Consider the following 110,986-nt stretch of genomic DNA (forward strand, 5'->3'; position numbering starts at 1 on the left):
CCAGCCGATCATCTGCATCGCCGGCATCTGGCGCGCCACGAAGGATGTCGGCGAGGCCTTCACCATGCTCACGATGGAGCCCGGACCCGACATCGCGCCCTACCATGATCGGCAGATCGTCATCCTCGAACGCGACGCCTGGGCCGATTGGCTTGACCCCTCGGTTCCGGCTCAATCACTGATCCGTCCGTTGGCGGCCGGCACGCTGCAAGTGGAGCAGGTTGGATGACGCGTTCTACCGGAAATCCCGTGTCTTCACTTTGATCGAGTCGATGTGGAGGTCGGGAATGTAGATGTCGCGCGTGCGCAGGCCCTTTGGCGCCAGTCCACGCGGATCGGGCGTCGGCGAGCCGTGATGGAATTCATCGCCGCGTCCGTGCGGCAGCGGAAAGGCCGCATCCCGATCACCGACGCTGGCCAGGTCGGCCGAGAGATCGGTGAGGCGCTGTGCGACCAGATGCACGACTTCGCCCTCGCGCTGGATGCGTCCGCGCACGGCGAACATTCCGGCCGACAGGATGATACGGCGGTTCTTCTCGAAGACCTGCGGCCAGACGACGAGGTTGGCGATGCCGGTTTCGTCTTCGAGGGTTATGAACATCACGCCCTTCGCGCTGCCGGGCCGCTGCCGGACCAGCACGATGCCGGCGGCCTCCAGCCAACGGCCGTCGCGGGCATCCATCGCCTGCTGACAGGTGAAGATTCGCCGTCGGCGCAGATCGTCGCGCAGGAAGGCGACCGGGTGGCTGCGCAGCGACAGCCCGATATGGCCGTAGTCCTCCACCACCTCCGAGCCTGCCGTCATGGGCCGAAGGCTGACGGCGGCCTCACTGATCTCGGGCACGAACTGCTGTTCATGGGCGGTGGCGGCCGCGAAGAGGGGCAAGGGTTCATCGCGTAGCGCTTTTATTGCCCAGAGCGCCTCACGCCGCGCCATGCTGAGTGACGGGCGGAAGCCGTCGCCCTCGGCGATCTGCACCAGGGCGGCGACCGGCACGCCGGCGCGGCGCCATAGATCGTCGATCGAGGCAAAGGGCGTATCAGCCCGCGCGCTGACGATGGCGGCGGCGTTGGCGTTCGCCAGCCCCTTGACCATGCGCAGGCCGAGACGGACCGCGAAGCGGCCATCGTCGCCGGTCGGCTCCAAGGTGCAGTCCCAGCGCGAGGCGTTGATGCAGACCGGCCGGACCTCGACGTGATGGTCCTGGGCGTCGCGCACGATTTGAGCGGGGGCATAGAAGCCCATCGGCTGGGAATTGAGCAGCGCCGCGCAGAAGATGTCGGGGTGCCAGCATTTGAGCCACGCCGAGGCGTAGGCGATTAGCGCAAAAGAGGCTGCGTGGCTTTCCGGAAACCCGTAACTGCCGAAGCCTTCGAGCTGCTTGAAGGTGTGTTCGGCGAACTCCGGTTCATAGCCGTTGTCGACCATGCCGTTGATGAGCTTGTCCCGGAAGTGGGAGACGCCGCCGGTGAACTTGAAGGTCGCCATCGACTTGCGCAGCATGTCGGCCTCGCCGGGCGTGAAGCCGGCGCATTCGATCGCGACGCGCATCGCCTGTTCCTGAAACAGCGGGACGCCGAGCGTCTTGCCGAGCACCCTCTCCAGTTCGGGCTTGGGATAGTGGACCGGCTCCAGCCCCTCGCGGCGGCGCAGATAGGGATGCACCATGTCGCCCTGGATTGGGCCGGGCCGGACGATGGCGACCTGTACGACGAGATCGTAAAAGGTCCGCGGCCTGAGGCGCGGCAACATCGACATCTGCGCGCGGGACTCGATCTGGAAGGTGCCGAGGGTGTCCGCCTTCCTGATCATCGCATAGGTGCGCGGGTCCTCAGCCGGGATGGTCGCAAGATCGAGTTGGACCCCCTTGTGGTCGGCCAGGAGGTCGAGGCCGCGCTTCATGCAGGTCAGCATGCCCAAGGCCAAGACGTCGACCTTCATGAATTTCAGCGCATCGATGTCGTCCTTGTCCCACTCGATAACCTGGCGATCGACCATGGCGGCGGGTTCGATCGGCACCAGCTCATCGAGCCGGTCATGGGTCAGCACGAAGCCGCCGGGATGCTGGGAGAGATGGCGTGGCGCGCCCATGAGCTGGCGGGCGAGATCGAGAGCGAGGCGAAGCCGGCGATCGCCGAGGTTGAGGTTCAGCTCTTCGACCTGCTTGGGCTCGACGCCTTCCTCCGACCAGCCCCAGACCTGCGAGGACAGGGTCTTGATCAGGTCCTCGGTGAGGCCGAGCGCCTTGCCGACGTCACGCAGCGCGCCCTTTGAGCGGTAGCGGATGACGGTCGAGCAGAGCGCGGCATGGTCGCGGCCATAGGTCTCGAAGACCCACTGCATAACGATCTCGCGCCGCTCATGTTCGAAGTCGACGTCGATGTCGGGCGGTTCGCGCCGCTCCTCGCTGACAAAGCGCTCGAACAGGAGGTCGTTACGGCCGGGATCGATCGAGGTGATGCCGAGCACATAGCAGACGGCCGAATTCGCGGCCGAGCCGCGGCCCTGGCACAGGATGTCCTTGGAGCGCGCGAACCGCACGATGCTGTTCACCGTCAGGAAATAAGGGGCGTATTGCAGCTTCTCGATAAGCCTCAGCTCGTGCTCGAGCGCGGCGCGGACGCTGTCCGGCAGGCCCTCGGGGTAGCGTTCTGCGGCACCTTCCCAGGTCAGCTTGGCCAGCGTCTCTTGTGGCGTCAGCGCCGGGTCGTCGCGTTCCTCGGGGTATTGGTAGGCCAGCTCGTCGAGCGAGAAGCGGCAACGCTCCGCGATCTGCAACGTGCGGGCCAGGGCCTCGGGATAGCGGCCGAACAGCCGGTGCATCTCCTCCGGCGGTTTGAGGTAGCGATCGGCGTGCCGCTCACGCCGTTCGCCCAGCGCATCGATGGTGACGTTGTGACGGATACAGGTGACGACGTCCTGAAGGATGCGGCGGTCGGGCGCGTGGAACAGCACGTCGTTGGTGACGATGGTCGGCACCCGCATCCGGGTCGCGAGGTTGGACAGTTCGTGCAGACGGAGCTGGTCGTTCGGCCGGCGGCGCAGCGACAGTGCCATATAGGCGCGGTCGCCAAAGGCCTCGCGCAACCGCCGCAGGCGCAGGCCGCATCCGTCGTCGGCGTGGTCCGGCAAGAGAACGGCAAGTAGGCCCTCGCGATAGGCGACGAGATCAGCCCATTCGAGATGACATTTCGCCTTGCCGCCGCGCTTCTTGCCGAGCGACAGCAGACGGCAGAGCCGCGAATAGGCTGGTCGGTCGGTCGGATAGACCAGCACCGACATGCCGTCGGCGAGGTCGAGACGGCAGCCGACGACGAGGCGTACGCCCGTCGTCTTTGCCGCCTCATGGGCGCGGACGATGCCGGCCAGCGAGTTGCGGTCGACGATGGCCAGCGCCTCGATGCCGAGCAGGGCTGCGGTGGCGAACAGCTCGTCGCAGCCGCTCGCGCCCCGCAGGAAGCTGAAATGGGAGGTGACCTGGAGTTCGGCATAGCGGGGGCCGATCATCCGAACACCCCATGCAGGAACCAGCGGTGCGATCCAGTGGCCGCATCCTCACCATCGCCGGCGCGGTAGATCCAGTAGCGTTCGCCGGCGTCATCCTCGATCCGGAAATAGTCCCGCACGGCGACCAGTTCGGCGTCGCGCTTCCACCATTCTCCGAACAAGCGCTCGGGGCCGTCGGCGCGCTTCACGCGTCGCCGGACACCGCGCCAGGTGAAGGACACCGGAGGATGATCGGGCAGCAGCGCGACGGTCTCGATCAATTCGGGACGATCGAGCAGACGCGGCGGTCGCGGCCAGTCGCCGGACCATGTCGCCCCGGTCTCGGGCGACATGGCGGGCACGCGACAGACGGAGCGCTCGGGGACGTCGCTGGCGACCGGCGCGGCGCGATAGATGCGACTGCCGCCAACCCGGTTGGCGAGCGTATCGACGAGATCGGAGACGTCCGGCACGGTGTCGTCGATAAGGGAGGTGATGGTCTGCTTGCCGTCGATCGGTTCGGCGATTGTCGCTGTGAGCGTCAGGATTTCGATACCGAAGCCGGGTTCGATGGTCTCGATCTTGTCGCACAGAAGCCGGGTCAGGCGCTTGACGTCGCGCACCGGCAAGGCCGTGCCGACGCGGACCGCCTGCATGATGTTGTCGACGCGATGGCAGAGCAGGTCGAGGCGCCGCGCGCCGAGGCCGCGTTCTTCGAGCGCCGCGCAGAGCTGGACCACCAGCTTGCCGATATAGCGGGCGATGGTCTCGGCCGCGCCGATCGGTTCAGGAAAGCTACGGCGGACCTCGATCAGGTCGTCCGGCCGGATCGGGTCGATGAGTTCGGGCGCGAGGCCGAGCGCCTGGTCGATCCGGCGGCCTAGCTCGGGTCCGAAGCGAAGCGTGAGCGGGGCGCGCGGCTGCGCGACTAGATCGCCAATGCGGTCGAAGCCCAGCGTCCGCAGATTGTGGACCAGGGCCGGCGGCAGCCGGAGCGCCTTGATCGGCAGCGGCGCGATCGCGGCTTCGACGGCTCTCGGCGGGGAGATCAGGGGCGACCGGCCGGCGTATCGCGCGAGGGCGTGCGCCGCGCCCCAGGTGTCGGCGACGGCGGCGCGGGCGACGATCCCCGAGCCCGCCAGGCGGTCGACCATGCCCGACAGCATGGCGTGTTCGCCGCCGTGCAGATGATCGGCGCCGGTCGTGTCGATGACGATGCCGTCAGGCAGGCAGGCGGCGACGATCGGGGCGTAGCGTTGCAGGACCCAGAGCGCGAGGCGGTCGAGTGCCTCGGCGTCGGCCGTGGGAGCGGCGTCCTGAACGAGGAGGCCCGGGACGAGGACCTGGGCCCTGGTCGCCGGCATCCCCACGCGCAGGCCGGCGGACTGGGCCGCGGCATCCGCCGCGACCACCACCCGCCTTCTCCCGTCATGGCCGATCAGGACGAGCGGCGCCTCAGCCGGAGGCGCCGCGTCGCCGGCCGTCCTGCGCACGCGATCTGTTGACCATGTGGGCAGGAAGAGCGAGACGACCCGTGTCATCGCACGCCTCCAATTCGAAATCAGCACTCTCGCCCGCGCGAGCGCGGATCAGCTCGACAAGCCAGCGGTGTCGGCCGACTCCCGGAACGGGCAAAGTGGGTGAAGGCAGGGCCGAGACCCGCCAGCGGGTCATGGCGGCGGTTGGCTGGCCGAAGTCCGTGGCCTCCGTTTGTCGCCGCCAGCGGCGTAGCGCCAGGCCGATTGCACCGGTGCCCTCGGCGGCGAGTTGAAGGCGACGCGAGGCGGTCATCGACAGGCGGCCGATTTCTGCGACGACGGCGCCGAGTCCGCCATGACGCAGGCCTTCCTCGACACAGGCCAGGACGGTCTTGTCGTCCCCGGCCTCAACATAGATCACGCGATCTGGCGGGAGACCGGCTTGGGCCAACGCCGGTGCGAAGAGGTCGGGACGGGTGATGCACCACAGCACCTTGCCCTTGGTGCGCGCAGCAATCCCGGCGGCAAAGAGCGCGGCGGCGGCACCGTCGATCGCGCCGTTACCGCCGCCCGCGATCTCGTGCAGCGCGCCGAGCGCCAGGCCTTCGCCGGGGAGTCGTGAATCCACCTCGGCAATTCCAAAGGGAAGCACCGATTTGACGCGCCGGCTTTTGCCTTCGATCTTCTCGATCTGCGCGCGCAAGGATTCTATGGCGGGCTCGGGCCGCAAGTTCGTTCCTGACCTCCAAGGGCGGGTTGACAAGCATGTTCGCTATTTGTTCTACTTTTCGATTGGAAGAGTCAAGGTGGTCGCGGATTCGATCACGTTTCCGATCACGGGTGAGGGAGCTATCCCAGACCGACCTTATATCGGGCAAACAGTTCGCCGAGACGGTCGCGGTTTGATAGTATGGGCGTGGAAGCGATCACAGCCAGACGGTCGTGCGCCCGCTCGAACAGCGCGACGCAGAGTTCCCCGTTGTCGTGGTTGGAGCGGTAAACGACGCCATCGGCGCCAGCCGAATGATCATGGATGGCGCGCGACCACTCCTGCGCAACCGAGTGCGGACCGCTGGTTACAATGCCTGTAGCACCGATGCGAGCCAAGCCAGGGCCGTGAACCGAGACGAGCCGCAAAGGCGATGTGACCTCGATCTCGCAGAATGATCGGGCCTCAAGAAAGCTTAGTGCAACGAAACGGGCGCCGATAGAGCGAAGGCACGTTTCGGCGAACGCGCCTTCAATCGTTTGTGAGAGGTAGGAGACGCCATACTGGCGTGTCGGATCATCAAAGCGGTTGCCGCCAGAGGACCCGAAAAAGATCGGGCTAAGTTCCGTGCGATGGATGCGGACCAGCCGAGCGCCTTTATCGATGATCTCTATGGGCAGATCGCGGGCGGCGAAATCGGCGGGCGGCAGCGGTCTCGGATCAGGCGGCGCCATGTTCGCCGTAAGCCGCTGCCGCCCTGACAACCTCATCTGTCTGACCTTTGCGGAGCAGATCGATCGGTCGCTGGCCTTCGAGCCTGGCGTCGCCAGTCAGCATGAAGTTGACTCGCATCCAGGCATCTTCGACGGTGAAGGCGTCCAGCACGTCGCGGATGCCCCGCAATAGCCCATTCTTGCCGATCTGAAACGCGGGGTAGACATAGCCGTCGCCTACATCGAGCCAGAACACTTGGCTGCGCTCGCGTTTACGGCCGAGACCCTGCGGCGTGATGCCAAGGTGCTCAGCGAGCTGCTGCGCGGAAAGAACACCGCCTTCGGCTTTGAGCATTTCCCGCTTCATTTCGGAGCCGCGCAATAGCGCTTCGGTCAATGGGTCGGGCCGATCGGGCAGAATCTCGGCGCCGATGGCTGCCGCCTCGTGAAGTGAGCTGAAGAGAACGTCAGTGTCCGTTGACGCGCCGACCGCCGCCAGGAGCCGATCACGCGGCATGCGCTCGGCGATGCGCGCGAGGGCCCTGCCGCTACGCAGCACGAAAGCCGCTACGAGATCCTCGCTTGATCCGGGTTCGGGGCGCCGGACACGCGTCGACGCGGCAGAGGTTGGTTCGCCGGTGAAGTTCGTTGCGCGGCTGCGACGACGCTGAGTACCGGCTGAAGCGGGAGGCGTCATGAGATGAGATCCCTTGAGAATGTTCAATTGTCCTGCTATATATAGCTCATGAAAATGGAAACTTCAATCACCCGCGCAGACCGAAGCCAAACGTCGCCGATTCTTGGAATTTGCACTATTCCAGAGCCCGAAAACGACGGCAGGCGTAACCGCATGGCGTCCGGAGTATCCAAATTCCCGATGCAAAGAATGCCAGTAAATCATTGATATCAGTGAAGTTTAGATAGGAGTATGCGATTATGCGCTTATGTCAAACGAAAGAGAACATCTGGCATCGGCCATCATCGTCAGTCTCCACGACTACTATCCTGTTGGTTCTGACGACGTCGAGCCCAGGAAGCGGCGCCGTTCGTCGGCCGCCGCTGTTCGCCGCCCGCGCGCTCTGGAGCGGAATACGAAAGTCACCCACGACTGGACCGCAGGGATGCAGGTCACGGAGGCCGAACTGGATGTGTTCGAAGCGCATTTCGGCCCGTTCCTTGATGAGCTGCTGGGGCCGCAAGACTGAAATCTTGAACGGAGGATTGTCATGAACGCCAACGCGACACCTGCCTTGGCGTCGACAGGACGCGCCGCCTTGTATCTGAGGGTTTCGACGGGGCGGCAGGCCGAGAATGACCTTTCGATCCCGGACCAGCGCCGGCAGCTTCAGTCGTATTGTCAGGCGAAGGGTCTGGCTGTCGCGGCGGAGTTCGTGGAGCCGGGGGCCTCCGCCACCGACGACCGCCGTCCCGAGTTCCAAAAGATGATGGACGCAGCCACGCAAAAGCCGGCGCTGTTCGATACGATCATCGTCCACTCCTTCTCCCGCTTTTTTCGCGATCAGTTCCAACTGGAATTCTATTTCCGCCGTTTGGCGAAGAACGGTGTCCGCCTCGTTTCGATCACGCAGGATCTCGGCGACGATCCGATGAGCGTGATGATGCGCCAGATCATGGCGCTCTTTGACGAATATCAGTCGAAAGAGAACGCGAAGCATACGCTGCGGGCGATGCGTGAGAATGCGCGGCAAGGCTTTTGGAACGGCTCACGTCCTCCGTTCGGATATCGTATTGTCTCCGCGGAACAGAGAGGCATCAGGGTCAAGAAGCGCATCGAGCCCGATCCCATGCAGTTGGAGACGGTGCGGCTCATGTTCCGGCTGGCGCGCCTCGGGGGAGAAGACGGACCCATGGGGTCCCGGCAGATTGCGGACTATCTCAACATTCGAGGGATACGCACCCAGACGGGAGGCCGCTGGGGTGTTGGCGCAGTTCACCAGATCCTGACGCGCGAGACCTACATCGGTCGGCACCGCTTCAATGTATCCGGAAAGCGTCGGGGAGAGCGCAAGTCGGAGGACGAGATCGTCGATGTCGAGGTCGATCCGATCATCGATGCCGACGAATTTGCCGAAGTTCAGGCGATCATGCGGTCTCGCAGCCCCCAACTGAAGGCTCCGCGCTTTGTAGCGGCCGGCACGCTCCTGGGCGGCGTTTGCTATTGCGCCGACTGCGGTGGAGCGATGACACTGCGGACGTCAGGCAAGGGGAATCAATACCGCTACTACACGTGCTGCACGACCGCCCGACAGGGGAAGACGGGCTGCAAGGGCCGAACCATCCCGATGGACGTCCTAGATGACAAAGTTGTGGGCTGCCTGGAGGAGTTGCTTCTTGAAAAGGGGCACCTCGAAGAGCTGCTCGCTGGCGTGCTGGAGCGTCGGGAGGCGCACGCCGACAATCTCAAGGATCGAATCGTCGCCCTTCGTAAGCAGGCTGCGGACGCTGAGGCCAAGCTGACCCGTCTATACGAGGCCATCGAGAACGGACTCGCGGAACTGGATGATTCCAACCTCAAGGGACGAATCGCGGAATTGAAGCGGATGCGAGACTCGGCGCGCGCCGACGCCGACCGGGCTGAGGATCGCGGCGAAGGAAAGACGAACCAGATCACACCTGAGCTATTGGAAGCCTTCGCAAGCGAGGCCCGGCGTCAGATCAGGACGAAAGATGGGAGCTTCCGACGGCACCACGTTCAGACGCTTGTCCAGCGTGTCGAGGTCGGAGCTGACGAAATAAGGATCAAAGGCTCGAAACCCACGCTCCTCCAGACGCTCGTAGCGTCTGGAGGAAACCGTAGAGTGGAAACTGCGGGAATCGGCTTTCGCAGTTTCAATCCGAAATGGCTCCCCGGGCCGGATTCGAACCGGCGACCTGTCGATTAACAGTCGAATGCTCTACCGCTGAGCTACCAGGGATCATCCGCTCGCTGCGGAGTGAGCGCGTAATACAAATGCCTGATCGATTTGCCAAGCGCTTTTTGACAAAAAAATGCATCGGGCTTGATTGATTGTGGAGAAGTCTCCAACTGGGAAGAGGAAGAGCCCTGGAAAACCGGGCTTTGCAGCGAAACGGGCAGGGAATGGCGGCAAAGAAAACCAAGACGCATTTCGGGATAGACCCGCGCACCCGGGAGATCGTGGTCGGCGCCTTCCGCATGAAACTGCCGGAATCGCGCTGGCTGCGCACCACGATCGGCGTCCTTCTCGTCTGTGGCGGCCTGCTCGGCTTCCTGCCGGTGCTCGGTTTCTGGATGGTTCCGCTCGGCCTGCTGGTGCTTTCGCACGATTCCCATTTCGTGCGCCGCCAGCGCCGCCGTCTTGCCGTGTGGTGGGCAAGCCGCAAGGCGCGGCGCAATACGCGCTGAACGCCGTTGCCTCCGGCCGGCGGACCTGCTCTAACCCGTTGAATATCTGCGGGTGAGGGGAATTGCATGGAATTGCTTTTGAAGGGTGTCGCGATCGGGATCGGCGCGACCGTGCTGATGGACGTCTGGGCTGTCGTCCTGTGGAAGGTTTTCCGCCAGGGGCGGCCGAACTGGGCGCCGGTCGGCCGATGGTTCTGGCATCTGAAGGACGGAACCGTCTTTCATGACGATATCGGCAGGGCCGAGCCTTATGCCGCCGAACTGGCGCTCGGCTGGATCGGCCACTATGCCGTCGGCATTCTCTATGGGGTCATTCTGGCTTTGGTCATGGGGGCAGGCTGGTTCGCGGCGCCCACTTTCCTGCCGGCATGGATTCTCGGCATCGTCACCGTCGGTGCCGGCTGGTTCCTGCTGCAGCCCGGCCTCGGCATTGGCGTCGCCGCCTCGAAACTGCCGAACGCCAATACGGTGCGGGCGCTCAATCTCGTCGCGCACACGGTCTTCGCCCTTGGGCTTTACGGCACGGCGTTGCTTCTTCGCTGATCGCTGGGCAAGGAAAAACGCCACCGCGGCGAAGGCTGCGGTGGCGTTTTGTTTCTTAACGGGCGGCTGCGACGCCGAGGATGAGGCCGGTGGCGACGCTCATCAGGAGGTAGCTGTTGTCCACCTTCACCCACTGCTGGCCGCGGGCGGGCTTGCGCAGGCCGTAGCGGTGGTAGTCACGAACCGGCGGACGGCGCTTCCAGTCGGAATAACGTTCGCCCTTACGCCAGTTGTGGCGCTTCTTGTACTGCTGCTTCTTGTCCCAGGAGGAGGAGTAGCCGGGCTTGCGGTCGTGCCCGCCATACTGCTGGGCCTGCGCCATCGGCGCGGCGGCAAAGGAAAGGGCGACGGCGGCGAGAAGGGTGCGGGTGAAGATTTTCATCGTTGGGCTCCTTGTTGTCGGTGAGAGGACCCTATTGCCGGACCGATGAACGAAAACTGAATGAAAGATTACAATGCTGTAATGAAAACAGCCCCTTAACGCCTGTGGCAATTTGAAGGCAGGCCCGCTGCCTCACGCGGATGCGCGCGGCAGCGGAGCGGTTTCGATGGGGAAGGCCCGGTCGTAGGCGATGTTGAAGACGAAGGCATAGACCAGGTAGAAGGCAACGACCGATATATCGAGCAGCAGCGCCGTGAGGAGACTGATGCCGAGATACCACGCGATGAACGGGATGAGGATGACGATCAGCCCCGCCTCGAAGAGCCCCGTGTGAAGCACGCGGATCGCCATCGTCTTCTGCACGCTGCCGCGAAGGCGCAGCATGGTCCTGTCGAACGCCAGGTTGAAGACGAAGTTCCAGATGGTCGCCGCCGTGGCGGAGACGATCCCGATCACGCCCATATGGCTCATCGGCTGGTCGAACAGCAGAGCGGCGCCCGGCGTGAAGATCGCAAGGCCGATGAGTTCGAACAAGACCGCGTGACGGACCCGGTCGCTGAAGCTGCGCATTTCATGTCCTCGTTCGTTGTTGCGCTTACTTCTATCTGATATTCGTGGATGGAAAAGTTAGATACCATCTGGAATACGGATAGATGACCGTCTCACTCGACCAGCTCGACGCCTTCGTCGCCGCCGCCGAACAGGGTTCGTTCTCCGCCGCCGCCCGGCATTTGCGCAAGGCGCAGTCGGCGGTGAGCCTGCTGGTCTCCTCGCTGGAGGACGATATCGGCGTAAAACTCTTCAGCCGCGCCACGCGCAATCCGACGCTCACGGAGGCGGGCAGGCGCCTGCTCCCCGAGGCAAGGCTCATCCTCGACCGCCGCGAGCACCTGATCGGCGTGGCGCGCAGCTTCGAGGAGCATGTCGAAACGCGCCTGGCCGTGGCGGTCGACGAATTCTATCCCGAGCCGGCCATCGGCGCGCTTTTTGCCGCCTTCGCGCGGCGCTTTCCCCATGTCGAACTCGAATTGCTCTTTCCCTCCACCCGGGATGTCGCCGGGCTCGTTCTGGAGGGCAAGGTCGATCTCGGCGTGATGTGGCGGGAAGACGACCTGCCGCCGACGCTCGGCTTCCACACCATCGGCTGGGTACCGCTTCTTCTCGTCTGCGGCCGCAACCACCCGCTGGCGGATGGCGCCGTGACCTGGGAGGAGCTTCGCCGCCACCGCCAGATCATGGTGGCCAAACGCAGCGACGGCGCGGAAACCCATCGGCTGCGCGTTGCCGCGGAAGTCTGGTGGGTCGAGAGCCATTGGGTGATCCTGCAGATCCTGCACAGGGGGATCGGCTGGGCGCTGATCCCCGCGCATATTCTCGGCAATTCGCCGCTCGCCACGGAACTCGCGACGCCGCCGCTCCAGTTCGACGAAGGGGCGCATCCGGTTGCGCTCGAACTCATCTGGAACAAGCAGCGCCCCGCGGGGCCCGCGGCCAAATGGCTGCGCGAGCAGTTCGCGGCGCTCGAAATCCGAATCGACGATGGCGAGGGGGTCTCGAAAGGCCCCGATATCTTCACCGTCCTGTGACCGTTCTGGCGCGGTCGGTCACGAAACGTTAGCCATAAGGTCAGTGTTTTAGGAACCGTTGAAATTCTCGCGAATTCCATCCCTGCAAGAGCGGAGGCGTGAGGAAGATGAGTCAGCGTTTCGACGAACTCTATATCCGGCGATGCGAGCACCAGCAGATCATCGCCTTCTACAAGAAGCTTGTCGTGCAGATGTACCGCAAGCTGAAGGAGATGCAGGCGGGAAACGAAGCCGCGAGCGGGGTCGACATCCCGGCCGTCGGTTCGGCACCGCCGAGCACTTTTGCCGCCGGGCAGGCGCCCAATGTGGTCCGCGTGGATTTTCACCGGCGCGCAAAGGCGGCGCCGGGCCTGAAGGGCTGAACGGCAGGACATGAGGAGGAGGGCGGGCGTATCCCCGGCCGCCGCAGGAAGCCGGCTTGCGTCCTGCCTGACCGACCGGATACTCTGAAGCTGCGCCGCCGCCGCCCGTCAGTGGGCAGGGCCAGCGCGCTTGAATGAATTGTCGAAAGGGCATCGAATATCCATGAATACCAGCGAACCCGACACGTTGAGCGGAACGTATTTCACCGCTGACAATCCGGATGGCAGTTATGGCAGCGGTCAGGTGGTTCGGCTGGCCGCACCGGGCGTCTATCTTGTCCGCTACGAGGGGACGGAAGTGACGCTGCCCCTCGAACTCGTTTCCCTCGACGAGATGCTGGAAGCCACGAGCGAGGGCTTCAAGGTGTGGCGCTTCTTCGACACGATCGAGGACAGGGAAAAATGGATGGAATGGCTCGACGCCCCCTCCAAGCCGCGCGTCATCTCTCTCGTCCGGCCGACGAACGAGCCGGAATAGGCGGTCGAAGCCGCGCCGGCATTTTGCCGCCAGCTTTCCCGGACTGTCTTCCGCTTCAAGCCTGCCGAATATGAACGAAACCATTCCCCATTTCCCTTCTCCCCGGCAGGGAGAAGGGAAGGGTGATCACGTCGAACTGCGTATCTGCAAGCCCTGTCGAGACATGGGCCCTCGACACAACGCACGGTTCGAATATTAGTAATCTATCAAATGATAAGGATTCGGTGTAATATCCTGCGCACGCCGATGGGGCGCTGTTCGAGCCGGGGGATCGTCATGCCGCAGCTTTCTCGCTTATTCTTCAAGACAGCCATCGTCTTTCTGATCGTGGGCATCGCCATGGGCCTGCAGATGGCGATCTCCGGCAATCACAATGTCATTGCCGCCCACACCCACGCAAACCTTCTCGGCTGGGTGACGATGGCCCTGTTCGGCACCTATTATGCCTTCAATCCGGCCAAGGCCGAGACGCGTTTCGCGCATCTGCAGTATCTGATCTACACGGCCGGCATAGCTGTGCTCGCGCCTTCGCTCTACGTCCTCTATCTCGGCTACGACGCGGCCGAGCCGGTGGCGGCGGTCAGTTCGCTGGTGGTCTTCGTCGGCGTGCTGATGTTCGCGGCGGTGGTCTATGGCAAGGAGCCGAAGTCGACCGTTCTCCCCAAGCGAACGCTTGCCTGATTTTTTGAGGGATTGCCGGGCGTGGAGTGCCTGCTCACGAAAATCGAAAGTCGATTCAATCGCTTGAGCGTCGATTTGAAGAGAGAGTGGAGGCCTCGCCCGGAATCGAACCGGGGTGCAAGGATTTGCAGTCCTCTGCGTAACCACTCCGCCACGAGGCCGTCCGTTTGCTATAAAGCGAGTGGTGCCGGGCGTTTAGAACGAATTTAGACAGGGTGCAAGAGGCATTCATGCCGAATGCCAAGCTTTTTTTGGAAGCGGCGGAAGGCGCGCCGGAAAGCACGCCGTTCCGGGTCATTGCGCCGATGCGCCTTCGAGGCCGACAAGGGCGATCTTGGCATAGCCGGCGCCGCGCAAGAGGTTCATCACGTCCATGACGCTGCCGTAGTCGACGGCCTTGTCGGCGCGCAGCAGGATGCGCGCATCCTTGTTGCCTTCCGTCACGGCGTCGATCTCAGGGCCGAAATTGTCGCGCGCGATCTCGCCGTTGCCGATGGAGACCGTGAGGTCCTTCTTCAGCGTCATGAAGACCGGCTTGTCCTCGCGCGGCGTCGGCTGGGCGACGGAGGAAGGCAGGTCGACATTGATGTCGACGGTGGCGAGCGGGGCGGCCACCATGAAGATGATGAGCAGTACCAGCATGACGTCGATGAATGGCGTCACGTTGATTTCGCTGTTCTCCTCGAGGTCGTCGCCGCCGCCTTCCCTGATCTTGCTGGCCATGGCGTTACCCGACCTTCACGAAGGAGGTGGCGCTGCGCTGCGCGGGCTGGCGCTGGGCGCGGCGCATGTCGAGGTCGCGGCTCGCAAGGCGCTCGATGGCGGCCGAGGCGTCGGCAAGCTGCTGGCGGTAGCCGGTGATGGCGCGGGCGAGGAAGTTGTAGATCACGACGGCCGGGATGGCGGCGACGAGGCCGATGGCAGTCGCCAGCAGCGCCTCGGCGATGCCGGGCGCGACGATGGCGAGGTTCGTGGTCTGCGCCTTCGAGATGCCGATGAACGAGTTCATGATGCCCCAGACCGTGCCGAAGAGGCCGACGAAGGGCGCCGTGGAGCCGATGGTGGCCAGAAGCCCGGTGCCCTTGGCGATGCGGCGGCCGGCATGCACTTCCATGCGGGCGAGGCGGGAGGCGATGCGCTCCTTCACGCCGCCGTCGGAGACGTGGTCGAGCACGGGCTCGGAAGCCTCCATCTCCTCGCGGGCGGCGCGGGTCATGCGCGCGGCGACGCCGCGGTTGCGGCCGAGCGCCTGCTCGCCGTCCTCCAGCCCACGGGCGGCAATGAGCTGGCGCACGGCGCTGCGGGCCGAGCGCTGGGCGGCGCCGAGCTCGGCGAGCTTGACGAGCAGCACGGTCCAGGTGACGACCGAAGCGAAGGCAAGGCCGGTCATCACGCCCTTGACGACGATATCGGCCGCCATGAACATGCCCCAGGGTGAAAGGTCGTGCGGCAGGCCGGCCTGACGGGCGCCTTCCGCGTCGTCGACGACGTCGAGCTCGGTCGCGTCCTCGTCGTCCTGCGCGGCGTCGGCCCCGGTTCCGGCCGCCTGGTTCGGCGTGGTGTTCTCCACCGCTGCCGGCCGGGAAGTCGTGTCCGTCGTGGTGGTGGTCGTCGTCGTGGTGCCGGTGGATTGTCCGGCATCCGTCTGGGCCGACGGCGTCTCCTGGCTCTGTGCCGAAACGGCGTGCGGCATGGCGAGTGCCATCAGGATGATCGCGAAGTGCAGTCGAGACCGTTTGAGCACGGCGTATTCCTCTTGCATGTCTCAATTCAAGCGAAGCCCGCTCCGGGAATCGGGCGGACGCGGCCGGTGAAGGCCGCTAAAACCTGAGTGCTCAATACGACATTATGCGTATGACAGGCAATAATATGTTGAGTAATTTATTCATGATAAGGTCAGATTGGCGAAGGGTGCTGTTTTTGCGCCGAGCGGCCCGCTGCCTATGGACACCCGCCCCGAAACCGCACTATGAGAATTGCAACGCATCCGGCGCGGGCCGGGCCTTTGCGCCGGTCTTCGCCGTTCATTCTTAAGGGCCAGAGATGATTGACTACAATGCAGCGCGCACGAAGATGGTGGACAACCAGATCCGTACGACGGATGTGACGTCGCACGAGGTGCTCGACGCCTTCCTCACCGTGCCGCGGGAAGAGTTCGTGCCGGCGGCGGCAAGGCCGCTCGCCTATATCGACAACGACATCCAGCTTGCGCCCGGCCGTTATCTCATGGAGCCGTCGCCGCTCGCAAAGCTGATCCAGCTTGCCGATATCGCGGCGGCCGACGTCGTGCTGGAAGTCGGCTGCGGCACCGGCTACGCCTCGGCCGTCCTCTCCAGGCTCGGCAGCTCCGTCGTCGCGCTGGAAAGCGATGCGGCCCTTGCCGCGACGGCAACCGAAACGCTAGCCCGCCTCGGCTTCGACAATGTCGCGGTGGTGACTGGCGACCTGGAAGCCGGCTATGCGCCGGAAGCGCCCTATGACGTGATCTTCGTGCACGGCGCCGTCGAATATGTCACAGAGCCGCTTTTCGCGCAGCTACGTGACGGCGGACGCCTCGTCGTCGTCGAGGGTTACGGCAACGCCTCGCAGGCACGCCTCTATATCAAGGAAAGCGGCCGGGTTGCCGAGCGCAACGTCTTCAACACCGCCGTCAAGCCGCTTCCCGGCTTCCGCAAGGCGAAGGAATTCGTCTTCTGAGCTTTCCCGAAAGGGACGGACATCGAAAGGCCCGCCGCTCGTCCGGCGGGCCTTTGTTTTTTTGCGGGGCCGGCCCGGGCCTTGGCAGGCCAAACAAATCTGTGCATCACTTATAACACTTGATTCGCAGCGATTTAGTTCGCCGCCGAACTCGCCTAGGGTCTTCGGCATGTCCGGCACGCCTCCTGCGGCAGGTCGCGGACGCCGCAGAGAACGGGGATAGAAATGGCTCAGCCGAATGTAGCGCGTGAACCGTCCATGGATGAAATCCTGGCGTCCATCCGCAAGATCATCGAGAACAACGAAGCGCAGCCGGACCTGGCCCACGATGCCGGCGAGGACGACGGCTTCGACATCACCACCGAGAGCCATTCGAGCCTGCTGGACAGCCCCGTCGTGGTCGACCGCTTCCATGCCGAGGAGCAGCATTCCGCCATCGTCCAGCCGATCCATCGGCCGGAGCAGGGCGCGCAGCCGGCCATGTCGCTGGCCGATGTCGCCGCGCGCGTGCGCGCCGCCTCCGAGCGCCATGTCGCCGCTAACCGAGAGACGGCCGAAACCTTGCCGATCGAGCCGGCCCCGGCCATCGCCCGCGAGCAGAATCCGCTGATGACCGCGCGCATGGCCGCGACGGCAAGCCATGATGCGCCCGCGCCGCAGCCTGCCGAGAAGATCGAACCGGTCGAGGAACGCATCGAGGCCTTCGCCCCGGCGGTGGAGATCAACACCGAGGACGCAGCGCCCGGCCGGGATATCGCCGCGCTCGTCTCGCCGGCCGTCGGCGAGCGTGTCGCCCAGTCCTTCGGCGCGCTGGCGGAAGCCCTCGATGCCGGCCCGCGCCGTTCCTTCGATGAGATCGCCGAGGACATGCTGCGCCCGATGCTGCAGGAATGGCTCGACGACAACCTGCCGACCCTCGTGGAGCGGCTGGTGCGCGAGGAGATCGAGCGGGTGGCGCGCGGCCCCCGCCGCTGATCGCCGCCGCTTTTCTTCACCGAAAAGACGATTTGAGCCGCGCCGAACCCCCGGCGCGGCTTTTCTTCTGATATTGTTGACTTCATGCCGGCCATCCGGTTTACAAAACCCACCGACAAACAGCAGGCCACGCACGAAAATGCTTGAAAAGAACTATGATTCCGCAGCGGTCGAGCCGCGAATTGCCAAGATGTGGGAAGATGCGGATGCTTTCCGCGCCGGCGAGGGCGCAAAGCCCGGCGCCGAGACCTTCACCATCGTGATTCCGCCGCCGAACGTGACGGGCTCGCTGCATATGGGCCATGCCCTCAACAACACGCTGCAGGACATCATGGTCCGCTTCGAGCGCATGCGCGGCAAGGACGTGTTGTGGCAGCCGGGCATGGACCATGCCGGCATCGCGACCCAGATGGTCGTCGAGCGCAAGCTCGCCGCCGAGAAGCTTCCGGGCCGCCGCGAGATGGGCCGCGAGGCCTTCGTCGAGAAGGTCTGGGAGTGGAAGGCGGAATCGGGTGGCCTGATCTTCAACCAGCTGAAGCGCCTCGGCGCGTCCTGCGACTGGTCGCGCGAGCGCTTCACCATGGACGAGGGGCTTTCCGCCGCCGTCCTGGAAGTCTTCGTCTCGCTCTACAAGGAAGGCCTGATCTATCGCGGCAAGCGACTGGTCAACTGGGACCCGAAATTCGAGACGGCGATTTCCGACCTCGAGGTCGAGAACCGGGAAGTCGACGGCCATATGTGGCACTTCAAGTATCCGCTGGCCGGCGGCGCCACCTATACCTATGTCGAGAAGGACGCCGACGGCAACGTCGTCTTCCAGGAAGAGCGCGACTACATTTCCATCGCCACCACCCGTCCCGAGACGATGCTGGGCGACGGCGCGGTCGCCGTCCATCCGTCCGACGAGCGCTATGCGCCCATCGTCGGCAAGCTCTGCGAGATTCCGGTCGGTCCGAAGGAGCATCGCCGTCTCATCCCGATCATCACCGACGAATATCCGGAGAAGGATTTCGGCTCCGGTGCGGTGAAGATCACCGGCGCGCACGACTTCAACGACTACCAGGTCGCCCGCCGCAACAATATCCCGCTCTACCGGCTGATGGACACGCAGGCTTCCATGCGCGCCGACGGCGAGCCCTACGCCGTCTACGCCGCCCAGGCGCTGGAGATCGCCAAGTCCGGCGACGTTCCGAGCGAGGCGGAAGTCGACGACATCAATCTCGTACCGGACGAATATCGCGGCCTCGACCGCTACGAGGCGCGTAAGCGCATCGTCGAGGCGATCAATGCCGAAGGCCTTGCCGTTACCGTCAAGGACGCCGAGGGCAACGCCGTTCCCTATGTCGAGAACAAGAAGGTCATGCAGCCCTTCGGCGACCGCTCCGGCGTCGTCATCGAGCCGATGCTGACCGACCAGTGGTTCGCCGATGCCGCGACGCTGGCCAAGCCCGCCATCGCCTCCGTCCGCGAGGGCCGCACCAACTTCGTTCCGAAGAACTGGGAAAAGACCTATTTCGAGTGGATGGAGAACATCGAGCCCTGGTGCATCTCCCGCCAGCTCTGGTGGGGTCACCAGATTCCGGCCTGGTACGGCCCGGACGGCCAGGTCTTCGTCGAGAAGACCGAGGAAGAGGCGCTGCACGCCGCCATCCAGCACTACATCGCCCATGAAGGCCCGTGGAAGGCCTGGGTCGAGGAGAAGCTGGAGAATTTTGCGCCGGGCGAGATCCTGACGCGTGACGAGGACGTGCTCGACACCTGGTTCTCCTCCGCGCTCTGGCCGTTCTCGACGCTCGGCTGGCCGGAGCAGACGAAGGAACTGGAGAAATATTACCAGACCGACGTTCTCGTCACCGGCTTTGACATCATCTTCTTCTGGGTCGCCCGCATGATGATGATGGGCCTGCACTTCATGAAGGACGAGTTCGGCAACCCGGTCGAGCCGTTCCACACCGTCTATGTCCATGCGCTGGTGCGCGACAAGAACGGGCAGAAGATGTCGAAGTCCAAGGGCAACGTCATCGACCCGCTCGAGCTGATCGACGAATATGGCGCGGACGCGCTGCGCTTCACGCTGGCGATCATGGCCGCACAGGGCCGCGACGTGAAGCTCGACCCGGCGCGCATTGCCGGTTACCGCAACTTCGGCACCAAGCTGTGGAACGCCACGCGCTTTGCCGAGATGAACGGCGTGAAGACCGATCCGCATTTCGTGCCGGAAACGGCCTCGCTGACGATCAATCGCTGGATCCTGACGGAGCTCGCCCGCACGGCGCGCGACGTTACCGAGGCAATCGAGACCTACCGCTTCAACGACGCGGCCGGCACGCTCTACCGCTTCATCTGGAACCAGTTCTGCGATTGGTATCTGGAACTGCTGAAGCCGGTCTTCAGTGGCGAGGACGAAGCGGCCAAGGCGGAATCGCAGGCTTGCGCGGCCTATGTGCTGGAGGAGACCTACAAGCTCCTGCACCCGTTCATGCCCTTCATGACGGAAGAGCTCTGGGCGCACACGGCGGGCGAGGGCGTAACGCGCGAAAGCATGATCTGCCATGCCGAATGGCCGGCGCCCGCCTATGCGGACGAGGCTGCAGCCGACGAGATCAACTGGCTGGTCGACCTCGTCTCCGGCATCCGCTCGGTCCGCGCCGAGATGAACGTGCCGCCGAGCGCGACGGCGCCGCTGGTCGTCGTCGGCGCAGGCGCGCTGACCAGGGCGCGGCTCGCCACGCATGACTCGGCCATCCGCCGTCTCGCCCGCGTGGAGGACATCCGCCTCGAGGACGCAGCGCCCAAGGGTGCGGCCCAGATCGTCGTCGGCGAGGCGACCGTCTGCCTGCCGCTCGGCAAACTGATCGACCTGGCCGCCGAAAAGGCCCGCCTGGAAAAGGCGATCGACAAGGCGAAGGCCGAAGCCGGCCGCATTCAGGGCAAGCTCTCGAACGAGAAGTTTGTCGCCAATGCCAAGCCCGAAGTGGTCGAGGCCGAGCGCGAGCGTTTCACCGAGTTGGAGCAGCAGCTTGCCAGCCTTTCCGTGGCTTTGACGCGTGTCAGCGAAGCAGGCTGATTCTACAGCCCGTCGTTGCAAAAGCCTGAAAAACCGCGCCGTTCACACGGCGCGGTTTTTTCGTTCAGGGGTCGCGGATGCAAATTCCCCGATGTGTCCGAAAAGTGACATGCTGAAGTAGCGTTGAAACGTTCATCTATATTTTAGCGATTTTTAAATGATTCTTGGAACATTATTTCGAGGCCTCGAATTGCTGAGGGGCTTCAAAAAAATCTTACGTAATTTTGCGAGCGGCATATGAGAATCACAGGCAAAAACTGGGATTTGCCAAGCCCGCACTCCTCTTCGATAGTCAGCTGCGAAATGGCGGTGGAGAGGCCGTCAGGGACATTTGGGGGAGCATGGATGATCGGTAAGATCTTCAAGAATGGAATTCTCGCCGCCGTGGCGCTCGCCGCGCTGGCAAGCACGGCCGAAGCCGGCGGCTACAGCCGCGGCGAGGCCGACACCGACATCCTGTTCGAAAGCGGCGACTTCATCTTCCGCGCTGGCGCGACCTACGTTTCCCCGCGACGGACGTTCAAGACGACGGGCGGAACGACGAACCATGACGGGGTCTATACGAACGACTATTGGATCCCGAGCGTTGCCGCCAAAATCGGGGTATCCGAGAATTTCGCTTGCGCATTGACCTATACGCAGCCGTTTGGTGTCGACGCGACTTACGGTGCCGACGTTCGTGCTGCTCAGATCACCGCGGGCAATAACCCCTACAGCGACAAGGGATTCGAGACGAACGAATATGGTGCCACCTGCGACGTCAAATTTGACGCCGGCGCAGGCAAACTCCATCTTCTCGGCGGCGTATTCGTGCAGGATTTCAGCTATACTGCGATGGTCGAAGCCGGAGGGGCGTTGCCTGCAGGGCGGTTCCATCTCGAAGACGACGCTGCCCTTGGCTATCGCATTGGCGCCGCATACGAAATAACTGAATATGCTTTGCGTGTCTCCTTGATGTACCGCTCAAAGGTTGACCATGAGGCTGATGAAGGTGATTTCAGCTTTGTTCATCCATTGGCAGGCCCTGTAGTTCTACCGGCCACGGGGTACGGTACGCTTCCTCAGTCCTTGAAGCTCTCCGCCCAAACAGGCGTTGCGCCCGGCTGGCTCATTTACGGATCGGTCAAATGGACTGACTGGAGCGTACTTGATGCGCTCAACTATGACATCGGCGGGGCCTCGGACCAGGACGTCTATAACTGGAAGGACGGCTGGACACTTCAGGCCGGCGTCGCCCATGTTTTCAACGAGAAGCTGACCGGTACCGTCAATCTGACCTGGGACAGCGGCGTCAGCACTGGCGCTGACATCCATGGCGACACGGTCACGCTCGGTGCAGGCATCCTGGCCAAGGTCGGACCCGGTGACCTGCGCTTCGGCGGTGGTATCAGCCATATGTCGTCCGGCAGCCAGTCCATATTGAAGGGCGCTACCTTCGATGCCACCGGCGGCGGCGGCTGGGCCTATGGCGTGACGGGGTCTTACAAGATCTCGTTCTGAACCGACGGTTTTCGATCCGGAATCGGGCTCGGCGTCATAGCCGGGCCCTTTTTCTTGGTTAATGTTCCGTTGCTGCCGGTCACCTCTCATGGGGAAACCGTAGCGACCTCTGAAAATATGTGACGGAATCGCAACACATTTTTTTCCAGAGTTTGCTACACCCATGGGCAAGCGACGAAATGTCCATTTCCCGCCACAAACGGGGCGCAGCGATAGGGGCATGTAGACGCGTGGAACCGCGCCAAGGGAAACCATGAGCCAGCCGATGTCATTGTCGCCGGAACTGCCGGAAACCCGCACGAGACCCGTGCATTTCCGGTTCGGTACGGACAGGAAGGCAAGGCGCGGAATTGTTGAAGTGATGCCCAAGTCCGAGTTGTTGCCGATGAAAGTACTGGTAATGGGCCTTTGCCTCTCGCTGTCCTCCTGGATGGCGCCCCAGGCCCTCGCATTCGATCCCCAGGCCGGCGTCAGCAAGGAAAGCGGTCCCTTCGACCTCTTCAAGTTCGGTTTCTTCTCCTACAAGGAAGGGCGCAAGAGCGACGCCGTCGAGGCCTACCGCTACGCGGCGGAAAAGGGCCATACCGGTTCGCGCTGGGCGCTCGCCAACATGTATGCCGACGGCGACGGCGTGCCGGAGAACGACCTCGAAGCCTTCAAGATCTACAGCGAGATCGCCCAGGCCGGCGTCGAGCCGGGCTCGGAAGACACCGGCTACTTCGCCAATGCATTGATCGCGCTCGCCAGCTATTACCGCCGCGGCATTCCCGACAGTCCTGTCAAGATCGACCTCTCGCAGGCGCGCCAGCTCTATTTCCAGGCGGCTTCCGCCTTCGGCATTCCGGAAGCGCAGTTCCAGCTCGGCCGCATGATGCTGACGGGCGAGGGCGGTTCGGTCAGCGTCCATCAGGCCAAGAAATGGCTGAACCGCGCTCGCAACAACGGCCATGCCGGCGCCATGGGCCTCTTCGGCAACATCATCTTCCAGGAAGGCGATACCGCCCGCGGCCTTGCCATGATGACCGCGGCCCTCGACCATTGTCTGCCCAAGGACTGTGCCTGGCTGCAGGCCAATCAGGAAGAGGCCTTCTCCGTCGCAAGCGAGGAGGACCGCCGCAAAGGCGTCGCGCTCGCGCAGAGCATCCGCTTCAATCCCAACGAATAAGCGCGCCTCGCCGCGAAAAGCTACGCGGCAAAATCCAGCAGCGCCACGACCGGCACGTGGTCGGACGGCTTTTCCCAGTTGCGCACATGCTTTTCGACAGCCGTCGAGATGAGGCGGTCCGAGGCTTCCGCCGACAGCATGAGATGATCGATGCGGATGCCGAAATTCTTCGGCCAGCATCCCCCCTGGTAATCCCAGAACGTATAGAGCGGCACGCCGTCGGACGTGGCGCGCACCGCATCGGTGAGGCCGAGGTTTTCGAGGCGCCGGAAGGCTTGCCGGGTCGGGGGCAGGTAGAGGGCGTCCCGCTCCCAGACCTTGACGTCCCAGCAATCGTGCGGCTCGGGGATGACATTGTAGTCGCCGGCGAGCACCAGCGGCTCCTCCAGCGCCAGCCGGTTCTCGGCAAAGGCGACGAGCCGGTCCATCCAGGCGAGCTTGTAGGGATATTTCACCGGATCGTCCGCCGGATTGCCGTTCGGCAGGTAGATCGAGCAGACGCGGATCGCGCCGCCCTCGACGGAGAACACGCCCTCGATGAAGCGCGCCTGTTCGTCGCCCTCGCCGCCGGGAAGGCCGCGGTTCACCTCGTCGGGGCGGATCTTCGAGAGGAGCGCGACGCCGTTGAAACCCTTCTGGCCATGCGTCTCGACGTGATAGCCGAGCGCTTCAATCTCGCTACGCGGAAAGCTCTCGTCGACGGTCTTGATTTCCTGCAGCGCGACGATGTCCGGGGCCGATTCCCTGAGCCAGGCGAGGAGGTTGTCGATGCGTGCCCGCACGCCGTTGATGTTCCAGGTGGCAATCTTGATCGGCATGCGGGTTCCTGTCGGGTTTCTGTTTAGATCGAGAAACTGGTGCCGCAGCCGCAGCTTGCGACGGCGTTCGGGTTCTTGATCTGGAAGGACTGGCCGAGCAGGTTGTCGACAAAGTCGATCTCGGATCCGTCCATGTAGACGAGGGAGAGCTGGTCGATCAGCACTTTCGCATCGTCCTTTTCGAGCACCAGGTCGTCGTCCTGCTGGTCCTCGACAAGGTCGAACTTGTAGGAAAAGCCGGAGCAGCCGCCGCCCTCGACGGAAACGCGCAGCGCCTGCTTTTCCGGCGACGAGCCGAGGATCGAGGCGATGCGCCGTGCCGCGGCGTCGGATAGGGTTACGAGCTTGTCGGTCATGTCTGCCTCCTGCCGGGGTCAAGATCCGGAGAGAATCGCTTGTCTCACACGGCCGGCAAATGAGATGCCGAACGGTCCTGCTGTCACACGATGCCTGAAGCAAATCCCTGAAAAGACTTGTCTTTCAAGCACGGCTTGCAGCCGGACTTGCCGCTATGCACACTATAGGTATGAAGGCATTGAGGCCGCGTCAATGGGCGGCGTGAATGCAGGTGACGAATGACGTTTGACAGATATGCGCTCGGTTTCGGCGCGGGACAGCGCGCCATCTACGCTTCCGACCCCTGGGCGACCCGCGGGCGGCTCTTTCCCGAGCCGGAAAGCCCGACGCGCTCGGATTTCCAGCGCGACCGCGACCGCATCGTCCACACCACCGCCTTCCGCCGCCTCAAGCACAAGACGCAGGTCTTCATCGCCGCCGACGGCGACCACTATCGCACCCGGCTGACCCACACGATCGAGGTCGCGCAGATCGCCCGCGCGCTGGCCCGCGCCCTGAAGCTCGACGAGGACCTCGCCGAAGGCGTCGCGCTGGTGCACGATTTCGGCCACACGCCCTTCGGCCATACCGGCGAGGATGCGCTGCACGAGGTGCTGGAACCCTTCGGCGGCTTCGACCACAATGCCCAGTCGCTGCGCATCGTCACCAAGCTGGAGCGCCGCTATGCCGATTTCGACGGCCTCAACCTCACCTGGGAAAGCCTCGAAGGCCTCGTCAAGCACAACGGCCCGCTGATCGGCCCGACGGGGGAGTGCACGCACGGCGACGACGTGCCGCGCCCGATCCTCGAATATTGCGCCGTGCACGATCTGGAACTGTCCAGCTTCGCCAGTCTGGAGGCGCAGGTGGCGGCGATTGCCGACGACATCGCTTACAACACCCATGATATCGACGACGGCCTGCGCTCCGGCTATCTCGAATTCGAGATGCTGGAGGAGGTGCCGTTCCTCGCGCGGCTGATGAAGGAAGTGCACGACCGTTATCCGGGGCTGGAAGAGCCGCGCTTCACCCACGAGATCATGCGCCGCCAGATCACCGCCATGGTGGAGGACGTCATCGGCTACGCCCAGCAGGCGATCCACGACGAGCGCCCGGAAAGCGCCGACGACGTGCGCAAGGCCCATCGCTGCCTTGCGACCTTCTCCGAGGAAATGGCGGTGACGGACCGGCAGATCAAGAAACTGCTGTTCTCTCGCATCTACCGCCACCCGGAAGTGATGCGGGTGCGCGCCAACGCCGCCTCGATCCTGACGGACCTCTACCACGCCTATATGGACGACCCGCAACTCATGCAGGGGCATTATTGGGTGGACCGTATCGCGACCATGCCGGAATCGGCTCGTGCCCGTCATGTCGGCGATTATCTCGCCGGAATGACCGACAATTACGCGATAGACACGCATCGGCGGCTGTTTGACCATACCCCGGAATTGCGATAGTCACCCGCCCACCTGAACTTCTTCGCAGGCCTGGCCCCCGCAGGGCGCCGCTGCGCGTGGATGGACGAGATGAACCTTTTTACTGATTTCGACAGCAGAATCAAAACCGTGCTCGAAGGTCTCGAGATCGTGCGCGAAAAGCGATCCGAGCTCGATTTCGGTCGAATCAGCGTCGAGCCGCCGCGCGACCAGAGCCATGGCGATGTCGCGACCAATGCGGCGATGGTTCTTGCCAAGCCGCTCGGCCTCAATCCGCGGGCGCTGGCCGACCTCATCGTCGCCGAGCTGAAGAACGATCCCGAGGTCGCCGATGTCAGCGTGGCGGGCCCGGGCTTCATCAACGTCCGCCTTTCCGTTCCCTACTGGCAGAAGCTGCTTGCCGCTGTGATCGCGGCCGGCACGGATTACGGCCGCGGTTCGCTCGGCGCCGGCCGCAAGGTCAATGTCGAATATGTCTCGGCCAATCCCACGGGGCCGATGCATGTCGGCCATTGCCGTGGCGCGGTGGTGGGCGATGCGCTTGCCAACCTGCTCGGCTTTGCCGGCTATGACGTCACCAAGGAATATTACATCAACGACGCCGGTTCGCAGATCGACGTGCTGGCGCGCTCGGCCTTCCTGCGGTACCGCGAGGCGCTGGGCGAGGCGATCGGCGAAATTCCGTCGGGCCTCTATCCGGGCGATTATCTGGTTCCCGTCGGTGAGGCGCTAGCTGCCGAGCACGGTACGTCGCTGCGCGCCATGCCCGAGCATCAGTGGATGCCGATCGTCAAGGAAAAGACCATCGCGATGATGATGGCGATGATCCGTGAGGACCTCGCAGCCCTCAACGTGCATCACGATGTCTTCTTCTCGGAGCGTTCGCTGCATGCCGGAAACGGCGCGCCGATCCGCACCGCCATCAACGACCTGACCTTCAAGGGCCATGTCTACAAGGGCGTGCTGCCGCCGCCGAAGGGACAGCTTCCGGAAGACTGGGAAGACCGCGAGCAGACGCTCTTCCGCTCGACGGAAGTGGGTGACGATATCGACCGCCCGCTGATCAAGTCGGATGGTTCCTATACTTACTTCGCCGCCGACGTTGCCTACTTCAAGGACAAGTTCGACCGCGGCTTCGAAGAGATGATCTACGTGCTCGGCGCCGACCATGGCGGTTACGTCAAGCGTCTGGAGGCCGTCGCTCGCGCCGTCTCCGAAGGTAAGGCCAAGCTGACCGTGCTGCTGTGCCAGCTCGTCAAGCTCTACCGTAACGGCGAGCCCGTGAAGATGTCGAAGCGTTCGGGCGATTTCGTCACGCTGCGTGACGTGGTCGAGGAAGTCGGCCGCGATTCGGTGCGCTTCATGATGCTCTACCGCAAGAACAGCGAGCCGCTCGACTTCGACTTCGCCAAGGTGACGGAGCAGTCCAAGGACAATCCGGTCTTCTATGTGCAGTATGCCCATGCTCGTTGCATGTCGGTGTTCCGGCAGGCCGCCGAAGCCTTCCCGGGCCTCGATATAGCCTCGCTCGATCTGGCCGGCGCGATCGCCGGAAACATCTCGGATTCCAGTGAGTTGCAGCTTCTCGCCAAGCTGGCGGAATATCCCCGCGTGGTCGAAGGCGCAGCACTCGCGCAGGAGCCTCATCGCATCGCGTTTTATCTCTATGATCTTGCCAGCGCGTTCCATGCGCACTGGAACAAAGGTAAGGAACAGCCGGAATTACGGTTTGTTAACGATAAAAATAGAGAATTGAGTATCGCCAGACTTGGGCTGGTGCACGCTGTCGCGTCTGTTCTTAAGTCGGGCCTGTCCATTACAGGCACCGCAGCACCGGATGAAATGCGATAACGTCACCATTTGCCCACAATAAGCTGGCAAACGCGTCTTTGTAGCTTGTGAGTGGGAAGCAGTATGGCAGACAAGAACTTCGCGCGAAGCGGAACCGCTGACACGGATCTCTTGGCAGAAGATGATCCGTTGAGCGAGCTTGCCCGCCTCGTCAACTTCGAGCCGCATCCTGTGCAGGGTGTCAGCAAAACCTTCCCCGACGCCGCCCAGGCGGCGCCGCGGCATGAAAATCCCGTCCTCGCCCTTGAGGACGAGCTTCTGCGCGCCTTCGAGCAATATGACGCGCCGACGCCCGTCGCCGATCCCGTTCCCGCCGCCCAGCCGCTGGCGCGCCATGTCGAGCCCGTGTTCGAAGAGCCGGCCCCCGCCATGGAAGACCGCGCCTCGTTCATCGACGAGGTGCCGAGCCGGGACTTCGCCGTCAGCGAGCCCTATCATCGCGAACCGGCCTTCGACAGACCCGTCGAGCCGTCCTTCGCGGAAGAGCCCTATGCCGTCGAGCAGCCCGCCGAGCCGGAACCGCAGTTCGCCGAAGATCCGGCACTGTCTCTCGCCGATGAGCTGGAGACCTATGTCCACGAGGTTCCGACCGTCGAGGCCGAGGCGACGACCCATACCGCCCACGCCTTCGCCGACCGCTTCGAGCCGCGCTTCGAAGAGCCGGCCCGCCAGGAGCCTGCCTATCATGAGCCGGCCTACCACGAGCCGGCCGCCGAACCGCAGTTTTCCGAATTCTCTCCCGTCGAGGGTCGCCAGCCGGAATTCCTCGGCCTGCAGCCGCTGACGGCGGAGGAGGGCTCTGCCGGGCTCGATCTGGAGCGTGAGCTGGAACTGTCGATCGGCGACGGCTTTGCCGATGATCTCCCGAACGAGCCGGAGACCGCTTTCGTCGAGCCCCCGCCGGTCGCCGCGGAGGCGATCGCCGCCCATGTCGAGCCCGGCTTCGACAGCCGGATGCCGGTCGATCCCGTGGTCGAGCAGGCCGAGCCGTTCCATGCCGAGCCGGCGGCCTATGCCGGCGAGGAGCCGCATTTCGTCGCCGAAATGCCGTTCGAGACGCGTGAGGACCGCGCCCGCGCGGCGGCTGCGGCCGAGGCGCAATGGCAGGTCGATGACGTCGAGCCGGTTTTCCAGGCGCCCGCCTATCAGGTGGAATCCGTGGCGACATCCGGCAATTACGATGGTGACGCGCTGCTCGCCGAAATCGAGCGTTTCCCCATGCCGGAAGCCCGCTCGCCGCTGTCCGCGGAAACGGCCGCGGCCGGCGCCGCCGTTATCGCCGCTGCCGCCGCGCGCAGCAACTCGCCGGCGAATATTTCGGCCATTTTCGGCCGCGCCACGCCGACCGTGCATCGCGATCCCGTCGCCGAGACGGTGGCGACACCCTTCGTCGAGCCTGTGAAGGCCCCGGTCCAGGCTGTCGAGACGCCCGTCTTCGAGGCACGCCGTGAGCCGGCCGCCGTCCCGACGCCGGTTGCCTCCGAGCCCGAACTCGATTTCGAGAACATGGAATTCGACCTCTCGGATATCGATCTCGATATCTCCGATTTTTCGCTGGACGAGGAGCCGGTGAAGCCGGTGGCCAAGCCCGCCGAAGTGAAGGTAGAGGTTGCAAGGCCGGCACCGGTCGAGACGCCCGTCCGGCGCGAGCCCGTCGTCGCGGTGCCCGTCTCCACCTTCACCAAGCCGCAGCCGGTGACCGCCGAGCTGAGCGACGGCACGCTGCCCTTCGATCCGTCGATGATCGCCGAGACCGACGAGGGCGTTTCCCCCGTCACCGAGCTCGACGTGCCGCAGCTTCCCGTCGTGGAGAAGGAAAAGCCGCCGGTCTTCCAGCCGGACTACGATTTCGACATCGACGCGGAAATGGCGCAGCTCTTCAACGAGCCGGCCAAGACCCATGCTGAAGAGAACAAGGCGAGCGTCGCCGCCGCGACGGCCCAGCCGGCGACGCAGATCAACGACGTCGACGATTTCGAGCGCGCGCTGGAGGAAGACTTCCGCCGCTCGCTCAACCAGCCGGAGCGCATGGCGATCCCGGTCGATCCCGGCCAGGCGACGGCGCTCTATTCCGGCGACGGCTATGACGAGGAGACCGCCCGTCCGCGCCGCGGCATGCTGATCGCCGCCTCCATCGCCGGCCTTCTTCTGGTCGGCGGCGGCGCCGTCTACGCCTGGTCGGCCCTCACGGGCGGATCGGTCGGCGGCTCGGGCGAGCCGCGCGTCATCCTTGCCGACAAAGACCCGATCAAGGTCGTGCCCGAGGAAAGGGGCGGCAAGACCGTTCCCAACCAGGACAAGGCCGTCTACGACCGCGTTGCCGGCGATACGACGAGCCGGCCGCAGCAGGAACAGCTCGTCACCTCGACGGAAGAGCCGGTCGACGTCGTCCAGCGCACGCTGACGCCGGAAGCCCTGCCGATGGACGGCCCGGAGGACGGCACCGACACGGCGGCGGCCGATGATGAGAACCGCCTGCTGCCGGGCGTCGACGAGCCGGAAACGGCGAACGCCGAGACCGGCAACAAGCCGCTCGTCTCGCCGCGCAAGGTCAAGACCATGATCGTCAAGCCGGACGGCACGCTTGTCGCTCGCGAGGATACGGTCGCCGACACGGACCTCGACGCCAAGGCGACGGCCACCACCGGCAGCGCCTCGGGCGAGGCCGCCGCATCGGCCAATGCGACGCTCGACGGAAACGCCTCGCTGCGCGCCGAGCAGGCCGCATCCGACTCCAAGCCACGCTCGGCGCTTGCCGAAGTCGCCAATGCACAGGTCGACGACACGGCGCCGGTGCGCACGGTCAAGACGACCACGGTCGGCGCGACGGACACGAACGCGACGGCCGGCAACACGCCGCTCCCCGAAACGCGCCCGGTCGACCAGCCGGTCAATGTCGTCGGCACCGTCACCGAGAACGGCAACGTCTCCGGTACGCAGACCGCTTCGGCGACGCAGACCCAGCAGGCGGCCGTCGAACAGACCCAGGTCGCACCCGGCAGCTACGTCATCCAGATCGCTTCGCTTCCCTCCGAGGCCGAGGCACAGAAGACCTACAAGTCGCTGTCCTCGAAATTCGGCAGCGTTATCGGCGGCCGTGGCATGGACATCAAGAAGGCGGAGATCCCCAACAAGGGTACCTTCTACCGCCTCCGCATTCCGGCCGGCTCGCGCGAAGACGCGAACGCCCTCTGCAGCCGCTACAAGAGCGCGGGCGGCAGCTGCCTCGTCACCCGCTGAGGCGAGCTGATATCCTGAAGGGGCGCGGACATGGTTCGCGCCCCTTCGATTCCCGCGGGCGGTCGACGCCTGTCTCCTCCTCGAAAATTCCAAGATTGCGGACATGAGCGAATCGAAATCCTTCATTTCGGGCTGCAAGGGCCTGAGCCTCACCGCCGACGAAAAGGCCTTCTTCCGCAACGAGCGCCCCTGGGGCTTCATCCTCTTCGGCCGCAATATCGGCGAGCCGGCGCAGGTGGCGGACCTGACGGCCGAGATGCGCGAGAGCATCGGCGGCGGAGCCGACATCCCGGTGCTCATCGACCAGGAGGGCGGGCGCGTCCAGCGCATCAAGCCGCCGCACGTCCAGCAATATCCGAATGCCGCCGCACTCGGCGCCATCTACCGGGCCGACGAGGCGCGGGGCCTGCGCGCCGCCTGGCTGATGTCGCGTCTGCACGCCTTCGATCTCCTGCGCCTTGGCATCAATGTCGATTGCCTGCCGGTGCTCGACGTCACCGTGCCGGGCGTGCACGACGTCATCGGCAACCGCGCCTACGGGCAGGAGCCGGAGATCGTCTCGGCGATGGGCAAGGCGGCGGCGGAAGGCCTCAAGGCCGGCGGCCTGCTGCCGATCATGAAGCACATGCCGGGCCACGGCCGCACCATGGTCGATTCGCACCACGACCTGCCGGTCGTCCATGCGGGCTGCAAGGAACTGGAGGCCTGCGACTTCGTGCCCTTCCAGCGCATGAAGGACGAGCTGATGGCGATGTCGGCCCATATCGTCTTTACCGCCATCGATGGCGACAATCCGGCGACCACTTCGGCAAAGGTGGTGGAGGAGATCATCCGCGGCCATATCGGCTTCGACGGCCTCCTGATGTCCGACGACGTCTCGATGAACGCCCTTCGCGGCGATATTGCCGAAAGAAGCAGGGGAATCATCGCCGCCGGCCTCGACATGGTGTTGCATTGCCATGGCATCATGGACGAAATGGTTGCGGTGACCGAAAACGTTCCCGCCCTTGCCGGTGACAGCCTGCGGCGGGCGAATGCGGTACGCGCAGGCTTCCCGATGCCCGACGGGGCGGACGAACAGGCGCTGCGCGAGGAATTCAACGCCATGATCGCGGTCGCCTGACGGCCGCGGCAGGCCACGGGAAGCCCACGGGAGGCAGCGTGCAGGCAACGGGGTCGAAGCCGCCGAGAAAAGGTCGCGGTGCGGATGCGCCGATGGACGACCTTTGGCAGGACGACGCCGGGGGGCGGGGGCTTTCGGAGGAAAGCCTCGTCGTCGATCTCGCCGGCTTCGAAGGCCCGCTCGACCTCCTGCTCCATCTCGCCCGCACGCAGAAGGTGGACCTCACCCGCATTTCCGTGCTGGCGCTGGCCGAGCAATATCTCGTCTTCATCGACAAGGCGCGCAGGATCCGCATCGAGCTTGCCGCCGACTATCTCGTCATGGCTGCATGGCTGGCCTATCTGAAGTCCCGCCTGCTCATTCCCAGGCAGGCGAAGGACGAAGGGCCCTCGGGCGAGGAGATGGCGGCAAGCCTTGCCTTCCGCCTCAAGCGCCTCGAAGCCATGCGCGATACCGCGACCCGGCTCATCAACCGCAATCGCCTCGGCCGCAACGTCTTCGCCCGCGGCATGCCGGAGCATATCCCGACCGGCCGGCGCTCGGCCTATGAGGCGACGCTCTACGATCTGCTCAATGCCTATGCGTCGCTGCGCCAGCGCCACGCCATCACTCAGGTCACCATCGAAAAGCGCGCCGTCTGGTCGCTCTCCGATGCGCGCGAGATTCTGTCGGTGCTGATCGGCGGTTTCGATGACGACTGGACGGCGCTCGATCATTTCATGCTGCGCTACCTGACCGATCCGGCCGAGCGCACCACGGCCATCGCCAGCGCCTTTGCCGCGACGCTGGAGCTGGTGAGGGAAGGGCGCCTGGAGCTTCGCCAGGACGGCGTGTTCCAGCCGATCTATCTTCGCCGCGGCCCGAAAGCCGGCGAAGCCGAGGACGATGAAGGAGGCCCCGGGCGTGAGTGAAGAGGAGAACGGCGCATCGCCGGAGGCCGAGGGCGGCACGATCGTCGATCCGCGCCGGCTGCACGAGGCGGCGAGGATCGCCGAGGCGCTGGTCTTCGCGTCCTCGAGCCCCGTGCCGGAGGCCTATATCGCCGACCGGCTGCCGGGCGGCGTGGACGTGCTGCATGTCATGCGCGAATTGAAGACGCTCTATGCCGGGCGCGGCGTCAATCTCGTGGCGGTGGACGATGCCTGGGCCTTCCGCACCGCGCCGGATTTGTCTTTCGTCATCCGCACCGACGAGACGGAGGTGCGCAAATTGTCGCGTGCCGCGCTCGAGGTGCTGTCGATCATCGCCTATCACCAGCCGGTGACGCGCGCCGAGATCGAGGATATTCGCGGCGTGCAGACCTCCAAGGGCACGCTGGACGTGCTGATGGAAGCGGGCTGGGTGCGTTTTCGCGGCCGCCGCCGCTCTCCGGGCCGCCCGGTGACCTTCGGCACGACGCGGGATTTTCTCGATCATTTCGGCCTGGAAGAGCTGCGCGACCTGCCGGGATTGGAGGAATTGAAGGGCGCGGGCCTGCTTTCCGGCCGCATTCCGTCGAATTTCCAGGTGCCGCTGCCACTCGGCGAGGACGAGTTGGCGGAGGACGAGGATCCGATCACCCAGCTCGACCTCGAGGAGCTCGGTCTCCTCGCACCGGGCGGGAAGGAAGAGGAATAGGCGGGGCGAAGGCGAGGACCCGCGTGCAGGAAAGAAATGCCGCCGGATTGCGCCACGTCACGGTTTCGGCTAACCAGCGCGACATACTGGTATTTGAAAAAGACGGCTGAACGTCTTAAATCGGGGTTCAGGTTTCTAAGGGAGTTACGGGAATGGGTTCTTTCAGCATCTGGCATTGGCTGATCGTTCTGGTGGTTGTGCTGCTGCTGTTCGGCCGCGGCAAGATTCCGGAACTCATGGGCGACGTCGCCAAGGGTATCAAGAATTTCAAGCAGGGCATGTCCGACGACGAAAAGGACAGCGCCGACCAGTCGAAGACGGTCGAGCACAAGGCTGACGAAGCCAAGTGACCGGTATTCGGCTGCGGATGACGGTCTGCGGCTTCTAAGGACAATATCCTATGCTTGATGTCGGCTGGACCGAGATACTCGTCATCGCCATCGTTCTGATCATCGTGGTGGGTCCGAAGGACCTGCCGCAGATGCTGCGGACGTTCGGCCGCATGGTGTCCAAGATGCGCGGCATGGCGAGCGATTTCCGCCAGCAGTTCGACGAGGCCTTGCGCGAGGCCGATCTCGACGATGTCAGGAAGACGATCGGCGAGGCGCAGAAGCTGAACCCGCTGAACTCCATCCGCGACGCGGTCAACCCGCTGCGGCAGATGGGCAACGAGATCAAGTCCGATCTCCAGAAGACGGTGAGCTCCTCCTCGACGTCGACACCGGCGTCCAGCCCGGCCGAAAGCATCTCCGATACGCCGGCCGCCGTGCCGTCAGAGGCGGGCAAGCCCGCCTCCGCCGAGCCGGTCGCGGCAGCCCCGCTGAAGACCGGCCCGACCGCCAGGACGGCAAAGAAGAAGCCCGCCGAGGCGGCCGTTAAGACGGCCAAGCCGCGCAAGGCGCCGGCCAAGGCCGAAGGCGAGGCGAAGCCCGCCGCCAAGGCTGACAGCAAGGCCGCGACCGCCAAGGCTCTGGCCACGCGGAAAGCCGCTGCCAAGCCGAAGACGACGAAGACCAAGAAGGGCGACGCATGAGCGGCGACATCGACGACAAGCCCCAGCCGCTCATCGAGCATCTGATCGAGCTTCGCCGCCGCCTGCTCTGGGCGGTCGGCGCGTTCTTCATCGCCTTCCTCGTCTGCTTCTATTTCGCCAAGCAGCTCTTCAACCTGCTCGTCCTGCCCTTCAAATGGGCGGTGGAATGGGCGGGGCTGACTCATCGCAATGTCGAGCTGATCTACACGGCGCCGCAGGAATTCTTCTTCACGCAGATCAAGGTCGCCATGTTCGGCGCGCTGGTCATCGCCTTTCCGGTGATCGCCCAGCAGATCTACAAGTTCGTCGCGCCCGGCCTCTACAAGAACGAGCGGGCGGCCTTCCTGCCGTTCCTGATCGCTTCGCCCATCCTCTTCCTCATCGGCGCGGCGCTCGTCTATTTCTTCTTCACGCCCATGGTCATGTGGTTCTTCCTCGCCATGGAGCAGGGCGGTGGCGAGGGGCAGGTCTCGATCCAGCTCCTTCCGAAGGTTTCCGAATATCTCGGCCTGATCATGTCGCTGATCTTCGCCTTCGGCCTCGTCTTCCAGCTGCCGGTCATCTCGTCGCTTCTGGTGCGCGCGGGCTTCATCGATACGCAGGCGCTGGTCAGCAAGCGCAAATACGCGATCGTCATCGCCTTCATCGTGGCCGCGGTGCTGACGCCGCCCGATCCGGTTTCCCAGATCGGTCTTGCGCTGCCGGCCATCCTTCTCTACGAGATTTCCATCTACACGGCCCGACTCATCGAACGGCAGCGGGCGCGCGCCTCGGAAGCGCAGAATGCGGAAAACGAGGTCGCTGCAACACCGGGCGAGGCCGACTGAGGTCTCGCCTGCGGCGTTGCCGCAGGGTCGCTGCCGGGCGCCGTCGGGTTTCATCCACGGAAAAAGCCTGGAACGACGATGCTTGATATCAAATGGATCCGCGACAATGCCGACGCTCTCGATGCCGCCTTGGCGAAGCGCGGCGCGAGCCCCCTTGCCAGAACGCTGATCGACCTCGACGAGAAGCGCCGCAGCGTCATCCAGACGGCGCAGGACATGCAGTCGCGCCGCAACGCCGCCTCCAAGGAGATCGGCGCGGCGATGGCGAGCAAGAACGCCGAGCTTGCCGAAAAGCTGAAGGCGGAAGTCTCTGCCATCAAGGACCAGCTTCCCGCCGCCGAGGAGGAAGAGCGCCAGGTCACCGCCGAGCTCAACGACGCGCTTGCGCGCATTCCCAACATCCCGCTCGACGACGTGCCGGTCGGCAGCGACGAGAAGGACAATGCCGAGACGCGCCGCTGGGGCGACAAGCCCGGCTGGAGCCACAAGCCCCTCGAACATTACGAGATCGGCGAGGCGCTCGGCTGGATGGATTTCGAGGCGGCCGCCCGCATCGCCGGCTCGCGCTTCACCGTGCTCAAGGGCCAGCTCGCGCGCCTCGAGCGGGCGCTCGGCCAGTTCATGATCGACATGCACACGCAGGAGCACGGCTATACGGAAGTCCATGCGCCGCTCCTCGTGCGCGACGACGCCATGTTCGGCACCGGCCAGCTTCCGAAATTCTCCGAAGACCTCTTCCGCACCACGGACGGCCGCTGGCTGATCCCGACCGCGGAAGTCTCGCTCACCAATCTCGTGCGCGAGGAAATCCTCGATCAGGAGAAGCTGCCGCTGCGCTTCACTGCGCTGACGCCGTGCTTCCGCTCGGAAGCGGGTTCGGCCGGCCGCGACACGCGCGGCATGCTGCGCCAGCACCAGTTCATGAAGTGCGAGATGGTCTCGATCACCGATGCGGACAGCTCGATCGACGAGCTGGAGCGCATGACGGCCTGCGCCGAAGAGGTGCTGAAGCGCCTCGGCCTGCATTACCGCGTCATGACGCTGTGTACCGGCGACATGGGCTTCGGCGCCCGCAAGACCTATGACCTCGAAGTCTGGCTGCCGGGACAGGACACGTTCCGCGAAATCTCGTCCTGCTCGGTCTGCGGCGATTTCCAGGCGCGCCGCATGAATGCCCGCTACCGCGGCAAGGACGAGAAGGCGACGCGCTTCGTCCATACGCTGAACGGTTCGGGCACGGCGGTCGGCCGCGCGCTGATCGCGGTGGTGGAAAATTACCTCAATGCCGACGGCTCGGTGACTGTGCCGGAGGCCCTGCTGCCCTATATGGGCGGTCTCAGGAAGATCGAGAAGGCCGCCTGAGGCGGGAGACGGAATGCGCATCCTTCTGACCAATGACGATGGTATCCATGCCGAGGGCCTTGCGGTCCTCGAGCGCATCGCACGCGAGCTGACGGACGATGTCTGGGTCGTCGCGCCCGAGACCGACCAGAGCGGCCTTGCCCATTCGCTGACGCTCTCCGAGCCGCTGCGCCTGCGCAAGATCGACGACAAGCGCTACGCGTTGCGCGGCACGCCGACGGACTGCGTCATCATGGGCGTGCGCGAAGTGCTCGACGAGAAGCCCGACCTCGTGCTGTCCGGCGTCAATGCCGGCGCCAACATGGCCGACGACGTCACCTATTCCGGCACCATCGCCGGCGCCATCGAGGGCACGTTGCAGGGCATCAAGTCCATGGCGCTGAGCCAGGCCTACAACCATGCCGGCGGCCGCGTCGTGCCGTGGGAAGTGGCGGAAAGCTTCGCGCCCAACCTCATCCGCCAGCTGATGGATGTGGAGCTGCCGGACTGGACCTTCTTCAACCTCAACTTCCCCAACTGCGCCCCCAAGGAGCTGCAGGGCGTCGAGGTGACCAGCCAGGGCAAGCTCGATTTCGGCCTGACGATCGACGAGCGCGCCGACGGCCGGGGCTTTCCCTATTACTGGCTGCGCTTCGGCGAGCGGAAGGGCGATTTCCGTGCCGGCACGGACATTCATGCGCTGAAGAACCACAAGATCTCGGTGACGCCGCTGAAACTCGACCTCACGGACTATACCGTGCTGGATCGCGTGAAGCGCGCGCTCGGCGGAAAGGGCGACGATTGAACACGGGGCGGGTGATCGAGAAGGAGGGTTTTGCCGCGCTGGCCCTGCGTCTGCGCGGTGAGGGCATCAACAATCTCGACCTCCTGACGGCCGTCGAACAGACGCCGCGCACGCTTTTCGTTCCGCCGCAATTCGCGGGCGAGGCCTATTCGAGCCGCCTCCTGCCGCTCGATTGCGGCTCCTTCATCGAAGGCATCGACCTTGCGGTCCGCCTGCTCCATCTCCTGAACCTCAAGGCCGGCCAGCGTGTGCTGGAACTCGGCACCGGCAGCGGCTTCACCGCCGCCGTCATGGGGCGCCTGACGGAACGCGTGCTGACCATCGACCGCTACCGCACGCTCGTCACCAATGCGCAGCAGTCCATCGAAAAGGCCGGCGTGCGCAATGTCATCGTGCGCCAGGCCGACGGCAGCAACGGCATGCCGGGCGAGGGGACCTTCGATCGCATCCTCGTCACCGCCGCCTTTCCCGCCCTGCCGCGCTTCTTCGCCGAACAGCTCGTCTCCGGCGGCATGCTGATCGCGCCCGTCATGGTCAGCGATACCGAGTGCCGCATGCTCAAGCTGGTCAAGACTGGCAGCCGCTTCGACCGAGAAGACCTCTTCGCGGTGCCCTATCTGCCCATCGTCCCGCAGATGGCGCGGGCGCTCTAAGCCCCTTTTTCCAGCCCATTATCCAAGCCCGGCAGGCCTTTGCCCGCTGAGTCCCGCGCCGTTTTTGCCGAAATTCCGGCGGGAGAGCGCCATGGTGCGTCTGCGTTGTCGGGAATCCCGCCGAAAATTCAGTGCGTTAACCTTTCGTTAAGAAACGCAAGCTTCGCGCAAGCTTCGGGGCGTAGCCCGGAAACGAAGCAGAAGGTTCCACGCAGAACGCCGGTTTCCCAGTTGGTTCGGCCGTTCCAATGGAGAGGGAAATGTACGTCTCGAACAGGATCGCCAGCGGCTCGACCGGCGACAGCCTCGCATATCTTGCGACGAAGGCTGCCGGGAATGCCGTCGAGGAGAATGCCGAGGCCGCCTCCACCGCGCAGCTTGCGGGCGGCAGCTACGACCCGTCCGCCCAGTCGGCCTGTCGGTCGATGCGCTGCTGGTGCTGAGCGTCGCCAAGGAAGAGGCGACTTACAGTCAGCCCGCCCTTACCGAGGCCGAGCGCGACAACCTCGACACGACGGACCTCGAAAAGCGCGAATACGCCGCCTACGGCCATTTCCTCGACGAGGGCGACCGCAAGGCCTATTACCGCGCCTATATCGAATATTTCGACAGCATGCCGTCGCAGGACCAGCGAAGCCCCCGCTATGCCGGCACCCGCGAGCCCGCGGTCTCGGCCCTGCGCGCCATCGCCTATAACGAGAGCGCGCTCGACATGACCGCGCCGGACGCCGCGCTGAAGAATGTCGGGGAGGGCGCGGAGCCCGATATTCGCCGGGCGACGCCCATCGCGTCGATCTTCCATCCGAGCCAGGGCGACTTCGAGAATGCCGCGCGGATCGTCGGCCGCATCTCGCGCGCCGACAGCATGTACGCGACCGGTTTCTGAACGGAACGACCGCGCTTTTGCCATGGTGCGCCGGCACCATGGTTATCAATTCACCAAAAACCCGTTGCGACTGCTCCGGCTTTAACCGGGCAGTAACTCTAACGCGCTTTAATCGGTCTACATCAAAGTAGCGTACCGATTGGGTTAGTCTCATGCGTAAGAGTGTATCGCCGAGTTTTGGTAGGACCGCGACCCGCCTGATGGCGGCGGCCCTGCTGGCAAGCGTCGCGACCGGGTGCAGCTCGGACGCAAGCCGCTTCGGCGGCCTCTTCTCCAGCTCCGGTCAGGATAACATGACCACGAGCTCGGTTCCGCGCCGCACGCTGTTCGGCGGCGGTGGCGATAATCCCGTTCCGCGCGGCGATATCGGCAACGGCGGCCAGCAATATGCCTCCGGCGGCCAGATGGGCTCGCGGGGCGAGGCGCTGAACCAGCCGTTCCCCGACCAGGGCAACATCTCCTACGATCCGATCAATACGGCCACGACCAGCGGCTCCGGCACGCGTTACGCCACGACGCCGATGAGCGTGCAGCGCGGCGAGCTGACCGATCCGACCGCCGGCCGTTCGGCCGAACGTCAGGCCTCTCTCGGCCAGGACCTGCCGCGCGCCAAGGCAAAGCCCGTCGATACGCTCACCACGGCGACGACGAAGGGCAAGAGCAACTGGTCGACGAACAATGCGCCGGTCGTCATGCTGCGCCAGGGCGAGAGCGTGAAGACGCTCGCCAACCGCTACGGCGTGCCGGAAAAGGAAATCCTCGCCGCCAACGGCCTGAAGCGCGCCTCCGACGCCGAGCCCGGCCAGCGGATCGTCATCCCGACCTTCAACACGACGGCAAGCGTTGCCAAGGCTTCGACCGACAGCACGCTCAAGGTCGACAACAGGCTGCCGTCGCCCGAGCGCAAGAACGGCGAGAATGTCGCGATCCTGCCGGGCACCACCACCCGTGACAAGGTGAAGTCGGAAAGCGGCCAGACCAATTCCAACCGCGCCGATGCCACTGAGGGCAACGGCAAGGGCGGCTACGAGGTCCAGCCGGGCGATTCGCTCGCCAAGATCGCGCGCAGCAACGGCGTCTCCGTAGAGGCGCTGAAGAAGGCGAACGGCATGCAGACCGCCTCCATCCGCATCGGCCAGAAGCTGGTCATTCCGGCCGGTGGCACTGCCGCGGAAACCGTGACGGACAAGACCGTGACCGCATCGGTTCCGGTCGCCAAGAAGATCGAGGCGGCCGAGAAGAAGCCGGAAGCCTACAAGGCGCCGGTGAAGACGGTTTCGGTCACCGAGGCGACGGAGAAGTCCGACGTGACGGATGCCGCGCCCGAATCGACCGGCATCGGCAAGTATCGCTGGCCGGTGCGCGGCGCGGTCATCGCCGGCTACGGCGCCAATGTCGACGGCAACCGCAATGATGGCATCGACATCTCCGTTCCGGAAGGCACGCCCATCAAGGCCGCCGAAAACGGCGTGGTCATCTATGCCGGCAGCAGCCTGAAGGAACTCGGCAACGCGGTCCTCGTGCGCCACGACGACGGCACGGTCACGGTCTACGGCCATGCCGGCGACCTGAACGTTCAGCGCGGCCAGAAGATCCAGCGCGGCCAGACGGTCGCCACCTCCGGCATGAGCGGCAACGCCACCCGACCGAAGGTTCATTTCGAGGTGCGCAAGAACGCCACCCCGGTCAACCCGATGACCTTCCTGGAATAGTCCGTTCCGGATCACAAAAAAGGATGCAAAGGCCCGGCTTGCCGGGCCTTTCCTGTTTCCGGCCTACTTGGTGAGCGACTTGCCGAGGCGGCCGGCGACGTCCTGGACATATTGCCAGGCGACACGGCCGGAGCGCGAGCCGCGCGTGGTCGCCCATTCGAGCGCCTCGGCGTGGAGCTGCTCCTTCGGCAGGTCGAGCTCGAAATGGCCGGCATAGCCGTCGATCATCTCGATATATTCGGCCTGGCTGCACTTGTAGAAGCCGAGCCACAGGCCGAATCGGTCGGAGAGCGAGACTTTCTCCTCCACGGCCTCTGAGGGATTGATCGCGGTCGACTGCTCGTTCTCGATCATGTTGCGGGGCAGGAGGTGCCGCCGGTTCGAGGTCGCATAGAGCAGCACGTTGTCCGGCCGGCCTTCCACGCCGCCGTCGAGCGCCGCCTTCAGCGACTTGTAGGACGTGTCGTCATGGTCGAACGACAGGTCGTCGCAGAAGATGATGACGGGGAAGGGCGTTTCCTTCAGCACCTCGAGCAGTGTCGGCAGCGTGGCGATGTCCTCGCGGTGCACCTCGATCAGCTTCAGGCCGCTGCCCGTTTCCTGCGCGGCGAGCGCATGCACGGATTTCACCAGCGACGACTTGCCCATGCCGCGCGCGCCCCAGAGCAGCACGTTGTTGGCCGGCAGGCCGCGCGCGAAGCGCACCGTGTTGTCCACCAGGATGTCGCGCACATGGTCGACACCGCGGATGAGATCGATGTCGATGCGGTTCGGCCGTTTGACCGGCTGCGCGTGAAGGCGGGCGGGCGCCCAGACGAAGACGTCGGCGGCATTCCAGTCGTTGACGACCGGGGCGGGGCCGGCGAGGCGTTCCAGTGCGGCGTTGATGCGGCCCATTTCGGCCAGCAGCAGCTTGACGTGATCTTCCTGCAATGTCTCTCTCCTGATGGTTCATTGCCGGGTAGCATGCGCCGGCGGGGCGCGAAAAGGGGGAAAGTGCTTGAAAACCGAGAGCTTCCCGGTCTCGTGTGTTGCATTCAATGCCCGCTTGCCTATATTCCGGCAACCGAAATGGCCCCTCCGGCCGCGCAAAATCAAGATTTCAAGGAGTAGCTGATGTTCATTACCGAGGCCTTCGCCCAGACGGCGGCACCCGGCGCGGCAGGGGGCGGTGCAGACATCCTCATGTCGATCCTGCCGTTCCTGCTGATCTTCGTGGTGATGTATTTCCTCATCATCCGTCCGCAGCGCGCATCCATGAAGCGTCGCGAAGAGCTCCTGAAGAACATCCGCCGCGGCGACCAGGTCGTCACCGGCGGCGGCATCGTCGGCAAGGTCACCAAGGTCGTCGACGACAGCGAGCTTGAAGTCGAAGTCGCCGAAGGCGTGCGCCTGCGTGTCGTGCGCAGCGGCATCAGCGAAGTTCGCGTCAAGGGCGAACCCGTCAAGGAATGACTTGGCCTGCCGCGCGGCCGGGGATAACCTCGGCCTTGCGGCCCGACTGGTTTTCAGCCGGCACTGCCGCCGGACCTTAGTCGAGATCGCGATGCAGCAATCCGCCCGCTGGAAGACCTTACTGCTCTGGCTCGTCCTCGTGGCGAGCCTTCTTGTCATCCTCCCCAGTGTGTTGCCGGCACGCATGGCGGCCGGGCTTCCCGGCTGGCTCACGGCCCACCGCCTGACGCCGGGCCTCGATCTCACCGGCGGCTCCCGCCTGGTGCTCGACGTTTCCCGCGAGGATATCGCCGCCGAGCGCCTGCGCACCGCCATCGAGACGGTCGGCAACGGGCTTCGCGCAGCCGGCATCCCCTATGGCGATCTCAACGGTGCGGACGACGCGGTCGACGTGACCGTGACGGCGCCGGACCGCGTGGATGCTGCGCGCCAGACCCTGACAGGCCTCGATCTCGGCACGCTCAGCGAGCCGGAGGCCGGCCATTTCCGCATCACGCAGTCCGTCTCCGTCATCGACGACGCGGTCGCCGCTGCCTCGCTCGGCGCGGTCGATGCCGTGCGCCGGCGGGTCGAAAGCCTTCACATTCCGTCGCTTCTCGTCACGCGCGGCGAGCGCGGTCGCATCGTCGTCTCGATGCCGGGGCTGACCGATCCGCAGCGCGTGAAGGACATGCTGGCGACGGTTGGCCGGCTTTCCGCCCGCATCGTTGACGACAGCATGCCGGTCAACGACGCCATCGAGAACGGCCCGCCGGCCGGTTCCGAAGTGCTCTATTCCACCGGCGAGCCGCCGGTCGGCTATCTTCTGAAGCGGGATGATCTCTTCACGGCGGTAGACGTCGCATCCGCGCAGCCCGCCGCCAATGGCGAGCCCTTCGTCGAATTCGTCCTGAAGGCCGATGCGGCGGATCGCCTTGCCGCCTTCACCCGCGACAACAGCGGCCGCACCATCGCCATCCTGCTCGACGGCCAGGTGATCTCCACCTCGCAGATTCAAGGCGCCATCAACGATGGCGTCGGGCGGCTTTCCGGCGACTTCGATGCCGAAGGGGCGGCCAATATCGCGCGCATCGTGGCGAGCGGCCCGCTGCCCGCCCAGTTGACCATCCTGGAGGAACGCTCGATCGAGCCCGCGCTCGGCACGACGTCCCTTGGCACCGTGGCGCTCGCGCTTGCCGTCGCCGTCGCCGCCGTCGTCGCCTTCATGACGTTCTTCTACGGCGTGCTCGGCGTCATCGCCTCGCTGTCGCTGTTCTTCAACGTCCTCGTGACTTTCGCGGTCCTCGCGCTGGTCGGGGCTCCCGTCTCGCTCTCCATGATCGCCGGCATCGTGCTGACCGTCGGCCTTGCGGTCGATGCGAGCGTGCTGATCTTCGAACGTATCCGCGAGGAAAGCACGCGCGGCCGGTCGCTGCGCGATGCGGTCACCGTCGGCTTCGGCCGCGCCCGCACGACGGTCCTCGACGCGTCGGCGACCATGCTGATCGCCGTCGCGGTGCTCTTCGTGCTGTCGGCGGCTCCCGTCCGGGCCTTCGCGCTTGCCGTCGGCGTCGGGCTGCTGGCGACGCTCTTCACGACCTTCACGCTGACCTATGGGCTGGTGCGGGCCTGGCTCGGCCGCAGCCATCCGACGCATCTGCCCAAGGGCGTGCGCAGCGGTCTCTTCGACCGGCTCAACCTGCGCTTCATGGCCGTGCGCAACGTGATCTTCCTGGGAACGGGAGCGGTCTCGCTGATCATTGCCGGCCTGCTGATCATGGACGAACTGCGCCTTGGCATCGATTTCACCGGCGGTGCGGCCGTCGAAATCCAGGCGAAGTCCGGCCCGGTCGATACGTTCGACATCTCCGCCCGGCTCACCGACGCGGGCGTCGCGGTGCAGAGCGTCGACACGCCCCTCGATCCCCGCCGCGCGCTCGTGCGCCTGACGTCGCAGGGCGAGGGCGAGAATGCCGAGCAGACCTCGGTCCTGGTCGCCCGCGGCGAGCTGGAGGACGATTACGACTTCCGCCGCGTCGAGGTGGTGGGGCCGGCGATTTCCGGCGAGCTGATCGACACTGCGACGCTCGGCTTCGTGGCGGGGCTCGTGGCGCTCGTCGCCTATATCTGGATCCGCTTCGAATGGCATTTTGCCATCGGCGCGGTGATCGCGCTGGCGCATGACGTGTTCTTCACGCTCGGCTTCCTGGCGGTCGCCGATATCGAGTTCAACATCAGCGCCGTCGCCGCGCTCCTGACGGTCGCCGGCTATTCGCTGAACGACACGATGGTCGTCTACGACCGGATTCGCGAGAACCTCCGGCACTTCAAGCGCATGCCGCTGCCGCTCATCATCGACGATGCGATCAACCGCACGCTGTCGCGGACGGTGCTGACCTCCGCGACGACGCTGATCGCGCTTGCCGCACTCGCCTTCTTCGGCGGCGAGGCGATACGCACTTTCGCGCTGACGCTGCTCTTCGGGGTGGCAATCGGCACCATTTCCTCTATCTACATTGCCGGACCGATCCTCATTCTGTTCCGCCTTCGGCCGGAGCGCTATCGCCCCGGCAAGGGTGGCGCCGGACCGGTCACGGAAGCGACGGGAGCCAATGGCTAAGGGCATCGAAATCCGGGAGGCGCATTTCCCCGGACGTGCGCCGATCGACGCATATGGCAATGGCGGTTTCCGCTTTGCCGACATGTCGCATCGTGGCTCCATCCTCTGCCTGCCCTCGGGCATCCACGGTTGGGACAAGACCGAAGAGACGCCGCTGACGCTGGCCGATCTCGAGCGCGTGCTGGACGAGGCGGGCGAGATCGAGGTGCTGCTCGTCGGCACCGGCAAGGAAATCCGCCCGCTTTCCGCGGAAATCAAGGCGGCGTTGCGCGAGCGCCGGATCAGCTCCGACCCGATGAGCACCGGCGCGGCCGTGCGCACGTTCAACGTCATGCTGGCCGAGAGCCGGGCGGTCGCCGCCGCGCTCATCGCCGTGTGAGCCGAAGGCGGTTTGCGGACGTGACCGACAAGAAACAAGACGATTATGCCCATTGCCTGGCGGCGCTTCGCGACACCGATCGCGACCGCTACCTCGCCTGCCTGCTGGCTCCGCCGGAAAAGCGCGGAAGCCTTGCCGCGCTCTATGCTTTCAATGCCGAGATCGCGCGCGTGCGCGACGTGGTGCGCGAGGCACTGCCCGGCGAAATCCGCCTGCAATGGTGGCGCGATCTCCTGGAGGGCGGGGCCGATGGCGACGCCATGGCCAATCCGCTTGCCGCGGCGCTGGTGGCCTGCGTCAAGGAACACAGCCTGCCCGTCGCCGTGCTGACGGACATGATCGAAGCGCGCATCTTCGACCTCTACAACGACCCGATGGAAAGCCGCGCCTCGCTGGAAGGCTATGCCGGCGAGACCGCGTCGGCGCTGATACAGCTCGCAAGCCTCATCCTCGATCCGCAGAACGCGCCGAAATCGGCGGAAGCAGCCGGCCATGCCGGCGTGGCGCAGACGATTGCCGGCACCCTGCTCATGCTGCCGATCCATCGCAGGCGCGGGCAGGTGTACCTGCCGGCCGATCTCCTGGCGGCGACCGGCCTGACGCCGGAGGCCCTCCTGGCCGGCAGCGACAAGGCCGCCGCCGCCCGCGCGGTGGAAGCCTTCGTCGGCCTTGGCCGCGATCATCTCGCCAAGGCCCGTGCGGCAAACGGCGTGTCGCCCGCCAATCGGCCGGCCTTTTTGCCGGTCGCGCTCGTTTCGCCTATACTGGCAGCGGCGGAAAAGGCAGGCGCCGCGGCGCTCGACCGTTCCCTCCAGCCGCCCCAGTGGCGCCGGCAATGGTGGATGTGGCGGGCTTTGCGCCGCGGCCCGTTCTGAACGGCGCCTACGGACGCAAAACTGGCGCAAGCCTTGTAGGCTACAGCGGCGAAACGTTTTCCGTGGAGGAGTGGAGTCGATGCTCTGGACCGTCACCATCGTCTGCCTGCTGCTGGCGGGCCTGATCTTCCGTCAGCGTTTCCGCAAGCGCAACGAAGAGCCGGAAATGGCCGGGGAGAATGCTGGCCTCGCGATCCTGGAATTCGGCCGCGCCTTTCCGGGCGAGGCGATCCGCGAAGTGATCACCACCGCCAACGGCCGCACGGTCTTCCTGAGGCTGCATGACGGCAAGGCGGGCTGCATGCACGCGCATGGCCACCACTATTCCTGCCACCTCATCGAGCCGGGCACCGTGCGCGTTGCCGGCGCCGGGCCGAAGCGCCTGACGATCGAGTTCGCCAACGCCGCCTTCGAGGGCGGCCTGTTCGAATTCCACGACGAGAAGCAGGCCGCCGAGGTCTCGCTCTGGATGCTCGGCAGCTTCATGCCGGGCATCGCCGCGCAGGACAACCGGACGGCCGGACAGCCGACCTAGTCTCTTCCAGTCAGCGCCCGAGCCAGCGGGCGCAGTCTTCCAGCGCCCGGGCCGCCGTCGCCTGCTTCTTGGCGAGCGCCTTGTCCTTGCCGCGGAAACGTTTCATGCCTTCCGGTCTCGTCACCGCTCCTGGTTCCAGCGGCGGGAACAGGCCGAAATTGACGTTCATCGGCTGGAAGGAGCGCTTGCCCGGCTCGTCGTCGGAGACGATGTGGCCGCCGGTGATATGGTTCAGCAGCGCGCCGAAGGCCGTCGTTTCCGGCGGCAGCGACGGCGTTTCGCCGCGGCGCTCGGCGGAGGCGAAGCGGCCGGCCAGAAGGCCGATGCTGGCGCTTTCCACATAGCCCTCGCAGCCGGTGATCTGGCCGGCAAAGCGCAGGCCCGGCCGGCCCTTCAGCGCCAGCGAAGGATCGAGCAGCGTCGGCGAGTTGATGTAGGTGTTGCGGTGCAGGCCGCCGAGGCGGGCGAATTCCGCATTTTCCAGGCCCGGAATGAGGCGGAAGATCTCCGCCTGCGCGCCGTATTTCAGCTTCGTCTGGAAGCCGACCATGTTGTAGAGCGTGCCGAGCGCATTGTCCTGGCGCAATTGCACGACGGCATAGGCCTTGACGGTCGGGTTATGCGCATTGGTGAGACCCATGGGCTTCATCGGGCCGTGGCGCAGCGTCTCGCGGCCGCGCTCCGCCATCACCTCGATCGGCAGGCAGCCATCGAAATAGGGCGTGCCTTCCCATTCCTTGAAGCCGGTCGTGTCGCCGGCGATCAGCGCGTCGATGAAGGCATTGTACTGCGCCTCGTCCATCGGGCAGTTGATATAGTCTTTGCCCGTGCCGCCGGGGCCGACCTTGTCGTAGCGCGACTGGTACCAGCAGATATCCATGTCGATGCTGTGCGTATGGATGATCGGCGCGATAGCGTCGAAGAAGGCGAGCGAATCGGCGCCGGTGCGCGCCTGGATGGCCTCGGCGAGCGAGGGCGCGGTGAGGGGGCCGGTGGCGATGATCGCCTGGTCCCAGTCCTCCGGCGGAAGGCCCGTCACTTCCTCGCGCGTGATGGTGATCAGCGGGTGGCTTTCGAGCGCGGCCGTCACGGCGGCGGAAAAGCCCTCGCGGTCGACGGCAAGCGCCCCGCCGGCCGGCACCTGGTTGGCATCGGCCGAGCGCATGATCAGCGAGCCGGCAAGCCGCATCTCGGCATGCAGAACGCCGACTGCATTGCTGGTCGCATCGTCCGAGCGGAAGGAATTGGAGCAGACGAGTTCGGCAAGGCCGTCCGTCTTGTGGGCGTCCGTGCCGCGCACGCCGCGCATTTCATGCAGGATGACGGGAACGCCGGTTTCGGCGATCTGCCAGGCGGCTTCGGAGCCGGCAAGGCCGCCGCCGATGACATGGATGGGGCTAAAGGAAGAGGTCTTTGTCATGGGCGGTTCGTTACCATGGCGGCCGGCGCATTCCAAGGAAAAGCGCCAGCCGCCTTTGGCATGAGCCCGGAATCAAAAACGGCACCATGCGGTGCCGTTTGAAGCGTTCCTCGCGCGTCGCCGTTTCCGGCCGCAGCGGCGGAAACCAGCGATGCTTAGCGGAACGAACGCGAAGCGATGTCGCGGATGTCGTAGCGGGTCAGGCCGATGTCCGAGAGCGTGTGGTTCGACAGGTTGCCGAGTTCGTTCAGGGTGCGGCGGTAGGAAATCCAGTTCTTTGCAATGCGGATCGGGTTCATGGTCTCTTCCTCGAAGTGTGGCCCGGGAGGTCTGTCTCACCGGTTCGTGACGCCTATATAGGCGACATCCCTGTCAATGTGCAGTGCAAAGAAAATGCAGCAGCTATGCATTTGTGCAATAAGACGGCCACGGAAGAGGCATTTGCCGGACCTGCATGCGGAAGAGGCGAAAAGCGCGCCATTTCAGACAAATAGCAATTTCTGCGGCCGCGAGGCCGGGTCGCTTCTCTTGTCGCGAATGAGAAAAAGCGACATTGTGCAGCGCAAAAAGACGCGCAAAGCAAAACGCCCTCCGGCGGGAAGCCGAAGGGCGTTCGAAATGGGATCCAGATGGATCGGCCGGCTTAGTTGGCGGCCTTGCGTGCGATATACGGGATATCGCTGCGGCCGATGCCGAGGTCGCGGAGTTCACGGTCCGTCATGCGGCCGAGTTCGTTGACGGTCTGACGGTACTTGCGCCAGTTGTTGAAAGAGCGTGCCAGGTTCATGTCTTTACCCCTTTCTGGGCTTCCTGCTGGGCGGCCGCTCGTCCTTGGCGCCGCCCCGATCTGATGAAATGGAATATACGCTGCATTGCCGAAATGAACAGCGCTCGAATAGCACAGCACCTATGCGTTTCATGCATGTCAAGCGGAAATTTCGGCAAAATTCTGGCTAAATTCCGGGCTCGCGCCACAAAGGTAAACGAAGCTATGCGCTGAGCTGTGAGTGCAGTGCAAAAAGCAACGCCCGCCGGGGGAGGAGGTCCGGCGGGCGTTGCTGGTCTCGATTGGCAGCTTGGGAGGAGGAGAGGCCGCCAATCCTGTCGGGGACGTTGGGAGGAGGAGATCGTCGCCCGACCGATGAGGACTATATAGATCCGGCCATCGCGGCGCGGTAGGGCCCGGTTGGAATGGCACCCATGCGCGCGGCGCATGTATTGCGCAAGGATTGGGCAGATGCCTCGAACGTGCGGGCTGGCCCCAACGATTTTTCCGGAAAATGCCGCGGCTCCGGCCGCTCGCCATGCGCAGGGCGCAAAAATAACGCCCGCTGGGGGAGGAGATCCAGCGGGCGTCATAATAATGATTGGCAACTGGGAGGAGGAGTGTTGCCAATCGTATCGGAGGGACGCTGGGAGGAGGAGTGCGTCGCTCCGAATTTCTGTCGACCTCCGTTTCCGGAGTATCGGGTCCGAGGCATCATGCCGGGCGTTCGACCAGTTCGCCCCCGTCCATCCGTCGCCTCGAAGGCGCCTGACTTTCGGTCTGGATCATCTCTGATCCGATGTCTGCACTATAGCTGCGATTCCCGATTTTGTGCAGTGCAATATGGGCATGGATGATATGCGCCAGCTGCATGTCGTCGGTCGCAAGCCGAAGGGCTTTCTGTTGCTAAATCTGCCATGGATTTCTTTATGTCCGGTTAACCGTGAAGGGCGGACTTCGCGTCGCAGGTGAAGATCGCCGGTATTTCGGATTTTCACTGCGATTGCGAATTTCTGCCGGCCCTATATCGTTTCTCAGGCACAGGAATGGAAATTCGAAGAGCGAAGGGAACGGTGAGCGGATGTACAGGGGCAGGCTTGAGCGCGATCTCAAACACTGGACGGCGCAGGGCCTGATCGACGCCGCGACCGCCGGCAGCCTGCTTCGCGAATACGATTCCCGCGAAAGCGCCTTCAGTCTCGGCCGCGTGCTGATGATCATCGCGGCCCTTCTCGTTTCCGCCGCCGTGCTTCTGCTCGTCGCCGCCAACTGGGAGGCGATTCCCCGCCTTGTCCGCCTCGTCGGCATCGTGGCGGTGATCTGGGGGGCCTATATTGCCGGCGGCCTCCTGATCCTTCGCGGGGCGGAGCGGTTCGCCGGGGCCTTCCTGATCCTTGGCACGCTCGCCTTCGGCGGCGCGATTGCGCTGGTCGGGCAGATGTATCACCTGTCCGGCGATGCGTTCCAGGCGGCGCTCGTCTGGTTCGCCGGCGCGGTGGTTACCGCCGTGCTTTTCCGCTCCGGCGCCGTCGCGGCCGTCGCCGGCTTCCTCGCCTTTGTCGTGGCGGGGGCCGACTGGACGCAATCCTATAGTGTCGACGATACCGTGCTGCTCTGGCTGATGCCGCTGATGGCCGTGATCGTCATCCTGCTCGTGCGCTATACGGGCGCCGACCGCGTCCGTCATCTTGCCTATCTGCTGCTCCTCGTCTGGCTCGCTTATCTCTATGGAGAGAACGAGACGCCGGCGGCCGCCATCGCGATTGCCGCTTTCGGCGCGGTCGCTTATCTCGCCGCCGCCTTGCCGCAGTCGCCGCTTCACGCGCTTGCCCGCAGCGCCGGCGCCGCGCCCGCCTTCTATGCCTATCTCGTGCTGCTGCTTGGCCTTCTCGCGCTGCATTCCGAATTCGACAGCGTGGAGCAGCGGCTTTTCGTCGGCATCGTCACGCTCGGCGCTGCCATTCTCGGTATCGCGCTCTCCGGCAAGGAGAACGGCGCGGTGCGCTATCTCGGCTATGTCGTCTTCGCCGCCGAGACACTGTATCTTGCATCCGAGACGATCGGTTCGATCATCGGCACGTCCGGATTCTTCCTTGTCGCGGGGGGCGTCGTCGCCCTCATCGCCTGGGCGGTGATCGCGCTGGAACGGCGCCTTTCCAATACCGGAACGAAGGCGGAGGCCTGACCATGACCGAATCCCGCTTCTTCCGCCTCCCGCCGCTCGTTGCCGCCATCGTCGCCGCCGCGCTGCAGACGGCCGTCATCGGCTATGTGGTCGAGAGCCGCGCCTCCATCCTGCGCAACGGCGCGGATATCCGCCTGAAGACCATGCCGGTCGATCCGCGCGATCTTCTGCGCGGCGACTATGTGACGCTTTCCTATCCCATCTCGACCATCCCGAAATCGATCGTCACCGGCGCCGTTCCGCAAAGCGGCGCGCGCGTGCGTCTCGACGTCCGCGTCAGGCCCGGCGCCGACGGGCTCTGGACGGCGACGGAGGCGAGTTTCGCCGGCCTTGCTCCGCAGGAAGGCAGCGTCGTGCTGCGCACGCAGCCCTTCGAGATCTACTCGTCCGTCGACGGCGAGCTTCCCGATACGCTCTTCGTCCAGTACGGCATCGAGCGCTATTACGTGCCGGAGGGCGAGGGCAGGGCGCTGGAAAACGCCCGCAACGCCGAGGAGCTCGAGATCGAGGCGCGCGTCGCCAGGGACGGAACGCCGCAGATCGCCCGGCTGATCCTGAAGGGCGAGCCGGTCTACGAGGAGCCGCTCTATTGAGGCGAGAAGGGCCGGGACAGCGGCTTTTCGGCCACATTTTTCCTTTGATCCGCGGAAAACGGGTGATATAGAGACGCCGCGCTCGGAAGGCGCCACGGGAGCGGCCTTGCCCCCTGTGGCAAGACGGTTTCTGAGACGCGGGTATGGTGAAATTGGTAGACACGCCAGATTTAGGTTCTGGTGCCGCAAGGCGTGGGAGTTCAAGTCTCTCTACCCGCACCAGAGCCACCAGACGTGGAAATGGAGGTTTCCGCGTCCTGTGGAGCATTAGAGCGCCATTTTGCTTGCCAAAAGGCCACCGAATTCAGTAAAGCCACTGCCGGCAAATGGACCGGCGGGGTGCTCGCCATAACCGGAAGGCCGGTTTGAGCACCGCCAACTCGAAATGAAGGTTTGAACATGCAGGTTATCGAAACGCTCGCTGAAGGGCTGAAGCGCGAAATCAAGGTCGTCATCCCGGCCAAGGACATGGAAGCTCAGATGAACGAGCGTCTTGAAGACGTGAAGGGCCGTGTCCGCATCAACGGCTTCCGTCCGGGCAAGGTACCGTTCGCACATCTCAAGAAGATGTACGGCAAGTCCGTCATGGCCGAGCTGGTCAACGAGATCGTCCGCGACCGTCCGTCCGCGATTCTCTCCGAGCGCGGCGAAAAGTCCGCCACGCAGCCGGAAGTCGCGATGACCGAGGACCAGGCCGAAGCGGAAAAGATCCTCAACGGCGAAGCCGATTTCGAGTTCACGCTGTCCTACGAAGTCATCCCGGCCATCGAGCTGAAGGATAATTCCGGTATCGCCGTCACGCGCGAAGTCGTCGACGTCGACGCCAAGGAAGTCGACGAGCAGATCCTCAAGATCGCTGAAAGCGCCCGTTCCTACGAGACGAAGAAGGGCAAGGCCGCCGACGGCGACCGCGTCACCATCGACTATCTCGGCAAGGTCGACGGCGTTGCCTTCGACGGCGGCAAGGACGAGGACGCCGAGCTCGTCCTCGGCTCCAACCGCTTCATCCCGGGCTTCGAAGAGCAGCTCGTCGGCCTGAAGGCTGGCGACGAGAAGGTCATCACCGTTACCTTCCCGGCTGACTACCCGGCCGCAAACCTCGCCGGCAAGGAAGCCACCTTCGACATCAACGTCAAGGAAGTCGCTGCCGCCGCTGCCATCGAGATCAACGATGAGCTCGCTTCCAAGCTCGGCCTCGAATCGGCCGACAAGCTGCGCGAGATCGTCCGCGGCCAGATCGAAAGCCAGTACGGCTCGGTCACCCGCCAGAAGGTCAAGCGTCAGATCCTCGACCAGCTCGACGAGATGTACAAGTTCGACACGCCGGAACGCCTGGTCGATGCCGAGTTCGAGAACATCTGGCGCCAGATCAACACGGACCTCGCCCAGTCGGGCAAGACCTTCGCTGACGAGGACACGACGGAAGAAGCCGCTCGCGAGGAATATCGCAAGCTCGCCGAACGCCGCGTCCGCCTCGGCCTCGTCCTCTCGGAAATCGGCGAGAAGGCTGGCGTCCAGGTCTCGGACGAAGAGATGCAGCAGTCGCTCTTCCAGCAGCTTCGCCAGTTCCCGGGCCAGGAAAAGCAGATCCTCGAATACTTCCAGAAGACCCCCGGCGCCGCCGCTTCGCTGCGCGCCCCGATCTTCGAAGAGAAGGTCGTCGATCACCTGCTCGGCGAAATCAAGGTAACGGACAAGACCGTTTCCAAGGACGAGCTGATGGCTGACGACGAAGAGGGTTCCGAGAAGGAAGCCAAGAAGGCCGCGCCGAAGAAGAAGGCTGCCGCCAAGGCTGAAGCTGCGGAAGGCGAGGAAGCCGCTCCGAAGAAGAAGGCCCCGGCCAAGAAGAAGGCCGCCGAAGGCGACGCCGAGTAATCGGTTCCATCCCATCGCATACGGAAAGGCCGCCCATCGGGCGGCCTTTTTGCTTCGGGCAACATAAAATCCCGGTCAGCCCTTCGCCGCCTGGAGTTGGCGATGCATCTCCTCGTCGTCAAGGGTGGTTGCCTTGATATGGGCGGGGCGGTCCTTCAGGCGGTCCCAATAGGACCTGAATTCCGGGCGGTCTTCCAGTGAGCCGAATTGCAGGCCCCAGCTGATATGCGAGCCGACATAGACGTCGGCGGCCGTGAACGTGTCGCCGGCAATGTAGGGATGGCGGGTGACGGCGAAGGAGAGGGTGTCCAGCGCCGTCCCGTAGCTGCCGCAGCCGAGGGCGCGCTGGCGCTCCTGCGGCACCTCCATGCCGAAGGCCTTGAGCGAGACGGCCGTTTCGAGCGGCCCGGCCGCGAAGAACAGCCAGCGGTAATAGTCGCCGCGCCGGTTCGTCGGTGGAGCGAGCCCGGCTTCCGGGAAGGCATCCGCCATATAGGCGCAGATCGCGGCGGCTTCCGTGACGATCGTCTCGCCATGGCGGATGGCGGGCACCTTGCCCATCGGGTTGACCGCAAGATAGTCCGGCGCCTTGATCGAACCCTCGAAGGTCAGCCACTCGACGCTATAGGGCACGCCGGCCTCCTCCAGCATCCAGCGGGCGATGCGCCCGCGCGACATGGGATTGCTGTAAAGTACCAGTTCCTCGGCCATGATAGTCTCCTCTGCATGCGGTGTGCGGGAGAATAGGGCCGGAGGAGAGGCGTGCAAGTCTGGGCAAAGAAAAAGCCCGGCGCTGGGGCCGGGCTTTTCTCTATCGGTTGGCTCAGGCGGCCATGGCTTTGCGGAGGTTCTCGTCGATCTTGTCGAGGAAGCCGGTGGTGGAGAGCCACGGCTGGTCGGGACCGATGAGGAGGGCGAGGTCCTTGGTCATGAAGCCGGCTTCGACCGTGTCGACGCAGACGCGTTCCAGCGTCTCGGAGAACCTGGCGAGCTCCGCATTGCCGTCGAGCTTGGCGCGGTGGGCGAGGCCACGGGTCCAGGCGAAGATCGAGGCGATGGAGTTGGTCGAGGTTTCCTCGCCTTTCTGGTGCTGGCGGTAGTGGCGCGTGACCGTGCCGTGCGCAGCTTCCGCCTCGACCGTCTTGCCGTCCGGCGTCATGAGGACCGAGGTCATCAGGCCGAGCGAGCCGAAGCCCTGGGCCACGATGTCGGACTGCACGTCGCCGTCGTAGTTCTTGCAGGCCCAGACATAGCCGCCGGACCACTTGAGCGCCGAGGCGACCATGTCGTCGATCAGGCGATGCTCGTACCAGAGCTTGGCTTCCTTGAACTTGTCGGCGAATTCGGCGTCGAAGACCTGCTGGAAGATATCCTTGAAGCGGCCGTCATAGACCTTGAGGATGGTGTTCTTGGTGGACAGATACACCGGCACCTTGCGCTGCAGGCCGTAGTTGAACGACGCGCGGGCGAATTCGGTGATCGAATCGTCGAGGTTGTACATGCCCATGGCGACGCCGGCGGACGGCGCGTCATAGACCTCGTATTCGATCTCCTTGCCGTCCTCGCCGATGAATTTCATCATCAGCTTGCCCTTGCCGGGGAACTTGAAGTCGGTGGCGCGGTACTGGTCGCCGAAGGCGTGGCGGCCGACGATGATCGGCTTGGTCCAGCCGGGAACGAGGCGCGGCACGTTCTTGCAGATGATCGGCTCGCGGAAGATGACGCCGCCGAGGATGTTGCGGATCGTGCCGTTCGGCGACTTCCACATCTTCTTTAGCTTGAATTCCTCGACGCGGGCTTCGTCCGGCGTGATGGTGGCGCACTTGACGCCGACGCCGTGCTTCTTGATGGCGTTGGCCGCGTCGATCGTCACCTGGTCGTCGGTGGCGTCGCGGTTCTCCATGCCGAGGTCGTAATATTCGAGGTCGATATCAAGGTAGGGGTGGATCAGCTTGTCCTTGATGAACTGCCAGATGATGCGCGTCATCTCGTCGCCGTCGAGCTCGACGACGGGATTGGCGACCTTGATCTTTGCCATGGGAACCTCGTGTTTTCTGAGGGGCTGGGCGCCCCGGATCGTGGACTTGAAAGAACCGCTTGGCCCTATAGCACTCGCGGCCGGGAAGGCAAAGCCGACCAATGGATGAGGCGGTTTATTTTCGCGGGCGGGCGGAATAAGTTTTGCCACGATTCCGTCTCAGGAAGGTCTGCCCGCGGTGGGCTGCCCGGGCCTTCCGCCACCAATGGAGAATGCGATGTCGCGTTTCGGTCTGGCTGCGCTTGCCCTTCTGCTTCCCCTGTCCGCCGAGGCGGCCGATTTCAAGGCGCCGGTCGCCGAAATCATGTCCGCGGCGACCAGCAACTGGCAGGACACAGGAACGGACAACGACAATCCGGCACCCTATACGGATTATTTCAGCGAGGATTTCCTGACGCGCCTCTACAGCAAGGATTTCGTTGCGAAATACCGGGAAGCCGCGAAATACCCCGCCTATGAGGACGGCGGCTCGCCCTTCGACTACGATCCGATCATCGGCGGGCAGGATGGCTGCGCCCTCAAGGATGTGGTGACGACCGAAGGCCAGCCGGCGAACGGCGCGGAAGACGTCACCGTCACCTTCGACAACAGCCATTGCTTCGGCGAGCGCGCCTCCGACTGGCAGCCGGAGAAGCTGGTCTTCAAGGTGGTCGAGGAGGATGGCCGGGCCGTCATCGACGATATCGAGCGCACCAGCTTCGAGGAGGGCGCGTCGCTGAAGGAGGAATTGCAGCAGATCGCCGAGGAAGGACCGAACGGCGGGGCCGGCAGCGCCGCCGAAAATCCGGACTGAGCGCCGCGCGCACTTTCCATTTCGGGCGGCTTGTGTCAGTGAGACCCCGAATTTCTGGAGCATTTCCAGCAAAAGCGCGCAGCGGTTTTGCGTTTGGAAATGCGGCAAAACAAAAAGGTAGAGCGTTTTCGCGATTCTGAAAAAAAGCGAAAATGCTCTGGGGATATTTGGGCATGGCAGGCACGAACAGCGAACGCACGCTGATCGCCGAAGGACCGGCGATCATCCTCGTTCATCCGCAACTGGGCGAGAACATCGGCATGGTGGCGCGCGCCATGGCGAATTTCGGGCTGGCGGAACTGCGCCTCGTCAACCCGCGCGACGGCTGGCCGAGCGAGAAGGCGATCTCCGCCGCCAGCAAGGCCGATCACGTCATCGAGGCCGCAAAGGTCTATCCCTCGCTGGAAGAGGCCGTCTCCGACCTCGAATTCGTCTATGCCACCACGGCGCGCGATCGCTACGGCTACAAGGAGGTCCGCTCCCCGGTCGTCGCCGCGGACGACCTGCGCACGCGCTTTCGGGCCGGGCAGAAGACCGGCATCCTCTTTGGCCGCGAGCGCACGGGCCTCACCAACGAGGAGATCGCGCTCGCCGACGAACTGGTGACCTTCCCGGTCAATCCTGCCTTCGCTTCGCTCAACCTCGCCCAGGCCGTGCTCCTCATGAGCTACGAGTGGATGAAGAGCGGCCTTGCCTCCGTCGAGGACACGCCCTTCGACGCGCTGCCGCAGCGCCCCGCCAAGAAGGAAGAACTGCAGGGCCTCTTCGATCACGTGGAAGAGACGCTGGATGCGCGCGGCTACTTCCGCCCCGCCGAAAAAAAGCCCAAACTGGTGGAGAACCTGCGCGCCATCCTGACGCGCCCTTCCTTCACCGGCACGGAGATCCAGGTCTTGCGCGGTATCGTTTCCTGCCTCGATCGCTTCACGCGGGAATCGCCGCGCGGCGCGACCAATCCCAATCGCACCCGCAACCGCCGGCCCAAGGTGCCCCGTGACGTCGAATAGAACATTTCCAGAAAAAGTGGGAACCGGTTTTTCGTCCGGAAATGTGATCGAACAGGGCGCGAAGCCCATCCTCATGTTCGACAGCGGCATCGGCGGCCTCACCGTGCTGCGCGAGGCGCGCGTGCTGATGCCGGAGCGGCATTTCACCTATGTCGCCGACGATGCCGGCTTTCCCTATGGCGGCTGGGAAGAGCCGGCGCTGAAGGCGCATATCGTCGAGCTCTTCGGCAAGCTCCTGAACGAGCACGACCCGGAAGTCTGTGTCATCGCCTGCAACACCGCCTTCACGCTCGTCGGCGCGGACCTGCGCGCCGCCTTTCCGCACATGCCCTTCGTCGGCACCGTCCCGGCCATCAAGCCCGCCGCCGAGCGCACGCGCTCCGGCCTCGTCTCGGTGCTTGCGACACCCGGCACGGTCAAGCGCGCCTATACGCGCGACCTCATCCAGTCCTTCGCCAGCCAGTGCGACGTGCGCCTCGTCGGCTCGGAAAACCTCGCCCGCATGGCCGAGGCCTATATCCGCGGCGAGAGCCTTTCCGATCAGGCGGTGCGCAGCGAGATCATTCCCTGCTTCGTCGACGAGATGGGCCGCAAGACCGATATCGTCGTGCTCGCCTGTACGCATTATCCCTTCATGGCGAACCTCTTCCGCCAGCTCGCCCCCTGGCCGGTCGACTGGCTCGACCCCGCCGAGGCGATCGCCCGCCAGACCCGCCGCCTCGTCCCGCCGCTGGAAACCATCGCGCCCGGCGAGGACATCGCCGTCTTCACCTCCGGCAGGCCGGATTTCGCGACGTGCCGGCTGATGCAGGGTTTCGGTCTGCGCGTCGTCTGACGCGGCATTCCTGTGGGTTTTTCAAAAGCCGGGCGCGACGGGCGTTGATTTCGTGTTAGGGCTTGCCGGCCCTCCGCAGGCGGCCGGGCGAATCGGATTTTTCAGGAACGAGGAACGGGATGAAGGTCGGCATCGACATGGGAACGGTGCAGGGCGGTGCACCGGCCAGGCTCGATATCGAGGAACTGCTGGCGACGCGCCTGCTCGTGCAGGGCAATTCGGGATCGGGCAAGTCGCATCTCCTGCGCCGTCTGCTCGAGCAGTCCGCGCAATGGGTGCAGCAGGTCATCATCGATCCCGAGGGTGACTTCGTCACGCTGTCGGACCGCTTCGGCCATGTGGTGGTCGACGGTGAGCGCACGGAGGCGGAGCTTGTCGGCATCGCCACCCGTATCCGCCAGCACCGCGTTTCCTGCGTGCTCTCGCTGGAGGGCCTTGAAGCCGACGAGCAGATGCGCGCGGCCGGCATCTTCCTCAACGCGCTGTTCGATGCGGATCGCGACTACTGGTATCCGGTGCTCGTGGTCGTGGACGAAGCGCAGCTCTTTGCTCCTGCCGTCAGCGGCGAGGTCTCTGAAGACGCGCGAAAACTGTCGCTCGGCGCGATGACGAACCTGATGTGCCGCGGCCGAAAGCGCGGCCTTGCCGGCGTCATCGCCACGCAGCGCCTCGCCAAGCTCGCCAAGAACGTCGCCGCCGAAGCCTCCAACTTCCTGATGGGCCGCACCTTCCTCGACATCGACATGGCGCGCGCCGCCGATCTCCTCGGCCTCGACCGGCGGCAGGCGGAAATGTTCCGCGACCTGCCGCGCGGCTCCTTCGTCGCACTCGGCCCGGCGCTGTCGCGCCGCCCGCTGCCGGTGACGATCGGTGCCGTTGAGACCTCCGCGCGTTCGACCAGCCCGAAGCTGATGCCGCTGCCGGATGCGCCGCAGGATGTCGAAGACCTGATCTTCACGCCGGACCCGGAAGAATTCACCCGTCCCATCGTCCGCCGCGCGTCACCTGCGCCGCGTCCGACGACGGATATACTCGCCGAGCTCTCCCGTGCACGGCCGGAGCCGGTGCAGACGGAGGCGAAGGCCCCCGCACCGGAGATTTCGGCGGAGGAGCGCGAAAGCCTGCTCGATCAGGCGCTCGCCGAAATCCTCGCCAACCCCGAGGCTGCTTTCCGCGCCGATGCCGAGCTGTTCCAGGATTTCCTCGTGCGCTGCCGCATCCGCCGCGTGCCCGGCGCGCCGCTCTCGCTGCCGGCTTTCCGGCGCAAGATGGCGGTTGCGCGCTCGGGCGTCGATGCCGAGACGGCGGCGACGGAGGTATGGGCGAGGGCGCTCGATCTGTCCCGCAGCGTCACCGAGGATTTGCAGGGCGTGTTCCTGCTTGTCGCGCAAGCGGCGGTGCGCGGGCTTGCCTGCCCCTCGGATGCGCGGATCGCGCGGGCCTACGGCACCCATTCGGCCCGCCGCGCGCGCCGTCTCCTCGGCTATTTCGAGGAGCAGGGGCTGGTGGTCGTGCACAGCGACCTCGCCGGCCACCGCATCGTCGCGTTCCCCGATCTCGGCTGCGAGACGCTGCCGGGCGACGCCAACGGGCCGGACCTTGCGGATTCTCACCGCGATGCCGCCGAATAGTCGGATTTCCGGGCTTTCCGCGTTGACATCTTCCTGAAACCCGCCTAATGACCCCGCCAACGCCGGGCAGAAATGTCCGGTGTTTCATTTGACATGTCCCGTGGATTCTCCGGTCGCGATCGTGAGAAACCTGTCGGAACCCGAAAAAGGTTCAGAGGAGGGCGTGTTTCCTTCAGCCGATCCGGCAACGGAACGGCATAACAAGAACCAGAGGAAATGCGATGAGCAAGCGCGCTGCATCCAAGTACAAAATCGACCGCCGTATGGGCGAAAACATCTGGGGCCGTCCGAAGTCCCCGGTCAACCGCCGCGAATACGGCCCGGGCCAGCACGGCCAGCGCCGCAAGTCCAAGCTTTCGGACTTCGGTGTTCAGCTCCGCGCCAAGCAGAAGCTGAAGGGTTACTATGGCGATATCCGCGAGAAGCAGTTCCGCGCGATCTTCGCTGAAGCCGAACGCCGCAAGGGCGACACCCCGGAGAACCTGATCGGCCTGCTCGAATCGCGCCTCGACGCGATCGTCTACCGCGCCAAGTTCGTTCCGACGGTCTTCGCTGCCCGTCAGTTCGTCAACCACGGCCACGTCAAGGTCAACGGCGTCCGCGTCAACATCGGTTCCTACCGCTGCAAGCCGGGCGACGTCATCGAAGTCAAGGAAAAGTCCAAGCAGCTGGTTTCGGTTCTCGAATCCGTTGGCCTGGCTGAACGCGACGTTCCGGACTACATCGAAGCCGACCACAACAAGATGACCGCGACCTTCGTTCGCGTTCCGGTTCTCTCCGACGTTCCCTATGCGGTCGTCATGGAACCGCACCTGGTCGTCGAATTCTACTCGCGTTAATTCGCGAGAGACGCCTTGCGCAATCCGGAAAAGCCGCCAAGAGATTGGCGGCTTTTTCTTTTGGGGGTACCCGCGTGACAGACCTTCAGGCTATCGTCGAGGAAATCCATGCGAGCCTGTCGCCGCGGTGCGGCGAGGGCAAGGTGGCCGACTATATTCCGCAGCTTGCCCATGTGGACCCTCAGAAATTCGGCATGGCCGTTGTCACGGTCGATGGCGAAACCCATCTTGCCGGCGACGCGGACGAGGCCTTTTCCATCCAGAGCATCTCAAAGGTCTTCACCCTGACGCTGGCGCTCGGCAAGCATGGCGAGGGCATCTGGAAGCGCGTCGGGCGCGAGCCTTCCGGCTCGGCCTTCAACTCCATCGTCCAGCTCGAACAGGAAGCCGGCATCCCGCGCAATCCCTTCATCAATGCCGGGGCTATCGCCATTACCGACCTCGTGCTCGCCGGTCACACGCCGAAGGAGGCGATCGGCGAGGTCGTGCGCTTCCTGCGCTATCTGGCGGACGAGGAGGATATCATCGTCGACCAGGCCGTGGCGCGCTCGGAGCAGGCGACGGGCTTCCGCAATTTCGCGCTCGCCAATTTCATGCGCTCCTTCGGCAAGCTCGACCATGCGGCCGAACTGGTGCTCGGCGTCTATTTCCATCAATGCGCGCTGGCGATGAGCTGCCGGCAGCTGGCGCGGGCAGGGCTGTTCCTCGCCAACAGCGGCACCAATCCGCTCACCGGCCACCGCGTCGTCTCGCATCTTCGCGCGCGGCGCATCAATGCCCTGATGCTGACCTGCGGCCACTACGATGGCTCGGGTGATTTCGCCTATCGCGTCGGCCTGCCGGGCAAGAGCGGCGTCGGCGGCGGCATCCTCGCCGTCGCGCCCGGAAAGGCCTCGGTCGCGGTCTGGTCGCCGGGCCTCAACGAGAACGGCAATTCGCTGCTCGGCTCGCTGGCGCTGGAAATGCTGGCAACGCGCACCGGCTGGTCCGTCTTCGGGGCTTGATTGTGCCGGCCGTTCGGGGCATTGCAGGCGCATGATCTTTGCCCTTGCCGAAATCGAAGACGATGCACCGGAGGATGGCCGCCATCCGCTCTTTGCCGATGCGCCGTCGAGCGTCTCCTTCAACAAGCTGCGCAAGCGCCTGCTCCGCCAGGTGCGGCAGGCGATGGACGATTTCGCCATGCTCAAGGGCCAGAAGCGCTGGCTCGTCGGCCTTTCGGGCGGCAAGGACAGCTACGGCCTGCTGGCGCTCCTCATGGACCTCCAATGGCGCGGCCTGCTGCCCGTCGAGTTGATCGCCTGCAATCTCGACCAGGGCCAGCCGAACTTTCCCAAGCACATCCTGCCGGAATACCTGAAATCCATCGGCGTGAAGCACCGTATCGAATATCGTGACACCTATTCCATCGTGAAGGAGAAGGTGCCGACGGGGGCGACCTATTGCTCGCTCTGCTCGCGCCTCCGGCGCGGCAACCTCTATCGCATCGCCCGGGAGGAGGGCTGCGACGCGCTGGTGCTCGGCCACCATCGCGAGGATATCCTCGAGACCTTCTTCATGAACTTCTTCCATGGCGGGCGGCTCGCCGCCATGCCCCCGAAGCTCTTGAACGACGAGGGCGATCTGATGGTGCTGCGTCCACTCGCCTATGCGGCGGAGGACGACCTTGCGAAATTCGCCGCCGCCATGCGCTTCCCGATCATTCCCTGCGACCTCTGCGGCTCGCAGGACGGCCTCCAGCGCAATGCGATGAAGGCGATGCTCGCCGATATCGAGACGCGCATGCCGGGCCGCAAGGACGCCATGCTGCGGGCGCTGGGCCACACCAACCCGCCCCATCTCCTCGATCCGAAGCTTTTCGATTTCTCCTCCCTGGAAACGGTAAGACAAAATGACGATTGACATCAATGCGCTGGCTCTCGTGCTCGCACAGGCGGCCGAGGCCGAAATCCGCCCGCGCTTCCGCGCCCTCGGCAAGGGCGACATCCGCACCAAGGCGGACGCCAACGACCTCGTGACGGAAGCCGACGAGGCGGCCGAGCGCTTCATCAAGCGCGAGGTGACGGCGCAGTTTCCGGACGTGCTGTTCGTCGGCGAGGAATCGGTCGCGGCCGATCCTGCGCTGCTGGGCAGGCTTGCGGATGCAGAGCTTGCCATCGTCGTCGATCCGATCGACGGTACCTTCAATTTCGCCGCCGGCGTGCCGCTCTTCGGCGTCATGGCGGCCATCGTTTCCGGCGGCGAGACGGTCGGCGGCATCATCTACGATCCGATGGGCGACGATTTCGTGATGGCGGAAAAGGGCGGCGGCGCCTGGCAGACGGGCGATCATCGCCCGGCGGTCCGGCTGAAGACACGCGGCGCCGCGCCGCTCGAGGCGATGACCGGCATGGCATCCACCAGCTTCCTCGACCGCGCGCGCCGCGCCCGCGTCCTGTCGAACCTCGCCAAGGTCGCCTTCGTCTCCAACTACCGCTGCGCTGCGCACGAATACCGCACCTTCGCGGGCGGCAACCTGCATTACCTCATGTACAACAAGCTGATGCCCTGGGATCACCTCGCCGGCACGCTGATCGCGCAGGAGGCCGGCGCCTATGCCGCCCGTTTCAACGGCTCGGCCTACAGGCCCCATCACGTCGAGGGCGGCCTGCTGCTGGCGCCGGACAGGGAAAGCTGGGAGATGCTCCGCCGCGAGGTCTTCGTCGACTGAGCGGAGCGCATTGAATGAAAAGGCCCGGCTGCATCCGCAGCCGGGCCTTTTGTTTGCCTTCAAACCTTGCCTCCCGTCATCCTCGGGCGCGATCCAAGGATCCACGCCGCGAAGAGGAGGGTAGGCTGGGAAGCGGAGCGGAACTGCATGCAGCCCCGCCGCCTTCTCAAACCGGTTTGTTATGCGGCTGGAACAGCTTCCCGTGCTCGGCGATCAGCACGAAGATGAGGCCGATCACCGAGAGGGTGAAGAAGCCGATGACCAGCGGCAGCGAGGTGCCGTTGAAGGACTGGCCGATGATCGCGCCGATCACCGTGCCGCCGGCCGTGCCCATGAAGCCGAGTACCGAGGAGGCCGTGCCGGCGACGTGGCCGAGCGGCTCCATGGCGAGCGAGTTGAAGTTCGAGCCGATCCAGCCGAACTGGAACATCGTCAGCGCGAAGATTACGATGAAGATCGCGAATGGCAGATGCGTCGGCCAGAGCAGCGTCAGGACGAGCCAGATCGTGTTCACGGTCAGGAAGCCGAGCAGGGCGCCATGCGACAGGCGCCGCATGCCGAATCGCCCGACGAGCCGCGAATTGACGAAGGACGACAGCGCCATGAAGGCGGCGACGCCGGCGAAGGCGAGCGGGAACCACACGCCGAGCCCGTAGATGCCGACATAGATCTGCTGCGCCGAGTTGATGAAGCCGAAGAGCCCGCCGAAGATGAAGGTGCTCGCCAGCGTGTAGCAGAGCGCCACGCGGTCGGTGAGAACGATGCGAAAGCCGCCGAGTATCGAGCGCGCCGTGAAGGGGCGCACGTCCTCGGGATGCAGCGTCTCCGGCAGGCGGATATACATCCACGTGCCGACGACCACGGTCATGACCGCCATGAAGATGAAGATCAGGTGCCATTCGCCGAACAGCATGACGACCTGGCCCGTGCCCGGCGCCATGACCGGAACGACCATGAAGACCATCATGATGAGCGACATGACCTCCGCCATCGCGCGCCCGCCGAAGACGTCGCGGACGATGGAGACGGTGATGACGCGCGTGGCGGCCGAGCCGACGCCCTGGATGAAGCGTAGCGCCAGCAGCGCGGCGAAGCTCGGCACGAGGATCGCGAAGAGCGACGACACGGCATAGATGGCAAGCCCGAAGAGCATCGGCTTGCGCCGGCCGAAACGGTCGGAGATCGGGCCGTAGAAGAGCTGCGCGCAGGCAAAGCCGATCAGGTAGGCCGAGATGACATATTGCCGGTGGTTCTCGTTCTCGACGCCGAGGCTGGCGCCGATCTCCTGGAGACCGGGCAGCATGATGTCGATGGCAAGCGCGTTGAGCGCCATCAGGAGGGCCATCAGTGCGATGAATTCTACTTTGCCCATGCCTTTCAGGCGCTGGGCCGATTCAGGGGAAAGTCCAGACATATCAATTTATTCCATGAAAGAGATAAGGCGCCGCTGGGTGCGGCGCCTTTTGAAAAGCTTGCCGGCGAAAGATCGGTAAGGCGTCAGGCGGCGCCCTTGACGGCGATGCCCTGGCCCTGAAGATGGGTCTGCAACTCGCCCGACTGGAACATCTCGCGCACGATGTCGCAACCGCCGACGAACTCACCCTTCACGTAAAGCTGCGGGATGGTCGGCCAGTTGGAATAGTCCTTGATGCCCTGACGGATGTCGGCGTCGGCGAGCACGTTGATGCCCTTGTAGTCGACACCCACATAGTCGAGGATCTGCACGACCTGGCCGGAGAACCCACACTGGGGGAATTCCGGCGTGCCCTTCATGAACAGGACGACGTCGTTGGTCTTCACTTCATTGTCGATGAAATCGTGGATGCCGCTCATTTCAATATTCCCTGGCAAATCGGCTTCAAGGGCCGATGCGATGAACCGTTCGCCCTAGATAACAATCTCGTGTGACAATTGCCAGAAGCGCCCGGGAAAAAACGCCGGGGGCTGCCTTACGATCCGCAGGGTGTTGCGCGTTCGCCGCGCCTTTGCCCGGTCGGTCGAGGCTAGCGGTTGCGCTGGGGGCTGCGGCTTGCCGCCGTCCTGCGGCGGCTCACCTGCTTGCGGGCGCGCGGCGCCGGCTTCTTCTCCGGCTTCAGCACAGCTTCGATCACATCGGCGAGAAGGCCGCCCGAGGCCTTCCTGCGGCGCGTGCGGCGGGTCGAAGCCGACCGCACGCCGGTCTTCTTCAGCACCTCCTTGAGGGCTGCATCCACCACGCCGCTGACGAGGTCCTTGATCAGGTCGGCCACGGCCGGATCAGTCCGGCGCGGAGGTCTGGAGGGCGAGGGCATGCAGCACACCGCCCATATTGCCCTTCAGCGCTTCGTAGACCATCTGGTGCTGCTGCACGCGGCTCTTGCCGCGGAAGCTTTCCGCTACCACCTCGGCCGCATAGTGGTCGCCGTCGCCGGCAAGGTCGCGGATCGTCACCTTGGCGTCCGGAATGCCTTGCTTGATGAGGGTTTCGATGTCGCCGGCGCTCATTGCCACAGTGAAGTCTCCGATTCCGTTATTGCCCATGCAGGATAGTGGCGAACATCCGGAAAGGTCAATCGCAGAGGTCGTCCATCCCGGCTTCTACAAAAGCGGCCGCGCACGACTGCGGGCAAGCTGTGCATCGCAGCCCGCCACAAAAGGAAACGGGCTCATCGTTCCGCTGGAACCATGAGCCCGCAAATCACCTGGCGTCGATGTCCGCCGATCAGGCGGCTTCGCCGTCCATGAATGCTGGGAACCAGCCTTCGTGGGCCGTTTTCAGGCTGGCGACCGGCAGCGACAGGAGGTCGCCGACGGAAAGCGCATCGCCGCCCACCGTGCCGAGGCGGCGGAACGGCACGCCCGCACCTTCCGCATTGGCACAGACGAAGTTGGCGAGATCGGCCGGTACGGCGACGACATAGCGGGCCTGGTCTTCGCCGAAGAGCAGCGCATGGGTCGGGCCGTTCGCCTCTGAAAGGTCGATCCTGGCGCCCTTGCCGGAGGACATCGCCATTTCCGCCAGCGCGACGGCAAGGCCGCCCGAGGAGATATCGTGGCAGGCCGTGACCTGGCCATTGCGGATGGCCGAGCGCACGAAGTCGCCGTTTCGGCGTTCCGCATAGAGGTCGACTTCCGGAGCCGGGCCGTCGACGATGCCGAGCACGTCGCGGAGATAGACGGACTGGCCGAGATGGCTGCCGTCGACGCCGATGAGGAGGAGGTGGTCGCCATCCTTCGCGCCGCCGATCTTGGCCATGACGGACCAGTCGGGCAGCAGGCCGACGCCGGCGATGGTCGGGGTCGGCAGGATCGCGATGCCGTTCGTCTCGTTGTAGAGCGAGACGTTGCCGGAGACGATGGGGAAGTCGAGCGCGCGGCAGGCTTCGCCGATGCCCTCGATGGCCTTGACGAACTGGCCCATGATCTCGGGCTTTTCCGGGTTGCCGAAGTTCAGGTTGTCGGTAGAGGCGAGCGGCTCGGCGCCGGTCGCGGTGATGTTGCGCCAGCACTCGGCGACAGCCTGCTTGCCGCCCTCGAACGGATCGGCCTCGACATAGCGCGGGGTCACGTCGGAGGAGAAGGCGAGCGCCTTGGTGGCATGGCCCTCGACGCGCACGACGCCGGCGTCGCCGCCCGGGATCTGCAGCGAATTGCCCTGGATCAGGGTATCGTACTGCTCATAGACCCAACGGCGGCTCGACTGGTTCGGCGAACCGACGAGCTTGAGGAGGGCCTGTCCGTAGTCGTTCGGCTCGGCGACCAGATTGGCCGGCAGCGGGGCGGGCTTGCCCGGCTCGCGCCAGGGGCGGTCGTATTCCGGCGCTTCGTCGCCGAGCTGCTTGATCGGCAGGTTGGCGACTTCCTCGCCCTGGTGCAGGATGCGGAAGCGCAGGTCGTCCGTCGTATAGCCGACAATGGCGAAGTCGAGGCCCCACTTGACGAAGATAGCCTTGGCTTCCTCTTCCTTGGCGGGTTCGAGCACCATGAGCATGCGCTCCTGGCTTTCCGACAGCATCATTTCATAGGCGGTCATCTGCTCCTCGCGCACCGGCACGAGGTCGAGGTTGAGCTCGATACCGAGGTCACCCTTGGCGCCCATCTCGACGGCCGAGCAGGTGAGGCCGGCCGCGCCCATGTCCTGGATGGCGATGACGGCGCCGGTCTGCATCAGTTCGAGGCAGGCTTCCAGCAGGCACTTCTCGGTGAAGGGGTCGCCGACCTGAACGGTCGGGCGCTTCTCCTCGATGGATTCGTCGAATTCGGCCGAGGCCATGGTCGCGCCGCCGACGCCGTCGCGACCGGTCTTGGCGCCGAGATAGACGACCGGCAGGCCGACGCCCTTGGCTTCGGACAGGAAGATCGCGTTGGACTTGGCAAGGCCGGCGGCAAAGGCGTTGACGAGGATGTTGCCGTTGTAGCGCGCGTCGAACTCGACTTCGCCGCCGACGGTCGGCACGCCGAAGGAGTTGCCGTAGCCGCCGACGCCGGCGACGACACCCGAGACGAGGTGGCGGGTCTTCGGATGGTCCGGCTCGCCGAAGCGCAGCGCATTCATCGCCGCGACCGGGCGTGCGCCCATGGTGAAGACGTCGCGCAGGATGCCGCCGACGCCCGTCGCCGCGCCCTGGTAGGGCTCGATATAGGACGGGTGGTTGTGGCTCTCCATCTTGAAGACCACGCAGTCGCCGTCATCGATATCGACCACGCCGGCATTCTCACCCGGGCCCTGGATGACGCGCGGCCCCTTGGTCGGCAGCGTGCGCAGCCAGCGCTTGGAGGACTTGTACGAGCAGTGCTCGTTCCACATGGCCGAGAAGATGCCGAGTTCGGTGAAGGTCGGCTCGCGGCCGATCAGCGAGAGGATGCGGTCGTATTCATCCGGCTTCAGCCCGTGGGCGGCAATCAGCTCCGGGGTGATCGGGCGGGTGTTCGAAATGGTCATCGTCGCTCGTCTTGTCGGTGGAGGGCAGGATTGCGGTCTCTTTACCCCATGCTGCTTTGCAGCGCGACAGGAAAATGACCGCCAACCACATGAGAAAGCGGCTTTCAGGCCGGGCTGTCGTAGCCTGTCGGACCATGGGCGAGCAGGCGGCGCAGCCGCGTCAGGCCGGTGACGACGTCCTCGCGGTTCTCCGGCGAGGAAAGGCCGATGCGCACCCGGTAGAAGGTCTTTTCGGTGCGGCCGGCCTTGAACTCGTCCTCGTCGTCGATGAGGATATCCTCGTCGAAGGCCGCCTGCCGGAAGGTGCCGGCGAGCCAGGGATCGGGCAGCTTCAGCCAGAGGAATGGCACGCGCGGGTGCGAGTTGAAATCGAGCCCGGCGAAGATGTCCCGCGCATGGGCCTCGCGGGCGCCGACTTCCTCGGCCACCCTGCCGCGGATGGTGTCAGCCATGCCGCTCAGCACCAGCCGCGCACCGAGTTCGGCAAGCAGATAGGGCAGGCCGCCGCTGACCATCTTGTGGGCGATGCGCACGCGCTGGGCAAGATGCGGCGGGCAGGCGATCCAGCCGCCGCGCACCCCGGCCGCGACGCTCTTCGACAGGCCGCCGACGAGGAAGGTGCGGTCCGGCGCGATTTCCGCCAGCAGCGGAATGCCGGTGTCCGCCGTCGCGCCGTAGAGATTGTCCTCCACGAGGAAGACATTGTGCCGCCTGGCAATGGCGGCAATGGCGCGGCGGCGCTCCTCCGGCATGGTGGCGAGGGTCGGGTTCTGCGCCGAAGACATCAGGAAAGCGAGCTTGGGATGCTGCTGCAGGCAGACGCGCTCGAAATCTTCGGGAATGACCCCCTCGGCATCCGACTCGACGAGCGCGGTCTGGCGGCCGAGGAGGGCGGTGCCACGGCTGATCTGCGAATAGGTGACATGCTCGAAGGCGATGCGGTCGCCGGGCGAGGTGATGACCGAAACCGCGGCGATGACCGCCGCATGCGCGCCCAGCGTCGGCACGATGCTGTCGAGGCTCGGCTGCCAGTCGCCCTGTTTCAGCCAGCGCCGCCCGGCCTCCAGCCAATGCTGCGGGAAGTTGCGGGTGTAGCTGGCGATCTCGTTCGGCTGCTCGCGGCAGATGGCGGAAAGGATATCCGTGATGACGGCCGACTGGCCGACATCCGTCGCCGCCGTCGTGTCGAAGCGCAGCTTGCCCGGCGGGGCATTGGCGGCGCGCGTGCCGGAAAGCCTTGCGCTGACCGTATCGACCGGCGTCGGCTCGTCCTCCGCGCCCGTGCCGAGCACATAGGTTCCGCGCCCGACCTCGCCGCTGACGAGGCCGCGCTCGCGCACCATGCTGTAGGCGCGGCTGATCGTGCCGATCGTCACGCCGACATCATAGGCGAGGTTGCGCTGTGGCGGCAGCTTGCTGCCGGCGGCGAGCGCCCCGGTATTGATCGCCTGCTCAATCTGGTCGGCGATGCGGACATAGAGCGGCCCGTCGGAGGCCTGGAGATCGGGTAGCCAATTTGTCATGGTGGCAATTCTTATATTGCACCGTTTTGTGAGTCAATTCATCTCTGTCTTTGCCGATTGTCACTATTCCCGGTGACATTTCAGGAGATTCGGTGATGGCAATTGAGACATTTTACGCCGGCACGGAGCTAAAGTCGCGCGGCGCGTTCCGCGTGACCCTTCGTCGCGCATGGCGCGTCTATCGGGCATGGCGTATCAGGCGGCACACGCGTTATGCGCTGCTGGAACTGACGGACGAGCAGCTTCACGATGTCGGGCTCACCCGCAGCGAAGCCCGGCGCGAGGCCGGAAAGTCCTATTTTTGGGATTGATCCCGTCAGCAGCCCTTGCCGCCGCCGGCCCAGCGCTTGACGTCGGTCGCGATGCGCGGACCGACGGCTTCGCCCATCAGCGGGCCGAACGCGTCGAGCTTGGCGGGGCTTCCTTCAGCCTGCACGACGAGCAGCGGCCGGGCTTCCGGCGAATTGCGGTGGACGACCAAGATGCGCGGGCGGCCGGAGAAGGAATTCAGCTCCGGCGCGAGGCGATAGGCCTTGAAGGCCGGATCGCCAGACTTGAACCAGCAGCTATTCGCGCCGAGTGCGACCCGCTCCATCATCGGAAGGGCGCGATTGTCTGCCTTCGGCGCCGGGGCCTTCGCCTGGCAGCCAGCCATGGCCGCAGCGGCGACGAGCGGCAGGAGGAGCTTGGCGGAGAGGAGAGGGCGCATGGAAGACCTTTCGGGAGCGAACATGCGCCTTGATAGCAAGGGCCGGTTAAGAGAGGCTGACGAAACCGTATGAAGCCGGCGGATCGGGGCTTTTTGGCGCCCGTGTCCGGCAGGTTTCGTCAGGTTGCCTCAGGCCGCGATGACGTCGAGAACCGATGCGAAGAGCCCACGGCCGTCGGAACCGCCATGGGCGGCCTCGATGAGGTTTTCCGGATGCGGCATCAGGCCGAGCACGTTGCCCTTTTCGTTCATCACACCGGCAATGTCGTTGATCGAACCGTTCGGGTTGGTGCCTTCGGCATAGCGGAAGACGACCTGGCCGTTACCTTCGACCTTGGCGAGCGTCTCGGCGTCGGCGAAATAGTTGCCATCGTGATGGGCGACCGGGCAGCGGATGATCTGGCCCTTTTCATAGGCGCGGGTGAAGTCGGTGTCAGCGTTGGCGACTTCCAGCTTCACTTCGCGGCAGACGAATTTCAGCGAGGCGTTGCGCATCAGCGCGCCCGGCAGGAGGCCCGCTTCGAGCAGGATCTGGAAGCCGTTGCATACGCCCAGCACCTTCACGCCGGCCTCGGCCTTCGCCTTGATGGCCTGCATGATCGGCATGCGGGCGGCGATGGCGCCGCAGCGAAGATAGTCGCCGTAGGAGAAGCCACCCGGAATGACGATGAGGTCGACATCCGGCAGGTCCGTTTCGGTCTGCCAGACGGTCACCGGCGCCTTGCCGGAAATCTTGGTCAGCGCCGCGATCATGTCGCGGTCGCGGTTGAGGCCGGGAAGTTGGACGACGGCGGATTTCATGGGTGTTCTTCAAACCTTGCCTGGGCCTCGGCGAGTTCACGCAGTTCGAGGCGGTTTTCGATACGGTCGAGACGCTGGTCCACGCGGTCCAGGCGCGAATAGATGTGATGAACGTCTTGCTGCACTGTCACGAGCGCTCCCCGCATCGTGATCATCTCACTGCGAAGATCGGAAAGCCCGGTATCCAGTTTGTCCATTCGGGAATGGATGCTTTTCAGCACTTCGTACAGCAGCTCGTTCGTCACTTCTGCCATTCTTTATCTCCCTTCAACCGTCAGGCGAGGGCGATAGTATAGTTCTCGATTACCGTGTTGGCCAGAAGCTTGTCGCACATGGCCTTAAGGTCGGCTTCGGCCTTGGCGCGGTCTGCGGTCTGGAGCTCCAGGTCGAAGACCTTGCCCTGGCGGACCTGGCCGACGCCGTCGAAGCCGAGGCTGCCGAGGGCGCCTTCGATGGCCTTGCCCTGCGGGTCGAGAACACCGTTCTTGAGCGTAACCGTTACGCGTGCCTTGATCATGTCTTTCGTTCCATCCTTGGGAGACGTGTTACTTCACCAGAACCGGGCCGGTGCCGCGCACGGGCTCGTTCTCGTTGATGATGCCGAGGCGGCGGGCCACTTCCTGGTAGGCTTCCACGAGGCCGCCCATGTCGCGGCGGAAACGGTCCTTGTCCATCTTCTCCTGGGTGGCGATGTCCCAGAGACGGCAGCTGTCGGGCGAAATCTCGTCGGCGATGATGATGCGCATCATGTCGCCCTCGTAGAGGCGGCCGCATTCGATCTTGAAATCGACGAGCTGGATGCCGACGCCGAGGAAGAGGCCGGAGAGGAAGTCGTTGACGCGAATGGCGAGCGCCATGATGTCGTCGAGTTCCTGGGGGCTTGCCCAGCCGAAGGCCGTGATGTGCTCCTCGGAGACCATCGGGTCCTCCAGGGCATCGGCCTTGAAGTAGAATTCGATGATCGAGCGCGGCAGGACGGTGCCTTCCTCGATGCCGAGGCGCTTGGAGAGCGAGCCGGCGGCGACGTTGCGCACGACGACCTCGAGCGGGATGATCTCGACTTCCTTGATCAACTGCTCGCGCATGTTGAGGCGGCGAATGAAATGGGTGGGAATGCCCATCTTGTTCAGCTGCGTGAAGAGGTACTCGGAAATCCGGTTGTTGAGCACGCCCTTGCCGTCGATGACATCGTGCTTCTTCTTGTTGAAGGCGGTCGCATCGTCCTTGAAGAACTGGATCAGCGTGCCCGGCTCCGGACCCTCATAGAGAATCTTGGCCTTGCCCTCGTAGATACGGCGGCGACGGTTCATGGAGTTTTCTCTTTGTTGGCGCGATTGGGCCGCGCAGGTGTCTTTCTTTCGGGCTCCCATAAACGAAATGCCGCGGTTTCACAATCGCCGAGACGCCCGATCCCCCGTTTTCCGGCCTTTGCCGGGGGATGCGGAAGCTCCTCTTGTATATCGGCCGGGGTTTTGATTTATGATCGTCAGGCCTCACGGGTCAGAAAATCTACGGGAGACACATATGAGCGGCATACAAGATCGGGAAAAGGCCTTTGAGGCCAAGTTTGCACTGGACGAGGAACTTCGCTTCAAGGCCGAAGCGCGCCGCAACAAGCTCGTCGGCCTGTGGGCTGCCGGCCTGCTCGGCAAGACCGGCGAAGCGGCGGAAGCCTATGCCAAAGAAGTCGTGGCCGCGGACTTCGAGGAAGTCGGCCACGAGGATGTCGTGCGCAAGGTCAAGGCCGATTTCGACGCGGCCGGCGTTGCCCGCACCGAAGATGAAATCCGCGTGCAGATGATCGAGCTTCTGGCGGTCGCCATTTCGCAGCTCGAAGCGAACTGAACGGCGCTCGCGCGTTTTCGAAAGCCGTCCGGCATGCCGGGCGGCTTTTGCGTTTCCAGAGCATTTCCAGCAAAAGCGCGAAGCGGTTTAGCGTCCGGAAACGCTCTGGCGGGTGACGGCGCGGCGGACCTCATTCTGCAGGTCGCGCGCGGAGCCGGCATTCGCGCGCCATTCCTGGCGTTCCACGAAGGCGGGGAGCGCCGATGCCGGCATCGGGCGGGCGAGGGCGTAGCCCTGCAGGATATCGCAGCCGAGGTCGCGCATGACGGCGACATGGGCGGCCGTCTCGACACCTTCGGCCACCACCTCGATATTCAGCGAGCGGCCGATCTCGATGATCGTGCCGACGAGCTTGCGCTGGCCGGGCGAGCGCGCGACCGGCTTGACGAGCTGCCGGTCGATCTTCAGGCGCCGCGGACGCAGCTTCATCAGGCTGATGATGGAGGCGTGGCCCGTGCCGAAGTCGTCGATCTCGATATCGATGCCGAGCCTGCGCATCTCGGCGAGGTTTTCCAGCACCGTGCGGTCGCAGTCATCGAGGAAGATCGATTCCAGAAGCTCGAATGACAGCGATTTTGGAGGGATGTCCAGCATCTGCAACGAGCGGGCGAGCTCCGGGTCGTGCAGGCGCTTGGAGGAAACGTTCGCCGAGATCTTGCCGATGCCGAGCCCCATGGACTGCCATTCCGCGAAATCGGCAAGCGACCGTTCCAGCACGATGCGGTCGATCATCGCCACGCAGTCGAGGTCCTCGGCGATCTTCAGGAAGGTGTCCGGCGTAAGGATGCCGCGCGTCGGATGATCCCAGCGGGCCAGCGTCTCGACGCCGGTCATGTCCAGCGTGCGGGCCGAGAATTGCGGCTGGTACCAGGGAAGGAAGCGGCGCTGCTCGATGCCGGAGAGGATATCGTCGGCCGTCTGCTTCTTGACGATGATCTGTGCCTGGAAATCGCTGGTGAAGAATTCGTGCCGGCTGCGGCCGCGGTTCTTGGCGCGGTAGAGCGCAAGGTCGGCATTGACGAGGAGTTGCTTGGCGTCGACGGCCGCGCCCGACTGGCTGGCGATGCCGACGCTGGCGCCGAAGCGGCAGATATGGCCGTTGAAGGTGACAGGCTTGCGCATCGCCTCGACGATCGCCTCGGCAAGCACTGCGAGGTTCCGCCCGGATGAGGCGCTGGAAAGGAAGACGAATTCGTCACCGCCGATCCGCGCGACGAAGTCGCCGTCTCCCTTCAGTTCGCCCAGTACCTTCGCGGCGTGTATGAGCATTTCGTCACCGGCAAGGTGGCCGAGCGTGTCGTTGATTTCCTTGAAGCGGTCGAGGTCGATATGCAGCACGGCAAGCCGGCTGCCGGACCGGCGCGCCGCCTCCGCCGCCTCCTTGATGGCCGCATCCAGGTAGCGCCGGTTCGGAAGCCCGGTCAGGTGGTCGTGCAGGGCGGTGTATTCGATGCGCGCCCGCGCCGCTTCCAGCTCGTCGTTATGGGCTTCGGCAAGCTCCTTGGCGTGCTTCAGCTCCTCCTGCAGCAGCACGTCGTCGGTCACGTCCCAGTTCGCGCCGATGAGGCGCGGCACGCCGGTGCCGTCGAGATAGGGCGCGGCCCGCCCGCGGATGTGGCGGATCTCGCCGTCGCCGCGGATGATGCGGAACTCGTTGGAGAAATCCCGGCTGTGGAAGATACCGTCGCGCACCTTGGCGGTGGCCTTGCGCTTGTCCCCGGGATGCACAGCGCGCTCCCAGGTGGTGCCGTCCGGCGCCTCGGTGAGCCCGTACATCTCGATCATCCGGTCGTCCCAGCGCACTTCGCCCGTGCGCAGATTGACCTCGAAAACGCCGATGCGCGAGACGTCGAGCGCCAGCTCCAGCCGGCGGGACATCTGGGCGAGGCGCTCTTCCGCCTCCTTGCGCTCGGTGATGTCCGTGTCGGTGCCGGCAATGCGGCTCGGTTTGCCGTCGTCATCGTATTCGACCACCGCGCCACGGCTTTCGATCCAGATCCAGCGCCCGTCCTTGTGCTTCTCGCGATAGCTGAAGACGTTGAACGGCGCTTCGCCGCTCTCCTGCCTTGCGATCTGCGCGAGCACATGGGCCCGGTCGTCGGGATGGACGGAATCGATCCAGGCATCGAGGTTCCCCTCGATCGGGTCGTCCGGCTGAAGGCCGCGGATCGTGCGCCACTGGCGGGAATAGAACAGGTCGCCGCGGGCGAAATCATGGTCCCAGACGCCCTGTCCGGCGGATTCGAGAGCGTGGTTCCAGCGGCTTTCCCGCTCGGCCAGTTCCAGCGCGTTGCGTTTGCGCTCGTCGATGTCGACGATCTGGACGATCAGGGCCGGCGGAGCATCTTCGCCGGGATTGACTGGCGGTGCGATGAAGGAGGCCAGAACCCAGAATTCCGCGCCATCCGAGCGCTGGAGGCGGATTTCCCATGGCGACTGCTCGGCCATCGGCGCGCGCATGGCGAGCGGCAGAATGGCGCGGTCCTTGGGCGAGACGGCAGCCTTGAAGGTCGTGAGTGCGGAGAAGGAGGCAATGCCGAGCGCCCTGAGCAGCACGGCATTCGCATCCACGATGCGGCCTTCGCCATCGAGCGCGGCGAAGCCGAAACCGGAACGGTCGAACAGGCGGCGGTAGAACGATTCGTGCTCCGCTTCCCGCACGGCAATGGAGGTCGAACCGGAAGGTTTGGCCATAAACGCGGCGCCTGCAATGAACTCAACAGCCGGCAGCGTGCAGGATTTCTATGAAATTCCTCTTAATGATGAAATGAGGGCCCCGGCCGGTCAGGCCGGCGCCTTGAGACGGCTGAGGAACTGGGCGAAGACCATCGTTCCCTCCGGCCAGGGGCCGTGGCCGGATTCCGCGTTGATATGGCCGGATTCGCCGGCGTCGAGCAGCAGCGAGCCCCAGGCGGCGGCAATGTCGTCGGCGTGTTCGTAGGTGCCGAACGGATCGTTGCGGCTGGCGACGACGAGCGAGGGGAAGGGCAGCGGATCGCGCGGATAGGGCCCAAAGCTCATGAAGTGCTTCGGCCGGATATCGGGATTGGCGACATCGGGCGGCGCGACGAGGAAGGCGCCGGCGACCTTGTCGCCGAGATGCGGCACGGCATGGATGGCGCTGGCGACGCCGAGCGAATGGGCGACGATGACGACGGGCTTCGTGGCCGCCGCGACGTCCTCGACCACGCGCCGCACCCAGTCCTCGCGCACGGGCTTTGCCCATTCGGCCTGTTCCACGCGGCGCGCCGTCGAGAGTTTCGACTGCCAGCGGCTCTGCCAGTGGTCGGGGCCGGAATTGCTGTATCCGGGGACGATGAGGATATCTGCTTCCGAGACTTTCATGCGCCCGGATGTGCGTTCACGAAGTGCTGAAGTCAAGGGGGCGGGACAAATCGGCCCTCCGGGTGTATGATTCGCGGTCTTCAATGCCAGTCACGGCCTGCCGTGGTGGCGGACGATTGCCCTCCACTTGGTGCGCCATTGACGGTTTCCAACCGGCAAGGAGGAGTATCATGGCGAGCTTTCATGTCATGGCCGGCCCCGGCGAGATGGTCGCCCATCCGGCAATCCGGCGGATCGGCCTCACCGATATCCGGGATGCGCTCATGCGCGGCTTCGACGATTTTCGCGCCAAGCCGTCGCATTACGTCTTCCTCAGTCTCATCTATCCGATCTGCGGCGTGGTGCTCGTCACCTGGAGTTCCGGGGCCAACATGCTGCCGCTGATCTTTCCGCTGGTGGCGGGCTTCGCGCTGCTCGGGCCGTTCTTCGCCATCGGCCTCTACGAGATCAGCCGCCGGCGCGAGCGGGGCATGGATGCGTCCTGGCTGCATGCGCTGGAGGTTCGCCATTCGCCGGCCCTGCCGTCGATCCTCGCCCTGGGTGCGATGCTGATGGTGCTCTTCGTGGCATGGCTCGTCTTCGCGCAGATGCTCTATACCAGCCTCTACGGGCCGGAGCCGCCGCAATCGCTCGCGCTGTTCCTCGCCTCCGTCTTCGATTCCGAGAACGGGCTGCTCTTGATGCTGGCCGGCAATGCCATCGGTTTCTGCTTCGCGCTGGTCGTGCTGGCGACCACCGTCATCGCCTTTCCGATGCTGCTCGATCGGGATGTCGGAGCCGTCGCCGCCATCGAGACGTCGCTGCGCGCGACATTGGTCAATCCCGTGCCGATCGCCTGCTGGGGCCTGATCGTCGCGGCGCTGTTGATCATTGGCTCGATCCCGCTCTTCGTCGGGCTTGCCGTGATCATGCCGATCCTCGGCCATGCCACCTGGCATCTCTACAGGAAGATTGTCGTCGACGAGGGGTAGGGAAACGTTTCGCGGGCGGAAGCGCCAGGAGGAGAGTGCAAGACCGCCCGCCAGAGGGGAGCGATGGCGCCATTGGCGCCATCGCCTTTTCAGACCTTAGACCGTGCCGAAGACACGGCGGAAGATCGTGTCGACATGCTTGGTGTGGTAGCCGAGGTCGAACTTTTCGCGGATCGCCTCTTCGGAAAGGGCGGCGCGCACTTCACCGTCCGCCAGAAGCTCCTCGAGAAAGTCCTTGCCCTGTTCCCACACCTTCATGGCGTTGCGCTGCACGAGGCGGTAGGCGTCCTCGCGGGAGACGCCGGCTTGCGTAAGGGCAAGCAGTACGCGCTGCGAGTGAACGAGACCGCGGAACTTGTTGAGATTCTTCAACATGTTCTCCGGGTAGATCACCAGCTTCTCGATGACGCCGGCAAGGCGGTTCAGCGCGAAGTCGAGGGTGATCGTCGTGTCCGGGCCGATGCCGCGCTCGACGCTGGAATGCGAAATGTCGCGCTCGTGCCACAGCGCCACGTTCTCCATGGCGGGCGTAACGGCCATGCGCACGAGGCGGGCGAGGCCCGTCAGGTTCTCGGTCAGCACCGGATTGCGCTTGTGCGGCATGGCGGAGGAGCCCTTCTGGCCCGGCGAGAAGAACTCTTCGGCTTCCAGGACTTCCGTGCGCTGCATGTGGCGGATTTCGATGGCGACGTTCTCGATGGACGAGGCGATGACGCCGAGCGTGGCGAAGAACATCGCATGACGGTCGCGCGGAATGACCTGCGTGGAGACAGGCTCCGGCACGAGGCCGAGCTTGGCGCAGACATGCTCTTCGACGCGCGGATCGATATTGGCGAAGGTGCCGACGGCGCCGGAGATCGCGCCGGTGGCGATTTCCGCGCGGGCGGCGACGAGGCGGGCGCGGTTGCGGTCCATCTCGGCATAGAAGCGGGCGAGCGTCAGGCCCATCGTCGTCGGCTCGGCATGGATGCCGTGGCTGCGGCCGATGCGGATCGTGTCCTTGTGCTCGAAGGCGCGGGCCTTGAGGGCCGCGAGCACGCGGTCCATGTCGGCAAGCAGGATATCGGCGGCGCGCACGAGCTGGATGTTGAAGGTCGTGTCGAGCACGTCGGAGGAGGTCATGCCCTGGTGCACGAAGCGGCTGTCCGGGCCGACGAACTCGGCAAGATGCGTCAGGAAGGCGATGACGTCATGCTTTGTGACGGCCTCGATCTCGTCGATGCGGGCGACGTCGAACTCGGCCTTGCCGCCCTTTTCCCAGATGGTCTCCGCGGCGGATTTCGGGATGACGCCGAGCTCGGCCAGCGCGTCGCAGGCATAGGCCTCGATCTCGAACCAGATGCGGAACTTCGTTTCGGGCGACCAGATGGCGACCATGTCCGGTCGGGAATAGCGAGGGATCATCGGCTCTAGACTTTCCTTGGGAGGGTGGGAATTGCCGCCGCTTTAGCAAAGATGGCCGGCAAGCTCAACGCATGGCGGCCCTATGGGCGGAACGGCACCGCGATCCAGCGGCCGTCCGCACCCTCGAAACCGAAGCTGCGCACCAGCACGAGCGCGACATGGACCGGTTTCACATTGAACGCGTTGAAGGTGACCGCGCCGGATATCTGGTAGGAGAAGGCGCAGTTTCGGCTCTCGGGCACGCGCTTGTCCTCGTGCACCAGCGTATCGGCGACGGTCCCGTCGTTCTTGACGAGCTTGAGGCGGAAGCCCTTGATGCCGTCCGGCGCGATGTCGCGGCACCGGTCCGTCATGTCGATGGCAATGTCCTCGATGGCGAGGGAAAAGGCGCCGCCGACCGTCGGTTCGACGGCGTGCTGGAGATATTCGATGCGCTTCGTATCGACATTGCCTTCGCCCATCGGGTTGAAGGCGGCGAGCACGCCGGGATTGGCCAGCACGTCGTACCGGTCGGCGAGCGCCTTCGCCTTGTCGCGGCTTTGCGCGCGCGCCTTGGCGATGCCGGCCGCTTCGTCGTCGATACGCACGCGGATCGGCGTGCCGGGAAGATAGGCGTCCTTTTCCGTGTCGATGAAGTAGACATTGGAATAGGGAAAGCCGGAGCCATCCTGAACGCCGAATTCCTCGAAGGCGTAGACCTTGCCGTCCCGCGAGAAGCCGAGGGACTGGAAGGTGGAAAAATCGCCCGCCTGCGCGCCCGCCGCCGAAAGGCAGGCCGTAAGGGCGATGGCCGCTCTTCCCGAGATCGTCACGCCCGCGCACCCTCCGCATTGCCGCGCAGGGTCTCGACGGTCTTGCGATAAGCCTCGACATGGCCGCCGCCGAATATGGCCGAGCCGGCGACGAAGACATTGGCGCCGGCGGAGGCGGGAAGGGCGATCGTATCGACGGTGATGCCGCCGTCGACCTGCAACTCGATCGGCCGCTCGCCGATCATGGCGCGCACGCGGCGGATCTTCTCTTCCATCGCCGGAATGAACTTCTGGCCGCCGAAGCCGGGATTGACGGTCATCACGAGGACGAGGTCGATCTTGTCGAGGAGATAGTCGAGCACGCTTTCGGGCGTCGCCGGGTTGATCGCCACGCCCGCGCGCTTGCCGAGCGCCCGGATCGCCTGAAGCGAACGATCGAGATGCGGGCCGGCCTCGGCGTGGACCGTGATGCCGTCGCAGCCCGCCTTGGCGAAGGCTTCGAGATAGGGATCGGCGGGGGCGATCATCAGGTGGCAGTCGAAGAAGGCGTCGGTATGCGGGCGCAGCGCCTTGATGACATCCGGGCCGAAGGAGATGTTTGGCACGAAATGGCCGTCCATGATGTCGAGATGGATCCAGTCCGCCCCGGCCGCGACGACGTCGCGCACTTCCTGGCCCAGCTTGGCATAGTCGGCGGCGAGGATGGAGGGCGCGATCCGGATGGGAAGGGTCATGTCAGGCTCCTGGGCGAGAAATCTGGCGTCGCCATACCATTCCCGGCAGGGCCGAACAACGGGCGAATTACCGCGCGGCCCACGTCGCCATCATGTCGCCCGGCATCGCCGCCGCATCGTGCACGCCGCGCGCGATGGCGCGGGCCATGGTGGAGGCGGCCGCGGCGCAGAGGTCGATGAAGTCGGCCGCCGCCGGTGCGCGGCCGCTCCTGCCGGTCGCGAGCGCGAAGACGAGATCGCCGTCGAGCGGCGTATGCGCCGGCCAGAGCGCGCGGGAAAAGCCGTCATGAGCGGCAATGGCGAGGCGCTTGGCCTCGGCCTTCGTCAGCACCGCATCCGTGGCGATGACGGCGATGGTGGTGTTCTCCACGCCGGTCGGTCGTGGCGACAGTTTCGTGCGCGGGATGCGCGCATCGGCGGGGAACGGGGCGGGGAGGCCGAGCCCGCCGAACTCGCCGTCTTCCTCGAAGGGTGCCGCCCAGAAATGCCGCGTGTTCCCGACGGTGGCCGAGCCGAGCGCGTTGACCGCCACCAGCGCGCCGATCGTGAAGCCGTTCTCCAGCACGCTGGAGGCCGAGCCGAGGCCGCCCTTGAAGGTCGCCGTCAGGGCGCCGGTGCCGGCCCCGGCGCTGCCGGTCTCGAAGGTCCCGGCCGCATCGGCGAGCGCCTGGTAGCCGAGTTCGCGATAGGGTGGGTAGCGGCCCCAGTCCTTGTCGCCGCCGTTCATGAGGTCGAAGAGGATGGCGGCGGGGACGATGGGCACGCGATGGGGACCGACGGCAAAGCCGCGCCCCGCCTCGCGCAGGCCCGCCTGCACGCCCGAGGCGGCATCGAGGCCGCAGGCCGAGCCGCCGGACAGCACCAGCGCATCGACCGTCTGGACCGTGTTGTGCGGCTCCAGGAGATCCGTCTCGCGCGTGCCCGGCGCGCCGCCGAGCACCTGCACGGCCGCCGTCGCGGGCTCCTCGCAGAGCACGACCGTGACGCCGGAGCGAAGGACATGGTCGGTGGCGTTGCCGACCTTGAGGCCGGCAACGTCGGTGATGAGGTTCCGCGGACCGCTCGCCATCACTCGCTCTCCGCCGCCTTGTCCACCGGCACGAAGGCACCGGCGCGCCAGACGAGCAGGCGGTAGGGGTTTTCCTTCAATTCGTGATCGGCGCCGAAGGCAATCGTGCCGATCGCCGTCGCGAAGCTGCCCTCGGCAAGCTTCTGCGTGAGGTCACCGCCCCCGGCGGCAGCCGTCGCCAGCACCGTGACGGCGGCATGGGCGGGGAGCACGTAGCCTTCCGCGACGATATCCTTTTCCGCCATCGCCGCGGCGACCGGCGCGCCCTCCGGCAAGGACCCGTAGTCGGGCAGGGCGATGGCCTCCACGCCATCCGTCATCGGCACGACGGAATCGGCGCCGACCAGCGCCTCGCCGCCGAGAAGGGCAAGCGGCTTCTTCTCGGCTTTCGCATCGCGCGCGATGACGGCGACGTCCGTCCGGTCGCCGCCGACGAAGACATGGGTGGCGCCGGTCTTGGCGAGGCGGCGGACGAGCGCGAGCTGCTGCTCCTGTGCCGGCCGGTAGGTATCGACGAAGGTCGCCTTCATGCCGACGTCCTCCAGCCGCAGCCGCACGGCCTCGACCAGCTCGCGGGCATGGATCGTGCCGTCGTCGATGAGGGCGAAGGATTCGGCCTTCCAATCGCGGGTGATGATCTCCACCGCCTTGTCCGCTTCCGCCTTCGGGCCGGGGGCGAGGCGGAAGAGCGGCCATTTCCTCTTCAGCGCATCCTCCATGAGGATGCCGGAGCGCACGGAAAGCGTGACGGCCGGCACATTCGCCTCCGCCAGCGCCGGAAGCGAGGCGGCAAGCCCCTCGGAGCAGAGGAAACCGACGGCGGCCGTCGCGTCGGCCGCAAGGATTTCCTTGGCGATGCCCACGCCGTCCGTCTCATCGCACGCTTCCGCGATCTCGACGACCGTGTCGCCGTTCGCCTCGGCGGCAAAGCGCGCGCCGTCGCGGACCTGCTGGCCGAGAATGGCGAGCGGCCCGTCCTTCGGCGCGACGACGGCGAAGGTGAGGCCCGCGGCGGCTGCCGGCGCGGCGGCAAGCACGGACGCTGCGAAGAGGCTGGCAAGGGCGGCGGTCTTCATTCTCAATCCATGGATCGCGATCCCGCCCTTTGTAAGGATCGGGCCCCGGGCGTCAAAGGGAATTATCGTTCCGGGATCCGCTTTGTCTCTGGCGGGACAGGAATTTTCGGCCCCGGGGGTTACATTTTTCTTCACTTTCGCCATGTATCTCATGTGTCAAAGGAGAATGCCGTGTTGGACAGGTTGGTGGTGGATTCGTCACTCTACAGGGATGCCATGAGCCGCTATGCCGGCCATGTGCAGATCGTGACGACCGCGCATGAAGGCGAGAAACGCGGCGTGACCATCACCGCCGCCTGCTCGGTATCGGACAATCCGCCCATGCTGCTCGCCTGCGTCAATGCTTCCAACCCCAAGAACGCGATCTTCGAGAAGAGCGGCCGCTTCGCGCTGAACACGCTCTCCGCCGACCAGATCGAGCTTGCCAATGCCTTTTCCGGCCGCGATCCCTCGCTGACCTCCGAACAGCGCTTCGCCATGGGCAACTGGCAGGAGCTGGTGACGGGCGCGCCGGTGCTGAAGGACGCGCTCGCCGCCTTCGATTGCCGGGTCGTCGAGTTCAAGGTGATGGCCACCCATATGGTGCTCATCGGCGAGGTGATGGGCGTCTCCTTCGGCGAGCACAAACCGGCGCTTCTCTATATGGACCGGGGCTACCGCGCGCTATAAGTTCATCCTCCGGAATGGAGGAACGACGTGCCCTATCGACGCGGACAGACCCCGCAATCCATCGACGAGACCGTGGAGATGCTGGCGGCGGGGAACTACCTTGCCGGCCGTTCGCTGGCGACCGTACTGTTCCTCTCGCTGCGCATGAAGCGGCCGCTCTTCCTCGAAGGCGAGGCCGGCGTCGGCAAGACGGAGATCGCCAAGGTTCTGGCCTCCGCCCTCGACCGGCCGCTGATCCGCCTGCAATGCTACGAGGGGCTCGACATCTCCTCGGCGGTCTATGAGTGGAACTATCCGGCGCAGATGCTGGAAATCCGTCTTGCCGAAGCCTCCGGCACCACCGACCGCGGCCGCATCGAGGCCGATATCTTCTCCGAGCGCTACCTGATCCGCCGCCCGGTGCTGCAGGCGCTGTCCTCGCCGGACGGCCGCGCGCCCGTCTTTCTCATCGACGAGCTCGACCGCACCGATGAGGCCTTCGAGGCCTTTTTGCTGGAAGTGCTGTCGGACTTCCAGGTGACGGTGCCGGAGCTCGGCACGATCCGCGCCGCCGAACCGCCCATCGTCATCATCACGACGAACCGCACGCGCGAGGTGCACGACGCGCTGAAGCGGCGCTGTCTCTATCACTGGGTCGATTATCCCGACGCCGCGCAGGAGTTGGAGATCATCCGCCGCAAAGTGCCGGGCTGCAATGCGACGCTCTCGCAGCAGGTCGTCGCCTATGTCCAAAGGCTGCGCGGGCTCGACCTTTTCAAGAATCCCGGCGTTGCCGAGACGATCGACTGGGCGACGGCGCTCACCGAGCTCGACCGGATGGCGCTCGATCCGGAAACGGTTTCCGACACGCTGGGAACGCTGCTGAAATACCAGGACGATATCGCCCGCATCGAGGGCGCGGAGGGCCGCAAGCTGCTCGACGACGTGAAGGCCGGTCTGGCGGCGGCGGGTTGAGCGATGGCAAGGGCGGTGGGCAACGGAAATTCGGGCACTGCCGGTGACGGGCGGCTCGCCGACAATATCGTCCATTTCGCCCGCGTGCTGCGCAAGGCCGGCCTTCGCCTCGGCCCGGCGGCGGTGACGGACGCCATCGAGGCGGTGGAGGCCATCGGCATCGGCGAGCGCGAGGAATTCTACACCGCGCTCCACGCGACGCTCGTCAAGCGCCACGAGGACGACGCGGTCTTCGACGAGGCATTCCGCCTGTTCTGGCGCTCGCGCGATCTCGTCGGCAAGATGATCGCGCTGATGTCGCCCGTCGTGACCCGGCACGAGGAGCGGGAAAAGCGCAAGGCCGGAGAAACCCGCGTCTCGGACGCCTTGTTCGGCGGGCAGGAGGACCGGCACAGGGAGCGCGATGAGCCGGATATCGAGATCGACGCCCGCTTCACCGCCTCGGGCAGCGAGCTCCTGCGCCGGACGGACTTCGCGCAGATGACGTCCGCCGAGCTTGCGGCGGCGAAACGGGCGATTTCCGATCTTGTCCTGCCGATGGACGAGGTGCGCACGCGCCGCTTCCGCCGTAGCACCCGTCCCGTCGCCATCGACGCCCGCGCCACCATGCGCCATGCCATGCGCACCGGCGGCGCGCTGATCCTGCCGCGCCACCGCGAGCCGAAGACGGTGCATCCGCCGCTCGTCGTGCTCGCCGACATTTCCGGCTCGATGAGCCAGTACACGCGCATCTTCCTGCATTTCCTGCATGCTCTCGGCGAGACCCGCCGGGTCCACGCCTTCCTGTTCGGCACGCGGCTCAGCAATGTCACGCGCCAGATGCGCCACCGCGATCCCGACCTTGCCGTGGAGGCATGCAGCCAGTCGGTGAACGATTGGTCCGGCGGCACGCGCATCGGCGAGACACTGAAGGACTTCAACCGGCTCTGGTCGCGCCGCGTGCTGGGGCAGGGCGCCGTCGTGTTGCTCATCACCGACGGGCTGGAGCGCGAGGGCATCGAACTGCTCGAAAAGGAAATGGACCGATTGCACCGTTCCTGTCGGCAGCTCATCTGGCTCAACCCGCTCCTGCGTTTCGAAGGGTTCGAGGCACGGGCGCGCGGGGTGCGGGCGATGCTGCCGCATGTGGACGAATTGCGCCCGGTGCACAATCTGGAGGCCATGGCGGATCTGGTGGCAGCGCTTTCGGGCATGGTGCGGCGCGGCGCCGGCGATCCGCGCCGTTTCCTACCCGCGGCGTGAGAGAGTGAGGGAGGAGGAAAGAATGGACGCGAAGGATGTGCTCGATCCGCTGACGATCGCCGAGCGCTGGATGGATGACGGGCGCATGGTGGCGCTCGCGACCGTGGTCGAGACCTGGGGCTCGGCCCCGCGCCCCGTCGGCAGCCATCTCGTCATCGACGGCGAGGGCAATTTCCACGGCTCCGTCTCCGGCGGCTGCGTGGAGGGCGCGGTCATCGGCGAAGCGATGGAGGTGATAGGCGACGGCGAGCCGCGCATGCTGGAATTCGGCGTTGCCGACGAGACCGCGTGGCGCGTCGGCCTTTCCTGCGGCGGGCGCATCCGCGTCTATGTGGAGCGGGTGGGCTGATGGATCCCTATCTCCTGCGCAGGCTGAACAAGGAACGCGCCGCGCGCCGCGCCGTCCTTCACCTGACGGATCTCGGCGACGGGCGTGACCGGGTGATCCGCGAGGGCGATCCCGTCGCTGGGCCGCTCGGCGAGGCCGTTACCGCCGCCTTCCGCTCCGGCCGGTCCGGCGTGGTGGAGGCGGAGGAGCGGAAATTCTTCCTCAATGTCCACCTGCCGCCCGCCCGCATCGTCGTCATCGGCGCGGTCCATATCAGCCAAGCGCTGGCGCAGATGGCGAAGGTCACCGGCTTCGACGTCCTGATCATCGATCCGCGCACCGCTTTCGCCACGGAGGAGCGCTTTGCCGGCATCGATCTCGTCGCGGACTGGCCGGAGGATGTGCTGAAGACCCGTCCGCTCGACGCCTATACGGCGCTCGTCGCCGTCACGCACGATCCGAAGATCGATGATTTCCCGCTGTCGCAGGCGCTTTCCACCGGCTGCTTCTATGTCGGCGCTCTCGGCAGCCGGAAGACCCACGCCAAGCGCGTCGAGCGGCTGAAAGCGCTGGGACACGGCGAGGTGGAGATCGCGACGATCTCGGCGCCCATCGGCCTCGATATCGGCGCGGCGAGCCCGGCGGAGATCGCCGTCGCAATCCTCGCCGACATCGTCGCACATCTGCGCCGCCGCCCGTTACGCGAGGCCACGCCATGATCTTCGGGGAAGTGCCGGTCGGGGACGCGGTCGGCGCGCGGCTGGCGCATGGCGTGCGCGCGGAGGGGCTGTCGCTGCACAAGGGGCGCATCCTGACGGAGGAGGACCGCGCGGCGCTGGCCGGGGCGGGGATTTCGACCGTCATCGCCGTGCGGCTTGAGCCGGGCGATATCGGCGAGGACGAGGCGGCGGCGCTGATCGCCGCAGCTATCCCGCCGGATCATCTTGCCTTCACGCCGCCGGCGACCGGGCGCATCAATCTCCATGCGCAGGCAAACGGCCTTTTCGTTGCCGACCGTGCGGCGGTCGACCGCTTCAACCGCATCGATCCGGCGATCACGCTCGCCACCCTGCCGGATCACGTCAGCGTCGCGGCCGGCGACATGGTGGCGACGGTCAAGATCATTCCGCTCGCGGTGCCCGGCGCGCTCGTCCACGCGGCCGCGGCCGTCCTTGCTTCGAGCCGGGCGCTGGAGGTGAAGCCCTTCGCGGCGCATCGGGTCGGCGTCGTCGCGACGGAGTTGCCGTCCCTCAAGCCCTCGGTGATGGACAAGACGCGCCGGCTTTTCGAACAACGCCTCTCTCCCTCCGGCAGCCGGCTGACCGACGAGGTGCGCGTGCCGCACCGGGCCGAGGCGGTGGCCGATGCCATTCGCCGCGCGGCGCCGGAAAACGATGTCGTCGTCGTTTTCGGCGCCTCGGCGGTGACTGACGCCAATGACGTGATCCCCGCCGCGATCCGCGCGGCCGGCGGCGTAGTCGAGCATGTCGGCATGCCTGTCGATCCCGGCAATCTCCTCGTTCTCGGGCGCATCGGGTCGGTGCCGGTGCTCGGCGCGCCGGGTTGCGCGCGCAGCCCGAAGGAGAACGGTTTCGACTGGGTGCTTGCCCGCATCTTCGCTGGAGAAAAGCCCGGACCGCAGGAAATCACCGGCATGGGCGTCGGCGGGCTTCTGGCCGAGATTCCCAGCCGGCCCCAGCCGCGCGATATCCGCATGCCCGAGCGCCCGCTCTCCGTCGCCGCGCTCGTGCTGGCGGCGGGCCGCGCCAGCCGCATGCAGGGCAGCCACAAGCTGCTCGCCGCCTTCGAAGGCAAGGCGCTCGTCCGCCGCTCGGCGGAGGCGGCGCTTGCGGCAAGGCCATCGCGCGTGCTCGTGGTGACGGGGCACCGGGCGGAGGAGATCGAGGCGGAGCTTGCGGGCCTCAGGATCGATATCGTCCGCAATCCCGATCATGCGCAGGGCATGTCGACCTCGCTGCGCGCCGGCGTCTCTGCGCTCGGTCCGGGCTGCGACGGCGTCGTGGTGATGCTGGCCGACATGCCGCATGTCACCGGCGCGGATGTGCGCCGCCTGCTCGACGCCTTTGCGGCGGCCGGCAGCCATGCCATCGTGCGGGCGGTGTCGGGCGGCAAGCGCGGCAATCCCGTCGTGCTGCCGCGTTCCACCTTCGCCGCCATCTTGCAGCTCGAAGGCGATGTCGGCGCCCGGCATATCGTGGAGAGCGCCGGGCTCGATGTGGTGGACGTGGAGATCGGCGCGGCGGCGCATGTCGACGTCGACACGCCGGAGGCAGTGGTCGCGGCGGGCGGTATTCTGAGGGATTAGCGATGGATCGGGATGAGATCGAGGAAATGTTCCAGGCGCTCGGGCCGGTGACGATCCGGCGCATGTTCGGCGGCAAGGGCATCTACCATGCGGGCCGTATCCTGGCGCTGGAGGTGGATGGCGAGATCCTCCTGAAGGCGGATGCGGAAAGCGGGCCGGATTTCGAAGCCGCCGGCAGCCGACAATGGTCCTACGAGGGCAGGAGCGGCAAGCCGGTGAAGATGCCCTACTGGTCGATCCCGGACGAGGCCCTCGACGACCCGGACGAGATGGCCATCTGGGTGCGCCGGGCCTACGAAGCGGCGTTGCGGGCGAAATGACGCGCGCCGAGCGCCTTGACGGCATCGGCGGCGAAGCGCGAGAGCGGCGAGGGCAGGGCATCCAGCGGGAACCAGCCGAATTCCGGCAGCTTCTCCGGCTCCATGACGCGCGCCTCGCCCGCGAAATCCTCGGTGACATAGATGAGCGAAACCCAGTGCTGGCGCTCGTCCGCGATGATCTGCTCGGAAAGGCAGAGGAACTCGACGGCGCCGATGGAAAGGCCGGATTCCTCCTCGGCCTCGCGGCGGGCGCTGTCGACGGCGCGCTCCATGTGGTCGACCTTGCCCCCGACGATGTTCCACGAACCGGCTTCCGGCGCACGCAGGCGGCGATAGAGCAAAAGCTTGCCCTCACGCAAAACAGCCAGGCCACAACCGAGGCCCGGCATGTCGATGCCTGGAAGGGACATGGATCGGATCAGGCCTTGCCGGCGATCAGCATGAAGGCCGGAACCTCGTCGCCAAAGCCGAGCGGCGTCGGGCCGTCATCCTCGTCGCGGCGATAGCGGTTGCGGCGATCGCGGCTGTCGTCGTTGGCCGGACGCGGCGCGGCGTGGTTTGCGGACCGCGGATTGCGGGCGGAATTCTGCGGCCGCCCTTCCGCCTTGCGTTCAGCTTTCACGGCTTCCACCTTCTCTTCGGTCTCGCTGGTCTCGATGCGGGTTTCCGCCGCACGGCTTTCGCCCTTGCGACCGCGGGAACGATCGCGGTCGCGGTCACGACCGCCGCGATCGCGGCCGCCGCGGGGGCGTTCGCGCTCTTCGCTCTCGGCCTGCTGCGGCAGGTCCTCAATGCCGCCGTTCAGCCATTCGACCTTCTGATCGATCAGCTTTTCGATGGCATCGACGAATTTTCCGTCGCGCTTGGATACCAGGGTGAAGGCGGCGCCCGAGCGGCCGGCACGGCCGGTGCGGCCGATGCGGTGGACATAGTCCTCGGCATGGATCGGGACGTCGAAGTTGAAGACGTGGCTCACGTCCGGAATGTCGAGGCCGCGGGCGGCAACGTCGGATGCCACGAGGAGCGTGAGCTTGTTTTCCTTGAAATTGGCCAGCATCGTCGTGCGGGCCCGCTGGTCCATGTCGCCATGCAGCGCGCCGACGGAGAAGCCGTGGCGGTCGAGCGAGCGGAAGAGATCGGCGACGTCGACCTTGCGGTTGCAGAAGATGATGGCGTTCTTCAGGTCGTCCTGCGCGCGGATGAGGTCGCGCAGCGTGGCGCGCTTCTCGTAATCCTTGCCGTGCGTGGCGACGAGGCGCTGCGTCACGGTCTTGGCGGTGGAGGAGGGCGGCGCCACCTCGATCCGCTCCGGGTTCTGCAGGAAACGGTCGGCCAGCTTCTGGATTTCCGGCGGCATGGTGGCCGAGAAGAAGAGGGTCTGGCGGGTGAAGGGGATGAGCTTGGCGATGCGCTCGATATCCGGGATGAAGCCCATGTCGAGCATGCGGTCGGCTTCGTCGATGACGAGGATTTCCACGCCGGTCATCAGCAGCTTGCCGCGCTCGGTATGGTCGAGCAGGCGGCCGGGAGTGCAGATCAGGACGTCCGCGCCGCGCTCCAGCTTGCGGTCCTGCTCGTCGAAGGAGACGCCGCCGATGAGCAGCGCCACGTTGAGCTTGTGATTCTTGCCGTACTTTTCGAAGTTCTCCGCGACCTGCGCGGCAAGTTCGCGCGTCGGCTCGAGGATGAGCGTGCGCGGCATGCGGGCACGTGCGCGGCCCTTTTCGAGCAGCGTCAGCATCGGAAGGACGAAGGAGGCGGTCTTGCCGGTGCCCGTCTGGGCAATGCCGAGAATGTCGCGCCGCGCGAGCGCCGGCGGGATGGCGCCAGCCTGGATGGGAGTCGGGATCGTATATCCCGCATCCGTGACGGCGGACAGGACTTTCGGGCTCAGGCCAAGATCAGCAAAAGTGGTCAAAGGGAAAACAGTTTCCGTTCCGGTTCTTGCGAACGCTATGGGTTTCAGCGGCGCAATAGCCGCAAGGATGCAGCGCACATATGCCGAAAGTGCCGGAAAGTCAAGGAAATCAGCGAATTTGGTAAATCCGCGAGTGATTTGAAGCCGATGGCAGACAATTTTGTCATACTGAAGCGCCCGGGCTTGCGCTACGTCAATCCATATAGGTCGTCAGCTTCATGCCTGCGGTGAGGAAGCGCATCGGGTCGACGGCCTTGCCGTTGCGGCGCACTTCGTAGTGTACATGCGGGCCCGTGGAACGGCCCGTCGTGCCGGAAAGGCCGACCGGATCGGAGGCTTCCACGTGGTCGCCGATCTTGACGAGCACGCGGGAAAGGTGCGCGTAGCGGGTCGTCAGGCCATTGCCGTGGTCGATCTCCACCATGTTGCCGTAGCCGCCCGTGCGGCCGGCCACCGTGACCGTGCCGGCGCCGGTGCAATGGACCTCGGTGCCCGTCGCGGCGCGGAAGTCTATCCCGGCATGAAGGGCGAGGCGGCCGAGGAACGGATCGGTGCGGTTGCCGAAGCGGCTGGTGATGTTGCTGCCGGGCGCGGGATTGCCGAAGGGCAGCTTGCGTGCGGTGCGGCGGGCGGCGTCGAGCCGGTCCAGCGCGGTGTCGAGATCGCTGATCGATTCCTCGAAAGCATCGCCCGGGCTCATCGGCTCGACGAAGGGGCCGCCGATGGCCGTGTCGGCGGACGCGTCCGCCGGGATGCCTTCGGCAATGTCGAAGCCGGTGCGGCGCAGGATCTTCTGGATGGCATCCGCCGTTTCCGAGGCGCCGGCCGTGAGCGACTGGATGCGACCGAGCTGTTCGTGCTCGAGATCCTTCAGCGACAGCGTGACCTTCGAGAACATGCGGTCGGCGTGGTCGGCGACCGATTCGCCCGTGGAAGCATAGGCGAGCTGCGTCGTCTTCTGTGGCGTAATGCCCATGATGGCCTCGATCGCGCCGGTCGCATCGGCGCGGCGTCCGTCCGTCATTGGCTTCTCGCCGGGCAGGGGCACCGTTTCGCCGCCATCGACGCCGCTGCTTTCGGCGCGGCTCAGCAGGGCGTCGAGCTTGCCGTGGCGCTCGGACAGCGCGAGCTGCTGCTGCATCAGCTTCTCGACCTTCTCCTCCACCACTTGCTGATCGAGGAGCTGGCGGCTGGTGACGCGGTCGACCTGGGCGCGGAGGGCGGAAATGCGGTCCTCGTAGTCGTGCTGCATGCGGGCCTGGCGCGCCATGGTGGCGCCGATCAGGTCGTCGCGCAGGACGAGATAGGAGGTGGCAGCGAGATAGCCGACGGTGAACATGCCGGCAAAGCAGAGCGTCACAGCGGCCATCCAGGGACGGATGGTCATATGGCGGATCTTGTCGCCGCTCGCCAGGATCACGACATGCTGCTGCGCGCGTTTTCCGAAGACACGGTTTTCAGGACGCTCCGCCACCTAAAACTCCCCGGCCGATTCTCATGGTTCTCGTGCAGGGAATTACACATTGTTAGGGTTAATAAAGCCTTTCCAGGGCGGTTTTTCCGCCCGGAATATCAGCTCTGGCTGACGGAAACGAGCGCCCGGTAGAAGGACGGCGTCAATCCCGCCTCGGCGCGGGCTATATCGTTGAAGGGCGGTTTCAAGGGGCTCCGGAAATTCAGGCGGACAAGCTCCTTGAAGGCGACGGACGGGTCCTTCTTCTCCCGGGCGCAGAGGAAGCGGAACCATTTGGCCCCGACGGCCACATGGCCTTTCTCGTCGTTGTAGATGACGTCGAGGATGTCGGCGCTGACATGGTCGCCCGTCTCGCGCATCTTCGCCTGCAGGGTCGGCGTCACGTCGAGGCCGCGCGCTTCCAGGATGAGCGGCACCACGGCAAGGCGCGCCGTCAGGTCGTTGCGCGTGTCGTGCGCGGCCTGCCAGAGCCCGTCATGCGCCGGCAGGTCGCCATAGTCCGCGCCGAGCTCGCGCAGGCGGTCGCGCACGAGCCGGAAGTGCTTGGCCTCCTCGAACGCCACCTGCATCCAGCCGTCGAAGAAGGAATGCGGCACCCGCTCCGTCGTGAAGCGGGCGACGATGTCGAGCGCGAGGTCCACGGCGTTGAGCTCGATATGGGCGAGGGCATGGAGAAGGGCGATGCGGCCTTTCAATGTGTGCAGCGAGCGCTTCTCCATATGCCTGGGCGGAATGAGCTCCGGCTTTTCCGGGCGGCCCGGCCGGAGCGGCAGTGCGGGATCGCGCGGCGAGCGCATCGAAAGCGTGCGGGCGAACCAGCGCCGGGCGGTCTCCTGCGCCAGCGCCGTCTTCAGGTCGAGGTCGGCCGCAAGGATTGCCGCCGTCGCCCCACCGCGCAGGCTTTCGATATGCGGAAGATCTGTCATCTCAGTGCCCTGTTTCCGGTTCTTAAAGTTTCCTGGCAGCGTCGAGCACCGCCTCGACATGGCCCTTGACCTTCACCTTCGGCCAGATCTCCGCGATCTTGCCCTCGGCATCGACGAGCACCGTCGTGCGCTCGACGCCCATATAGGTGCGGCCATACATGCTCTTTTCCTTCCACACGCCATAGGCCTCCAGCGTTTCATGGCTCTCGTCGGAGGCGAGCGGGACGGCGAGGTCGTGCTTCTGGACGAACCGGTCGTGCTTCTTCACCGGATCGGGCGAAAGGCCGATGAGTGCGACGCCTGCCGCATCGAAATCGGCTTTTGCGGCGGTGAAGTCCTTGGCTTCCATCGTGCAGCCTTCAGTGTCGTCCTTCGGATAGAAGAACAGCACGACCGGACGGCCGCGGAATTCGGAAAGCGAGATTGTACCGCCACCGTCGCGCGGAAGCGTGAAATCCGGCGCTTCGGCGCCTCGGACGAGTTCTGCCATGGGATTTCCTTTCTTTGGCCGGCTTTTTGAGTCAGGGACACGGCTTCCCGCATATATAGTGACAGGCAGAATCGTCCAGCGGCGAGCAGGCGATGCGCGGCAATTCCATGGGATAACGCGGCGCAGAGGGGCAGAGGAAACAGACGCGAGATGGGAGAAATCCGCGGCGAGAAAGTCGTGTTCCGGAAGCAGGACATCGTTCCGCTGCATGAATTGCCGTCCGCGCAGGCGCATGAGCCCATCGTCCTGCATGCCGTCGAGGCGAGCCGCACGGGTATTCTCTGCCGCATCGCCGCGACGGCCGTCGCGCTCGTGCTGTTCCTCGGCGCGGTCGTCATCGGCCTCGTCGAGATGGGGATTTTCGACAATGCGCTGAATGCCCGCGCCGTCACGGCGCTCAATCAGGCGCTCGGGCCGCGCTACCGGGCTTCTGTCGATCATACGGTCGTGCGGCTTGCGGGTCTCAACGGCTTCGCGCTGAAGGCGGAGAACGCGCGCATCATCGAGGTCGAATCGGGCAAGGAGCTGGCGACCACCGAATCCGTCGGAATCGTGCTCGATCCCTGGGCGCTTGCCACGGGCCATGTCGCGGTCTCGCGTCTGGATGTGGACGGCGCGATGTTCAACGCGGCGCTCCTGCCGAAGAGCAAGCCGCTCGACCTTGCCGCGCTACGCATTTCCGATGTGCCGGACTATCTCAAGACCACCTTCGAACGGCTGGACGGCATCAATCGCCTGATCGACGTCAACGCGATGCAGGCCGTCAGCATTTCCGAACTCGGTGCGACCTTTGCGGGGCCGAACGGCAAGCCCGTGGTGCTTTCCGTCGCCAGCCTGCGGTTTTCCCGCGACGATGCCGGCGTGATGTCCATCGAGGGAGCCTTCGAGCTGCAGGGCAAGGAGGGGGAGATCGACCTGAAGGCGGCGACGGGCAACGGGGCCGTGCAGGGGCTCGACGGGACGATCCGCAATATTGCGCTAGGCGACTTCTTCCTCAGCCACAGCCCGGACGGCGAGGTGCATGCCGGCCTCGATACGACGGTGGATCTTGCCGTCCACGCGCGCCGCGAGAGCGAACAGGCAAAGCCGCAGCTGACGCTGGGCGTGAAGCTTGCCGCCGGCGCGATCTACGGCGACGGCGTCGCCGCCGAGCTGCGGCCGTCCACCGTGCAGGCGACCTACAATTTCGACAAGGGCGCCATCGAGCTCGCCTCGTCGGATGCCGGCGTCGGGCTCTCGCACTTTCCCTTCACGGGTGGCCTGATCGATCTCGACCGCGTATCCGACAAGCCGGACAAGGGCTTTGCCATCGACCTCGTCTTCAGCAATGCGATCAGCCGTCCGGTCGATTCCAGCGAGGCGCCGATCCGCTTCGACGCCAAGGTGAGCGGCGCCTATCTGCCGGCGGCCAGGAAGCTGCAGTTCGACGAGATGGCCGTGTCGAGCGACAAGGGCAATGTCGCCGGCTCGCTCGCCATGCGCTTTTCCGACCGCGAGCCGGAGGTGAGCTTCGTGATGATCGCCAGCGAGCTCCAATCCGCGGCGGTCAAGCAGTTCTGGCCCTTCTGGATGGGCAAGATTGCGCGCAGCTGGGTTCTGAAGAACATCTACGGCGGCACCATCACCAATGGCCGCATCGAGTTCTATCTTGCCGAAGGTCGCCCGCGCGAGCCGGGCGTGCCGATGCATCTCGACGCGAACGAATTGAAGATCGATTTCGACATCGAGGGCGCCCGCATGAACATCGCGGGCGATATTCCGCCGCTGCGCGATACGTCCGGCAAATTCCGCCTGCGCGGCCCGCGCACGGAAATCTCCATTACCGGTGGCACGGCCTATTTCCCCTCTGGGCGCACGGTAGCGCTGACCGGCGGCACCTTCGTGCTGCCGGACAATTACACCAAGCCGCTGATGGCGGACATGGATATCGACGTTTCCGGCGATGCCGACGCCATCGCCGAACTCGTGACCTACAAGCCGATCCGCGCGCTGCCGGCGACCGGTTTTGCGCCGGAGGATTTCAGCGGTCACGTGAAGGCCAAGGTGAAGGCGCATTTCGGGGTCGTTTCCGCGCACAATCCGCCGCCGCCGCAATGGACCGCGGCCCTGACCCTCGACGACGTGGACGTGCGCAAGCCGATCGCCGGGCGCAATGTCACGGGACTGCATGGCCTGCTCGCCATCGATCCCACGGTGGCCAGTCTCGATGCGAAAGCCGATATCGACGGCGTTCCGCTCAATCTCGAACTGGTCGAGCCGGTCGACAAGAAGGCGGGCATCGCGCGCAAGACGGTTCTGACCGGGACGCTCGGCAACAAGGAGCGGCGCAAGCTGCTCCCGGGGCTCGACGACGTGATCGAGGGCAATATCGCTGTCCGGCTCGAACAGGAGGGCGACGGTCCGCGCCAGGTCGAGGCCGATGTCGGCGCTGCCGCGATCTCCATTCCCTGGCTCGGCTGGACGAAGGGAGCAGGCATCGGCGGCAAGGTGACGTTGACCGCGAATACAGACGACAAGGTGACACGGATTTCCGGTTTCCGCTTTGCCGGCGACGGTTTCAGCGTTTCGGGCGATCTCGCGTTTCACGGCACGACGCTGGATTCGGCGAACTTCTCCACTGTCCGCCTGTCCGCCGACGACCGGTTCAGCCTGAAGGTCGACCGCGCCAAGTCCGGCTATCAGGTGCGTGCCGATGGCGAGGCCGCGGACCTGCGCCAGGTGCTGGCGCGGCTGAAGAATCCGGGTGGTGGCAGCGACGGCGGGGACAAGCAGAATATCAGCGTGGAGGCCAATCTCTCGCGGGTGGTGGGCTTCAACGGTGAGACCCTTTCCGGCGTCAATTTCCGCTATGCGACGGCGGGCGATCGCATTTCAGCGGTCGATCTCTCCGCCGTGACGGAGAGCGGCGCACCGGTCGTGGTGAAGCTCGCCAATAACGGCGCCATCGATATCATCCAGTTGACGAGTGGCGACGCCGGCGCCGTCGCGCGCTTCGCAGATATCTACGGCCACCTGCGCGGCGGTCTTTTGAACGTGCGGCTGAGCCAGCGGACCAATGGCGGCTGGGCGGGTTCGGTCGACATCCGCAATTTCGCGCTCGTCGGCGAGGAGCGGCTGCGCTCGCTCGTCTCCACCCCGGCCGGCGAGAACGGCCGCAGCCTGAACGACGCCGTGCGCCGCGAGATCGACGTCAGCGCGGTGAAATTCTCGCGCGGCTTCGCGCAGGTGCGGATCGGCGGCGGTACGCTCGCCCTCGACAACGGCGTGGTGCGCGGCGAAACGGTGGGCGCGACCTTCCAGGGAACCGTGCGCGACGCCAACGGCCGGATCGACATGACCGGCACCTTCATGCCGGCCTATGGCCTCAACCGGCTGTTCGCCGAGCTGCCGCTGATCGGCATCATCCTCGGCAACGGCAACGACCGCGGCCTGATCGGCATTACCTTCAAGCTCTCCGGCGCCTTCGACAAACCGAACCTCATCATCAACCCGCTCTCGATCATCGCGCCGGGCGTCTTCCGCAACATCTTCGAGTTCCAATGAAAAAGGCCGCCCGGAGGCGGCCTCGATGGTGAAGTGTGTCCGGCCGCTCAGGCCGGGCGGACGAGAATATGCTTCTTCTTGCCGAGCGAAAGCTTGATCACGCCGTCGGCGGAAACGTCCGCCGTGCCGATGACGCGGCGCTCGTCCGATACGGCCGTATCGTTGATGCGTACGGCACCGCCCTGGACATGGCGGCGCGCTTCGCCGTTGGAGGCGGCAAGCCCGGCCTTGACGACGAGCGTCAGCAGGCCGATGCCAGCTTCCAGTTCACCCGCCGCGACGTCGATCGACGGCAAGTTTTCCGCGATCGCGCCTTCCTCGAAGGTCTTGCGCGCGGTCTCGGCGGCCTGTTCGGCGGCCTGCCGGCCATGCAGCATCGCCGTCACTTCCGTCGCGAGGATTTTCTTCACCTCGTTGATCTCGGCGCCGCCGAGCGCGGAAAGGCGGGCGATTTCGTCCATAGGCAGCGTCGTGTAGAGCTTCAGGAAGCGCGGAACGTCCGCATCTTCCGTGTTGCGCCAGTACTGCCAGAAATCATAGGCCGAGAGCATTTCCGGGTTCAGCCACACGGCGCCGGAGAGCGACTTGCCCATCTTGGCGCCAGACGCGGTGGTCAGCAGCGGCGAGGTAAGGGCGTAGAGCTGCGGCGTGCCCATGCGGTGGCCGAGGTCGATGCCGTTGACGATGTTGCCCCACTGGTCGGAGCCGCCCATCTGCAGGCGCACGTCGTAGCGCTTGTTCAGTTCCACGAAGTCGTAGGCCTGCAGGATCATGTAGTTGAATTCGAGGAAGGACAGCGACTGCTCGCGTTCGAGGCGCATCTTCACGCTGTCGAAGGAGAGCATGCGGTTGACCGAGAAATGCCGGCCGACATCGCGCAGGAATTCGAGATAGTTGATGCCGAGCAGCCAGTCGGCATTGTTGATCATCAGCGCGTCCTTCGGGCCGTCTCCATAGGTCAGGTAGTTGGAGAAGACCTTCTTGATGCCGGCGATGTTGGTGCTCAGCGTTTCCGGCGTCAGGAGCTGGCGCGCCTCGTCCTTGAAGGAGGGGTCGCCCACCATGCCGGTGCCGCCGCCCATCAGTGAGACCGGGCGGTGGCCGGTCTTCTGGAACCAGTGCAGCATCATGATCTGGATGAGCCCGCCGGCGTGGAGACTCGGCGCCGTCGGATCGAAGCCGATATAGGCCGTCACGGTTTCCTTGGCGAGAAGATCGTCGAGGCCGGTTTCATCGGAAATCTGGTGGATGAAGCCGCGCTCTTTCAGCGTGCGAAGGAAATCGGATTTGAATTCGGACATGGCCTGTCTCTCTGGTGGGATCGTGCTTGGTCGGGAAGATTTTCCCGCGGACCGCCGGGCGTTTAGCACCGTTTGCGCGCATAATCACTCCAAAAGTGATTCTGGAGTGGCGGCATGACGGGGATGTTGACGGCGATTGGCCTGATGAGCGGCACGAGCCTTGATGGCATCGACGTGGCGCTGCTGCGCACGGACGGTGAGGCTGTGGTCGAGCGCGGACCGTCGATGGGGCGTTCCTACGACGTGGCCTTCCGCCGCCGGCTGCAAGGCGCGCTGGAGACAGCCAAGATGATCGGCGAGCGCGGCGAGCGGCCGGGCGATCTGGATGAGATCGAGCGCGAACTGACCCTTCGCCATGCCGAGGCGGTGCGCGCCTTCCTTACCGAGAACGATCTGCGGCCGGATGACATCGACGTTATAGGCTTCCACGGCCAGACCGTGCTGCACCGGCCGAATCAGGGCCTCACCGTGCAGCTCGGCGACGGCGACCTGCTGGCCCGCGAGACCGGCATCGACGTGGTCTACGACATGCGGGCGAACGACATGGCGCATGGCGGGCAGGGTGCGCCGCTGATCCCGGCCTATCATGCCGCGCTTGCCGCAGGCCTTTCCCGCGCCAGCGGCGAGGCTGTGGTCTTCGTCAATATCGGCGGCATTTCCAACATCACCTTCGTCGGCAGCGGCAGCGAGATCGTCGCCTATGACAGCGGGCCGGGCAATACGCTGATCGACCAGTGGGTGGAGGCCCATGCCGGCATTCCCTACGACCAGGGCGGCCTGATCGCCTCGGAGGGCAGGGTGGATGCCGGTCTTGTCGAGCGCTACCTCGGCCACGTCTTCTTCACCGACAAGGTGCGCCGCTCGCTCGACCGCAACGATTTCCGCCCGCCGCAAGGCGCGGAGGCGAGCCTCGAGGACGGTGCGCGCACGCTGGCGCATGTCACCGCCGCCGCCATCCTGCGCTCCGCCCGCCATCTGCCGGAGCGGCCGAAGCTCTATGTCGTCTGCGGCGGCGGGCGGCTCAATCCGGTCATCATGGACGACCTTGCAGCGCTTGCCGGGTCGGAGGGCGCCGCGGTCGTGGCCGCGGAGGCGGTCGATCTCAACGGCGACAGCATGGAAGCGGAGGCCTGGGCCTATCTCGCCGTACGCTCGCTGCGCGGGCTGCCGCTCACCTTCCCGGGAACGACGGGCGTGACGGCGCCGGTGACGGGCGGCCTGTTGCGGAAAGCAGCCCCTTCCGATTAACGCTTTTTTTGTCGCCGTTCTCTAGCATCCGTCCGATCGCACCGGGGCGTTTCCGCACGGCGCGACATCGGTTCTTGTGTAAGGTGGCCAATGAGTGGCGCAGGTTTCCTGCTGACGGTGAACTTCCTCATCGCGCAGTGTTTCTGCATGTTTTTCCTGGCGGTTTCCGCCCGCAGCCGCAATCGGGTCGCCGCCCGCTGGTTTGCCGGCTGCTTTGCCGTCGCGTCTCTCTCGACCGTCTTCGAACTGCTCGTCGCCTATGTTCCCCCGGCGAAACCCTGGGCGATCCTCGCCTTCGCCTCGATGCTGGGCGGCATGTTCATGCTGCGCGTCGGCATCGGCCAGCTTTATGGCCTGAAGACCAGCCGACTCGGGCTTGCCGCGCTCTTTGCCGCCTTCGTCACGGTCGACTGTTTCATCTACGATCTGCCGCGCGGTACGCTGCAGCACGCGCTGCCCTACCAGACGCCCTTTGCGGTGGCGCTCGGCCTCAGCGCCTTCGCGGCCTGGCGCGCGCGGGAGAAAACCTTCGTCGACCGGGCGCTTGTCGTGCTGCTGGCCGTCACCAGCGCGCATTTTCTCCTCAAGGCTTTTGCCGCCGTCCTTGCTGGATCGGGCAATACGGCGAAGGACTACCTCGCCAGCCAGTTCGCGCTCGTGTCGCAGAGCATGGGCGCGGTGCTCATCGTCGCCGTCGGCCTCATGCTGCTCTGCGTGCTCGTGCTGGAGATCGTCGCGGACGAAAAGGTCAACGCGGAGATCGACCCGCTCTCCGGCCTGCTCAATCGCCGCGGCTTCGACAACCGGGTCGATGCGCTGATTGCGGGCCCGGGGCCGCACAGCATCGTGCTCTGCGACCTCGACCACTTCAAAGCGGTGAACGACACCCATGGCCACCAGGGCGGTGACGCGGCCATCCGCGCTTTCGGCGAAATGCTCAGCGCAGCGGCGCCCAAGGGCGCGCTTGCCGCGCGTATCGGCGGGGAGGAATTCCTCATGTTCCTGCCGCGCACCGGCAAGGAGGCCGCCTTGCTCTTCGCCCATGCGCTGCGGGCGACGCGGGCCGTCTCGCCCATTCCGGGCCTTCCGGCCGGAATAAGGGTGACGTCCAGCTTCGGTGTTGCCGAAATCGGCGACCGGGAGCCCTTCCGGTTCGCCATGCGCCGGGCCGATGACGCGCTCTATGCCGCCAAGAATGCCGGCCGCGACTGCGTGCGCGAGGCCGAGCCGCCGGCCGTCGTGCTGGAAGTCGTCAAGCGGGCGAACTGACGGTAAAGAAAAAGCCCGGAGGCGGGGCCTCCGGGCTCGATGACTTTGGCTTTCGGCCGATCAGCGGATGCGCTTGGCGGCCGGTTCCGGCGTCAGTTCGCCGGCAAGGCGACGGTCGAGATAGTCCTCGCATTCCGCCATCAGCGTCTCGGTCTGGCCGTTGAAGAAGTGATTGGCGCCCGGCACGGTCTTGTGCGTGATCAGGATACCCTTCTGTGCCTTCAGCTTTTCGACGAGCCCGTTGACGTCCTTCTCCGGCGCGACCTTGTCGGCTTCGCCATTGATGATCAGGCCGGACGACGGGCAGGGCGCCAGGAACGAGAAGTCGTAGGTGTTCGGCTGCGGCGCGATCGACATGAAGCCTTCGATCTCGGGGCGGCGCATCAGCAGCTGCATGCCGATCCAGGCGCCGAAGGAATAGCCGGCGACCCAGCAGCTCTTGGAATCGGGATGCAGGCTCTGCACCCAGTCCAGCGCCGAGGCGGCGTCGGAGAGTTCCCCCGCGCCGTGGTCGAATTCGCCCTGGCTGCGGCCGATGCCGCGGAAATTGAAGCGGAGCGTCGTGAAACCGCGCTTCTGGAACATGTAGAAGAGCTGGTAGACGATCTGGTTGTTCATCGTGCCGCCGAACTGCGGATGCGGGTGCAGCACGATGGCGATAGGGGCGTTCTTCTGCTTGGACGGCTGGTAACGGCCTTCGAGGCGACCGGCGGGTCCGTTGAAGATGATTTCGGGCATTCTTACTCCGGCACATTCGCGTTCTGAAACGGATTCTTGTCAAGTCAAGTCTTGACGAAAGCACTCAGCTTTTCTAGAACCTAGTTTAGAACTGTTCGAAACTGTTTGGACGCATCTGGCGCCATGAGTTTGGTGTCATAAGGCAAGCCCGGCGGAAATTTCAAGAAAAATGCACGCCGCCTTGAACTTGCCGGACACGCACGGATAACGAATGACGAAGACTGAGCGCACATATCTCGACTGGAACGCCACCGCGCCCTTGCTGGCCGCGGCGCGCGAGGCCGTGATCGCCGCGCTCGACACGGTCGGCAATCCGTCTTCCGTGCATGGCGAGGGCCGGGCGCTGCGCATGCTGGTGGAAGCCGCGCGCCGTGACGTTGCCGCGCTCGTCAATACAGCGCCTGCCCATGTGATTTTCACGAGCGGCGCGACCGAGGCGGCGAACCTTGTCCTGACGCCCGATTACCGCATGGGTCGCACGCCGCTTGCCGTCGGTCATCTCTATGTGTCCGAGATCGAGCATCCGGCGGTCCGCGAGGGCGGGCGCTTTCAGCGGGAGAACGTAACGACCGTTCCGGTCACGCGCGCCGGTGTGGTGGATCTGGAAGCGCTCGAAACGCTGCTCCAGAACCATGACAAGGCCAAGGGTCTGCCGATGGTTGCCATCATGCTCGCCAACAACGAGACGGGCATCGTCCAGCCGGTGAAGGCTGCCGCAGAAATCGTGCGCCGCCATGGCGGGCTGCTTGTCGTCGACGCGGTGCAGGCCGTCGGCCGCATGCCGGTCGATATCGAGGCGCTGGATGCCGATTTCCTCATCGTCTCCTCCCACAAGCTCGGTGGCCCGAAGGGCGCCGGCGCGCTCGTGACGCGCGGCGAAGTGCTGATGCCCGCGCCGCTGATCCGCGGCGGCGGGCAGGAGAAGGGGCATCGTTCCGGCACGGAGAACCCGGCCGCGCTTGCGGGCTTTGCCGCCGCGGCGCGTGCAGCGACCGACGACATGGTTGAGCGCAATGCCCGGATCACCGGTCTGCGCGATGCGCTGGAGGCGGGCATGCGGCTTGCGGCCAATGACGTGATCATCCACGGCGCGGACGGTGAGCGCGTCGCCAATACGTCCTTCTTCAGCCTGCCGGGTCTCAAGTCCGAGACGGGGCAGATCGCCTTCGACCTCGAAGGCATTGCGCTTTCGGCAGGTTCCGCCTGCTCGTCCGGCAAGGTCGGCCAGAGCCATGTGCTGACGGCCATGGGCTTCGACGCCGCGCTCGGCGGACTTCGCGTCTCGCTCGGGCCGGGATCGGCGCAGGCGGATGTGGATCGGTTTCTGGCCGCTTTCTCACGCGTCGTCTCGCGGCGACGCGTGACTGGGAACGCGGCCTGAAGGATTCTTGCGGAAACGCGAGTTTTCGCTTGCCAAAGGGTGGGAAAAGCCGCCTTTGGCGCTTACATAACCGGCGGCTGACCGCCACCCGTTAACAAGCTGCCGGACCTTGTCTCCGGCGAGATTGGAGAACGATATGCCTGCGGTGCAGGAAACGATCGATCAGGTCCGTCAGATTGACGTCGACCAGTACAAATACGGCTTCGAGACGAAGATCGAAATGGACAAGGCTCCGAAGGGGCTTTCCGAGGATATCATCCGCTTCATCTCTGCCAAGAAGGACGAGCCGGATTGGATGCTCGAATGGCGCCTCGACGCCTATCGCCGCTGGCTGACCATGGAAGAGCCCACCTGGGCGCGCGTCGATTATCCCAAGATCGACTTCAACGACCTCTACTACTATGCCGCTCCGAAGAACCAGAGCGGCCCGAAGTCGCTTGACGAGGTCGATCCCGAGCTGCTGAAGACCTACGAGAAGCTCGGCATTCCGCTGCGCGAGCAGGAAATCCTCGCCGGCGTCGAGAAGTCCAAGATAGCCGTCGACGCCGTCTTCGACTCCGTCTCCGTCGTCACGACCTTCAAGGAAGAGCTGAAGAAGGCCGGCGTGATCTTCATGTCGATCTCCGAAGCCATCCGCGAACATCCCGAGCTCGTGAAGAAGTATCTCGGCTCCGTCGTCCCGGCGACCGACAATTTCTACGCCACGCTGAACACCGCCGTCTTCACCGATGGCTCGTTCGTCTTCGTGCCGAAGGGCGTTCGCTGCCCGATGGAACTGTCGACCTACTTCCGTATCAACGAGAAGAACACCGGCCAGTTCGAGCGCACGCTGATCATCGCGGAAGAGGGCGCTTACGTGTCCTACCTCGAAGGCTGCACCGCGCCGCAGCGTGACGAGAACCAGCTTCACGCCGCCGTGGTCGAACTCGTCGCGCTCGACGATGCCGAGATCAAGTATTCCACCGTCCAGAACTGGTATCCGGGCGACAAGGAAGGCAAGGGCGGCATCTACAACTTCGTGACGAAGCGCGGCGATTGCCGCGGCAAGAACTCGAAGATTTCGTGGACGCAGGTCGAGACCGGCTCCGCCATCACCTGGAAGTACCCGTCCTGCATCCTGCGCGGCGATGGTTCGCGCGGCGAGTTCTACTCGATCGCCGTTTCCAACGGCCATCAGCAGATCGACTCGGGTACCAAGATGATTCATCTCGGCAAGAACACGTCGAGCCGCATCGTCTCCAAGGGCATTTCCGCAGGCTTCTCCAACAACACCTATCGCGGCCAGGTTTCGGCCCACCGCAAGGCGGAGAACGCGCGTAACTTCACCCAGTGCGACTCGCTGCTGATCGGCGACAAGTGCGGTGCGCATACCGTGCCCTATATCGAGGCGAAGAACGCCACGGCCCAGTTCGAGCACGAGGCGACCACCTCAAAGATCTCCGAGGACCAGCTGTTCTACTGCCTGCAGCGCGGCATCCCGACCGAAGCGGCGATCGCGCTGATCGTGAACGGCTTCGTCAAGGAAGTCATTCAGGAACTGCCGATGGAATTTGCCGTCGAGGCGCAGAAGCTGATCGGCATCTCGCTGGAAGGCTCGGTCGGCTGACCTTCGCCCATTGATCATCCGGGCGCGCGCAAGACGCGCGCCGCCAAACGAATTCGTCCGAAAAGGATATGTCCATGCTTGAAATCAAGAACCTGCACGCCCGCATCGCCGAAGACGGCACCGAGATCATCCGCGGCCTGAACCTCACCGTGAAGGCTGGCGAAGTCGCCGCCATCATGGGCCCGAACGGCTCCGGCAAGTCGACGCTTTCCTACATCCTCTCCGGCCGCGAGGACTATGAAGTCACCGAGGGCGACATCCTCTATAACGGCGAGAGCATTCTGGAACTCGACCCGGCAGAGCGCGCCTCCAAGGGCATCTTCCTCGCCTTCCAGTATCCGGTCGAAATCCCGGGCGTTGCCACCATGCAGTTCCTCAAGGTCGCGATGAACGAGCAGCGCAAGGCGCGCGGTGAGGACGAGCTGACGACGCCAGACTTCATGCGCCGCGTCAAGGAAGCCGCCGCCGAACTGAAGATCGCGCCGGAAATGCTGCGTCGTCCGCTGAACGTCGGTTTCTCCGGCGGTGAGAAGAAGCGCGCCGAAATCCTGCAGATGTCGCTGCTGGAGCCGAAGCTGTGCGTTCTCGACGAGACCGATTCCGGCCTCGACATCGATGCCCTGAAGATCGTCGCCGACGGCGTCAATGCGCTGCGCTCGCCGGATCGCGCCGTCATCGTCATCACGCACTACCAGCGCCTGCTCGACTACATCGTGCCGGATACGGTCCACGTTCTCTACAAGGGCCAGGTCATCAAGTCCGGCGACAAGACGCTGGCGCACGAGCTGGAAGCGAACGGCTATGCCGACATCATCGGTGCTGCCGCCTGACGGCACGGTGAAGGAGTGATCCCATGAACATGCAGACAGGCATGAAGCTTTCGGTCGCCGAGACCGCGCTTTGCGAAGCCTATGACAACGCCATCGGCGAACTGCCGGGCGACGGCGCGGTTCTGGCCGCGCGTGACACGCTGATCAGCGACTTCAAGGCCGCCGGCCTTCCGACGCGCCGCGTCGAGGCGTGGCACTATACGGACCTCAAGGCGCTGCTGCGCGCCGTTCCGGCTTTCGACCCGGCGACTTCGGTCGCCAAGGTCGGCCCGCTGGTCGAGGGTTCGGCCGTGGTTTCTGTCGCCAACGGCCTTGCCGACGCCCGCGCGACGGCCGCGGGCGTGACGGTGCGGACTTTCAAGGATGCGCTGGTGGACGGCACCGCCGCCGCAGGGCTTGCCGCCCGTGACGGCGACGATGCCATCGGCCGCATCAACGGCGCCTTCGTGCGCGACGGTTTCGTGCTCGATCTGGCTGATGGTACCGAGCTGGAAGCGCCGCTCGAAATCCAGACGATCCAGAACGCCGGCCAGACGCATACGCGCTTCCCGGCAACCTTCGGCGCCAATACGAAGGCGACTGTCATCGAGCGCCATGTCGCCGGCGGCGAGAACGCTGCCTTCGTGACGACGGTCAGCGACATCACGCTTGCCGACGGTGCGGAGATCACCTGGATCATCCTGCAGACGCAGGGCGCGGCGGATACCCATCTCGGTCAGATCCGCATCACGCTCGGCACCGACGCGAAGCTTCGCCTTTACGTGGTCAATGCCGGCGGCAAGCTCGTCCGGCAGGAAATCCATGTGGTCGTTTCGGGCGAGGGATCGGACCTGACGCTGCGCGGCATCAACCTGCTTGGCGGCGAGACGCACACTGACGTGACCTTCACGGTCGGCCATGACGTGCCGAACACGACGTCGAGCGAAGTCATCCGCAACGTGATCTTCGATCGCGCCCGCGGCGTCTTCCAGGGCCAGATCCGCGTTGCGCCGGATGCCCAGAAGACCGACGCCAAGATGTCGTGCAACACGCTGTTGCTCTCCGACGAAGCCGACTTCTCCGCCAAGCCGGAGCTGGAAATCTTCGCCGACGACGTGCAGTGCGGCCACGGCGCGACCGTGATCGATATCGACCACACGCAGCTCTATTACCTGATGGCGCGCGGCATCCCGGAAAACAAGGCGCGCGCCATGCTGGTCAACGCCTTCGTCGCCGAGATCGTCGAGGAGCTGGAAGACGAGCCGCTGGTCGAAGCGCTGGAAGGCATCATCGCCGCCTGGCTGGAAAAGCACGCCTAGTTTAGGACGATCGAGATGGAACACGCACCCGCACTGGCCTACGACGTCGAGGCGATCCGCAAGGATTTCCCCATCCTGTCGAAAACGGTCTATGGCAAGCCGCTGGTCTATCTCGACAACGGCGCCTCGGCGCAGAAGCCGCAGGTGGTGATCGACGCGGTCGCACATGCCTATTCCAACGAATATGCAAACGTGCACCGCGGCCTCCATTTCCTGTCGAATGCCGCAACGGACGCCTATGAGGCGGCGCGCGAAAAAGTGCGCCGTTTCCTGAATGCCTCTTCGGTCGATGAGATTATCTTCACGAAATCCTCGACCGAGGCGATCAACACGGTCGCCTATGGCTACGGCATGCCCAAGATCGGCGAGGGCGACGAGATCGTCCTTTCGATCATGGAGCATCACTCCAACATCGTGCCGTGGCATTTCATTCGCGAGCGGCAGGGTGCGAAGCTCGTCTGGGCGCCGGTCGATGAAACGGGCGCGTTCCAGATCGAAGAGTTCGAGAAGTGCCTGACGGAGCGCACCAAGCTCATCGCCATCACGCATATGTCGAATGCGCTCGGGACCATAGTGCCGGTCAAGGAAGTCTGCCGCATCGCGCGCGAGCGCGGCATTCCTGTGCTGGTGGACGGCTCGCAGGGTGCCGTGCACATGCCGGTCGACGTGCGCGATATCGATTGCGACTGGTACGTGATGACCGGCCACAAGCTCTACGGCCCCTCGGGCATCGGCGTGCTCTACGGCAAGATGGATCGCCTGAAAGAGATGCGCCCGTTCCAGGGCGGCGGCGAGATGATCGTCGACGTGAGCGAGGATATCGTCACCTACAACGATCCGCCGCACCGCTTCGAGGCCGGCACGCCGCCCATCGTGCAGGCGATCGGCCTCGGCTATGCGCTTGACTACATGGAGAAGATCGGCCGCGCGGCGATTTCCGCCCATGAGGCGGACCTGCGCGACTACGCCCATGAGAGGCTTTCGGCGATCAATTCGCTGCGCATCTTCGGCACGGCGCCGGGCAAGGGTTCCATCTTCTCCTTCGAGCTGGAAGGCATCCATGCCCATGACGTGTCTATGGTGATCGACCGGGCAGGGGTTGCGGTGCGCGCCGGCACCCATTGCGCCCAGCCGCTCTTGAAACGCTTCGGCGTCACCTCCACATGCCGGGCATCGTTCGGCCTCTACAATACGCGTGCCGAAGTCGATGCATTGGCCGATGCGCTCGACCATGCCCGCAAGTTCTTTGCCTAGGAGCAGGCCCATGTCCCTCGACGCAACGGAAGACAAGATCGACGTCCGCGACGGCATCGTTCATTCGGCGATCCCGGCCGATGAACTGGCCCGTCTCAGCGACGACGTCATTTCCGCCCTGAAGACGGTCTATGACCCGGAAATCCCGGCCGATATCTTCGAACTCGGTCTGATCTACAAGATCGACATCGAAGACGACCGCATGGTCAAGATCGACATGACGCTGACAGCGCCGGGTTGCCCCGTGGCCGGCGAGATGCCCGGCTGGGTCGAGAATGCCGTCGGCGCCGTGGAAGGCGTGTCCGGCGTCGAGGTCAAGATGACCTTCGATCCGCCGTGGACGCCGGACCGCATGTCGGAAGAGGCGCAGGTTGCGGTTGGCTGGTATTGATCGCTTAACCGCCGATCACTAGATTCAGATTCGGAAACCATCGGGCCTTGAACCCGTTAGGTCGAAGGAGATTATGCCCATGGCCTTTGCAGTCATGACACTGACCGACGCGGCGGCAAACCGCGTCAAGGCGATCGTCGACAATGCCGGCGGCGATGCCAGGGGTATCCGCGTCGGCATCAAGAAGGGCGGTTGCGCCGGAATGGAATATTCCGTCGACCTCGTGACCGAACCCAATGCCAAGGACGACCTGATCGAACTGAACGGCGCCCGCGTCTGGATCGCGCCGGAAGCCGTGCTCTATCTGCTCGGCACGCAGATGGATTTCGAGGTCACGACCCTGCGCTCGGGCTTCACCTTCCACAATCCCAACCAGACATCCGCCTGCGGCTGCGGCGAATCGGTCGAGCTGAAGCCCGCCGATCTCGCAGCGCTCGCCGCCGCCGGCCAGCCGACCGTTCGCGCCTGACTGGCAGGCCGACGACTGCGAATCCTTGCAGCTTCCCTTCACGGACGGTTTTGCCTAGTCTCCGACGCGCGGCATGAGAGGCTCGTGCCGCCGTGATCGCCAGGAGGGGCGCGAGCGATGACCGGCTTTGCCGCGGCACTTTACGAAAACCTGCCGTTTCCCGTCCTGATCGTGGATGCCGGGGCCTGCGTCGTCTCGCACAACGAAGCCGCGGCCCGCGCCTTCGGCTGGAATCGCGACGGCCGCAGGCCCGATGCTGCCGCCGTTATCGATGGGGCGAACCCCACCACGCTGCTTGCCCGTCATGCCGCGGAAGGGCGCGAGAACGCCCATGCCTTCGCCTTCCGCCATGAGAACGGCTCGCTGTTCGAAGCGACGGCCCATGTCATTCCTTTGCCGGACGAAGCGGACGGCGCGGCGCGCTACGCGCTCCTCCTGCGCAGCCTCCTCAGCGGCGGCAGCCATGGCGAGCAGGTCCTGCTCGGCCAGCGTATCGCTGCCGCGCTCGACACCATGACCGAGGGCTTTGCGATCTTCGACCCGGCGGAGCGGCTGGTGATGTTCAACCGCTCCTACAAGGAGCGCTGCGCGGGCGCGCGGGATGCCGTGCGTGTCGGCGCGACGATGGAAAGCATCGTGCGCGCCAATATCCGCGCCGGAATGTACCCCGGCATCGAGGAGGGAACATCGGGGGCCGAGGCCCTGGTGCGTGAGCGCCTTGAAAAACACCGGGATGCCGGCGGTGGCGGCGCCGTCTTCGAATTCGGCAAGGGGCGCTGGATCCGCGGCGAAAGCCATGTCGCCGAGACGGGCGATATCGTCGCCATGCGCATCGACATATCGGAGCTGAAGCGCACCGAGGCGGCGCTGGAGGAAAAGCGGCGCGAATATCTCTCCCTGCTGCAGATCCTGCCCGACATGATCCTGCGCTTCGACAGGAACCTGACCGTCCGCTTCGCCAACGACAAATATGCCGCCCATATGGGCTCGACCACCGACGCGCTGATCGGCCGGTATCTTCCCGAGGTCGCCTGCGCGCCGGAACAGACGGCCGTGCTGATGGATATCGCCGCCTATACGCGGGACGCGCCTGTGAAGACGCTGGAAATCTGCATCGACCACGAAGGCCAGCCGATGTGGATGCTGTGGACGGCCGTCGCGATCTTCGATGGGGATGGCGTCAGCGAGGTCGTCAGCGTCGGCCGCGACATCACCGAGGCCAAGCGCCAGCAGCAGCGGGTGGAGGCGCAGACGAACGAGCTGCGCCGCAAGAACGAGGCGCTCGACCAGTTCACCGCCACCGTCTCGCACGACCTGAAGGCGCCGCTGCGTCATCTCTCGATGTTCGCCGAGATGATCTCGGAGGACGTGCATCGCGGCGAGTTCGCCGAACTGCCGGCCTATGCCGATCATGTGCGCAAGAGCTCCGCGCGCATGCGGCGCATCATCGACAGCCTGCTGGAATTCTCGCAGATCGCCTACCGCATCGCCGCGCCGAAGCCGGTCTCGCTCTCCGGCGTGGTGGGCGATGCGCTGGCGCTGCTGGAGGGCCATGTGGAGGAGACCGGCGGACGGGTGGAGGTCGAGCCGTTGCCGGAGATCATGGGCGATCCCGAGCTCCTGAAGCGCTTGGCGCAGAATCTCATCGGCAACGCGCTGAAATACCGCCGCCCCGACAAGGCGCCGTCCGTCCGCATCTATGCAAGGCAGCGGCCCGATGGGATCGACCTTGTCGTGGAGGATGACGGGATCGGCATCGACCCGCAGCATGTCGGACGCATTTTCGAAGTTTTCCAGAGGCTTCATCGCGACGAGACTGTCTATCAGGGCACCGGCGTCGGGCTCGCACTGGCGCGGCGGATCGTCGAGAGTCACAACGGCGTCATAGCGCTTGACACGAGCTATGCTCCCGGCGCACGCTTCATCGTGACGTTTCCGCAACCCGTGAAATCGAAGGGGAGCGAACAGTGGGAGGTTCGGCCAGAAAGCTGATCGTCGTCGATGACGATCCGGTGGACGTGCGCTTCGTCATGCGCGCCTTCAGCGATGCCGGAAGCCCGATCGAGATCACCCATGCCGCCGATGCCGAGGCCGCCAGCGACCGGCTCGATGCGGAAGCCTTCGACTATATCCTGCTCGACATCAACATGCCCGGCGTCAGCGGCATGGAGCTTCTCAAGCGCCTGCGCGGCCGGCCGCGCACGGCGGTGACGCCCGTCATTATGCTTTCCTCATCGTCGAACACCGCGGACGTCAGCCGCGCCTATGAGAACGGCGCGAACGCCTATGCCGTCAAACCCTCGACGCTGAGCGGCTATCGCGAGTTCGCCGAGGGCTTCACCCGCTTCTGGGTCGACGTCGCCGTCGCACCCTGATCCAATCCCTGCCCGCAATGGAAAACCCCGGCCGATGGCATCGGCCGGGGTTCGTTCGATGT

Annotated in this window: 108 protein-coding genes and 3 tRNA genes (1 of these 111 cut by a window edge); 67 read left to right on the forward strand and 44 right to left on the reverse strand. The window is 64.9% G+C overall.

Annotated features, from left to right (window positions below; translation table 11 throughout):
- Nucleotides 1-229, forward strand: the 3' portion of a protein-coding gene (locus ShzoTeo12_RS06195) for an SOS response-associated peptidase family protein (protein ID WP_237681160.1). It extends 83 nt beyond the left edge of the window; the window shows 229 of its 312 coding nt (coding positions 84-312); its start codon lies off the left edge, out of view; the stop codon is at nt 227-229.
- Between the two features lie 6 nt (nt 230-235).
- Here the strand turns inward: ShzoTeo12_RS06195 and ShzoTeo12_RS06200 are convergent, their stop codons facing one another.
- The 5 genes from ShzoTeo12_RS06200 to ShzoTeo12_RS06220 form a co-directional block, all read right to left on the reverse strand.
- A complete protein-coding gene (locus ShzoTeo12_RS06200) occupies nt 236-3,508 on the reverse strand; it encodes an error-prone DNA polymerase (RefSeq protein ID WP_242222675.1) in 3,273 nt (1,090 codons plus the stop codon).
- Complete coding sequence (locus ShzoTeo12_RS06205; RefSeq protein WP_242222677.1) at nt 3,505-5,028, reverse strand: DNA polymerase Y family protein; 1,524 nt, start codon at nt 5,026-5,028, stop codon at nt 3,505-3,507. Before ShzoTeo12_RS06205 ends, ShzoTeo12_RS06200 begins: the two co-directional genes overlap by 4 nt.
- Nucleotides 4,943-5,695, reverse strand: a complete 753-nt coding sequence (locus tag ShzoTeo12_RS06210) for an ImuA family protein (protein WP_242222679.1) — start codon at nt 5,693-5,695, stop codon at nt 4,943-4,945. The genes ShzoTeo12_RS06205 and ShzoTeo12_RS06210 overlap by 86 nt, the downstream gene beginning before the upstream one ends.
- A gap of 119 nt (nt 5,696-5,814) precedes the next feature.
- A complete protein-coding gene (locus tag ShzoTeo12_RS06215; RefSeq protein WP_242222681.1) occupies nt 5,815-6,408 on the reverse strand; it encodes an RES family NAD+ phosphorylase in 594 nt (197 codons plus the stop codon).
- Complete coding sequence (locus ShzoTeo12_RS06220; RefSeq protein WP_142172103.1) at nt 6,395-7,111, reverse strand: Rv2175c family DNA-binding protein; 717 nt, start codon at nt 7,109-7,111, stop codon at nt 6,395-6,397. The genes ShzoTeo12_RS06215 and ShzoTeo12_RS06220 overlap by 14 nt, the downstream gene beginning before the upstream one ends.
- A 502-nt stretch (nt 7,112-7,613) precedes the next feature.
- On the opposite strand from ShzoTeo12_RS06220, the gene ShzoTeo12_RS06225 reads away from it, so the two are divergent.
- Nucleotides 7,614-9,290, forward strand: a complete 1,677-nt coding sequence (locus ShzoTeo12_RS06225; protein ID WP_242223840.1) for a recombinase family protein — start codon at nt 7,614-7,616, stop codon at nt 9,288-9,290.
- Here the strand turns inward: ShzoTeo12_RS06225 and ShzoTeo12_RS06230 are convergent.
- Nucleotides 9,249-9,323: transfer RNA gene (locus ShzoTeo12_RS06230), tRNA-Asn, on the reverse strand. The genes ShzoTeo12_RS06225 and ShzoTeo12_RS06230 overlap by 42 nt on opposite strands.
- Nucleotides 9,324-9,487: 164 nt before the next feature.
- On the opposite strand from ShzoTeo12_RS06230, the gene ShzoTeo12_RS06235 reads away from it, so the two are divergent.
- The gene (locus tag ShzoTeo12_RS06235; protein WP_318911690.1) at nt 9,488-9,772 is read left to right on the forward strand and encodes a hypothetical protein; all 285 of its coding nucleotides are present in this window, start codon (nt 9,488-9,490) and stop codon (nt 9,770-9,772) included.
- Between the two features lie 66 nt (nt 9,773-9,838).
- Nucleotides 9,839-10,315 carry a DUF2938 domain-containing protein gene (locus ShzoTeo12_RS06240; RefSeq protein WP_318911692.1) on the forward strand — a complete coding sequence of 159 codons (477 nt, stop codon included), beginning with the start codon at nt 9,839-9,841 and terminating at the stop codon, nt 10,313-10,315.
- A 55-nt stretch (nt 10,316-10,370) separates the two neighbouring features.
- On the opposite strand, the gene ShzoTeo12_RS06245 is transcribed toward ShzoTeo12_RS06240, so the two are convergent.
- The gene (locus ShzoTeo12_RS06245) at nt 10,371-10,691 is read right to left on the reverse strand and encodes an RcnB family protein (protein WP_119258446.1); all 321 of its coding nucleotides are present in this window, start codon (nt 10,689-10,691) and stop codon (nt 10,371-10,373) included.
- A 138-nt stretch (nt 10,692-10,829) separates the two neighbouring features.
- Entirely contained in the window at nt 10,830-11,267 is a 438-nt protein-coding gene (locus ShzoTeo12_RS06250) for a PACE efflux transporter (RefSeq protein WP_318911693.1), read from the reverse strand.
- An 83-nt stretch (nt 11,268-11,350) separates the two neighbouring features.
- Here ShzoTeo12_RS06250 and ShzoTeo12_RS06255 point away from each other — a divergent pair, with 83 nt between their 5' ends.
- From ShzoTeo12_RS06255 to ShzoTeo12_RS06270, 4 genes are all read left to right on the forward strand, one after another.
- Complete coding sequence (locus ShzoTeo12_RS06255) at nt 11,351-12,283, forward strand: LysR family transcriptional regulator (protein WP_318911694.1); 933 nt, start codon at nt 11,351-11,353, stop codon at nt 12,281-12,283.
- A 107-nt stretch (nt 12,284-12,390) separates the two neighbouring features.
- Nucleotides 12,391-12,645: a hypothetical protein gene (locus ShzoTeo12_RS06260; protein ID WP_318911695.1), complete on the forward strand. Its 255-nt coding sequence runs from the start codon at nt 12,391-12,393 to the stop codon at nt 12,643-12,645.
- A 163-nt stretch (nt 12,646-12,808) separates the two neighbouring features.
- Entirely contained in the window at nt 12,809-13,123 is a 315-nt protein-coding gene (locus tag ShzoTeo12_RS06265) for a hypothetical protein (RefSeq protein WP_119258378.1), read from the forward strand.
- A 276-nt stretch (nt 13,124-13,399) separates the two neighbouring features.
- Nucleotides 13,400-13,804, forward strand: a complete 405-nt coding sequence (locus ShzoTeo12_RS06270; protein ID WP_119258445.1) for a hypothetical protein — start codon at nt 13,400-13,402, stop codon at nt 13,802-13,804.
- Nucleotides 13,805-13,891: 87 nt separating this feature from the next.
- Here ShzoTeo12_RS06270 and ShzoTeo12_RS06275 read toward each other — a convergent pair.
- From ShzoTeo12_RS06275 to exbB, 3 genes are all read right to left on the reverse strand, one after another.
- Nucleotides 13,892-13,965: transfer RNA gene (locus tag ShzoTeo12_RS06275), tRNA-Cys, on the reverse strand.
- A 133-nt stretch (nt 13,966-14,098) separates the two neighbouring features.
- Nucleotides 14,099-14,527 carry a TonB system transport protein ExbD gene (exbD, locus tag ShzoTeo12_RS06280; protein WP_318911696.1) on the reverse strand — a complete coding sequence of 143 codons (429 nt, stop codon included), beginning with the start codon at nt 14,525-14,527 and terminating at the stop codon, nt 14,099-14,101.
- A gap of 4 nt (nt 14,528-14,531) precedes the next feature.
- Entirely contained in the window at nt 14,532-15,566 is a 1,035-nt protein-coding gene (gene exbB / locus ShzoTeo12_RS06285) for a tonB-system energizer ExbB (RefSeq protein ID WP_318911697.1), read from the reverse strand.
- A 284-nt stretch (nt 15,567-15,850) separates the two neighbouring features.
- Between exbB and ShzoTeo12_RS06290 the strand changes: the two genes are divergently transcribed.
- From ShzoTeo12_RS06290 to exoR, 5 genes are all read left to right on the forward strand, one after another.
- Complete coding sequence (locus tag ShzoTeo12_RS06290) at nt 15,851-16,501, forward strand: protein-L-isoaspartate O-methyltransferase (RefSeq protein ID WP_318912382.1); 651 nt, start codon at nt 15,851-15,853, stop codon at nt 16,499-16,501.
- Between the two features lie 225 nt (nt 16,502-16,726).
- Nucleotides 16,727-17,476: a PopZ family protein gene (locus tag ShzoTeo12_RS06295; protein WP_318911698.1), complete on the forward strand. Its 750-nt coding sequence runs from the start codon at nt 16,727-16,729 to the stop codon at nt 17,474-17,476.
- A 139-nt stretch (nt 17,477-17,615) separates the two neighbouring features.
- A complete protein-coding gene (locus tag ShzoTeo12_RS06300) occupies nt 17,616-20,543 on the forward strand; it encodes a valine--tRNA ligase (protein WP_318911699.1) in 2,928 nt (975 codons plus the stop codon).
- Nucleotides 20,544-20,888: 345 nt separating this feature from the next.
- Complete coding sequence (locus ShzoTeo12_RS06305) at nt 20,889-22,043, forward strand: OmpP1/FadL family transporter (protein ID WP_318911700.1); 1,155 nt, start codon at nt 20,889-20,891, stop codon at nt 22,041-22,043.
- Nucleotides 22,044-22,428: 385 nt separating this feature from the next.
- Nucleotides 22,429-23,208, forward strand: a complete 780-nt coding sequence (gene exoR / locus ShzoTeo12_RS06310) for an exopolysaccharide production regulator ExoR (RefSeq protein WP_413251121.1) — start codon at nt 22,429-22,431, stop codon at nt 23,206-23,208.
- Nucleotides 23,209-23,228: 20 nt separating this feature from the next.
- Here exoR and xth read toward each other — a convergent pair whose 3' ends face one another.
- A complete protein-coding gene (xth, locus tag ShzoTeo12_RS06315; RefSeq protein WP_318912385.1) occupies nt 23,229-24,020 on the reverse strand; it encodes an exodeoxyribonuclease III in 792 nt (263 codons plus the stop codon).
- Between the two features lie 29 nt (nt 24,021-24,049).
- The gene (gene erpA / locus ShzoTeo12_RS06320; protein WP_119258372.1) at nt 24,050-24,382 is read right to left on the reverse strand and encodes an iron-sulfur cluster insertion protein ErpA; all 333 of its coding nucleotides are present in this window, start codon (nt 24,380-24,382) and stop codon (nt 24,050-24,052) included.
- Nucleotides 24,383-24,601: 219 nt separating this feature from the next.
- Here erpA and ShzoTeo12_RS06325 point away from each other — a divergent pair, with 219 nt between their 5' ends.
- The 15 genes from ShzoTeo12_RS06325 to ShzoTeo12_RS06395 all read left to right on the forward strand — a co-directional run bounded on the left by ShzoTeo12_RS06325 (nt 24,602) and on the right by ShzoTeo12_RS06395 (nt 40,889).
- Entirely contained in the window at nt 24,602-25,822 is a 1,221-nt protein-coding gene (locus tag ShzoTeo12_RS06325; protein ID WP_119258371.1) for a deoxyguanosinetriphosphate triphosphohydrolase, read from the forward strand.
- A gap of 69 nt (nt 25,823-25,891) precedes the next feature.
- A complete protein-coding gene (argS, locus tag ShzoTeo12_RS06330) occupies nt 25,892-27,652 on the forward strand; it encodes an arginine--tRNA ligase (RefSeq protein ID WP_119258441.1) in 1,761 nt (586 codons plus the stop codon).
- A gap of 129 nt (nt 27,653-27,781) precedes the next feature.
- Nucleotides 27,782-30,892: an SPOR domain-containing protein gene (locus ShzoTeo12_RS06335; RefSeq protein ID WP_318911703.1), complete on the forward strand. Its 3,111-nt coding sequence runs from the start codon at nt 27,782-27,784 to the stop codon at nt 30,890-30,892.
- 103 nt (nt 30,893-30,995) lie between these two features.
- On the forward strand, nt 30,996-32,015 hold the full coding sequence (gene nagZ / locus ShzoTeo12_RS06340) for a beta-N-acetylhexosaminidase (protein WP_318911704.1): 1,020 nt from the start codon (nt 30,996-30,998) through the stop codon (nt 32,013-32,015).
- 92 nt (nt 32,016-32,107) lie between these two features.
- Nucleotides 32,108-32,926: a ScpA family protein gene (locus ShzoTeo12_RS06345; RefSeq protein ID WP_318911705.1), complete on the forward strand. Its 819-nt coding sequence runs from the start codon at nt 32,108-32,110 to the stop codon at nt 32,924-32,926.
- A complete protein-coding gene (gene scpB / locus ShzoTeo12_RS06350) occupies nt 32,901-33,632 on the forward strand; it encodes an SMC-Scp complex subunit ScpB (RefSeq protein WP_318911706.1) in 732 nt (243 codons plus the stop codon). The genes ShzoTeo12_RS06345 and scpB overlap by 26 nt, the downstream gene beginning before the upstream one ends.
- A 152-nt stretch (nt 33,633-33,784) precedes the next feature.
- Nucleotides 33,785-33,982, forward strand: a complete 198-nt coding sequence (locus ShzoTeo12_RS06355; protein ID WP_119258366.1) for a twin-arginine translocase TatA/TatE family subunit — start codon at nt 33,785-33,787, stop codon at nt 33,980-33,982.
- Between the two features lie 50 nt (nt 33,983-34,032).
- Nucleotides 34,033-34,665: a Sec-independent protein translocase protein TatB gene (tatB, locus tag ShzoTeo12_RS06360; protein ID WP_318911707.1), complete on the forward strand. Its 633-nt coding sequence runs from the start codon at nt 34,033-34,035 to the stop codon at nt 34,663-34,665.
- On the forward strand, nt 34,662-35,492 hold the full coding sequence (gene tatC / locus ShzoTeo12_RS06365) for a twin-arginine translocase subunit TatC (protein WP_119258364.1): 831 nt from the start codon (nt 34,662-34,664) through the stop codon (nt 35,490-35,492). The genes tatB and tatC overlap by 4 nt, the downstream gene beginning before the upstream one ends.
- Nucleotides 35,493-35,570: 78 nt before the next feature.
- Nucleotides 35,571-36,854 carry a serine--tRNA ligase gene (serS, locus tag ShzoTeo12_RS06370; RefSeq protein ID WP_119258363.1) on the forward strand — a complete coding sequence of 428 codons (1,284 nt, stop codon included), beginning with the start codon at nt 35,571-35,573 and terminating at the stop codon, nt 36,852-36,854.
- Nucleotides 36,855-36,867: 13 nt separating this feature from the next.
- Nucleotides 36,868-37,638: a 5'/3'-nucleotidase SurE gene (surE, locus tag ShzoTeo12_RS06375; protein ID WP_318911709.1), complete on the forward strand. Its 771-nt coding sequence runs from the start codon at nt 36,868-36,870 to the stop codon at nt 37,636-37,638.
- Nucleotides 37,635-38,291 (forward strand): protein-L-isoaspartate(D-aspartate) O-methyltransferase, encoded by a 657-nt coding sequence (locus ShzoTeo12_RS06380; RefSeq protein ID WP_318911710.1) that lies wholly within the window; start codon nt 37,635-37,637, stop codon nt 38,289-38,291. The genes surE and ShzoTeo12_RS06380 overlap by 4 nt, the downstream gene beginning before the upstream one ends.
- Nucleotides 38,292-38,551: 260 nt before the next feature.
- Nucleotides 38,552-38,734 (forward strand): hypothetical protein, encoded by a 183-nt coding sequence (locus tag ShzoTeo12_RS06385; protein ID WP_318911712.1) that lies wholly within the window; start codon nt 38,552-38,554, stop codon nt 38,732-38,734.
- The gene (locus ShzoTeo12_RS06390) at nt 38,728-39,177 is read left to right on the forward strand and encodes a hypothetical protein (protein WP_318911714.1); all 450 of its coding nucleotides are present in this window, start codon (nt 38,728-38,730) and stop codon (nt 39,175-39,177) included. Before ShzoTeo12_RS06385 ends, ShzoTeo12_RS06390 begins: the two co-directional genes overlap by 7 nt.
- 152 nt (nt 39,178-39,329) lie before the next feature.
- Complete coding sequence (locus tag ShzoTeo12_RS06395; RefSeq protein ID WP_318911715.1) at nt 39,330-40,889, forward strand: peptidoglycan DD-metalloendopeptidase family protein; 1,560 nt, start codon at nt 39,330-39,332, stop codon at nt 40,887-40,889.
- Nucleotides 40,890-40,952: 63 nt separating this feature from the next.
- Here the strand turns inward: ShzoTeo12_RS06395 and ShzoTeo12_RS06400 are convergent, their stop codons facing one another.
- Nucleotides 40,953-41,786, reverse strand: coding sequence for an ATP-binding protein (locus ShzoTeo12_RS06400; RefSeq protein WP_413251142.1), 834 nt, complete (start codon nt 41,784-41,786; stop codon nt 40,953-40,955).
- 219 nt (nt 41,787-42,005) lie between these two features.
- On the opposite strand from ShzoTeo12_RS06400, the gene yajC reads away from it, so the two are divergent.
- The 5 genes from yajC to ShzoTeo12_RS06425 all read left to right on the forward strand — a co-directional run bounded on the left by yajC (nt 42,006) and on the right by ShzoTeo12_RS06425 (nt 46,732).
- Nucleotides 42,006-42,344, forward strand: coding sequence for a preprotein translocase subunit YajC (gene yajC, locus ShzoTeo12_RS06405; RefSeq protein ID WP_119258357.1), 339 nt, complete (start codon nt 42,006-42,008; stop codon nt 42,342-42,344).
- 91 nt (nt 42,345-42,435) lie between these two features.
- Nucleotides 42,436-44,943 carry a protein translocase subunit SecD gene (gene secD, locus ShzoTeo12_RS06410; protein WP_318911718.1) on the forward strand — a complete coding sequence of 836 codons (2,508 nt, stop codon included), beginning with the start codon at nt 42,436-42,438 and terminating at the stop codon, nt 44,941-44,943.
- Nucleotides 44,936-45,322: an Mth938-like domain-containing protein gene (locus tag ShzoTeo12_RS06415; RefSeq protein WP_318911720.1), complete on the forward strand. Its 387-nt coding sequence runs from the start codon at nt 44,936-44,938 to the stop codon at nt 45,320-45,322. Before secD ends, ShzoTeo12_RS06415 begins: the two co-directional genes overlap by 8 nt.
- 20 nt (nt 45,323-45,342) lie before the next feature.
- Nucleotides 45,343-46,197 carry a phytoene/squalene synthase family protein gene (locus ShzoTeo12_RS06420; protein WP_318911721.1) on the forward strand — a complete coding sequence of 285 codons (855 nt, stop codon included), beginning with the start codon at nt 45,343-45,345 and terminating at the stop codon, nt 46,195-46,197.
- Nucleotides 46,198-46,276: 79 nt separating this feature from the next.
- Nucleotides 46,277-46,732, forward strand: a complete 456-nt coding sequence (locus ShzoTeo12_RS06425) for a hypothetical protein (protein ID WP_318911723.1) — start codon at nt 46,277-46,279, stop codon at nt 46,730-46,732.
- A 10-nt stretch (nt 46,733-46,742) separates the two neighbouring features.
- Here ShzoTeo12_RS06425 and trmFO read toward each other — a convergent pair whose 3' ends face one another.
- The 3 genes from trmFO to ShzoTeo12_RS06445 form a co-directional block, all read right to left on the reverse strand.
- Nucleotides 46,743-48,152, reverse strand: coding sequence for a methylenetetrahydrofolate--tRNA-(uracil(54)-C(5))-methyltransferase (FADH(2)-oxidizing) TrmFO (gene trmFO / locus ShzoTeo12_RS06430; RefSeq protein WP_318911724.1), 1,410 nt, complete (start codon nt 48,150-48,152; stop codon nt 46,743-46,745).
- Between the two features lie 155 nt (nt 48,153-48,307).
- Nucleotides 48,308-48,451, reverse strand: coding sequence for a DUF1127 domain-containing protein (locus ShzoTeo12_RS06435; RefSeq protein ID WP_119258352.1), 144 nt, complete (start codon nt 48,449-48,451; stop codon nt 48,308-48,310).
- A 344-nt stretch (nt 48,452-48,795) separates the two neighbouring features.
- Nucleotides 48,796-48,939 (reverse strand): DUF1127 domain-containing protein, encoded by a 144-nt coding sequence (locus ShzoTeo12_RS06445; RefSeq protein ID WP_119258351.1) that lies wholly within the window; start codon nt 48,937-48,939, stop codon nt 48,796-48,798.
- Nucleotides 48,940-49,999: 1,060 nt separating this feature from the next.
- On the opposite strand from ShzoTeo12_RS06445, the gene ShzoTeo12_RS06450 reads away from it, so the two are divergent.
- The 4 genes from ShzoTeo12_RS06450 (at nt 50,000) to tig (ending at nt 53,571) form a co-directional block, all read left to right on the forward strand.
- Nucleotides 50,000-51,103: a DUF2157 domain-containing protein gene (locus ShzoTeo12_RS06450; RefSeq protein WP_318911725.1), complete on the forward strand. Its 1,104-nt coding sequence runs from the start codon at nt 50,000-50,002 to the stop codon at nt 51,101-51,103.
- Between the two features lie 2 nt (nt 51,104-51,105).
- Nucleotides 51,106-51,696: a GDYXXLXY domain-containing protein gene (locus tag ShzoTeo12_RS06455; RefSeq protein ID WP_318911726.1), complete on the forward strand. Its 591-nt coding sequence runs from the start codon at nt 51,106-51,108 to the stop codon at nt 51,694-51,696.
- Between the two features lie 137 nt (nt 51,697-51,833).
- A tRNA-Leu gene (locus ShzoTeo12_RS06460) sits at nt 51,834-51,918 on the forward strand.
- Nucleotides 51,919-52,095: 177 nt separating this feature from the next.
- Nucleotides 52,096-53,571 (forward strand): trigger factor, encoded by a 1,476-nt coding sequence (gene tig / locus ShzoTeo12_RS06465; protein ID WP_318911727.1) that lies wholly within the window; start codon nt 52,096-52,098, stop codon nt 53,569-53,571.
- Between the two features lie 75 nt (nt 53,572-53,646).
- Here the strand turns inward: tig and ShzoTeo12_RS06470 are convergent, their stop codons facing one another.
- Nucleotides 53,647-54,282 (reverse strand): glutathione S-transferase family protein, encoded by a 636-nt coding sequence (locus ShzoTeo12_RS06470; protein WP_318911729.1) that lies wholly within the window; start codon nt 54,280-54,282, stop codon nt 53,647-53,649.
- 112 nt (nt 54,283-54,394) lie between these two features.
- The gene (locus ShzoTeo12_RS06475) at nt 54,395-55,609 is read right to left on the reverse strand and encodes an NADP-dependent isocitrate dehydrogenase (protein ID WP_119258346.1); all 1,215 of its coding nucleotides are present in this window, start codon (nt 55,607-55,609) and stop codon (nt 54,395-54,397) included.
- Between the two features lie 217 nt (nt 55,610-55,826).
- Here ShzoTeo12_RS06475 and ShzoTeo12_RS06480 point away from each other — a divergent pair, with 217 nt between their 5' ends.
- From ShzoTeo12_RS06480 to ShzoTeo12_RS06515, 8 genes are all read left to right on the forward strand, one after another.
- Nucleotides 55,827-56,402 carry a hypothetical protein gene (locus tag ShzoTeo12_RS06480; protein WP_318911730.1) on the forward strand — a complete coding sequence of 192 codons (576 nt, stop codon included), beginning with the start codon at nt 55,827-55,829 and terminating at the stop codon, nt 56,400-56,402.
- 173 nt (nt 56,403-56,575) lie between these two features.
- On the forward strand, nt 56,576-57,409 hold the full coding sequence (locus ShzoTeo12_RS06485) for an RNA methyltransferase (protein ID WP_318911732.1): 834 nt from the start codon (nt 56,576-56,578) through the stop codon (nt 57,407-57,409).
- Nucleotides 57,410-57,482: 73 nt separating this feature from the next.
- Nucleotides 57,483-58,244, forward strand: coding sequence for a glutamate racemase (gene murI, locus ShzoTeo12_RS06490; protein WP_318912388.1), 762 nt, complete (start codon nt 57,483-57,485; stop codon nt 58,242-58,244).
- A 119-nt stretch (nt 58,245-58,363) separates the two neighbouring features.
- Nucleotides 58,364-59,875: an ATP-binding protein gene (locus ShzoTeo12_RS06495; RefSeq protein WP_318911733.1), complete on the forward strand. Its 1,512-nt coding sequence runs from the start codon at nt 58,364-58,366 to the stop codon at nt 59,873-59,875.
- Between the two features lie 221 nt (nt 59,876-60,096).
- Nucleotides 60,097-60,714: a 30S ribosomal protein S4 gene (gene rpsD / locus ShzoTeo12_RS06500; RefSeq protein WP_318911734.1), complete on the forward strand. Its 618-nt coding sequence runs from the start codon at nt 60,097-60,099 to the stop codon at nt 60,712-60,714.
- Nucleotides 60,715-60,788: 74 nt separating this feature from the next.
- Complete coding sequence (locus ShzoTeo12_RS06505; RefSeq protein ID WP_318911736.1) at nt 60,789-61,718, forward strand: glutaminase; 930 nt, start codon at nt 60,789-60,791, stop codon at nt 61,716-61,718.
- A 31-nt stretch (nt 61,719-61,749) separates the two neighbouring features.
- On the forward strand, nt 61,750-62,616 hold the full coding sequence (gene ttcA / locus ShzoTeo12_RS06510) for a tRNA 2-thiocytidine(32) synthetase TtcA (RefSeq protein WP_318911738.1): 867 nt from the start codon (nt 61,750-61,752) through the stop codon (nt 62,614-62,616).
- Nucleotides 62,606-63,424 carry an inositol monophosphatase gene (locus ShzoTeo12_RS06515; protein WP_318911740.1) on the forward strand — a complete coding sequence of 273 codons (819 nt, stop codon included), beginning with the start codon at nt 62,606-62,608 and terminating at the stop codon, nt 63,422-63,424. The genes ttcA and ShzoTeo12_RS06515 overlap by 11 nt, the downstream gene beginning before the upstream one ends.
- A gap of 166 nt (nt 63,425-63,590) precedes the next feature.
- Here the strand turns inward: ShzoTeo12_RS06515 and ShzoTeo12_RS06520 are convergent, their stop codons facing one another.
- From ShzoTeo12_RS06520 to ShzoTeo12_RS06545, 6 genes are all read right to left on the reverse strand, one after another.
- The gene (locus ShzoTeo12_RS06520; protein WP_318912390.1) at nt 63,591-64,796 is read right to left on the reverse strand and encodes a multidrug effflux MFS transporter; all 1,206 of its coding nucleotides are present in this window, start codon (nt 64,794-64,796) and stop codon (nt 63,591-63,593) included.
- A gap of 125 nt (nt 64,797-64,921) precedes the next feature.
- Entirely contained in the window at nt 64,922-65,257 is a 336-nt protein-coding gene (grxD, locus tag ShzoTeo12_RS06525; RefSeq protein WP_119258336.1) for a Grx4 family monothiol glutaredoxin, read from the reverse strand.
- A gap of 170 nt (nt 65,258-65,427) precedes the next feature.
- Nucleotides 65,428-65,673, reverse strand: coding sequence for a hypothetical protein (locus ShzoTeo12_RS06530; protein WP_318911741.1), 246 nt, complete (start codon nt 65,671-65,673; stop codon nt 65,428-65,430).
- A 7-nt stretch (nt 65,674-65,680) separates the two neighbouring features.
- Nucleotides 65,681-65,914 (reverse strand): BolA/IbaG family iron-sulfur metabolism protein, encoded by a 234-nt coding sequence (locus tag ShzoTeo12_RS06535; protein WP_119258334.1) that lies wholly within the window; start codon nt 65,912-65,914, stop codon nt 65,681-65,683.
- Nucleotides 65,915-66,125: 211 nt separating this feature from the next.
- Nucleotides 66,126-68,345 (reverse strand): phosphoribosylformylglycinamidine synthase subunit PurL, encoded by a 2,220-nt coding sequence (gene purL / locus ShzoTeo12_RS06540; RefSeq protein ID WP_318911743.1) that lies wholly within the window; start codon nt 68,343-68,345, stop codon nt 66,126-66,128.
- A gap of 104 nt (nt 68,346-68,449) precedes the next feature.
- A complete protein-coding gene (locus ShzoTeo12_RS06545) occupies nt 68,450-69,868 on the reverse strand; it encodes a PLP-dependent aminotransferase family protein (RefSeq protein ID WP_318911744.1) in 1,419 nt (472 codons plus the stop codon).
- Nucleotides 69,869-69,963: 95 nt separating this feature from the next.
- Between ShzoTeo12_RS06545 and ShzoTeo12_RS06550 the strand changes: the two genes are divergently transcribed.
- Entirely contained in the window at nt 69,964-70,179 is a 216-nt protein-coding gene (locus tag ShzoTeo12_RS06550) for a DUF1127 domain-containing protein (protein ID WP_318911746.1), read from the forward strand.
- A 5-nt stretch (nt 70,180-70,184) separates the two neighbouring features.
- Here ShzoTeo12_RS06550 and ShzoTeo12_RS06555 read toward each other — a convergent pair whose 3' ends face one another.
- From ShzoTeo12_RS06555 to purC, 5 genes are all read right to left on the reverse strand, one after another.
- Nucleotides 70,185-70,577, reverse strand: a complete 393-nt coding sequence (locus ShzoTeo12_RS06555) for a hypothetical protein (protein WP_318911748.1) — start codon at nt 70,575-70,577, stop codon at nt 70,185-70,187.
- Nucleotides 70,578-70,706: 129 nt separating this feature from the next.
- Nucleotides 70,707-71,378 carry a phosphoribosylformylglycinamidine synthase subunit PurQ gene (purQ, locus tag ShzoTeo12_RS06560; RefSeq protein ID WP_119258329.1) on the reverse strand — a complete coding sequence of 224 codons (672 nt, stop codon included), beginning with the start codon at nt 71,376-71,378 and terminating at the stop codon, nt 70,707-70,709.
- The gene (locus ShzoTeo12_RS06565) at nt 71,375-71,632 is read right to left on the reverse strand and encodes a hypothetical protein (protein ID WP_318911750.1); all 258 of its coding nucleotides are present in this window, start codon (nt 71,630-71,632) and stop codon (nt 71,375-71,377) included. The genes purQ and ShzoTeo12_RS06565 overlap by 4 nt, the downstream gene beginning before the upstream one ends.
- Nucleotides 71,633-71,652: 20 nt before the next feature.
- Complete coding sequence (purS, locus tag ShzoTeo12_RS06570) at nt 71,653-71,895, reverse strand: phosphoribosylformylglycinamidine synthase subunit PurS (RefSeq protein ID WP_318911751.1); 243 nt, start codon at nt 71,893-71,895, stop codon at nt 71,653-71,655.
- Between the two features lie 28 nt (nt 71,896-71,923).
- The gene (purC, locus tag ShzoTeo12_RS06575) at nt 71,924-72,688 is read right to left on the reverse strand and encodes a phosphoribosylaminoimidazolesuccinocarboxamide synthase (RefSeq protein WP_119258326.1); all 765 of its coding nucleotides are present in this window, start codon (nt 72,686-72,688) and stop codon (nt 71,924-71,926) included.
- A 214-nt stretch (nt 72,689-72,902) separates the two neighbouring features.
- Between purC and ShzoTeo12_RS06580 the strand changes: the two genes are divergently transcribed.
- Nucleotides 72,903-73,223, forward strand: a complete 321-nt coding sequence (locus ShzoTeo12_RS06580; protein WP_119258325.1) for a DUF1476 domain-containing protein — start codon at nt 72,903-72,905, stop codon at nt 73,221-73,223.
- 87 nt (nt 73,224-73,310) lie between these two features.
- Here ShzoTeo12_RS06580 and ShzoTeo12_RS06585 read toward each other — a convergent pair whose 3' ends face one another.
- Together ShzoTeo12_RS06585 and ShzoTeo12_RS06590 are read right to left on the reverse strand one after the other, a co-directional pair.
- A complete protein-coding gene (locus ShzoTeo12_RS06585) occupies nt 73,311-75,917 on the reverse strand; it encodes an EAL domain-containing protein (protein WP_318911753.1) in 2,607 nt (868 codons plus the stop codon).
- 90 nt (nt 75,918-76,007) lie between these two features.
- Nucleotides 76,008-76,568 carry an RBBP9/YdeN family alpha/beta hydrolase gene (locus ShzoTeo12_RS06590; protein ID WP_119258323.1) on the reverse strand — a complete coding sequence of 187 codons (561 nt, stop codon included), beginning with the start codon at nt 76,566-76,568 and terminating at the stop codon, nt 76,008-76,010.
- A gap of 170 nt (nt 76,569-76,738) precedes the next feature.
- On the opposite strand from ShzoTeo12_RS06590, the gene ShzoTeo12_RS06595 reads away from it, so the two are divergent.
- A complete protein-coding gene (locus tag ShzoTeo12_RS06595; RefSeq protein WP_318911755.1) occupies nt 76,739-77,539 on the forward strand; it encodes a DUF2189 domain-containing protein in 801 nt (266 codons plus the stop codon).
- A 96-nt stretch (nt 77,540-77,635) separates the two neighbouring features.
- On the opposite strand, the gene purB is transcribed toward ShzoTeo12_RS06595, so the two are convergent.
- The 5 genes from purB to ShzoTeo12_RS06620 all read right to left on the reverse strand — a co-directional run bounded on the left by purB (nt 77,636) and on the right by ShzoTeo12_RS06620 (nt 82,574).
- Nucleotides 77,636-78,943: an adenylosuccinate lyase gene (gene purB, locus ShzoTeo12_RS06600; RefSeq protein WP_119258321.1), complete on the reverse strand. Its 1,308-nt coding sequence runs from the start codon at nt 78,941-78,943 to the stop codon at nt 77,636-77,638.
- A gap of 80 nt (nt 78,944-79,023) precedes the next feature.
- Nucleotides 79,024-79,755 (reverse strand): DUF2259 domain-containing protein, encoded by a 732-nt coding sequence (locus tag ShzoTeo12_RS06605; protein WP_318911757.1) that lies wholly within the window; start codon nt 79,753-79,755, stop codon nt 79,024-79,026.
- Nucleotides 79,752-80,429 (reverse strand): ribulose-phosphate 3-epimerase, encoded by a 678-nt coding sequence (gene rpe / locus ShzoTeo12_RS06610; RefSeq protein WP_318911758.1) that lies wholly within the window; start codon nt 80,427-80,429, stop codon nt 79,752-79,754. The genes ShzoTeo12_RS06605 and rpe overlap by 4 nt, the downstream gene beginning before the upstream one ends.
- 67 nt (nt 80,430-80,496) lie before the next feature.
- Entirely contained in the window at nt 80,497-81,501 is a 1,005-nt protein-coding gene (locus ShzoTeo12_RS06615; RefSeq protein WP_318911760.1) for a P1 family peptidase, read from the reverse strand.
- Nucleotides 81,498-82,574, reverse strand: a complete 1,077-nt coding sequence (locus tag ShzoTeo12_RS06620) for an ABC transporter substrate-binding protein (protein ID WP_318911761.1) — start codon at nt 82,572-82,574, stop codon at nt 81,498-81,500. Before ShzoTeo12_RS06620 ends, ShzoTeo12_RS06615 begins: the two co-directional genes overlap by 4 nt.
- Before the next feature lie 216 nt (nt 82,575-82,790).
- Here ShzoTeo12_RS06620 and ShzoTeo12_RS06625 point away from each other — a divergent pair, with 216 nt between their 5' ends.
- The 7 genes from ShzoTeo12_RS06625 (at nt 82,791) to ShzoTeo12_RS06655 (ending at nt 88,413) form a co-directional block, all read left to right on the forward strand.
- Complete coding sequence (locus tag ShzoTeo12_RS06625; protein ID WP_205536226.1) at nt 82,791-83,243, forward strand: flavin reductase family protein; 453 nt, start codon at nt 82,791-82,793, stop codon at nt 83,241-83,243.
- A gap of 78 nt (nt 83,244-83,321) precedes the next feature.
- Entirely contained in the window at nt 83,322-84,197 is an 876-nt protein-coding gene (locus ShzoTeo12_RS06630; protein ID WP_318912391.1) for a MoxR family ATPase, read from the forward strand.
- 15 nt (nt 84,198-84,212) lie between these two features.
- Nucleotides 84,213-85,439 carry a VWA domain-containing protein gene (locus tag ShzoTeo12_RS06635; RefSeq protein ID WP_318911763.1) on the forward strand — a complete coding sequence of 409 codons (1,227 nt, stop codon included), beginning with the start codon at nt 84,213-84,215 and terminating at the stop codon, nt 85,437-85,439.
- 22 nt (nt 85,440-85,461) lie between these two features.
- A complete protein-coding gene (locus ShzoTeo12_RS06640) occupies nt 85,462-85,788 on the forward strand; it encodes an XdhC family protein (protein WP_119258314.1) in 327 nt (108 codons plus the stop codon).
- Nucleotides 85,788-86,486, forward strand: a complete 699-nt coding sequence (locus ShzoTeo12_RS06645; protein WP_318911764.1) for an XdhC family protein — start codon at nt 85,788-85,790, stop codon at nt 86,484-86,486. The genes ShzoTeo12_RS06640 and ShzoTeo12_RS06645 overlap by 1 nt, the downstream gene beginning before the upstream one ends.
- Nucleotides 86,483-88,093 carry a molybdopterin-binding/glycosyltransferase family 2 protein gene (locus ShzoTeo12_RS06650; RefSeq protein ID WP_318911765.1) on the forward strand — a complete coding sequence of 537 codons (1,611 nt, stop codon included), beginning with the start codon at nt 86,483-86,485 and terminating at the stop codon, nt 88,091-88,093. Before ShzoTeo12_RS06645 ends, ShzoTeo12_RS06650 begins: the two co-directional genes overlap by 4 nt.
- Before the next feature lie 2 nt (nt 88,094-88,095).
- Entirely contained in the window at nt 88,096-88,413 is a 318-nt protein-coding gene (locus ShzoTeo12_RS06655; RefSeq protein ID WP_119258311.1) for a TfoX/Sxy family protein, read from the forward strand.
- Here the strand turns inward: ShzoTeo12_RS06655 and ShzoTeo12_RS06660 are convergent.
- The 5 genes from ShzoTeo12_RS06660 to bcp form a co-directional block, all read right to left on the reverse strand.
- A complete protein-coding gene (locus tag ShzoTeo12_RS06660; RefSeq protein ID WP_318911766.1) occupies nt 88,386-88,823 on the reverse strand; it encodes an NUDIX domain-containing protein in 438 nt (145 codons plus the stop codon). The genes ShzoTeo12_RS06655 and ShzoTeo12_RS06660 overlap by 28 nt on opposite strands.
- An 8-nt stretch (nt 88,824-88,831) precedes the next feature.
- Nucleotides 88,832-90,331: a DEAD/DEAH box helicase gene (locus ShzoTeo12_RS06665; RefSeq protein WP_119258309.1), complete on the reverse strand. Its 1,500-nt coding sequence runs from the start codon at nt 90,329-90,331 to the stop codon at nt 88,832-88,834.
- 193 nt (nt 90,332-90,524) lie between these two features.
- The gene (locus tag ShzoTeo12_RS06670; RefSeq protein ID WP_318911768.1) at nt 90,525-91,805 is read right to left on the reverse strand and encodes a M23 family metallopeptidase; all 1,281 of its coding nucleotides are present in this window, start codon (nt 91,803-91,805) and stop codon (nt 90,525-90,527) included.
- Between the two features lie 98 nt (nt 91,806-91,903).
- Nucleotides 91,904-92,731, reverse strand: coding sequence for a ferritin-like domain-containing protein (locus ShzoTeo12_RS06675; RefSeq protein WP_318911769.1), 828 nt, complete (start codon nt 92,729-92,731; stop codon nt 91,904-91,906).
- A gap of 22 nt (nt 92,732-92,753) precedes the next feature.
- A complete protein-coding gene (gene bcp, locus ShzoTeo12_RS06680; protein WP_318911771.1) occupies nt 92,754-93,221 on the reverse strand; it encodes a thioredoxin-dependent thiol peroxidase in 468 nt (155 codons plus the stop codon).
- A 150-nt stretch (nt 93,222-93,371) separates the two neighbouring features.
- Between bcp and ShzoTeo12_RS06685 the strand changes: the two genes are divergently transcribed.
- Nucleotides 93,372-96,764 carry a DUF3971 domain-containing protein gene (locus tag ShzoTeo12_RS06685; RefSeq protein WP_318911772.1) on the forward strand — a complete coding sequence of 1,131 codons (3,393 nt, stop codon included), beginning with the start codon at nt 93,372-93,374 and terminating at the stop codon, nt 96,762-96,764.
- 47 nt (nt 96,765-96,811) lie between these two features.
- Here ShzoTeo12_RS06685 and tyrS read toward each other — a convergent pair whose 3' ends face one another.
- Nucleotides 96,812-98,065: a tyrosine--tRNA ligase gene (tyrS, locus tag ShzoTeo12_RS06690; protein ID WP_119258305.1), complete on the reverse strand. Its 1,254-nt coding sequence runs from the start codon at nt 98,063-98,065 to the stop codon at nt 96,812-96,814.
- Nucleotides 98,066-98,179: 114 nt separating this feature from the next.
- On the opposite strand from tyrS, the gene ShzoTeo12_RS06695 reads away from it, so the two are divergent.
- Both ShzoTeo12_RS06695 and ShzoTeo12_RS06700 read left to right on the forward strand, forming a co-directional pair.
- Nucleotides 98,180-99,313: an anhydro-N-acetylmuramic acid kinase gene (locus tag ShzoTeo12_RS06695; RefSeq protein ID WP_318911774.1), complete on the forward strand. Its 1,134-nt coding sequence runs from the start codon at nt 98,180-98,182 to the stop codon at nt 99,311-99,313.
- Between the two features lie 90 nt (nt 99,314-99,403).
- A complete protein-coding gene (locus tag ShzoTeo12_RS06700; RefSeq protein ID WP_318911776.1) occupies nt 99,404-100,582 on the forward strand; it encodes a GGDEF domain-containing protein in 1,179 nt (392 codons plus the stop codon).
- A gap of 60 nt (nt 100,583-100,642) precedes the next feature.
- On the opposite strand, the gene ShzoTeo12_RS06705 is transcribed toward ShzoTeo12_RS06700, so the two are convergent.
- Nucleotides 100,643-101,320, reverse strand: coding sequence for an alpha/beta hydrolase (locus tag ShzoTeo12_RS06705; protein WP_119258302.1), 678 nt, complete (start codon nt 101,318-101,320; stop codon nt 100,643-100,645).
- Nucleotides 101,321-101,531: 211 nt separating this feature from the next.
- On the opposite strand from ShzoTeo12_RS06705, the gene ShzoTeo12_RS06710 reads away from it, so the two are divergent.
- From ShzoTeo12_RS06710 to ShzoTeo12_RS06750, 9 genes are all read left to right on the forward strand, one after another.
- The gene (locus tag ShzoTeo12_RS06710; protein WP_318911779.1) at nt 101,532-102,701 is read left to right on the forward strand and encodes a cysteine desulfurase family protein; all 1,170 of its coding nucleotides are present in this window, start codon (nt 101,532-101,534) and stop codon (nt 102,699-102,701) included.
- Nucleotides 102,702-102,837: 136 nt separating this feature from the next.
- On the forward strand, nt 102,838-104,307 hold the full coding sequence (gene sufB / locus ShzoTeo12_RS06715) for a Fe-S cluster assembly protein SufB (RefSeq protein WP_242223200.1): 1,470 nt from the start codon (nt 102,838-102,840) through the stop codon (nt 104,305-104,307).
- 74 nt (nt 104,308-104,381) lie between these two features.
- Nucleotides 104,382-105,137, forward strand: coding sequence for a Fe-S cluster assembly ATPase SufC (sufC, locus tag ShzoTeo12_RS06720; RefSeq protein ID WP_119258299.1), 756 nt, complete (start codon nt 104,382-104,384; stop codon nt 105,135-105,137).
- 23 nt (nt 105,138-105,160) lie between these two features.
- Entirely contained in the window at nt 105,161-106,435 is a 1,275-nt protein-coding gene (gene sufD / locus ShzoTeo12_RS06725; RefSeq protein WP_318911785.1) for a Fe-S cluster assembly protein SufD, read from the forward strand.
- Between the two features lie 15 nt (nt 106,436-106,450).
- Nucleotides 106,451-107,689 (forward strand): cysteine desulfurase, encoded by a 1,239-nt coding sequence (locus ShzoTeo12_RS06730; RefSeq protein WP_318911787.1) that lies wholly within the window; start codon nt 106,451-106,453, stop codon nt 107,687-107,689.
- A 10-nt stretch (nt 107,690-107,699) separates the two neighbouring features.
- Entirely contained in the window at nt 107,700-108,080 is a 381-nt protein-coding gene (locus ShzoTeo12_RS06735; protein WP_119258296.1) for an SUF system Fe-S cluster assembly protein, read from the forward strand.
- A gap of 79 nt (nt 108,081-108,159) precedes the next feature.
- A complete protein-coding gene (gene sufA, locus ShzoTeo12_RS06740) occupies nt 108,160-108,549 on the forward strand; it encodes a Fe-S cluster assembly scaffold SufA (protein WP_318911789.1) in 390 nt (129 codons plus the stop codon).
- Between the two features lie 117 nt (nt 108,550-108,666).
- A complete protein-coding gene (locus tag ShzoTeo12_RS06745; RefSeq protein ID WP_318911791.1) occupies nt 108,667-110,541 on the forward strand; it encodes an ATP-binding protein in 1,875 nt (624 codons plus the stop codon).
- Nucleotides 110,517-110,924: a response regulator gene (locus ShzoTeo12_RS06750; protein ID WP_318911792.1), complete on the forward strand. Its 408-nt coding sequence runs from the start codon at nt 110,517-110,519 to the stop codon at nt 110,922-110,924. The genes ShzoTeo12_RS06745 and ShzoTeo12_RS06750 overlap by 25 nt, the downstream gene beginning before the upstream one ends.
- The last annotated feature ends 62 nt before the right edge of the window (nt 110,925-110,986 follow it).

Origin of the sequence: Shinella zoogloeoides (genome assembly GCF_033705735.1) — a bacterium.
GTDB lineage: Bacteria > Pseudomonadota > Alphaproteobacteria > Rhizobiales > Rhizobiaceae > Shinella > Shinella zoogloeoides_A.

Bases quoted from the DNA above. Each gene is read 5' to 3' on its own strand.
- sufA (WP_318911789.1), top strand. From the start codon at position 108,160: ATGGCCTTTGCAGTCATGACACTGACCGACGCGGCGGCAAACCGCGTC.
- grxD (WP_119258336.1), bottom strand. From the start codon at position 65,257: ATGAGCGGCATCCACGATTTCATCGACAATGAAGTGAAGACCAACGAC.
- bcp (WP_318911771.1), bottom strand. From the start codon at position 93,221: ATGGCAGAACTCGTCCGAGGCGCCGAAGCGCCGGATTTCACGCTTCCG.
- ShzoTeo12_RS06520 (WP_318912390.1), bottom strand. From the start codon at position 64,796: ATGGGCAAAGTAGAATTCATCGCACTGATGGCCCTCCTGATGGCGCTC.
- ShzoTeo12_RS06415 (WP_318911720.1), top strand. From the start codon at position 44,936: ATGGCTAAGGGCATCGAAATCCGGGAGGCGCATTTCCCCGGACGTGCG.
- ShzoTeo12_RS06745 (WP_318911791.1), top strand. From the start codon at position 108,667: ATGACCGGCTTTGCCGCGGCACTTTACGAAAACCTGCCGTTTCCCGTC.
- ShzoTeo12_RS06250 (WP_318911693.1), bottom strand. From the start codon at position 11,267: ATGCGCAGCTTCAGCGACCGGGTCCGTCACGCGGTCTTGTTCGAACTC.
- purB (WP_119258321.1), bottom strand. From the start codon at position 78,943: ATGATCCCTCGCTATTCCCGACCGGACATGGTCGCCATCTGGTCGCCC.
- ShzoTeo12_RS06710 (WP_318911779.1), top strand. From the start codon at position 101,532: ATGACGAAGACTGAGCGCACATATCTCGACTGGAACGCCACCGCGCCC.
- tatC (WP_119258364.1), top strand. From the start codon at position 34,662: ATGAGCGGCGACATCGACGACAAGCCCCAGCCGCTCATCGAGCATCTG.
- scpB (WP_318911706.1), top strand. From the start codon at position 32,901: ATGAAGGAGGCCCCGGGCGTGAGTGAAGAGGAGAACGGCGCATCGCCG.
- sufC (WP_119258299.1), top strand. From the start codon at position 104,382: ATGCTTGAAATCAAGAACCTGCACGCCCGCATCGCCGAAGACGGCACC.
- rpsD (WP_318911734.1), top strand. From the start codon at position 60,097: ATGAGCAAGCGCGCTGCATCCAAGTACAAAATCGACCGCCGTATGGGC.
- ShzoTeo12_RS06235 (WP_318911690.1), top strand. From the start codon at position 9,488: ATGGCGGCAAAGAAAACCAAGACGCATTTCGGGATAGACCCGCGCACC.
- ShzoTeo12_RS06435 (WP_119258352.1), bottom strand. From the start codon at position 48,451: ATGAACCCGATCCGCATTGCAAAGAACTGGATTTCCTACCGCCGCACC.
- ShzoTeo12_RS06260 (WP_318911695.1), top strand. From the start codon at position 12,391: ATGAGTCAGCGTTTCGACGAACTCTATATCCGGCGATGCGAGCACCAG.
- ShzoTeo12_RS06485 (WP_318911732.1), top strand. From the start codon at position 56,576: ATGGCAGGCACGAACAGCGAACGCACGCTGATCGCCGAAGGACCGGCG.
- murI (WP_318912388.1), top strand. From the start codon at position 57,483: ATGTTCGACAGCGGCATCGGCGGCCTCACCGTGCTGCGCGAGGCGCGC.
- ShzoTeo12_RS06705 (WP_119258302.1), bottom strand. From the start codon at position 101,320: ATGCCCGAAATCATCTTCAACGGACCCGCCGGTCGCCTCGAAGGCCGT.
- surE (WP_318911709.1), top strand. From the start codon at position 36,868: ATGCGCATCCTTCTGACCAATGACGATGGTATCCATGCCGAGGGCCTT.
- ShzoTeo12_RS06625 (WP_205536226.1), top strand. From the start codon at position 82,791: ATGAGCCGCTATGCCGGCCATGTGCAGATCGTGACGACCGCGCATGAA.
- ShzoTeo12_RS06735 (WP_119258296.1), top strand. From the start codon at position 107,700: ATGTCCCTCGACGCAACGGAAGACAAGATCGACGTCCGCGACGGCATC.
- ShzoTeo12_RS06700 (WP_318911776.1), top strand. From the start codon at position 99,404: ATGAGTGGCGCAGGTTTCCTGCTGACGGTGAACTTCCTCATCGCGCAG.
- ShzoTeo12_RS06450 (WP_318911725.1), top strand. From the start codon at position 50,000: ATGTACAGGGGCAGGCTTGAGCGCGATCTCAAACACTGGACGGCGCAG.
- argS (WP_119258441.1), top strand. From the start codon at position 25,892: ATGAACCTTTTTACTGATTTCGACAGCAGAATCAAAACCGTGCTCGAA.
- ShzoTeo12_RS06300 (WP_318911699.1), top strand. From the start codon at position 17,616: ATGCTTGAAAAGAACTATGATTCCGCAGCGGTCGAGCCGCGAATTGCC.
- ShzoTeo12_RS06240 (WP_318911692.1), top strand. From the start codon at position 9,839: ATGGAATTGCTTTTGAAGGGTGTCGCGATCGGGATCGGCGCGACCGTG.
- tyrS (WP_119258305.1), bottom strand. From the start codon at position 98,065: ATGTCCGAATTCAAATCCGATTTCCTTCGCACGCTGAAAGAGCGCGGC.
- ShzoTeo12_RS06470 (WP_318911729.1), bottom strand. From the start codon at position 54,282: ATGGCCGAGGAACTGGTACTTTACAGCAATCCCATGTCGCGCGGGCGC.
- ShzoTeo12_RS06225 (WP_242223840.1), top strand. From the start codon at position 7,614: ATGAACGCCAACGCGACACCTGCCTTGGCGTCGACAGGACGCGCCGCC.
- erpA (WP_119258372.1), bottom strand. From the start codon at position 24,382: ATGACCGACAAGCTCGTAACCCTATCCGACGCCGCGGCACGGCGCATC.
- purC (WP_119258326.1), bottom strand. From the start codon at position 72,688: ATGAACCGTCGCCGCCGTATCTACGAGGGCAAGGCCAAGATTCTCTAT.
- ShzoTeo12_RS06675 (WP_318911769.1), bottom strand. From the start codon at position 92,731: ATGACAGATCTTCCGCATATCGAAAGCCTGCGCGGTGGGGCGACGGCG.
- purS (WP_318911751.1), bottom strand. From the start codon at position 71,895: ATGATCAAGGCACGCGTAACGGTTACGCTCAAGAACGGTGTTCTCGAC.
- sufD (WP_318911785.1), top strand. From the start codon at position 105,161: ATGAACATGCAGACAGGCATGAAGCTTTCGGTCGCCGAGACCGCGCTT.
- yajC (WP_119258357.1), top strand. From the start codon at position 42,006: ATGTTCATTACCGAGGCCTTCGCCCAGACGGCGGCACCCGGCGCGGCA.
- ShzoTeo12_RS06545 (WP_318911744.1), bottom strand. From the start codon at position 69,868: ATGACAAATTGGCTACCCGATCTCCAGGCCTCCGACGGGCCGCTCTAT.
- ShzoTeo12_RS06515 (WP_318911740.1), top strand. From the start codon at position 62,606: ATGACGATTGACATCAATGCGCTGGCTCTCGTGCTCGCACAGGCGGCC.
- ShzoTeo12_RS06565 (WP_318911750.1), bottom strand. From the start codon at position 71,632: ATGGCAGAAGTGACGAACGAGCTGCTGTACGAAGTGCTGAAAAGCATC.
- serS (WP_119258363.1), top strand. From the start codon at position 35,571: ATGCTTGATATCAAATGGATCCGCGACAATGCCGACGCTCTCGATGCC.
- ShzoTeo12_RS06650 (WP_318911765.1), top strand. From the start codon at position 86,483: ATGATCTTCGGGGAAGTGCCGGTCGGGGACGCGGTCGGCGCGCGGCTG.
- ShzoTeo12_RS06385 (WP_318911712.1), top strand. From the start codon at position 38,552: ATGTACGTCTCGAACAGGATCGCCAGCGGCTCGACCGGCGACAGCCTC.
- ShzoTeo12_RS06200 (WP_242222675.1), bottom strand. From the start codon at position 3,508: ATGATCGGCCCCCGCTATGCCGAACTCCAGGTCACCTCCCATTTCAGC.
- ShzoTeo12_RS06645 (WP_318911764.1), top strand. From the start codon at position 85,788: ATGGATCCCTATCTCCTGCGCAGGCTGAACAAGGAACGCGCCGCGCGC.
- ShzoTeo12_RS06215 (WP_242222681.1), bottom strand. From the start codon at position 6,408: ATGGCGCCGCCTGATCCGAGACCGCTGCCGCCCGCCGATTTCGCCGCC.
- ShzoTeo12_RS06355 (WP_119258366.1), top strand. From the start codon at position 33,785: ATGGGTTCTTTCAGCATCTGGCATTGGCTGATCGTTCTGGTGGTTGTG.
- nagZ (WP_318911704.1), top strand. From the start codon at position 30,996: ATGAGCGAATCGAAATCCTTCATTTCGGGCTGCAAGGGCCTGAGCCTC.
- ShzoTeo12_RS06495 (WP_318911733.1), top strand. From the start codon at position 58,364: ATGAAGGTCGGCATCGACATGGGAACGGTGCAGGGCGGTGCACCGGCC.
- ShzoTeo12_RS06455 (WP_318911726.1), top strand. From the start codon at position 51,106: ATGACCGAATCCCGCTTCTTCCGCCTCCCGCCGCTCGTTGCCGCCATC.
- rpe (WP_318911758.1), bottom strand. From the start codon at position 80,429: ATGACCCTTCCCATCCGGATCGCGCCCTCCATCCTCGCCGCCGACTAT.
- secD (WP_318911718.1), top strand. From the start codon at position 42,436: ATGCAGCAATCCGCCCGCTGGAAGACCTTACTGCTCTGGCTCGTCCTC.
- ShzoTeo12_RS06305 (WP_318911700.1), top strand. From the start codon at position 20,889: ATGATCGGTAAGATCTTCAAGAATGGAATTCTCGCCGCCGTGGCGCTC.
- ShzoTeo12_RS06730 (WP_318911787.1), top strand. From the start codon at position 106,451: ATGGAACACGCACCCGCACTGGCCTACGACGTCGAGGCGATCCGCAAG.
- ShzoTeo12_RS06660 (WP_318911766.1), bottom strand. From the start codon at position 88,823: ATGTCCCTTCCAGGCATCGACATGCCGGGCCTCGGTTGTGGCCTGGCT.
- trmFO (WP_318911724.1), bottom strand. From the start codon at position 48,152: ATGACAAAGACCTCTTCCTTTAGCCCCATCCATGTCATCGGCGGCGGC.
- purL (WP_318911743.1), bottom strand. From the start codon at position 68,345: ATGACCATTTCGAACACCCGCCCGATCACCCCGGAGCTGATTGCCGCC.
- ShzoTeo12_RS06555 (WP_318911748.1), bottom strand. From the start codon at position 70,577: ATGCGCCCTCTCCTCTCCGCCAAGCTCCTCCTGCCGCTCGTCGCCGCT.
- purQ (WP_119258329.1), bottom strand. From the start codon at position 71,378: ATGAAATCCGCCGTCGTCCAACTTCCCGGCCTCAACCGCGACCGCGAC.
- exoR (WP_413251121.1), top strand. From the start codon at position 22,429: ATGAAAGTACTGGTAATGGGCCTTTGCCTCTCGCTGTCCTCCTGGATG.
- ShzoTeo12_RS06295 (WP_318911698.1), top strand. From the start codon at position 16,727: ATGGCTCAGCCGAATGTAGCGCGTGAACCGTCCATGGATGAAATCCTG.
- ShzoTeo12_RS06550 (WP_318911746.1), top strand. From the start codon at position 69,964: ATGGCAATTGAGACATTTTACGCCGGCACGGAGCTAAAGTCGCGCGGC.
- ShzoTeo12_RS06685 (WP_318911772.1), top strand. From the start codon at position 93,372: ATGGGAGAAATCCGCGGCGAGAAAGTCGTGTTCCGGAAGCAGGACATC.
- ShzoTeo12_RS06580 (WP_119258325.1), top strand. From the start codon at position 72,903: ATGAGCGGCATACAAGATCGGGAAAAGGCCTTTGAGGCCAAGTTTGCA.
- ShzoTeo12_RS06325 (WP_119258371.1), top strand. From the start codon at position 24,602: ATGACGTTTGACAGATATGCGCTCGGTTTCGGCGCGGGACAGCGCGCC.
- ShzoTeo12_RS06255 (WP_318911694.1), top strand. From the start codon at position 11,351: ATGACCGTCTCACTCGACCAGCTCGACGCCTTCGTCGCCGCCGCCGAA.
- tatB (WP_318911707.1), top strand. From the start codon at position 34,033: ATGCTTGATGTCGGCTGGACCGAGATACTCGTCATCGCCATCGTTCTG.
- ShzoTeo12_RS06475 (WP_119258346.1), bottom strand. From the start codon at position 55,609: ATGGCAAAGATCAAGGTCGCCAATCCCGTCGTCGAGCTCGACGGCGAC.
- tig (WP_318911727.1), top strand. From the start codon at position 52,096: ATGCAGGTTATCGAAACGCTCGCTGAAGGGCTGAAGCGCGAAATCAAG.
- ShzoTeo12_RS06590 (WP_119258323.1), bottom strand. From the start codon at position 76,568: ATGAAAGTCTCGGAAGCAGATATCCTCATCGTCCCCGGATACAGCAAT.
- ShzoTeo12_RS06695 (WP_318911774.1), top strand. From the start codon at position 98,180: ATGACGGGGATGTTGACGGCGATTGGCCTGATGAGCGGCACGAGCCTT.
- ShzoTeo12_RS06655 (WP_119258311.1), top strand. From the start codon at position 88,096: ATGGATCGGGATGAGATCGAGGAAATGTTCCAGGCGCTCGGGCCGGTG.
- exbB (WP_318911697.1), bottom strand. From the start codon at position 15,566: ATGCAAGAGGAATACGCCGTGCTCAAACGGTCTCGACTGCACTTCGCG.
- ShzoTeo12_RS06425 (WP_318911723.1), top strand. From the start codon at position 46,277: ATGCTCTGGACCGTCACCATCGTCTGCCTGCTGCTGGCGGGCCTGATC.
- ShzoTeo12_RS06400 (WP_413251142.1), bottom strand. From the start codon at position 41,786: ATGGGCCGCATCAACGCCGCACTGGAACGCCTCGCCGGCCCCGCCCCG.
- ShzoTeo12_RS06620 (WP_318911761.1), bottom strand. From the start codon at position 82,574: ATGAAGACCGCCGCCCTTGCCAGCCTCTTCGCAGCGTCCGTGCTTGCC.
- ShzoTeo12_RS06640 (WP_119258314.1), top strand. From the start codon at position 85,462: ATGGACGCGAAGGATGTGCTCGATCCGCTGACGATCGCCGAGCGCTGG.
- ShzoTeo12_RS06630 (WP_318912391.1), top strand. From the start codon at position 83,322: ATGCTGGCGGCGGGGAACTACCTTGCCGGCCGTTCGCTGGCGACCGTA.
- ShzoTeo12_RS06265 (WP_119258378.1), top strand. From the start codon at position 12,809: ATGAATACCAGCGAACCCGACACGTTGAGCGGAACGTATTTCACCGCT.
- ShzoTeo12_RS06395 (WP_318911715.1), top strand. From the start codon at position 39,330: ATGCGTAAGAGTGTATCGCCGAGTTTTGGTAGGACCGCGACCCGCCTG.
- ShzoTeo12_RS06270 (WP_119258445.1), top strand. From the start codon at position 13,400: ATGCCGCAGCTTTCTCGCTTATTCTTCAAGACAGCCATCGTCTTTCTG.
- ShzoTeo12_RS06445 (WP_119258351.1), bottom strand. From the start codon at position 48,939: ATGAACCTGGCACGCTCTTTCAACAACTGGCGCAAGTACCGTCAGACC.
- exbD (WP_318911696.1), bottom strand. From the start codon at position 14,527: ATGGCCAGCAAGATCAGGGAAGGCGGCGGCGACGACCTCGAGGAGAAC.
- ttcA (WP_318911738.1), top strand. From the start codon at position 61,750: ATGATCTTTGCCCTTGCCGAAATCGAAGACGATGCACCGGAGGATGGC.
- ShzoTeo12_RS06345 (WP_318911705.1), top strand. From the start codon at position 32,108: ATGGACGACCTTTGGCAGGACGACGCCGGGGGGCGGGGGCTTTCGGAG.
- ShzoTeo12_RS06480 (WP_318911730.1), top strand. From the start codon at position 55,827: ATGTCGCGTTTCGGTCTGGCTGCGCTTGCCCTTCTGCTTCCCCTGTCC.
- ShzoTeo12_RS06595 (WP_318911755.1), top strand. From the start codon at position 76,739: ATGGCGAGCTTTCATGTCATGGCCGGCCCCGGCGAGATGGTCGCCCAT.
- ShzoTeo12_RS06585 (WP_318911753.1), bottom strand. From the start codon at position 75,917: ATGGCCAAACCTTCCGGTTCGACCTCCATTGCCGTGCGGGAAGCGGAG.
- sufB (WP_242223200.1), top strand. From the start codon at position 102,838: ATGCCTGCGGTGCAGGAAACGATCGATCAGGTCCGTCAGATTGACGTC.
- ShzoTeo12_RS06205 (WP_242222677.1), bottom strand. From the start codon at position 5,028: ATGACACGGGTCGTCTCGCTCTTCCTGCCCACATGGTCAACAGATCGC.